The organism is Acidovorax sp. DW039 (assembly GCF_037101375.1).
GTDB lineage: Bacteria > Pseudomonadota > Gammaproteobacteria > Burkholderiales > Burkholderiaceae_C > Acidovorax.
Genome location: NZ_AP029019.1, coordinates 3231722 through 3346123, shown reverse-complemented (window position 1 = coordinate 3346123; position 114402 = coordinate 3231722). Strand labels below are relative to the sequence as shown.

The following is a 114402-nucleotide window of genomic DNA, read 5'->3' as shown; positions in this document are numbered from 1 at the left end:
AAGCGTGCGGATACTGCGGGGCTGTAGGGTGGGGTGAGTGGTGCTTCGACACGTGTGCTGAGGACGGATGGCGGAGCGACCGGTGTAGCGGTGGCTTCTGTAGAGCGTGCCTGCGGCGTGCCAAGTGGCGCAGGAACGGGCTTTGCCGTAGCTGCGGGCGTTTTGGGCAGAGGGGCAGGCAGCGCGGCCGGGGCCTTGGCGACTGGCTGCGCGGGCCATGGCGGCAGGGGCGTGCTGCTGCATGCGCCCAGAGCCAGTGCAACGGCCGCGCTTGCAGCAACGATTTGCAGCCGTTTGCCATAGACAAGCGGGGCTGCGATGTGCTCGGATGCTGCAGAGCGAATGTGGGAGCTGACGGAGCGCTGGATCATGGTACGAATGCTGCAGGAGCGGTCGGTTGACCGAGATGGGGGCAGATGTTACCTGTTGCTGCCGAACTCATTGCTGCGCCCGAGCTGCCGTCGGGTCATGCGGAATGGCGGTGGGGACAAACGGTGGCGTGATGGCAAGTGCTTTCCCCTCCTTGAGCCGACATGTATTCCATACGTTCAAAACAAAACGCCTGTCGCCAAGGCCATAAGACCTCAGCGACAGGCGTTTCAGAATGACGGCGCGGGTGGGACGCTCGATTCACCCACTCAACGGTTGAAAGAGCCGCGTGGGCCTCCTGAGCCGCGAGGACCATTTCCGCGTCCTCCACCGCCGTAACCTCCACCATTGCCGCCGCCATTCCCACCGCGGTAACCACCGCCGCCGCGACGACCACGCTCGGCCATGCTGTCCACGCTGGTGCGCATCGGGTCAGGCTGACCGGATGAATGGCCAGAGCTGCGGTGGCCAGGATTGCTGTGCCCGCTGTGAGTGCCCAGGTGAGCATTCATGCGTGGGGGCTGTGCGTCGTCATAGCGATTGCCCTCACCCTGGTTGGGGCGGCCTCTGCCGCGACCGCGGTTTTGACCGTTACCGCCATTCCCCTCGCTTGCACGGGCGGTGTTGGCATTTTGAGGACCCCGGCCCGAGCGCTGCCCATTGCCGTTGTTGTTGCCTGGTTGTCGTGGACCGCGTTCGCCCCCCTGGCCCTGCGTGGCCTTGTTCGCGCGGATGCGATCCATCATTTCTGTGCGCGCAGCTTTGGCTGCGGCTTGCATGACTTCTCTGCTTGGTGGCTTGCCTGCACCTCCCCAGATGGTCTGGCGGCCCATGGCAATGGGTTCTGCCTTTTCTCCGGGTTCTGGGCCAAAACCTTCCAGCATCTGCACTGGAATTTGCTGCTTGGTGAAGCGCTCGATGTCCATCATGAAGCCTTCTTCGTCCATGCAGACCAGGCTCACGGCCTCACCGGTAGCGCCCGCGCGACCTGTACGGCCGATGCGGTGCACATAGTCTTCCGGCACGTTGGGAATCTCGTAGTTCACGACGTGAGGCAGATCGTCAATGTCGATGCCACGTGCGGCAATGTCGGTAGCAACCAGCGCGCGAATCTCTCCGCTCTTGAAGCCGGACAAAGCCTGGGTGCGTGCGCTTTGGCTCTTGTTTCCGTGCAGTGCCATGGCGCTCACGCCATTCTTGGTCAGGAATTCGGCCACATTATTCGCACCAAACTTGGTACGGGTGAACACCAGTACTTGGCTCCAGTTGTGCTGCTGGATGATGTGCAGGAGAACCTGCTTTTTCTTGCCGCGGCCAACTGGATGAATCACCTGTGTGATGCGCTGCACGGTCGTGTTGCGCGGAGTCACCTGGATGCTCTGGGGATTGCGCAACAGAGAATTGGCCAGTTCGCGAATGTCGTCGCTGAAGGTGGCAGAGAAAAGCAGGCTTTGCTTTTCTTTGGGTACCAGGGCCAGCACCTTCTTCACATCGTGGATGAATCCCATGTCCAGCATGCGGTCCGCTTCGTCCAGCACCAGGATTTCCACCGTGGAAAGGTCAAGGAAGCCTTGTTGTTGCAGATCCAGGAGCCGACCTGGAGTGGCCACCAGCACATCCACCCCGCGCTTGATACGGTCGATCTGGGGATTCATGCCCACGCCGCCAAACACCACGGTGGAGTTGATGTCGAGGTACTTGCCGTAGTCACGCACCGACTCTTCCACCTGCGCTGCCAGCTCGCGGGTAGGGGTCAGGACCAGCGCCCGAATCCCCTTGCCGCCGAACTTGCTTTTCGGTGCCGTGCCTTGTGCGAGGCGATGCAGCATGGGCAGCGTGAACGCAGCTGTCTTGCCCGTGCCTGTCTGTGCCCCTGCCAGGAGGTCATGCCCCTCCAGCACCGCAGGAATGGCCTGCGCCTGAATGGGGGTGGGCGTCTCGTAGCCTTGCTCGAGCACGGCCTTCAGAATGGCTGGGGCCAGATTCAGTTCTTCAAATTTCATGTCATTGAGTGCGCCCGTCCGGGGCGCCGGGTATCGGCCTGTCGTCGCAACCGGAGGTGGGTCGCCGAGCCAGTCTCAGGCAGATGAGGTTCAAGATTGGGAGCCCGGAAGTGCATTCCTTCGTCCCCAGCGAACTGCTGATGTCACGAGCAACTGGAGCCCGTTACGCCCATGATTGTCGCATGGCCCGATAATCTTGTTTTGAACGCAGAATTTCTGCCCACTTTTCCAGGTTAGACAAGCAATGGCTCAATACGTTTATTCGATGAATCGTGTCAGCAAGACGGTGCCTCCCAAGCGCCAGATCTTGAAGGACATCTCCCTCAGCTTTTTCCCCGGCGCCAAGATTGGCGTGCTGGGCCTGAACGGCTCGGGCAAGTCCACACTGCTGAAGATCATGGCGGGCGTGGACAAGGAAATCGAGGGCGAAGCCATTCCGATGCCTGGCATCAAGATTGGTTATCTGCCCCAGGAGCCTCAGCTCAACCTGGAGCACACCGTTCGCGAGAGTGTGGAAGAGGCCATGGGCGAAGTGTTTGCCGCCAAGGCCAAGCTGGAAGATGTGTACGCAGCCTATGCTGAGCCTGATGCAGACTTTGACGCTTTGGCCGCAGAGCAGGCCCGCCTGGAGGCCATCATCGCAACGGCAGGTACAGACTCTGAGCATCAGCTCGAAATCGCAGCAGATGCCCTGCGCCTGCCTCCTTGGGACGCAAAGATCGGCGTGCTCTCCGGCGGTGAAAAGCGCCGTATTGCGCTGTGCCGCTTGCTCCTGTCCAAGCCCGACATGCTGTTGCTGGACGAACCTACCAACCACTTGGACGCTGAGTCGGTGGACTGGCTGGAGCAGTTCCTGCATCGCTTCCCTGGCACCGTGGTGGCTATCACCCACGATCGCTACTTCCTGGACAACGCTGCTGAGTGGATTCTGGAACTGGACCGTGGCCACGGCATTCCCTACAAGGGTAACTACAGCACCTGGCTGGACCAGAAGCAGGCACGTCTGGAGTCGGAGCAAAAGGGTGAAGAAGCCCGCGCCAAGGCTCTGAAAAAGGAACTGGAGTGGGTGCGCCAAAACGCCAAGGGCCGTCAGGCCAAGAGCAAGGCGCGTATTGCACGCTTCGAGGAACTGAGCGATTACGAATACCAGAAGCGCAACGAGACACAGGAAATCTTCATTCCTGTGGCAGAGCGTCTGGGTACCCAGGTGATCGAGTTCAAGGGCGTCACCAAGTCTTTTGGTGACCGAGTCCTGATCGACAACCTGAGCATGAACATTCCCGCGGGCGCCATCGTCGGCATCATCGGCCCCAACGGAGCTGGTAAGTCCACCCTGTTCAAACTGATCGCGGGTCGGGAGCAGCCTGATTCCGGTGAAGTCATCATCGGCTCCACCGTGAAGATGGCGTATGTGGACCAGACCCGGGATTCGCTGGCCGATGAAAAAACCGTGTGGGAAGACATCTCTGGCGGTCTGGACATCATCAACATTGGCAAGTTCCAGATGGCCAGCCGTGCCTATGCCGGTCGCTTCAACTTCAACGGTGGCGACCAGCAAAAGAAGGTGGGCATGCTCTCCGGTGGTGAGCGCGGACGTCTGCACTTGGCAAAGACCCTGATCGCTGGCGGCAACGTGCTCCTGCTGGACGAGCCCTCCAACGATCTGGACGTGGAAACGCTGCGCGCCCTGGAAGATGCCCTTCTGGAATATGCGGGTACGGTGTTGGTCATCAGCCACGATCGCTGGTTCCTGGACCGTATTGCCACCCACATCCTGGCCGCCGAAGGTGACAGCCAATGGACGTTTTTTGACGGCAATTACCAAGAGTACGAAGCGGACAAGAAGAAACGCCTGGGCGAAGAGGGTGCCAAGCCCAAGCGTGTCCGCTACAAGGCTCTCAAGTAATAGGTCGGGAAGTCGGTATACGCTTACACCTCGAGTAGGATTGCAACTGGAAACTCCTATTTCTTCCACTCACCATGTCTCAGGCAGCGTCCCGTTCGAGAACTGTTTTTCGCGCCTGCGTCGTCAGTGCCGTGCGCGAAGGCGAGACGGTCATGGAGAAATTGCTGGAAGTCACGCGCAACGCGCTGACCCAGGAGGAGTCTTCAGTTCGCAACATCCAGCAGCGCAACACCATCAGTGACGCGCTGGGCATCTTGCGCCAGCATGAGGCGGCCATGGTCAAGGGCTACCCTATGGCGCTGCTGGAGATATTTGCCGAAGGGCCTTCCAACGCCAAGTCATCACGTCCTGCCGACGAATCCGGCATGGACTTTGGCGAGCTCTCCCTCATGGACGAGAGCGAGATGCAGGACCAGGTGGAGCTCTCGCGCGCGCAGCAGCTGGCAGTGCACGCCACGGAGGCTGTGCTGGCAGAACTCAACACCCTGGTGAGTTCTGCGCAAGGGCTGCGTAGCGTTCAGCCAGAGCGCAACCCTCTACGTCCCGAAAACTACATTCGTGCTCTGCAGCGGGTTGTTTCCGAAACCGGTGCCCCTCCAGAGGTGCGCCAGTTGTGGATGCAGCACATGCGTGGCTTGTTGGGCAAGCTGCTTGAGAGTGAATACAAGCGCATGGCCAAGACCTTGCGCGAGCAAGGCGTCGAGCCCGTGGGCTATGCGGTGCTGGGTTCCCCCTCGGGTGGGCGCACAGGATATGGCGCTGCGCAAGGCATGGGCACCGGCTATGGCGGTGGCTATGCCACGGGCTACGGCCAAGGCAGCGGTTACGGTGGCAACACCGGTTACGGCGGTACCACGGGATACGGTCGTGCCTATTCGGGCCAGACGGGCTGGCAGGGCGAACCCGTCATGCAGCAGCCGCTGCCGGTAGAAGCTGAAGAGGCCATCCTCACGGTGGGCATCCTGCGGCAGATGCTGGCGGGTGGTGATCCCTTTGATCCGCGAAGCTACGGTGGCGCCCCCTCGCAGTCCGGGCAACTGCCGCCCGGGGTGCAGGCTCAGGTGCCACAGGCCGCCTGGGTGGGGGGTGCGGTTGCTGTGCCCACGGGGCCTGCAGTGATGACCCCTGCCTATGGCGCGATCCCGTCAGTGGCGGCGGACGCCATGGAAGATATGGCCCAGCTGGAGCGTCTGGTCAACCGCCTTGCCGGTGGGAGCCAGAATGCGCCTTTGTCTGCATGGCGCACGCCTACCCAATTGGGGCAGCCCATCTACACCGTGCCTTTTGTGGCCCCTACAGAGTCACCTGCAGTGGCGGCTGATGTGGTGGGGAGAATGATGGTTGCGTTGGCCCAGGATGGGCGCCTGCTGCCCCCGATTCAGCAGGCGGTGCAGACCCTGGAGCCCGCACTCAAACAGCTGGTGCGGTTTGATCCGCGATTCTTTACCGATACCGCTCATCCGGCGCGGCGTCTGCTTGACGAGGTGACCCAGCGCAGCCTGGCCTTCAAAACGGAAGATGCCCCCGGTTTCGCCCAGTTCGTGAGACTGGTCAATGAGGCCGTGACCCATCTGGCAGCCAGCCAGATCAAGGATGCAACGCCTTTCGAGAAAGTGCTCAAGGCGCTTTACTCCGCATGGGAAACGCAGGAACAGCGGCTGAAGGCGCGCGAGGCAGCTGAGCAGAGGGCCCGGCAGCGCACGCAGCAGCGGGCCATGCTGGCAGAAAAGATTGCCACCGATATTCGCAAGCTGCCCGACATGGGCAACGTGCCGCCTGATGTGCTGGATTTCGCTGCAGGTCCGTGGGCCGATGTAGTGGCGCTTGACCAGGTGACCCATGCGGACAGCGGGCAAGACGACCCGGGCGGGTACCTCGCCTTGGTGCCCATGCTGCTGTGGAGTGCCCAGCCAGAGCTCACCCGTTCTGAGCCAGAGCGGCTGACGCAGGCCATTCCCGACATGCTGGCCAAGCTGCGTGAGGGCTTGCAGACCATCAAGTACCCGGCAGAAAAGACCAGCGCCTTTCTGGAGCGTCTGGTGGCTTTGCACCAGTCCGCTTTTGAAATGCCCATGCCCTCAGGCACCTCGATACCGCTTCCGCAGGAGGACGCCTTCGCTGATGCACCTGACAGCATGGGCTCCGAAATGCCTGCGGAAGACAGCTGGCAGGCAGCGCTGGACAGCGAAGCCGCAGGTGTTGACAGTACAGTGGCCGAGGTGTCACCCAACGCAGAAGCGGGCGATGCTCCTGCAGACCCGTTTGCCAATTTTGTGATTGGTGCCTGGGTCGAAATCATTTCCAACCAGAAGGCTGTGCGCACTCAGCTTACCTGGGCCAGCCCGAATGGCACGCTGTTCCTGTTCACATCACCGGACGGGAGCACCCAGTCCATGACACGTCGCATGCGCGACAAGCTGGCCAGCGAAGGGGCCTTGCGGGTGGTGAAGGTCAAGACCTCGTCACGCAGCGCCAACACGGTACCTGCGGGCTTGCCACGCGCTGCGGCAAAGGTGGCAAAAAGGTCTTGAGCAGGCTTTCCGCCTGCCTGCGATGTCGTGGCTGGAGGAGGACTGACGCTGCGGCTGCACGCAGCTTTGCTATGCCAGCCCCATAGCAGATCAGGTTGCTGCTGCCGCTTCCTCGCCCGTTTGCGCCCGCAGCAGTTTTTTGCGCACCAGGTGGATGTGGTTGCGCAGCGCGTACAGCTCATCTGCATACGAAAGTGGCACCGTGATTTTTTCAACCTGGGCTTCCAGTGCGTCCAGTGCCTTGAGCATGGCCGGGTGTTTGTCTGGCTCAGACTCCACCGTGTCTTCAATCTCCCGCAGGCGGCCATACCAGCGGAACACCCTGGATCGCACTCTGAACTGGTACAGCGGCGGCACGATGCGCGACAAGGGCAGCAGGGTGGCCAGCAAAATACCCAGCACCAGCCACATGCGCTCGATCAGGTTCGCCATCCAGAAGGGCAGGTAGCGTTGCATCATGGGGATGGGCTCGTTGATGGCCCGCTCTCCCTCCTTGGCAATCGGCAATTCGCTATGGCGCATGTTCGGAAATTCCCGCGCCCGGTTGAACCAGCCGGGGTTGCTGTGCAGGCGCTGCGCATTCTGGGCAAACAGGGTGAGGAGGGCTGGATGGGTGGAGTCCCGCGCCAGCAGGGATGTGGTGGACGCCACCATGCGCACATCGCGCGCGGGCACGTTGGTGGCCAGATCCACCACGCCGCGCGGCAACGTGACTGGGGAGAGAAATGGGAAGCGCCGCGCATAGGCCTCGTGCTGGGCGATGTCCAGCAGCTGCACCCCGGGCGTTTGCAGCAGCATCTGCACCATCAGCGACTCGGGGGCAGACGCGAACACCAGCGCATCCAGCCGACCGGCCAGAAAGTCCACCGTGGCCGGGGTTTCTTCCAGCCGCGACATGACGACAGCCCCTTTGTCCAGCCGGTTGGCTTCGAGCAGCTTGTCCATCAGCGTAGGGACACCGCTGCCTTCCGAGCCGACGTTGACCCGCATGCCGCGTAGCTGCCGCAGGCTGTCCAGACGATGGCGCTCATGCATGCGCAACGCAGCCTCGGTGCGGTAGAAGATCCACACCGGCTCCACGAACAGGTTGCCCAGGGACACGAGGGTGTCCGGATCGTCCGGCTGCAGCTCTGCAGTTCCGCCCTGCACAAAAGCCAGGTCGGCCTGCCCATCCCGCAGCAACTGCAGGTTGGCTGAAGAGCCCTCGCTGGGCAGCAGGCGCACCTCAATGCCCTCAGCCGCCAGCGCCTTCTGGTAGCGCTTGCCAAATTCTTCGTAGGCACTTTGCGCTGGGCCGGTGGCCAGGGTGACGGTTTTGGGGGGCGTGGGGTTGAGCCACCAGTAGGCCAGCACCAGCAGCCCCACGGCCAGGAAAGCCAGCGGCCCTGCGGACAGCAGCAGATCACGCAAAGACAGCAGCGTGGAGCGAAGGGCGCGGGACATGCGGGAATTCATACAGAGAAAGAAGGGGACGCGTGATCGAGGGGAGGGGGGCCGATGGCCCGTGTTGCACTGAGGGATGGGGACGAGGCTGGCCCCCACAGGCCGTGTAATCCACGGAGGCTGGGGATTCAGCCCCGCAAGTCTGCCATGCACGGCAGCCACAGCCCGTCCGCGGTTGTGACAGAACGTGCCGCCCGCACGGCCTGGGCGGTGGCGCGTGCCGTGGCCTCGGCTGCCATGGTGCCCAGCACCATCATGCCGGGGTGCTGCGTGGCCCTGCCGGTGCCCAGAGCAAATACTGTGTCCCCGTCACTCATGGTGTGCACAGGGTTGATGCTGCGCGCCAGCCCATCGTGGGCCACCACGGCCAGCCTGTGGGCCTGCGTCTTGGTGATCGGCGCGTCTGTGGCCACCACGGCCAGCGTGGTGTTGGTGCCTGCCAGCAGCGGCTGGGGTGCCGCCCCGGCCAGCAGGGCGCGGCGGGTGTCGCGCAGTTGCAGGCCGTCTTCGGTGCGGGCTCCGGCCAGAACCTGGGCGGTGTCCGGGTCCAGCACATCGCCCAGTGCGTTGCAGGCCACCAGCGCTCCCACCGTGACGCCGCCCACCGTCACTGAGGCCGTGCCAATGCCGCCCTTCATGGCATGGTGTATGCCAAAAATTTTGCCCACCACGGCACCCGCCCCTGCGCCCACGTTGCCCTGTGCCGGGTCGGCGGTGGAAGCCGCTTCGCAGGCGGCGTAGCCCGCCGCAGCGTCCGGGCGGATGCGCATGTCGCCCACCAGCAGGTCAAACAGCACGGCTGACGGCACGATGGGCAGACGGCCCACTGCCACGTCCAGCCCCACACCGCGCTCCTCCAGCCAGCGCACTGCACCCGTGGCGGCCTCAAGCCCCCAGGCGCTGCCGCCCGCCAGCATGATGGCGTGCACGCGCTCGACCAGGTTGGAGGGGTGCAGAAGATCCGTCTCTCGCGTGCCGGGCGCTGCGCCGCGCACGTCCACCCCGGCCACAGCGCCTTCCCGGGCGATGACCACGGTGCAACCCGTGGGACGGCGGCTGTCGGTGTGGTGACCTACCTCAATCCCCGCCACGCGGGTGATGCTGCCAAAGTCTGTGTTCATGGCCTGATTATGGGTGGCGGCGGCTCTCCTCAGGCGTCAGCAAGCTACCTCGATGCTGCCGGGGCCACATGCGTCAGCACATACGCCCCCTGCAGCTGCTCGGCCCTGAAGCGCACCTTCATGCCGGGTTGCAGTGCGCTGCCCTGGTCTGCGTTCTGCACCTTGAACACCATGGTCATCGGGGGCATGCCCAGGTTGGCGATGGGGCCGTGGCGCAGGGTGACCTTGCCGGTGCGTGCATCCCAGCGCAGCACCTCGCCTTCGCTCAGTTCGGCTTCGGTGGCTTGCGCTGGGGTTGAGGGTGCTGCCCCCGGTGCAGCCGTCTGCGCTGTGGAGGTGGCATGACCGTCATGCGACTCGCCATGGTCGTGGTCGTCCCCCGCAAAAGCTGCGGTTGCGCTCAGCATGCACAAGGTGATGAGGCCTGTGCGCAGACCTTGCTGGGGGTCGGCCTTGGAGGCCTTGGAATGGGGCAGGGGATCGGGCACAGCCCGCGAAGAGAAGTAGGAAATCATGTGGATGCTTTCTTCTGGACTGGATAGCTTTTGAACACGCGGGTGCTGCCGTCATGGGCGACCAGCAGCACGTCGTAGGGATCTTTGCGCCCGCCGTACACAGCGCCATCCATGCCGGGGGAGCCCGCGGGCATGCCCGGTACGGCAAGACCCAGGGCCTTGGGCTTTTGCTCCAGCAGGGTGCGCACATCGCTGGCGGGCACATGCCCTTCCACCAGGTAGCCGCCCACCAGCGCGGTGTGGCAGGACCCCAGCTTTTGCGGCAGGCCCAGTCGGGCGCGCACGGCGTTGTTGCCTGTCGCATGCACTTTCACGGCAAAGCCGTTGGCCTGCATGTGGTCTACCCAGTCTTGGCAGCAGCCGCACTGGGGCTCTTTCCAGACCTCTACCGGAACGGAGGCCGGTGCGGCAGCCTTTGCCAGGCGTGGTGCTAAAACTGCGGCAAGGCCAGCACCCAGCAGGGGCAGAGTGGTGGCCAGCCATTGGCGGCGGTGGGAAAGTCTGGCGGAGTGGTCTGAGGTCATGGGCGTGTCTCCTGAAAAAGTCATGGTTTACGCGGCTGCACGGTGATCGTGCCCGTCATGCCCGCCTGGTAGTGGCCTGCAATGAGGCATGCAAACTGGAACGTGCCGGGGCGGTTGAACTGCCACACGATGTCGCCCCTTTGGCCGGGGCTCACATGGGCCATGTAGGGTTCGTCGTGCTCCATGCCGGGGTGCTTCTGCATCATTTCGGCGTGCTGGTCCAGGTCGGCCTGGGTGCCGATGACGATCTCGTGCATCACCTGGCCCCGGTTTTCTGCCCGCAGGCGCACGGTTTCACCTTCGCGCACCTCGATGTGGCGGGGTGCAAAGCGCATGTCGTCGCTCATGCGGACGGTGATGGTGCGGGTGGCCGCAGGGGCATCGCCCGCAACGCCCCAGGCTTTTTGTTCCTTCACCACTGCGGCAGGGTGGCTCGCATGCGGCGCATTTTCATGGCCAAAAGTGGCTCCAGCGCTCATCAATAAAGCGCAGGCAGCTATTAAATTGATAGTTTTCAAGGCAGTCTCCTGGTCAATGCTGGTGGCCACCATCGGCCGGTTTGCGCGCGCTGGGCGCGGCGGGGGCGGTGCCGGGGGCGTCGGTGCGTGCAGGGCGTGGTGTTTGCGCGGGGGCACCTTGCCACTCGTAGGCCAGGGTGCCCGGTGGGTGCGGAAAATCACCGGGGTCACGGTAGTCCCCGGCGGCCAGGTCTGCGCGCACCTTGAGCGTGGTGAACATGCCGCCCATCTCCAGCGGGCCGAACGGGCCCGTACCGGTCATCATGGGAAAGGTGTTCTCAGGCAAGGGCATCTCCATCGCACCCATGTCCGCCATGCCGCGCTCGCCCATCACCATGTAGTCGGGCACGATTTTCTGAATCTTGCCCACCAGCCCTTTGTGGTCCACGCCGATCATGGTGGGCACGCCGTGGCCCATCGCACCCATGGTGTGGTGGCTCTTGTGGCAGTGCAGGGCCCAGTCGCCCGGCTCGTCGGCAATGAACTCGATCTGCCGCATCTGGCCCACGGCCACGTCGGTGGTCACCTCGGGCCAGCGGGCGGTGGGGGGCACGGGGCCGCCATCGGTGCCGGTCACCTCAAACTCATGGCCGTGGATGTGGATGGGGTGGTTGGTCATGGTGAGGTTGCCCATGCGGATGCGCACGCGCTCGCCACGGCGCGCCACCAGCGGGCTGATGGCAGGGAACACGCGGCTGTTCCAGCACCAGATGTTGTGCTCCAGCATGGTGTTGACCTTGGGGGTCTTGCTGCCCGGCTCCACATCAAAGGCGTTGATGAGGAAGGCGTAGTCGCGCTGCACTTTGGCGATGTGCGGGTGCTGGGCCTTGGGGTGGGTGATCCACAGGCCCATCATGCCCATGGCCATCTGCACCATCTCGTCGGCGTGTGGGTGGTACATGAAGGTGCCTGGGCGGCGCGCCACAAATTCGTACACGAAGGTCTTGCCCGGCTGAATGGCGGGCTGGGTCAGGCCACCGACGCCGTCCATGCCATTGGGCAGGCGCTGGCCGTGCCAGTGGATGGTGGTGTGCTCCGGCAGCCGGTTGGTGACGAAGATACGCACGCGGTCGCCCTCCACCACTTCGATGGTGGGGCCGGGGCTTTGGCCGTTGTAACCCCACAGGTTGACGAAAAAGCCCGGCGCTACCTCGCGCACCACGGGCTCGGCTACCAGGTGGAATTCTTTGACGCCCTGGTTCATGCGCCAGGGCGTGGTCCAGCCGTTCAAGGTGACTACGGGGTTGTAAGGGCGGCCTGTGGGCGGGTGCAGCGGCCCGGCCGTGTCTGCACTGCCGTGGCTGGCGGGCTCGGGCAGGGCGGCCAGGGCCACGCGGCTGACCGAGGCAGCGGCAATAGCTGTAGTGGCGGCAGCGGTGGCAGCCCCTGAGAAAAATTGGCGTCTTTGCATGGTCAGTGGCCTTGGGGGTTGGAGGATGCAGCGGGGGCTGCGCTGAGGCTCTGCAGCGCACCGGGCGATGTGCCGGTGAGGGCCAGTTGCAGATCGGTTTCTGCCAGCCAGAAGTCGCGCTGGGCTTCGATGGCATTGGCTACGGCCTGGGTGCTGGTGCGGGCTTCGGCCAGCAGGTCCCACACGCTAGCCAGCATGCCGTTGTAGCGCAGGGTGGTTTCCTCGGCGATGAGCTGGCGCAGGGGCACCACCTCAGCCTGCTGCTGGCGTGCCACATCTAGCGCGGTGCGGTAGGTGAGCCAGGCGGCGCGCACCTCGCTGCGGGCGCGCACGGCGGTGTCCTGCAACTGCGCGGCGGCCTGCTCGGCTTGGGCCTGTGCGCGGGTGCGGGCTGCACCGCCCCAGTCCAACAGGGGCACGGGCAGCTCCAGCTCCCAGCCGCGTTGCGTGTCGCGGTGGCCGCTGTCCCGCTCGGTGGTGGTGTTGCGCTGGTAGGCCAGGCCGATGTCTCCAAACACCGCCCCTGCGCGGCTCCAGCCCAGGCGCTGGGCCTGGGTGTCCAGCGCGCGGCGGGCGGCTTGCACATCCAGCCGTTCGCGCAGGGCAGTGGTTTCGATGCCGTCTGCAGGCAGGGCAGCTGCGGGCAGCGGGGGCAGTTGTTGGGCCAGACGCACCGGCGTCTGGCTGCCCCACAGCCCCAGGGTGCGGTGCAGTTCCTCGCGTGCGGTGGCCGCCGCCAGCCGGGCTTGTGCGCGCTGGCGTGTGGCATCTTGCAGCACGGCCTGCTCGCGTGCCCATTGCAGGCGGCTCCAGTTGCCCACGCGGGCCATGCGCTGGGCCAGCTCGGCCCCGGCTTCTGCGGCCTCCACCATACGGTCGTGGGTGGCGGCAATCTGCTCTGCCGCTACCGCACGCAGCCACGCCCGCCGGGCTTGGGCCGCCAGGGTCACCACGTCTTGTGCGGCCTGCAAGGTGGCTATCTGCATCCGCTCAGCCTGCCGTGCCGTGCGCCAGGGCAGGGTGATCAGATCCATCAGGCTAAAGGCCAGGCTGCGCTCTATCGCGCGTTCATGGCTGTTGGTCAGCCGCCCCAGCGTCACGTGCGGGTTGGGCAGGGTGATGGCCTGCACACGCTCTGCATCGGCCACGCCCAGTGCGGCCAGCCGGGCTTGCAGGCCGGGGTTGTTGAGCAGCGCAATGCGCACGGCGCTGTCGGCGGTCAGCGGTTCGGCCAGCCAGCGCTGCACGGATTGCCGGGCTGCGTTCTGTGCCGCCTCCTGGGCGGCGGGGTCTGCCGGGGTGGGCGGGGGCAGAGCGGCATCCACCCCGGCTGTGCGGCCTGCGGCAAGGCGTGCCACATCACTTCGCAGGCCGTCGGGCGATACGCTGGCGCAGCCTGCCAGCAGGGTCAGCGCTGTCAGTGAACTCAGCGCAGCACTGTGGCGGTGCCGCGCACCCGGGTGGGGGGGCTGGTGAAGTGGCTTCATCGTGTGCCTCCGTGGTGGTGCATGTGGGTGTTGCCTTGCCCGCCGCTGTTTGGGTGATGAGGGTGGGGGCTTGCAGCGGAGGGCTTGGCGGCAGGGGGCTTGCCAGCCTGCGCGGCCTCCCACGCCACGATGTCGGCGTGGCCCCGGGGGAACGCTGCCACGGCTTCGTTGGCCTGTGCCCATGGCGTGTCGGGGGCCGGCGGCTGCAGCCCTGTGGTTGTTGAAGGCACATGCACCAGCGGGTCTGTGGGCGCTTCAGGGCGGGCGGCGTGCGCTGCGGCGGCAGGCTGTGCCGTGGCCCAGGGGGCCAGGCTGCTCAGGGCCAGGGTGGCGGCCCACTGGGCGGCTTGGGGGGCAATAGATAACGCAAATATTCGAGATGGAAGGGCGCGCATCGCGGTCTCCGGACAACGGACAAGTCATTGCGCTGCATGACCGCACCCGCTAGCAGGCCAGCAGGGCAGCACATTGCAGACGCACTTTGGGCGTCGGAGATCAGGCGATGGGTGGCTTGATGGCCAGCGCAGCGGACGCGCTGTCAAACCGTGCGATGGGGGCGGGCTGGAGCGCCCCGCTCAAGGGCAGGGCGGGGGTGTCTGCCATCGGCGCATCCAGCATGGCCGAGTGGCAGATCTCGCAGGCAGAACAGGTGCTGCCGTGTTCGTGCGCGCTGCAGTCGGCTCCCTCTGCGCAATGCGAAGCTGCTGGGGTCAGCGAATCCGCTTGCGCATGGGCTGCGTGCGTTGCGTGGTCGTGGTGGTCCTGGGCGTCATGCTCGGCATGTTCGGCATGTTCGGCATGTTCGGCATGTTCGGCATGTTCGGCATGTTCGTGGGCTGCCGATGGCGCTGCAACGGGGGGCACTATCTGGGTCGCCATCCGGGTCGCCAGCGGCTGCAAGATGCCTGCGGCCATGGCGGTGCCCGTGAGGCCCCTCAGGACCAGCACCACCATCAAAACAAAAAACAGGCCGCGACGCATGGGGGAATGATACGGGCAGGAGGGGAAAGGTTCCGTCCTCCAGTATGTGGACTTAGACGGCCATGTAGCGGCCTGGCCGGTGGTTCATGGCCAGCACCAGGTTCAGCGCCACGGCCCCGGCAATGGACCACAGCACGCGCAGGGGCTCCACCATCCACAGGGCCAGCAGCACAATGCAGCAGTCCACGGCCATCTGCACCTTGCCTGCGCGCCAGCCATAGCGGTCTTGCAGGTACAGCGCCAAAATGCCCACGCCGCCTAGGCTGCAGCGGTGGCGGAACAGCACCAGGAACCCGGTGCCCGTGATCAGGCCCCCGGCAATGGCCGCATACAGCGGCTGCAGTTGCGCAAACTGCAGCAGGTGGGACTGCACTTCGGTCATTAGCGACAGCAGCAGCACCGCGATGAACGTTTTGACGGTGAACGCCTGCCCCAGCTTGCGCAGCGCCAGCCAGTAAAACGGAAGGTTCAGCACGAAAAAGATCTTGCCGAACCCGATGCCTGTGGCGTAGTGCAGCAAAAACGCCAGCCCGGCCGTTCCGCCAGTGAGCAGCCCTGCGCTGGTGAAAAACGCCACCCCCACAGAGATCAGCAGCACGCCGGTGAAGATGGCGACGGCGTCTTCCGTCAGGCTATGGGGAACAGCCACAGGAGGCGGCGTGACAGGGGCGGCGGGCGAACGGGACATTGCGGCGAAAAACAAAATGGAAACCAAAGACCGAATTGGACCATGCAAGCGCCATGCCCGGCGTTGTGGTGCATCAACCTTGGCAGCAGCGGGTGGTGCGCCGCCGCTGCCAGCAGGGTTGCACTCCACCTTTTGCTTCAAAAAGCATAGCTGCCTGCGCTTTATTTCAGAGCGCTAGCCACGGTTTGGGTCTTGGATACCTTCAATTCTTGCAAGGCTTGCCGCACCACCGCCCAGCCGCCCGTGATGGCCAATCCTGCCATCACCGTGGCGACCACCAGGTCAGGCCAGCCGCTGCCCGTGCCAAACACGCCCAGCGCCGCCAGCATCACGGCCACGTTGCCCAGGGCGTCGTTGCGGGTGCACAGCCACACGCCGCGCATGTTGGCATCGCCATCACGCCACGCATACAGCAGCACGGCCACGCCCAGGTTGGCGGCCAGCGCCAGCAGGCCGATGGAGCCCATGGTGATGGGCTCGGGCGTGATGCCTTGCCAGGCACCCCAGGCCACGCGGCCCACCACGAAGATGCCGAACGCCAGCATGCTGGCCCCTTTGACCAGTGCGGCACGGGCCCGCCAGGCCAGGGCCATGGAGAGCACCCACAGCGAGAGGCCGTAATTGGCGGCATCACCCAGAAAGTCGATGGCATCAGCCAGCAGCGAAGCCGAGCCCGAGCGCATGCCCGCGCCCATCTCCACCATGAACATGGCGGCATTGACGATGAGGGCAATCCACAGGACGCGACGGTAGCGTGGATCGGTGCTGCCCGCAGGGGCGTGGTCATGGCAATGGTCGTTATGGCAGTGGACAGACATGGTGTTCTCCGCAGGTCGAAGAGGCTTCAATAGATCGGATATAGATCGGATGGCATGATTGGAAACCTTGAAGTCACTCGAAGGTCAAGCCTTATGAACCAGAACACTGCGGCCTATCGCATTGGTGAGGCGGCCCGGCAGTCGGGCGTGTCGGCTGCCAACATCCGCTACTACGAAAAGGAGGGCCTGTTGCCGCCGGGTGCCCGCAGCGACAACAGCTACCGCCTGTACTCCGCAGACGATGTGCACCGCCTGCGCTTCATCCGCCTGTGCCGGGCCATGGACATGTCGCTGGACGAGGTGCGTACCCTGCTCGCGCTGGACCTCACGCGGCGGGAGGACTGCCACGCTGCCTGCGTCACGCTGGACGAGCACCTGCAGCATGTGCGCACCCGCCTGGCCGAGCTGCAGGCGCTGGAGGTGGACCTGCTGGCCCTGCGCAGCCGCTGCGATGGCACCGACGCGCAATGCCACATCATCGAAGCCCTGCACCAGCGCGCCGATGCGCAGCCCCTGAGCGATGGGCAGCCCACCGCCGCCGGGCCAGGAAAACGGCATGTGTAAATGCTGTTCCAGTCATCTGCCGCAGACGGCTGCGTGACACACTGTTTCATCAGTGCGGTAGCCTTGAGTTTGTTGTGATTTTGCTCTGTTTTTGATAGCTTCTTGCGCTTGATACGTAAGCGCTAGAGGCCTGAATTGCATATGGTAGTGCGCTTTGCCATGGCCGCAATTACCTGCAGGCAGGGCCGCTATGATCCGCCCATGATGTTGCACCGGTCTGCCCTCTCGCTGCCTGGTCGTGCATGGGGCACGGCGCAGCGCTGGGCGCTGGCCTGGTGGCGCATCCTGTACCTGGGGGCCGTGATGCTGGTGCTGTTGCTGTCACCCTCCAGCTATGGGCGGGGCACCCGGCATGCGCTGGCCAGGCATGTCTATCTGGACACCGCGCCGGTGCTGTTGGGTTTTACGGCGCTGGCAGCCTTGATCAGCCTCGTGCTCACACGCATTGTGGTGGTGACCGCGCTCAGCTATGGCTTGTCGCGCTATGCGCTGGAGATGGTGATCCGCGTGCTGGTGCTGGAGTTGATTCCCCTTACCGCAGCCCTGTTTGTGGCCATGCGCTGCACCATCCCCAACGGCACGCAGCTGGCGTTGCTGCGCCGTTCGGGCCGGTTTGCCCAGTTGCAAAGCCGCGGGGTGGACCCGGTGCGGGCCGAGGTTTTGCCCCGCGCCGTGGCAGGGGTGTTTGCATGCATCACCCTTGCAGCCCTGAGCTGCGTGGTGGCGCTGGTGCTGGCTTACCTGGGCGTTTATGGTTTCAACTTGGCGGGCCTGCCCGGCTACACGCGCATGTTCGGTCAGGTGTTCTCGCCCGCCGTCACACTGGTGTTTGTCGTCAAGACCCTGCTGTTCAGCCTGGCGGTGGCGCTGATCCCGCTGGCGGCAGGTTTGTACGGGGATTTGGGGCGTGTGCGGCCCGATGTGACTTCTTCCGAACTGGGCGGCTTGGCCCGCATGTTTGCGGTGCTGCTGCTGATCGAGATGGGGTCGTTGATGGGCAACTATTACTGAGGAACATGTGGATGACGCTCCTGCACTGCCTTGTGGACTTACACCTTGCCTGGCGCGAAGTGATGTTCACGTCTTGCAACCCGCAGCCCTTGCCCGGCCGCCGAACCTGAGCCTTTTTGTCTGCCCATGAATCCAAAGCCTCCTGTTCCCCCTGCCTCGGCGTCTTCAACCCCGAGCCCTGCTGCATCGGCGGGCGAGGGGGTTGCGTCTGCCGTGCCGCATGTCGAATCCCTGCAGCCCGTGGCGCATCTGGAAATCAAGGCGGCGCTCTTGCTGTTGCTGACCCTCTTGCTGATCGTGGGCTCTGGCCTCTATCTGCTGTATGCCCGCGGCGTTTTCGAGCCCACGCAGACGGTGGTGCTGGTGGCCGAAGATTCTGAAGGCGTAGTGGTGGGGATGGACATGACCTTCTCGGGCTTTCCGATTGGTCGGGTGCGCCGCATTGAGCTGGCAGAGACGGGCAATGCACGCATCATGGTGGACGTGCCCCGCAAAGACGCCCACTGGCTGCGCGAGTCCAGCGTCTTTACCCTGGTGCGTGGCCTGGTGGGGGGCACCAACATCCGGGCCTACAGCGGTATCTTGACCGACCCACCGCTGCCTGACGGTGCGGTGCGCCCCGTGCTGAGGGGGGACGCCACTGCCGAAATCCCGCAACTGATGGCCACCGCGCGCGAGTTGCTTGGCAACCTGACCGCGCTGACGGCGCAGGACGCGGCCCTGGGAAGCAGCCTGGCGCAGGTGCAGGCGTTGACCCAGAAGCTCAATGGCCCCGGCGGTGCACTGGGCGTGCTGATGGGTAACGAGGCCGATGCGCGCAAGGTACTTACCACGCTGGAGCGCACCAACGCGCTGCTGGCACGGCTGGATGGCCTGGTGTTGCGTGCAGACCAGCACGTGTTTGGGCGCGATGGCAAGGATGCCCTGGTGCCCGAGGTGCGCGCAGCCGTGGGCCAGCTCAATGGCCTGCTGACCGACACCCGCGCCAGCTTGAAAAAAGTGGATGCCGTGTTGGCTGAGGCCCAGGCCATTGGTGCAAACGCCCGCGAAGCCACCACCGACCTGGGGGCATTGCGCGCTGATGTGGAGGCCAACCTGCGCAAGGTAGAAGGGCTGGCGAACGAGCTGCAGCGCAAGTGGCCCTTCGCCCGTGAAACGGAGATCAAGCTGCCATGAAACCGCTCTCACGGCTTACCACGGGCTTTGCTTCGTTACCCCGACATTTGCCTTCCGTAATCACCCGGCGCTGGATGGGCCCTGTAGCTGCGGCGGCTGCACTGGCAACGCTGGTGGCTTGCTCCAGCCAGCCGCCCGTGCCCGAATGGCAACTCAACGCGCATGGTGCGGCAGAACGGGCATTGCAGGCCTACCTGACAGGAAACCAGCGCGTGGAAGCCGCCGAATGGGCTCGCGCCCGCCAGGCGCTAGCCAGCACGGGCCGCGCCGATCTGCTGGCACGGGCAGAACTGCTCCGCTGTGCAGCCCAGGTTGCAAGCCTGGCCATGCCGTTGACGTGTGAAGGGTTTGCTGCGCTGGCGGTAGACGCCACACCTGCAGAAAAAGCCTATGCCCGTTATCTGGAAGGGCGGGGACTGCTGGCGGGGGACGTGGCTATGCTGCCTGAATCCCAACGCGCCACTGCTCAGGCGCTGATGTCCGGACAAGAGCAGCTTGCGCAGCAGGCCGTTGGCGCGGCAGCCCCTGCGGAGCCGCTTTCTTCACTCGTCGCTGCAGGCGTTCTTTTCCGCGCTGGCAGGGCAGGGCCGCAGGTGGTGGCAGGTGCGGTCAATATGGCTTCTGCACAGGGTTGGCGCAGACCCTTGATGGCGTGGCTGACGGTTCAGGCCGAGCAGGCTGAGCGTGCGGGCGACGCGCCACTGGCCGAGCAGGCCAGGCGCAGACTGGCGCTGATGGCCTTGTCTCCTTGAACCCTCCTTGAACCGGGCTCGACCAGCCGGGGCCAGATGGGTTTTGCCGAACAGCTTGAACTAGCAGATCAATCACCGGCGAACTGCCCAGTAAAGCTCCCGGAACACCGTAGGGAAACAGTGAAAACCGAGATCTTTCTGGTCCCTGTGCTGTTGTACTTATGAAGTGGATTGCTTTGTCATCTCATGCCAAGCATTTGAAGGCGTGATGCTCATCAGGGTGATATCGACAGGTCTGCAGGAATGAGTGCATCCAGTTGGCTGGGCAACATGGGCAACGAATCTGCCGATTGCACGACCCAATCAGGGGCAGAACCCACCAGAGCGGCTGCAAACGCCAGAGTCACCGTTGCCACGAAGGCGAGCAAAGCAGCTGCTTGCGGAGAGAGGTGATGGAGTGTCATGGCGTTGCTCCTTCTGAGGTGGGTGATGCGTACAAAATCTGAAGGTGCGGGGGCCGCAATGGCTCACCCCGCTCCAGCCTCAATGGCCAGTGGTTGAGATTCCACCAAACCTGACCAGTTCCGTGTGTAAGACAAGTGCGAATCCAGAATGCACTTTGTCTCTATTTGTTTCTGCGGCAGGATGGTGGCCTCTACGGCAGAGGTCTTGGTGGCTCCATGAAGGAGCAATCCCTCAAGAAATGCGTACTTCGAAGTACATGCCCTCGGCCTCACCCAGGTCACGAAAGCCCGCCTGCCGCGCAGCGTTACAGGCCTTGGTCCAGCGAGCCGCCAGCGCCAGGTCTGCCTGCGATATTTCTTCGGCATCCGCCGTCTCCAGATCGGCCATGGTGTCGAGCGCGGCGGCCACCTGTTCGGGGCCTCCCAGTGCGTTTTCCAACGCCTTGGCATAGCGCGCTTCCGCCATCGTGCGAGTCCTCTCGGGCACCTCATCAGGGCAGTCGCGCAGGGTCACGGTGTACAGGGTGTCAATCACTTCCATGCTAGGCTCCTCAAAAGATACTGTTTAAATATACAGTAATTTGTAAGAGCTGCGAAGCAGGTGTGGCCGAGGTGAATGCCTGGCGTGTCACCAGGTCGATGCGTGGGACGGTCTGTGTGACAAGCGCGCAAACAAAAAGGCCGCATGTTCATAGAACATGCGGCCTTGTCTGTGGTGCCCGGGGCCGGAATCGAACCGGCACGCCTTGCGGCGGGGGATTTTGAGTCCCCTGCGTCTACCAATTTCACCACCCGGGCGGGAATTCGTGAAGACTCAAATTATGGCACAGTAGTGACCATGAATTATCAAACTATCGAACAAGCGGTTGGCAATACGCCACTGGTCGCGTTGCAGCGCATTGGTGCCCAAGACAACTCCGCCCGAGGCAACGTGGTGTTGGGCAAGCTGGAAGGTAACAACCCGGCCGGGTCGGTGAAAGACCGGCCCGCCTTGTCGATGATTCGGCGTGCCGAAGAGCGGGGCGATATCCGTCCCGGAGACACCTTGATTGAGGCAACCTCCGGCAACACGGGCATTGCGCTGGCCATGGCGGCGGCCATCAAGGGCTACCGCATGGTGCTGGTGATGCCTGAGGATCTGTCCATCGAGCGCGCACAGACCATGAAGGCCTTTGGTGCCGAGCTGGTGCTGACCCCCAAGAGCGGCGGCATGGAACATGCCCGTGACTTGGCCGAGGCCATGCAAAAGCGGGGCGAGGGCAGGGTGCTGGACCAGTTTGGCAATGCAGACAATCCACGCATCCATTACGAAACCACAGGGCCCGAAATCTGGGAGCAGACGGGTGGGCGCATCACCCACTTTGTCAGTGCCATGGGCACGACGGGCACCATCACGGGTGTCTCTCGCTTCCTGAAGGAAAAGAACCCTGGCATCCAGATCGTGGGTGCGCAGCCGCAGGAAGGCTCGCGTATTCCGGGTATCCGGAAGTGGCCTCAGGAATATCTGCCCAAGATTTACGATCCCCGCACGGTGGATGAATTGGTGTACGTCAGCCAGGATGACGCGGAGGAAATGTGCCGCCGACTTGCGCGTGAAGAAGGCATTTTTGCCGGTATCTCCGCCGCAGGTGCTTGCTGGGTAGCCCAACAGATTGCGGCGCGCGAGCAGAACGCCACCATCGTGTTCGTGGTGTGTGATCGTGGGGATCGTTACCTCTCTACCGGCGTGTTCCCTGCCTGAGGGATGGACCTTTTGCGCTCCCTCTGCATTGCCGCAGCGTGTGGGGCTTGTTTGTGCTCAATGTGCCTGTAGCACCCGTCTATAAAGCGGAAGCAGCTATTAATTTGGAAGCGCTATGACGCATTACGAAGTTCGATACTGCACCCACTGCGGCACACCGCTGCAGTGGATTACCCAGGCAGAGGATGGTGGTGACAAGGCGCGCTTGCGGTGCCCCGCCTGTGGCTGGACGCACTGGAACAACCCCACGCCGGTTTTGGCCGCCATTGTCGAAATTGGCGGCAAGGTACTGCTTGCCCGCAATGCCGCCTGGCCTGAGAAGATGTTTGCCCTGATCACGGGCTTCATGGAGGCTGGGGAATCTCCGCAGGAGGGCATCGCGCGGGAGGTCAAGGAGGAAACGAATCTGGATGTGCGCTCCACCACGCTGGTGGGGGCCTATGAGTTTTTGCGCATGAACCAGGTCATCATTGCCTACCATGTGGTGGCGCAGGGCGAAGTGCGGTTGTCCCCCGAGTTGGTGGACTATCGCCTCTATGATCTGGAAAAACTGAAATGCTGGCCTGCCGGTACAGGGTATGCATTGGCTGATTGGCTGCGCAGCCGAGGCCATGAGCCGGTTTTCTTCACGGAAGAAGAAAACGCCGAGCGCCGCCGCGGGCTGGGTTTGCCACCCAAGGATTGACCATGGAAATTCACAAAGAAATTGATACCCGGGGCCTGAACTGCCCCTTGCCCATCCTGAAGGCCAAAAAAGCCTTGGCCGACATGGCCAGCGGCCAGCTGCTGAAGGTGTTCGCGACAGATGTTGGATCGCTGCGCGACTTTCAGGCCTTTGCCCGGCAGACGGGTAACGAGCTGGTAGAGCAGCAAACGGTGGGTGAAGAGTTCATCCACGTGCTGCGCCGTCGTTAACGTCCCCGATCCCTGCAAGCTCTGCGAACAGGGATCGAAGTAATGGCTCTTGGGATGGCGGGTACGGTGATTATTCGAGATGGAGGCATGCGTCGGCCTCCAGTCCCCATACCAATCAGAGCGACAGACCCTGCAAGTATTCGCGGAACGAGTCTCCCACCTGGGGATGCTTCAGGGCCAGTTCCACTGTGGCCTGCAAAAAACCTTCCTTGCTACCGCAGTCATAGCGCTTGCCTTGGTACTGGAAGGCGTACACCGCTTCATTTTTCATCAGGCGTGCGATACCGTCGGTCAGCTGGATTTCACCCCCTACGCCCCGGGGCTGGTGGCGGATTTCTTCAAACACCCCAGGCGTGAGGATGTAGCGGCCTGCCACACCCATGCGTGAGGGGGCTACGTCGGCCTTGGGTTTTTCGACGATGCGGTCGATGCGGATCAGTGGGCCACCAGCGGGCTCACCCGCCACGATGCCGTATTTGTGCACTTGGTCCTCAGGCACTTCCTGCACGGCAATCACGGAGCGACCTTGCTGACGGAAGGCCGTCACCATCTGTGCCAGCACGGGTTGCCCGCCTTCGGGACCCACCATCAGGTCATCGGCCAGCAGCACGGCAAAGGGTTCGTTGCCTACGAGCGGTTCAGCACACAGCACGGCATGGCCCAGGCCCAGGGAGCGGGGCTGGCGCACAAAGGCGCAGTCCATGTCATCGGGTTGCACCGAGCGCACCAGTTCCAGCAGTTCTTCCTTGCCTGCCGTTTCCAGTTCAGATTCAAGCTCGTAGGCGGTATCAAAGTGGTCTTCAATCGCCCTTTTGCTGCGCCCGGTAACGAAGATCATGTGGCGTATGCCTGCCGCGTAGGCCTCTTCCACCGCGTACTGGATGAGCGGCTTGTCCACCACTGGCAGCATTTCTTTGGGAGACGCCTTGGTAGCGGGCAAAAAACGCGTGCCCAGGCCAGCAACAGGAAAAACAGCTTTACGGACGGTTGTGGCAACAGTCATGGATGTTCCTTCAGGACTTCTTTGTCAAGATAAATGTGGTCCGTCACGCACCACGGCACAACGAACCCTCTGCAGGGGTAAGAGCCGAGTATGGCCGATGGCTTAACCCAGCCGTGTCAGCTGATCGCGCAATCTGCCGAGGGTAGCTGTGAAGTCGGCCACCCGCTTTTTCTCCTGCTCCAGCACTGCGGCGGGGGCCTTGGCCACGAACGCCTCGTTGGAGAGCTTGCCGTTGGCCTTGGCGATCTCGCCTTCGATGCGGGCGATCTCTTTGGAGAGGCGGGCCTTCTCGGCGGCCACGTCGATCTCCATGAACAGGCACATGCGTGCCTCGCCCACCACTGCCACGGGTGCCGCCTGCGCAGCAGCGGCCCAGGCCGCTTCGTCGTCAAACACCTTCACTTCGCTGAGCTTGGCCAGCGCCTGCAGCACGGGAGCCACGCCACGCATGAAATCGGCGTCGCCCACCACAAACAAGGGCAGGCGAGTGGAGGGCGACACATTCATTTCGCCGCGCAGCGCGCGGCAGGTGTCCACTAGCCCCTTGACGCGACCCATGTAGGCGATGGCACCTTCGTCGATCTTCTCGGGCTGCGCCTCGGGGTACCGGGCAATGCTGACCGACTCACCCTTCAGGCCCGCAACAGGCGCCACCACCTGCCACAGGGCTTCAGTGATGAACGGGATGATGGGGTGCGCCAGGCGCAGGATGGCTTCGAGCGTGCGGATCAGTGTGCGGCGCGTGGCGCGCTGCTGGGCTTCCGTGCCATTCTGGATCTGCACCTTGGCGATCTCCAGGTACCAGTCGCAGTACTCGTTCCACACGAAGTCATAGATCGTGTTGGCCACGTTGTCCAAGCGGTACTCTTCGAAGCCCTTGGCGACTTCGGCCTCGGTCTTCTGGAGCAGCGAGCTGATCCACCGGTCGGCTTGGCTGAAATCCATGTAGCCATGGGCCTTGCCGCCGGGCTGGCAGTCAGCCTTGGTGTGCTCCATCAGGCCGCAGTCCTGGCCTTCGCAGTTCATCAGCACGAAGCGGCTGGCGTTCCAGAGCTTGTTGCAGAAGTTGCGGTAGCCCTCGCAGCGCTTGCTGTCGAAGTTGATGCTGCGGCCCAGGCTGGCCAGCGCAGCAAAGGTAAAGCGCAGTGCATCGGCGCCGTAGGCCGGGATGCCTTCGGGGAATTCCTTTTGTGTGTTCTTGCGCACGGTGGGCGCGGTCTCGGGCTTGCGCAGGCCGGTGGTGCGCTTGTCCAGCAGCGGTTCCAGCGCAATGCCGTCGATCAGGTCCACGGGGTCGAGCACGTTGCCCTCGGACTTGGACATCTTCTTGCCCTGCGCGTCGCGCACCAGGCCGTGGATGTACACGTGCTTGAACGGCACGCGGCCGGTGAAGTGCGTGGTCATCATGATCATCCGGGCGACCCAGAAGAAGATGATGTCGTAGCCCGTGACCAGCACTGTGCTGGGCAGGTATAGGTTGAAGTCGTCGGTGTCCGCGGTGCCTTGGTTCGGCCAGCCCATGGTGCTGAAGGGCACGAGTGCGGACGAGTACCAGGTGTCCAGCACGTCTTCGTCGCGGCGCAGCTTTTTGCCCGGTGCCTTGGCCTGCGCCTCGGCTTCGGTGCGGGCCACGATCACGTTGCCGTCTTCGTCGTACCACGCCGGGATTTGGTGGCCCCACCACAGCTGGCGGCTGATGCACCAGTCCTGGATGTTGTTCATCCACTGGTTGTAAGTGTTGACCCAGTTCTCGGGCACGAACTTCACATCGCCGCTGGCCACGGCATCGATGGCTTTTTGCGCAATGCTCTTGCCGGTGGGGTCCTGCTCGGACACCTTGCTCATGGCGACAAACCACTGGTCGGTCAGCATGGGCTCGATCACCTGGCCGGTGCGGGTGCAGATCGGCACCATGAGCTTGTGCTTCTTCACCTCGACCAGCGCGCCGATGGCTTCGAGGTCCGCCACCACGGCCTTGCGGGCCACGAAGCGGTCCATGCCCTGGTACTTGGCGGGCGCGTTCTCGTTGATGGTGGCTTGTAGCGTCAGCACCACGATCATGGGCAGCTTGTGGCGCTGGCCCACGGCATAGTCGTTCTGGTCGTGCGCAGGCGTCACCTTCACCACGCCCGTGCCGAATTCCTTGTCCACGTACTCATCGGCGATCACCGGGATCTGGCGGTCGCACAGTGGCAGGTTGACCATCTTGCCGATGAGGTGCGTGTAGCGCGCATCCTCGGGGTGCACCATCAGCGCCACGTCGCCCAGCATGGTCTCGGGGCGGGTGGTGGCCACCGTCAGGCTGCCAGAGCCATCGGCCAGCGGGTAGGCGATGTGCCACAGCGAGCCATCTTTTTCTTCGTTCTCGACTTCCAGGTCGGACACCGCGGACTGCAGCTTCGGGTCCCAGTTCACCAGGCGCTTGCCGCGGTAGATCAGGCCTTGTTCGTACAGCTTCACGAAGGTGTCGGTCACCACAGCGCTGAGCTTGTCGTCCATGGTGAAGTATTCGCGGCTCCAGTCCACGCTGTCGCCCATGCGGCGCATCTGCGTGGTGATGGTGTTGCCGGACTTTTCCTTCCACTCCCACACCTTGCTCACGAAGTTCTTGCGCGCCTCGGGCGGGGTGGGGCCCATGTCGTAGCGGCTGATGCCTCGCTCTTGCAGCTGGCGCTCCACCACGATCTGCGTGGCGATGCCCGCGTGGTCGGTGCCGGGCACCCAGACGGTGTTGAAGCCCTTCATGCGGTGGTAGCGCGTGAGGCTGTCCATGATCGTCTGGTTGAACGCATGGCCCATGTGCAGCGTGCCCGTCACGTTGGGCGGCGGCAGCTGGATGGAGAAAGAAGCTTCACCAGCCTGGGGGGCTCCAGTCCCCCGGAACCCGGCCGCACCGTAACCGCGTTTTTCCCATTCAGGGCTCCAATGGGCTTCGAGTTCGGCAGGTTCGAAGGACTTGGACAGGCTTTCAAGGCCAGGTTGTTGCAGGGGCGTGCTCATGGATGGTGTGTTCGTACAGAAGGCCGCAGCTGGGCAGCCCGTGGGGGACAGGGAGTAAAGCCATGGATTTTAAGACAGGGCACCTTTGTCCACGCCCACTCTGGTCCAGTGGGCTGGCTGGGTTCTGACCCCGACCCCGCTGCGGCTGCGATAGGCCAGCGCTCGTTAGCGCTGCTTCAAAATTCTGCGTGCAGCCTCAATCCATAAAACTTCACAGGTCCCCTATCCCGGTTGTAGCCGGGGTTGCGGATGTACTGGAAGTCTGGGCTGAGGCTCAGAAACTTCGACAGCTGAGCGCTGTAGTAGATCTCTAGCACCTGCTCTGGGCCATACCTTAAAGCACCGTCTCCCAGAAAGGCCCCTTTGCCACCTGCTGCCAAGTAGGCTTTATGGCCAGAGCGCAGTCGGTTGTCTGCCCAGGCTATCCCTGCTTCGTCATCAGGTCTTCCCCATGACTTGCCTTTGAGCGTTCCTCCCATCGCTAGTTGCCTTCCAATTTCGGTAAAGGCATAGGTTTCTGTTTTATCGTCCGACTGGTTGATTCTCACGAATACACCCGCGGAATCACTGACCTCCTGGAGCAGGGTCAAGCCAACTCCCGCTTTGTCATGTTCTCGCCGCACAGCCGCCACATCCGGTGCATTGCCGTTGGCTTGCCCCAGTGCCTGAGCATCCGCAAATGCACCCATGCGGGCTTTGTTGCGCCACAAGAGCAATCGGGCTTTGCCTGGACGGTCTGCAAGCGTGTAGCGCTTTTCCAGCTCGAGCATGTCGCCGTAATGCTTGAAGATGCGCGAGTCCAGCTTGGGGCCGTTGGATTCCTTGGGTTGAAGGAACCTGCCCAGGCGCAGGGACCAGTCATTGCCTGTGTACTCCAAAGATGCTCCCCAACTGTATCCCCGGGCATCTGCCGCGTAGTCAAAAGACCCATGGGTTAACGAAGACCAGTTCATGAACTGGGTTCGTGGGTCTGATCCATAGGGGTTTTGGTCAAACACGTCCAGAACGCTGAAGTTGCCTGCCGTCAGAACGATGCGCTCAGCATCTATTTGCCGAGCCAGTTGGTTGAAATCTGATTCCAGTGACTCTTTGCCGCCCCCGAGTCCCCATGTCTGGCGCACGAAAGCCCGTGCCCGGTAGAAAGTGGGGTTCGTGCTGGAGGATTTGGCCAGCTCTCCGTTAGAGAGTCCGCCCAAGCCGTGCAGCGTGGAGAAGGGGACGCCTTGCGATACCTCGGGGTTGAAGTGCAGCTCAGCGCCTTCGCCCCATCGCATGCCGATATCCAAGGTGCTGGTGAACGAATAGCTCTTCGCCCGCTCGGCTTGCAGGCTGTTCTCGCCGGAGTAAGCGGCCGCAAAGGCGGGTTTGCGCTGCCAGATGTACGTGGCTTGACCGTGTAAAACGAAGGTTTCCTGTTCCTCAGCGACTGCAGTCGCGGGAGGAGTCTGTGCATGGGCTGGGCCCATCAGCCATGATCCTCCCAGAAGCAGCAATGTCATGATTGCTTTTGCAATGGAGCTTCCTGATGTGCGAGGGTGGAGCGCGGGATTGCGAGGAGAGAAGTCCCGCATTTCAATGTTGAATGAACAGAGCATGTGAAAGCGCTGAAAATTCTTCCGCCTTCTGGAACGACAGAGTGGAAGAGGGCGGCCTGATGCCTCTGCGAGCCATCAAGGCTCACAGTGCACTCAAAACCTGATTCAAAACTGGAAGAGCTTCGCGCAGAGAACCAGCAGCGAAGACTGCTGCCTACCATGGGAGACCAGGCAGCAGCAGAGGGGACTGAGCTGACTGGTCGTTCAAAAGTGGATTGAGATCCAACAAGAACAACCATTCATAGGTGTAACCCGAAGTTGTGACAGTTTCGAGAATACCAGAGAGGGCGTGCGGAATGCGCCCTGCGCTGCTCGTGGGCTTGGACGGTGAGGTCTCATCAGACTTCAAGATACAGTCCACCGCATGAACATGAGCTATTGCTTTCTGGCGATTGCCATCATCTCCGAAATCATCGCCACCACGGCCCTCAAAAGCTCTGTGGGGTTCACCCGGCTGGGGCCCAGCATCTTGACGGTGGTCGGCTACGCCTGTGCGTTTTATTTTCTCTCACTCACCCTGAATGCCGTACCCACTGGCATTGCTTACGCGTTGTGGTCGGGTGTCGGAATTGTCCTGATTTCATTGCTGGGGTGGCTGATCCATGGGCAGGTGCTGGATTTGCCTGCACTGGTCGGGATCGGATTCATTCTTGCGGGCGTTCTCATCATCAACGTTTTCTCTGCATCCGCAGCCGGTTGAATGTCTGGAATCCCTGGTTATGATGGAATTCGCCTGTGCGATATGGCTGCAAAAAGCAAAAAACCCAAGTGATTTTCATCACTTGGGTTTGCGTTTGGCGGAGAGGGCGGGATTCGAACCCGCGGTGGGGATTAGCCCACACACGCTTTCCAGGCGTGCGACTTAAACCGCTCATCCACCTCTCCGAAGCCCGCTACTATAGCATTGGTTTTGCTGCTTTGACCAAATAAATGGGTTTTCTTTCGTTTTTTGGTGAGAGGGATTGGGGCTAACTGCGCTGGCTGGTCTGCACCATCTTCATGGCTGAGCCAATCAGCGCTGACACTTCGGTCATGTTGCTGGGCACGATCAGGGTGGTGCTCGCGTCAGATGCCACCTGGCTGTAAGCGTCCACGGCTTTTTCGGCCACCTTCAGTTGCACGGCCTCCTGCCCTCCGGGCTGGCGGATGGCGGTGGCCACGCGTTCGATGGCCTCAGCAGTGGCCTGTGCCACGGCGCGGATGGACTCTGCCTCGCCGAGGGCCTTGTTGATGGCTGCCTGTTTTTCGCCTTCTGAGCGGGCAATGAAGGCCTCGCGCTCGCCGGTGGCGATGTTGATCTGTTCCTGACGACGACCTTCCGAGGCTGCAATCAAGGCGCGCTTCTCGCGTTCTGCCGTAATTTGCTGTTGCATGGCGTGCAGGATTTCCTTTGGAGGAGTCAGGTCTTTGATCTCATAGCGCAACACCTTCACACCCCAGTTCAGTGCGGCCTCGTCAATGGCTTGCACTACCTGTGCGTTGATGATGTCGCGCTCTTCAAAGGTCTTGTCCAGCTCCAGCTTGCCGATGACAGAGCGCAGCGATGTCTGCGCCAGCTGCGTGACCGCCATGATGTAGTTGCTGGAGCCGTAGCTGGCGCGCATGGGGTCTGTGACCTGAAAGTACAGGATGCCATCCACCTGCAGTTGCGTGTTGTCGCGGGTGATGCAAACCTGGCTGGGTACGTCGAGCGGGATTTCCTTGAGGCTGTGCTTGTAGGCCACACGGTCCACAAAAGGGACCAGGAAGTTGAGGCCGGGGGTGAGCGTGCCTGCGTATTTGCCCAGACGCTCCTTGACCCACGCGTGCTGCTGGGGCACTACTTTGACGGAGCGGGCGACAAAGATGACGGCGATGACGAGGATGACGATGGCGATTTCCATGGCAGGCCTTGTTGAAGTCGTTGAAATGGGGAGGTGGAGAGCGCAATAAAGCGTCTATACGGGGTCTACCAGCAGGCGGTTGCCTACCAGTTCGGCTACCCGGTGCATGCCAGTGGAGGGTTGAATCCCGGGCCGATGGATGGCTGTCCACTGTGCGCCGCGGTATTTGATGGTGGCGGTGCCGTCAGCGTTCCAGTTTTCTATCAGCACGGTTTCGCCCACGTCCAGGTTCACGCTGCGGTCTGCTCTTGCAGAGGGGTCTCCGGGCCGTTTGCGCCTGAGCGTGTGCAAGGCCACTACGGCTGCGCCGCCCGTGATGGCAGCAGTCACGATCTGCAGAGCCAGGCCCGCGCCAAGATGGGCGGCCAGCGCGGCAGCTGCGGTGCCCAGCGCCAGCATCAGCAGATAGAACGTACCGGTGAGCAGCTCTGCCACCACGATGGCTCCGCTCAAAAGCCACCAAAGGGTGGATTCCTCCATGCTGGGCCTCCTTGTTGCGCAGGTGTGCGCTTGCCTGATGATGCTGGATGTCTGTAGTGCGCCACATTCTGTGGCAAAAGGCTTGCGCTTCAAAGGCCAGACACCGTTATTCCGTACACTTCGCGCCTCTTTTGTTTTTTGGCCGGGCAGGGCACGGTTTCACGGAGGCTGCGCATGAAGTTTCGCTTTCCCATCATCATCATCGATGAAGACTATCGTTCCGAGAACACATCGGGTCTCGGCATTCGTGCGCTTGCGCAGGCCATCGAGGCCGAGGGCTTCGAAGTCGTGGGGGTGACCAGCTATGGCGATCTCTCGCAGTTTGCCCAGCAGCAAAGCCGTGCCAGCGCGTTCATCCTGTCGATTGATGACGAGGAATTCACCCCAGGCCCCGACCTGGACCCCGCCGTGCTGAGCCTGCGCAACTTCATTGGCGAAGTGCGCCGCAAGAACGCAGAGGTGCCCATTTATGTGCACGGCGAAACCAAGACCAGCCGCCACCTGCCCAACGACATCCTGCGCGAGCTGCATGGCTTCATCCACATGTTCGAGGACACCCCCGAGTTCGTGGCCAAGCACATCATCCGTGAAGCCAAGAGCTACCTGGAGGGAGTGCAGCCCCCGTTCTTCAAGGCGCTGCTCGATTACGCTGAAGACGGCTCCTACAGCTGGCACTGCCCCGGCCACTCGGGGGGGGTGGCATTTTTGAAGAGCCCTGTGGGTCAGATGTACCACCAGTTCTATGGTGAAAACATGCTCCGCGCCGACGTGTGCAACGCGGTGGAAGAGCTGGGCCAGCTGCTGGACCACAACGGTGCCATTGGCGAGTCCGAACGCAATGCCGCGCGCATCTTCAATGCCGACCACTGCTTCTTTGTGACCAACGGCACGTCCACATCCAACAAGATGGTGTGGCACCACACCGTGGCCCCCGGCGATGTGGTGGTGGTAGACCGCAACTGCCACAAGTCCATCCTGCACAGCATCATCATGACTGGCGCTGTGCCGGTGTTTCTCAAGCCCACGCGCAACCATTTCGGCATCATCGGACCGATTCCCCAAAGCGAGTTCGAGCCTTCGGCCATCCAGGCCAAGATCAAGGCCAACCCGCTGCTCAAGGGCGTGGATGCGAAGAAGGTCAAGCCCCGCGTATTGACGCTCACGCAAAGCACCTACGACGGCGTGCTCTACAACACTGAAACCATCAAGGGCATGCTCGATGGCTATGTGGACAACCTGCACTTTGACGAGGCCTGGTTGCCCCACGCCGCCTTCCACCCGTTCTATGGCACCTACCACGCCATGGGCAAGAAGCGTGCACGGCCCAAGCATTCGGTGGTGTACTCCACCCAGTCCATCCACAAGCTGCTGGCCGGTATCAGCCAGGCATCGCATGTGCTGGTGCAAGACTCGCAAACAGTGAAGCTCGACCGGCCTCTGTTCAATGAGGCCTACCTGATGCACACCTCCACGAGCCCGCAGTACAGCATCATCGCCAGCTGCGATGTGGCGGCGGCCATGATGGAGCCCCCCGGCGGCACCGCGCTGGTGGAAGAGAGCATTCTCGAAGCCCTCGACTTCCGTCGCGCTATGCGCCAGGTGGAAGAGGACTTTGGCAAGAACGACTGGTGGTTCAAGGTGTGGGGGCCCGACAAGCTGGTGGACGAGGGCATTGGTCGCGCCGAAGACTGGATCATCCGCAGCGACGCCAAGAGCAAGAAGGGCAGCAAGTGGCACGGCTTTGGACAGCTGGCCGATGGCTTCAACATGCTGGACCCGATCAAGTCCACCATCGTCACGCCCGGCCTGAGCCTGGACGGCAAATTTGACAAGACCGGTATCCCAGCGTCCATCGTCACCAAATATCTGGCCGAGCATGGTGTGGTGGTGGAGAAGACGGGTCTGTACAGCTTCTTCGTGATGTTCACCATTGGCATCACCAAGGGCCGCTGGAACACGCTGCTGACCGCGCTGCAGCAGTTCAAGGACGACTACGAGAAGAACCAGCCGATGTGGCGCATCCTTCCCGAGTTCTGCCAGCAGCACAAGCGCTACGAACGCATGGGCCTCAAGGACCTGTGCCAGCACGTGCACGAGATGTACGCCAAGTACGATATTGCCCGCCTGACGACCGAGATGTACCTGTCGGACCTCACGCCCGCCATGAAGCCTTCGGACGCTTACGCCCACATTGCCCAGCGCAAGACCGAGCGCGTGGAGATCGATCAGCTCGAAGGCCGCATCACCGTGGGTTTGGTCACGCCTTACCCACCGGGCATTCCATTGCTCATCCCTGGTGAAGTCTTCAACAAGAAGATCGTGGATTACCTCAAGTTCGCTCGCGAATTTGCCAAGCTGTGCCCCGGCTTTGAGACCGATATCCACGGCCTGGTGGAAGTGGAAGATGAAAACGGACAGGTCCGCTTCTATGCCGACTGCGTGGCTGCCGAGGGCAAGCCGTCCAAAGCTGCGAAACCGCGTGCCACGGCTGACAACATCGTCCACCTGGGTGACGATGGGCCTTACGGTCGCACCCTGTAAGCGCAGGCCTGAATCCGGCGCGGTGGCGGGGCGGATAACCTGCCTGCCACTTGCCCGAGCTGCCTGTTCGTCCATTGCAACCCTCAGGTGACCCCTGGGGGTTTTTTATGGGCAGGGTGGGGGCTACACGTAAAGAGCACTCCCTGCAGCCACTCACATGTCCGGATGGGGCCTCACGTAGCTGGCAAAGCGCGGCACGCCACCGTTGTGTGCGCCTCTGAACCGGTAGGTCACCCAGCTCCCTACGGGCGGTGGGTTGGCTCGGTCACTGTCCTTGAGACCGGTGCCCAGTTTGAACCGCTGTCCTGAGGGTGTCTCTACCAGCAGGGCACCCACCTTGCCTGCATATTTTCCGGTGCCCGGCAGGTGGGCAATCACCCGTGCCTCGGCATCGTCATGGGTTTTGAACTTGAGAAGATCGTCGCTGCGGCCCGACTGATAGAGCGAACTGCCGCGGTGCAGCATCAACCCCTCGCCACCCTCACTTACCACCCGCTGCAGCAGCCCGTGCAGCTCTTCATGGTTGCTGACCCGCTGTTGCGAAACAGCTTGCACCCACGCGTGGTTGATCTGTTCCACGGTGGTGCGCAAAACGCAGAGGCGTTCGTCAAACGTGCCGCTGTGGCTGGGCAGATCGAAAGCCATGAATTGCAGCTTGCGCCAGGCTTGATCGTCTGGCCGTTGTGTGCGGGCGGTGGATTGCGCTAGTGCGAATTGGCCGCGCCCCGCCCAAAGCTCACCTTCCAGCGGCATCTCGGGCCAGCCTGCGGTAAACCAGTCGGGCGCATGCACCACCTCGCCCCGCCGGGTGCGTAGCCTTTGTCCATCCCAGTACCCACGCACGCCGTCGTACTTTTCACTCACCCAGTAGTCGGCCAGCGGCGTGCCGCGCCGGTACACCTGCGCCAGCAAAAGGGCTGGGGCGTGGGGCGGGGTGTCTGCCGCCCACGCATGGCCCAGTCCCAAGCCGCTGATGTCCGTGATACCGGGCACAGTGGCTGCCGCTGCCAGCCAGTTCAGACAGGTTCTGCGTTGCATGGTCTGCATGATGGGTTTGCTATTAAAAAAATAGCTTCCAGCGCTTGATTGATAAGCGCTGGAAGCCTTTTTCATGTTTCGCCAGGTCGTGATTCACTTGGGTGATTCACCTGCCTGACTCCGAGTTGCTGCGATCAGTTCAGACCTGATCAGCGCTCAAGCCTGCAGTCTGGCTGAAGCCGCCGTCCACATAGGTGATCTCGGCAGTCACGCCTGAGGCCAGATCGGACAGCAGGAAGGCTGCCACATTGCCCACGTCTTCAATCGTGACGTTGCGGCGCAGGGGCGAGGCATCGGCCACGCGGCCCAGCAGCTTGCCAAAGTCCTTGATGCCGCTGGCGGCCAGGGTCTTGATGGGGCCTGCGCTGATGCCGTTGGCGCGGATGCTGCGGCCATCGGCCGTGCGGCCCACAGCCTCGGCCAGGTAGCGCACCGATGCTTCCAGGCTGGCCTTGGCCAGGCCCATGGTGTTGTAGTTGGGAATGGAGCGCAGCGCGCCCAGATAGCTCAGCGTCAGCAGCGAAGCCTTGTCATTCAGATAGGGCAGGGCTGCCTTGGCCATCGCGGGGAAGCTGTAGGCACTGATGTCGTGCGCCACGCGGAAGCCCTCGCGCGAGAGGCCGTCGAGGAAGTTGCCTGCAATCGCTTCGCGTGGAGCAAAACCAATGCTGTGCACAAAGCCGTCGAACTTTGGCCACACCTGCGACAGGTCGGCGAACATGCGCTCTATCTGCTCGTCGCTGGCCACGTCGCAATCAAACACCAGCTTGGAGTTGAACTCGGCAGCGAATTCCGTGATCCGATCCTTGAAACGCTCGCCCACGTAGCTGAAAGCCAGCTCTGCCCCCTGGTCATGACAGGCCTTGGCAATGCCATAGGCGATAGAGCGGTTGGACAGCACGCCGGTGATCAGCAGTTTCTTGCCGGTCAGAAAACCCATGTTTGTTCTCCTTGTGGAATGGGGATGGGGCCCGCAGGCGCAGTGCATGTGGATATGCGCTGCCTGCTGCAATGGCCGATGAACGTAGTGCAGAATTGTCGCATGCGGTTTTGGCTTACTTTTTTGCTGATGGGATGCGCTGCCCCTGCCTGGGCTGCCCACGCTTACGCCCTGTGGGGCGAACCCAGGTACCCGGCGGGGTTTGACCACTTTGCCTACGTGAACCCCGCCGCCCCCAAGGGCGGCGAGCTGCGTCTGGTGAGCAACCTGCGCGTATCCACGTTCGACAAGTACAACCCCTTCACCATCAAAGGCAATGCACCAGCCTACCTGTCGTCGCTGATGTTCGACTCGCTGCTGGTGGGGGCGCAGGACGAAACGGCCACCGGCTACGGCCTGCTGGCCGAAGATGTGGAAGTGGCTGCAGATGGCCTGTCGGCTACGTTTCGGCTGCGCCGCGAGGCACGTTTTCACAACGGCAAGCCCGTGCTGGCGCAGGATGTGAAGCACAGCTTCGACACGCTGGTGGGGCCCTTTACCTCGCCCGCCTACAAAACCCTGCTGGCCGACGTGGACGGTGTCGATGTGCTGAACGATCGCACCGTGCGCTACCGCTTCAAGCAACCCAACCGGGAGCTGCCGTTGACTGTGGGAGGGTTGCCCGTGTTCAGCCGCGACTGGGGCGTGGAAAACGGCAAGGCCAAGCCTTTCGACCAGGTGGTCACGGACACCCCCATTGGCAGCGGCCCCTACAAGATCGGCCCGGTGCAGTTTGGCAAGGACATTACCTATGTACGCGACCCGCAGTATTGGGCGCGTGATTTGAATGTGCGCAAGGGCACGGCCAACTTTGACCGCATCCTCGTCAAGATCTACAAGGACAACACTGCACGGCTGGAGGCGCTGAAGGCGGGCGAGTTTGACCTGATGCGCTTTTTCAGCGCGGGCGACTGGGCCCGCCGCGTGAACGGCAAGAAGTTCGACACCGGCGAGCTGGTCAAGGGCGAGTTCAAGCACAAGCTGCCCTCCGGCTTTCAGAGCTACGTGCTCAACACCCGTCGCCCCTTCCTGCAGGACGTGCGCGTGCGCGAAGCGCTGGGCCTGGCGGTGGACTATGAGTGGATGAACCGCCAGCTTTTCTACGGTGCCTACCAGCGGGTCAACGGCCTGTTTGGCAACACGGCCTGCGAAACCCGGGGCACCCCATCGCCCGAAGAACTGGCGCTGATGGAGCCCTGGCGCAAGAACATTCCCGCTGCAGCGTTTGGCCCCATGACGGTGCCCCCTCGCACCGATGGCGATTCATCCCTGCGCGCCAACCTGCGCCGGGCGCAGGCCTTGCTCAAAGAGGCGGGCTGGGAAGTGCGCGATGGTGCCCTGCGCAATGCCAAGGGCGAGGCCATGGTGCTGGAATACATGGACAGCAACGAAGGCGGCGTGCGCACCGTGACCCCGTGGATGCGCGCGCTGGAAAAGCTGGGCATCACGCTCAAGTTCCGTTCGGTGGACTTTGCCCTGTACCAGCAGCGGCTGCAGAAGTTTGACTTCGACATCACCTCCATGGCTTACCAGGGCACCAACAACCCCGGTCAGGAGTTTGCCGACATGTTCGGCAGCGCTTCGGCCGACATGGAAGACTCCGGCAACTTCCCCGGCGTGAAGAACCCTGCGGTGGACGCGATGATCAAAGCCATGACTTCTGCCAAGACAGAGGCCCAGCTATTGCCTGCCTGTCATGCGCTGGAGCGCATCATCGCCCACAGCCACTACCTCATTCCGCAGTGGACGGCAGGCACCCACCGCATGGCCTACAACGCCTGGCGTCTGGCACGGCCCGACACCATGCCACCCTATGCCAGCGGCGAGGGCTGGGCCATTGACACCTGGTGGTACCGCAACCCGCCGCAGACAGCACCTGACAAGAAGTGAAAAGCCGCGCAGCGTAGGCTTCCTTCACTTCTTCGCCCCACCGCACTCTGCCCACCACCCTCAGCACGGTCATTACCCCACCAGCCCATGTTTGCCTACATCCTCAAGCGGTTTTTGCTGATATTTCCCACGTTGCTGGGTGTGCTGCTGCTCACCTTTGTGGTGGTGCAGTTTGTGCCCGGTGGGCCGGTGGAGCAGTACATGGCCGAGGCCAAGGCTGGCTTGGCGGGCGGTGGAGGTGCTGAGGGCGGCGGCCTAGGCTACCGGGGCGCGCAGGGGGTGGACCCGAAACGGCTCGAACAGATCAAGGCGCTGTACGGTTTTGACAAACCCGCGCACGAGCGCTTTTTTCAGATGCTGGGCCAGTTTGCGCGCTTTGATCTGGGCCGCAGCTTTTTCCAGAACAAGGATGTGTGGACGCTGGTGAAGGAGAAGCTGCCCGTCTCCATCAGCCTGGGCCTGTGGACCTTCTTCATCAGCTACCTGGTGGCCGTGCCGCTGGGCGTGGCCAAGGCGGTGCGGGCGGGCTCGCGGTTTGATCTGGTCACCACGCTGCTGGTGCTGGTGGGCTACGCCATTCCGGGCTTTGTGCTGGGCGTGGCGCTGCTGGTTATCTTTGGTGGGCAGCTGCAGTGGTTTCCGCTGCGCGGGCTCACCTCCGCCAACTGGGAAGAACTGTCGCTGTGGGGCAAGGTGACGGATTACCTCTGGCACATTGCGCTGCCCATCACGTCCATGGTGCTGGGCAGCTTTGCCGTCACCACCATGCTCACCAAGAACGCTTTTTTGGAAGAGATCCGCAAGCAATACGTGCTCACGGCCCGCGCCAAGGGCCTGAGCGACCGGCAGGTGCTGTGGAAGCACGTGTTCCGCAATGCGCTCATTCCCATCATCACCGGCTTTCCGGCGGCCTTCATTGGTGCGTTCTTCACCGGTTCGCTGCTCATTGAAACCTTGTACTCGCTCGACGGCCTGGGCCTGCTCAGCTACGAGAGCGTGATCCGCCGCGACTACCCCGTGGTGCTGGGCACGCTGTATTTGTTCACGCTGATCGGTCTGGTGACCAAGCTGGTGAGCGACCTGTGCTACGTGTGGGTAGACCCGCGCGTGAAGTTTGATTGATGCGTGCGACTCTTCCAATGAAGCCTTCCGCCACCCCATCTTCTGCGCCAGCTTCGCTATCCCCCTCCCGCCGCGCCTGGCTGCGCTTCAAGCGCAACCGGCAGGGCTACTGGAGCCTGTGGGTGTTTTGCGCCCTGGTGCTGGTCAGCTTGTGTGCCGAGCTGGTCAGCAACGACAAGCCGCTCATCGTGCGCTACGAGGGGCAAACGTATTTCCCCATGCTCAAGGACTACCCCGAGAAAACCTTTGGTGGCGACTTTGAGACCCCCACGGATTACCTCGATCCTTTCATTCAAGAGCGCCTGTCCGCAGGCAGCAACTGGGCGTTGTACACCCTCAACCGGTATGGCCCCAACACGCTGAACTACTTTGCCAAGTCGCCCAACCCCTCGGCCCCCACGGCAGACAACTGGCTAGGCACAGATGACCGGGGGCGCGACCTGCTGGCGCAGTTGCTCTATGGTTTTCGGGTAAGCGTGCTGTTTGGCCTGGCGCTCACGGCCACCGGGGTGCTGCTGGGCATGGTCACAGGCGCCATCCAGGGGTTTTTTGGGGGCAAGACGGATCTGGCCTTTCAGCGTTTCATTGAAATCTGGGGCTCCATGCCCGAGTTGTATTTGCTCATCATCTTCAGCGCCGTGTTTGCGCCCAGCATTGCATTGCTGCTGATTTTGCTGAGTCTGTTTGGCTGGATGGGCCTGTCGGACTATGTGCGGGCCGAGTTCCTGCGCAACCGCCAGCTGGACTATGTGAAGGCTGCACGCGCCCTGGGCGTGAGCAACACGCAAATCATCTGGCGCCACATTCTGCCCAACAGCCTCACGCCGGTGGTCACGTTCCTGCCGTTTCGCATGAGCGGGGCCATTCTTGCGCTCACCTCGCTCGACTTTTTGGGCCTGGGCGTGCCGCCCGGCACCCCCAGCCTGGGTGAATTGCTGAGCCAGGGCAAGAACAGCATCGATGCGTGGTGGATTTCGCTGTCCACCTTTGCTGTGCTGGTGGTGACCCTGCTGCTTTTGACATTCATGGGCGATGCCCTGCGCGATGCGCTGGACCCCAGAAAGGCAGACAAGTGATGTCGCAGCCCAACCCACAACCTCTGCTGCAGGTGGCAGACCTGCGCGTTCGCTTTGGCACCAAAGAAGTGGTGCGTGGTGTGAACTTTGACATAGCCCCGGGTGAAAAGCTCGCCCTGGTGGGCGAGTCTGGTTCGGGCAAGTCCATCACGGCCTTGAGCCTGCTGCAATTGGTCAGCGATGCCGCCATCAGCGGCCAGGCCCTGCTGCAGGGGCGTGACTTGCTGAAGATTCCCGAGCGGGAGATGCGCGGCGTGCGGGGCGGCGAGATCGCCATGGTGTTCCAAGAGCCCATGACCGCCCTCAACCCTTTGATGACCATCGGGCAGCAGATTGCCGAGATTTTGATGCTCAAAAAGGGCCTGACGGTCGCGGAGTGTACGCAGGCAGCTATTGATTTGATAGCAAAAACCGGCATCCCTGAGCCCGCCCGGCGCGCGGGCAGCTTTCCACACCAGCTTTCGGGTGGCCAGCGCCAGCGCGCCATGATCGCCATGGCCCTGGCCAGTGCGCCAAAGCTGCTGCTGGCCGATGAGCCCACCACGGCGCTGGATGTAACGCTGCGTGGGCAGATTCTGGACCTGCTGAGCGACCTGCAACGCCAGACCGGCATGGCCGTGTTGCTCATCACGCACGACCTGAACCTGGTGCGCCGCTTTGCCGACCGCGTGGCGGTGATGGAGCAGGGGGTGCTGGTGGAGCAGGGCCGCGTGGCCGATGTGTTTGCCAACCCCCAGCATGCCTACACCCAGCGCCTGCTGGCCAGCCAGCCCCGGCGCGATGTGGTCGAAGCCGACCCGCCGGCAGACACCGCTCCCGTGGTGCAGGCGCGCCAGCTGCGCGTGGTGTACCCCACGCCGTTGCCCGGTGTGCGCGGCTGGTTCAAAAAAGGCGAATTTGTGGCCGTGCAGGGGGCAGACCTGCAGCTGCTGCCCGGGCAGACGCTGGGCATCGTGGGCGAATCCGGCTCGGGCAAATCCACGCTGGCGCAGGCGGTGCTGGGCCTGCTGCCTTCCAGCGGCGAGCTGGCGGTCAATGGCCAGGCCTGGCAGCAACCCGCTACGCGCAACACCCCGGCCAACCAGGCCCTGCGCAGACAGGTGCAGGTGGTGTTTCAAGACCCGTTCTCATCGCTGTCGCCCCGCCTCACGGTGGAAGAGATCGTGGGCGAAGGCCTGCTGGTGCATGAGCCTGGTCTGCCCGCTGTCGAGCGCCGCAACCGCGTGGAAGCGGCCTTGGCTGAAGTCGGGCTGACCGAGGCCCAGTTCCCCGGCCTGCTCGCACGTTACCCGCATGAGTTCTCGGGCGGCCAGCGCCAGCGGCTGGCCGTGGCCCGCGCGCTCATCGTGCAGCCCCAGGTACTGGTGCTGGACGAGCCCACCAGCGCGCTCGATGTGACCATTCAGCAGCAGGTGCTGGCCCTGTTGCAGCGCCTGCAGCGTGACAAGGGGCTGAGCTACATCCTCATCACCCACGACGTGGACGTGATCCGCGCCATGGCCCACCATGTGCTGGTGATGAAAGACGGCGCGGTGCTGGAGCGGGGCTCGGTGGACGCCGTGCTGCAGCAGCCCCAGCACCCGTACACCCAAAAGCTGGTGGCTGCCGCTGCGGCGACTGCGGAGTGATGTGCCCACCCGCAAGGACGGGTGATCCAGAGCGGCCGAAGGCAGGCCAGGCGGGCAGAGAGGAGGGCGCTCAGGCGAATGTGTCCAGCCTGCTGCCCAAGGTGGTTTTGTCGCGTTCCTGGGCTCGCTGACCGCCATTCTGTTTGGCTTGCGCTTGGGCAGCCTGCTGTGCCTTGGTGGCTTCAGCCTGCTTTTGCTTTTCGATCTGCTCTTGCTGGTTTTGCCGCTGAATGGCGGCAATCTGGGCCTGCACCATCTGAATTTGCGACTGCAACGCCTGAACCTTCTGCTTTTTGGCCTTGGCATCCATCTCGGATGACGCAGTTTCCTTCAGCTCATTGGTCAAGGTGCGCAACTGCTTTTGCAGCTTGGCAATTTCGCTGGATGACGAGGCGCTGCTGGAAGCACTGCTGGCGGAGGTGGCACTGGAGACTTGCATACCGGTGTTATCGGCAAATTGTTGCCAAACTGAAACTACCTCAATCTTTCCTTAAGCCTTTAGGGGTAGGCTTTGGGTGAGCGTGCCCCCGCTGGACGAAAAGCGGCAGGTTGAGGCGGCTCCGTGACTTCATTCCAGCACCCCACAGATCCGCACCATGAATTTCAACGAACTGGACGACAGCGAAGACACCCAGCACACGCCTCAGGAGCGCGCCGCTGCTGCATCGCGCAGCACCTGGGTCAGCGTGGTGGTCAATCTGGTGCTCAGCACAGTGCAGATTGTGGTGGGTGTGTTGTCCAAGTCGCAGGGCCTGATTGCAGACGGTATTCATTCGTTGTCGGACCTGGTGGCCGATTTTGTGGTGCTGGTCGCCAACCACCACTCTCAAAAGGATGCGGACGAAGATCACCCGTATGGACATCAGCGGTTTGAGACGGCCGCATCGCTGGTGCTGGGGGGGCTGCTGCTTGCTGTGGGCGCGGGCATGGTGTGGTCTGCCGTGATGAAGCTGGAGAACCCCGACACCGTGCCCCAGGTGCATGCCGTGGCCCTGTGGGTGGCTGCCGGCGCGCTGGTGGGCAAAGAGCTGCTGTTTCGCTACATGCTGGCCGTGGCCAAGCGGGTCAAGTCGAGCATGCTGGTGGCCAATGCATGGCATGCGCGCTCGGATGCGGCCTCGTCTCTGGTGGTGGGCATTGGCATTGCGGGCAACCTGGCCGGGTACCCCATTCTTGATCCGATAGCTGCGCTGATCGTGGGCTTCATGGTCGGCAAGATGGGCTGGGAGTTTGGCTGGGATGCCCTGCACGACCTGATGGACCGCGCCGTGGACGATGAAGAAGTCAAGGCCATCCGCCAGACCCTGCTCGACACCCCTGGTGTGGCCGGGGTGCACGACGTGCGCACCCGCAAGATGGGTGACATGGTGGTGGTCGATGCGCATCTGGAGGTGGATGCCACCATCACCGTTGAAGCAGGGCACGACATTGCGGTGCTGGCCCGCCAGCGTGTGATGCAGCGCCACCGGGTGCTCAACCTCATGACGCATGTGGACCCCTGGCGCAAGCCGGATCTGGACCATGGTGCCCAAGGCTGACCAGCGTGCCGGGGCTGTGGGACCTTATGAGAGACCCATGGTCGCCAGGTAGTCTCCTGTGGTTCGTCGTCCTCACCGATGTGTCGCTACCGTGTCGCTCCCTGGGGGCGTTGGCTCGTACCATGGTGCTCTCACTGCTTGAACCCATCGCCCATGCCCAACGCCCTGTTTCCCGGCTTTGCCCCGCACCGCATCCCTACGCCTGATGGCCATTACATCCATGCCCTGGTGGGCGGTGACGGCCCGCCGCTGCTGCTGTTGCACGGCCACCCCCAAACCAGCGCCATCTGGCACAAGGTGGCTCCCACCCTGGCGCAGCACTTCACGCTGGTGCTGGCCGATCTGCGTGGCTACGGAGACTCTGCCAAACCCGCTGGTGACGCGGAGCACAGCAACTACAGCAAGCGCACCATGGCCGCCGATATGCATGCCGTGATGCAGCACCTGGGCCACGCCCGCTTTGCTGTGCTGGCGCATGACCGGGGTGCCCGTGTGGCGCATCGGTTGGCGGCAGACCACCCCCAGGCCGTGCAGCGCCTGGTGCTGCTGGACATTGCCCCCACGCTGGCCATGTACGAGCAGACCAGCAACGCCTTTGCCCGCGCGTATTGGCACTGGTTCTTTTTGATTCAACCCGCACCCTTGCCCGAGCGCCTGATCGAGACCGACCCGGCAGCCTACCTGCGCGATGTGATGGGCCGCCGCAGTGCGGGCCTGGCACCCTTTGATGCCCGGGCGCTGGCCGAGTACACGCGTTGCCTGTCCCTGCCCGGCGCGGCCCACGGCATGTGCGAGGACTACCGTGCGGCTGCTGGCATCGACCTGGAACACGACCGTGCCGACCGCGATGCCGGTCGCCAGCTTGGCATGCCTTTGTTGGTGCTGTGGGGCGAGCAAGGTGTGGTGCACCAATGCTTCCAACCCCTGGTGGAATGGCAGCGCGTGGCCAGCAACGTGCAGGGCCGGGCCTTGCCCTGCGGCCACTACATTGCAGAAGAGGCCCCTGACACCTTGCTGGCTGCCGCCTTGCCCTTCTTGCTGGAGGGGCGCACTTGATCTTGATGCGTCTGCCGCCCTTTGTGGTGGTGGCGGCCCTACCGGGCGCACCAGCATCGGCCTGATGCGCCTGGAAAGCGGGGACTAGTGGATCAGGCCCCCTGCGTTCCCCCTTGCGCTGCTGCCTTTTACTTGGCTGCTGCAGGCTTGGCCTCGGCCTGGGCTGCCTGGGTCTTTTTGTAGACCTCCATCACCGTCGCAAAGTCACGCTCGAAGTTGATGGGCAGCATGGTGTCGTTGCCCGGCAGCAGTTGCTTGAGCTTGGGCGAGAAGCTGTAAGCGTAAGAGCACTTCTGCACGCGGGTCTGCACGTCGGGCGGTGTGGATTTGCCAAGCGTCCACGTCTCGGTCATGAAGGGCGGGCTCTCCCACAGGGTGCGAATGCTCGATCCCTTCACATCGCCCTTGAGCACCATGCGCTGGTACAGGTCGCTGGCCACGGCCGCTGCGGGGTAAAAACCGTGCATCACGCCCGTCACCGATCGCTCGTGCCCGTTGGAGAACACCACCTCGTAGTTCTTGTCTGGCACCAGCCCAATGGCCGGGAACAGCGCGCGGGGTGCCAAGTTGCCCGAGTTGGAGGTGGGCGTGGAGTGGGCAATCTTCTTGCCGATCAGGTCCTTGGGCTCTTTGTAGGGGCTGTCCACCCGCGCAATCAGGATGAGGTTGTAGGAGTTGCGCTTGCCGGATGCCTTGTTGCCCGGCACCGCAAATGGGGCAGGCTGGCCTGCGGCCACCAGCTGAGGCACCAGACCGGGGTTGACCTGTGCGAGCTGCACCTTGCCGGTGGTGATGCCTTCAATCAACTCCTTCTCGCCCAGCAGGTCGATATTGGTGCTGCGCTCCAGCGATTCACCCTGCAGGTTTTGCAGGTCCAGGTTGCCGCAGCGTGCCAGGTGGTTGAAGTAGTCGCCCCACAGCAGCATGGTTTCTGCCTTGGCGTAGGTTTTGGGCATGGCCACCACCAGCTTTTCGCGCGGGCTGCTGGCAAAGTTGGGGGCCGGGCTGGCCGCTGCTGCGCGGGCCTGGACCGCATTGGGCGTCTGGGCCTGGGCGGCGCTCAGCGCCAGGGCGACACCCGACAAAACCGCCCCAAGGCGTGCATGAGCTTGCATGGTTTTCATCTCCCTCCGGAATGGAATACACACTGGATTGCAGACTGGCCACGGGCCACGCCTGGTCGGCCACGCTGCAAAGCCAACGAGTATGCATGAGATGTTTAGCCAAATGTAAAGACTGTGACGTGCTGATGACATTGCCATGACACGCGGGCTCGCTGGTGTCATGGGCTCACTGCCTCCGTGCCTCACTGCATTAAGGCTTGCGCTTGCGTTTGATGACACGCCCTTTGGGCAATGCCGCAGGCTTGGGCGGCATGCCAAGCGCGGCGCGGGCCAGTGCATCGGCAGCGGTGTTGCGGTGGCGCGGAATCCACTGCAGTTGCACGCTGTCAAAGCGCGCCAGCCAGGCGCGGGCATCGGCCAGCAGCGGCGCGATGCGCTGTGGTGGTGGCTTGGGGGGCAGCGCTTGCGGTGTGCCAGCGTGGGCGGGCGCAAGTTGCTCTACCAGAATCGTGCTGTCGCTGAACACCTGCGCATGGCGTGCGCCCAGGGCATGGGCCTGTTGCAGCGCGGCCAGCAGGGCCAGCGCTTCGGCCTCGTTGTTGCAACCGCTGGTGCTGGGGTGTTGCGACAAGGTGTGCAGCACCCCATCGGGGGCCCGCAGTGTGGCCCCCAAGCCCATGCGCCCCGGGTTGGGCTGCGCACTGCCGTCGCAGTGGATGACCCATGGTTGAGGCGCAGGCGCTGTAGCGGGGGACGCAGGGGTCATCAGGGGTAAGGACTGAGTGGGCTGTTCTTGGAGTGGCTCACACAACCCAGCGAAGCGGTTCTGGCTAGGCGTTCCGTCGCAGGCAGTACATCAGGTACGAGAAGACGGAACAACAAAGCCAGGAGGGTTGTGTGAGTCAGTCTCAGCGATAGAAGGCTTCGACTGTGCCCTTGAGCTGAATCAGCACCGGCTGGCCCTTGCGGTCCACCGTCTTGCCCGAGGGCACCTTGACCCAGCCTTCGCTCACGCAGTACTCGCGCACATCAAAACGCTCTTTGCCGTTGAGGCGAATGCCGATGTCGTGCTCAAACACCGCTGCATTGTGGTGGGGGCTGCGCGGGTCAGACGAGAGGCGGTCGGGCAGGGCGGGGGCGGATGTGGCGTCAGTCATGGCAATAGGGGCAATCGAGGCAAAAGCAAAAATGCAGGAACCGGGTTCCAAGGGCCGAGATTTTCGCGGATTTGGGGAGGGCCATTCGAAAGCAGGACGGGAAGCACCCGCTGCTTCAAAGAAAATCAGCCTCTGGCGCTTGACAGAATTGCGCAGGCAGCTATGAATTCAATAGCATGTTGAGCCAGCGAACAAGTCTGCCCGTCCCTCACACTCGGGGCCGCTGCCCCAGCATGTGTTCGTACAGCGACTGCGCCGCGACCGACAGGCTCTGGTCCCTGCGCCGCACCAGGTAGATCTGCCTTTGCAGCCCCGGTAACTGCAGCGGGCGTGTCACCACCCCCGGCTGCTGAAAGTGGAACAGCGTGAGCGCTGGCACCACGCTGATGCCTAGGCCCGCGCGCACCATGCCGGTGACGGTGGCCAGTTGCTCCACCTCCATCAGCGTGTGCATGGCCTGCGGGCGAAACGCGGCCTCCAGGTACTGGCGCACGCTGCTCGTGCGCGCCAGGTGGATGAAGGGGTAGCCCGCCAGGTCGGCCACCGCCAGCGGCTTTCTGCGCCGTGCCAGCGGGTGCTGCTCGGGGCACACCAGGTGAAAGCTATCGCTGCAGAACGGCTCGGCCTGCAGCGCGGGGGTATCGGCGCGGATGGCGGCCAGGGCAAAGTCGGCCGTGCCGCTGGCCACGCGGTCAATGCAGGGCTCTGACAGCACATCGGCAATGTCCACCGCGATGCCGGGGTGGGCTTGCTGGTAGCTGGCCAGCACCTGCGGCAGCCAGCCCGCCGCCAGCGATGGCAGCAGCGCCACGGCCACGCGGCCGCGTTGCAGCGTCACGGCATCGCGCAGGGCCGCCACGGCGGCGCGCATCTCGGCGCGAATGCGGTGGGCCGATTCGAGAAAGTTCGCCCCCTCGGGCGTCAAATCCACATGCCGTGTGCTGCGGTCAAACAGGCGCGCGCCCAGCTCGTCCTCCAGCGCCTTGATCAGCGCGCTGAACGCGGGCTGCGACAAGTGGCATTGCACGGCGGCGCGGGTAAAGCTGCGGTGCTCGGCCAGCGCCACAAAGGCATCGAGCTGGCGGGCGGAAAGCGCGGGGTTCTCATTCATTTGTTTTACGGATGGATTGATTGTAACAATCGATTTCACAGAATAGCGCAGCCTGCTTACATTGCACCGCAGGAGACAGCGACTGATGTCACAACACATTCCCCACCTGCGCATTGGCTGCGCGGCAGGCTTTTCGGGCGACCGCACCGATGCCGCCGCGCCCGTGGTGCAGGCCCTCATCGCCAGCGGCCAACCGGCCGTGCTGATTTTTGAAACCTTGGCCGAGCGCACCCTGGCGCTGGCCCAGCTGGCACGTCGTACCCAGCCTGATGCGGGCTACGAGCCGCTGCTGGTGGACCTGCTGCAGCCCGTGCTGGCCGACTGCCTGGCGCACGGCGTGCGCATTGTCAGCAACTTTGGCGCGGCCAACCCTGCGGGCGCGGCGCGGCGCATTCACCAGCTGGCGGCCGAGCTGGGCCTGCGCGCACCCCGCATTGCGGTGGTGCAGGGCGACGACCTGAGCGGCCCCCACCACCGGGCGCTGCTGGAACGTGCCCTGGGCCCCGCCATGCCCACTGAGCCCATCGTCAGCGCCAATGCCTACATCGGCGCGCAGGCCATTGCCGATGCGTTGCGCGCCGGGGCCGACATCGTGGTTTGCGGCCGTGTGGCCGACCCATCCCTGGTGCTGGGCCCGGCCATGGCGCACTACGGCTGGGCGGCCGACGACTGGGACCGCCTGGCCCGCGCCACCATGGCAGGCCATTTGCTCGAATGCGGCGCGCAAGTCACCGGCGGCTACTTTGCCGACCCTGGCTACAAAGACGTGCCCGGCCTGGCCACGCTGGGCTACCCCATTGCCGAGATCGACCCCGACGGCCACTGCACCATCACCAAGCCCGCAGGCACCGGCGGCTGCATCAACGAGCGCACGGTGAAAGAGCAGCTGCTGTACGAACTGCACGACCCAGCGGCCTACCTGACCCCTGATGTGGTGGCCGACATCACCGCCGCGCAGGTGCTGCCCGTGGGGCCCGATGCGGTGCGGCTGGAAGGCGTGCGCGGCCACCCGCAGCCGCCTACGCTCAAAGTGAATGTGTGCTTTGAATCTGGCTGGTTTGCCGAAGGCGAAATCTCTTACGCAGGCCCCCGCGCCGAGGCCCGCGCCCGCCTGGCGGGCCAGGTGCTGCGCGAGCGGCTGCAGGGCCTGGGCCTGGTGCGTGTGGACCTGATTGGCGTGACCAGCGTGTTGGGCGACGACGCCAGCACCTGGCTGGATGCGCCTGCTGCGCGCCTGGACGAAGCCCGCGACGTGCGCCTGCGTGTGGCCCTGCAGCACCGCGACCACGCCAGCGCCCAGCGCCTGGTGCGCGAGGTGACAGCCCTCTACACCTGCGGCCCCGCAGGCGGCGGCGGTGTGCGCACCGCCATGCGCCCGCGTCTGGGCACCGTGTCATGCGTAGTGCCGCGCAGTGCCGTGGTCACCGGCTACCAGATGTGGAATGAAGGGGGCCTGCAATGACCGACACGCGCACTGCCGAGGCCACTGCCATGCTCACCGTGCCTCTCTACCGCCTGGCCCACAGCCGCACGGGTGACAAGGGCAACCGCTCCAACCTCAGCGTCATTGCCTGGCACCCCGCGCTGTGGGATGTGCTGGTGCAGCAAGTGACCGAAGAGGCCATGGCCCGCCACTTTGCCGCCCGCCAACCCAGCCGCGTGGCCCGCTACCTGCTGCCCCAGCTACACGCCATGAACCTGGTGCTGGACGACGTGCTGGACGGCGGCGTGAACGACGCCCTCAACCTCGACAGCCACGGCAAGACGCTGAGCTATTGGCTGCTGTCGCTGCCCGTGCAGGTGCCCACTGCGCTGGCCGACTACCTGGCTGGACCCGCTGAGTGACCGTGTGTGGGTCGCCCCCGCTTTCGTTTGACATGACCCATAGAACAGAAGGAGACAACATGCCCGCTAACCGCTTTGCCTTGAACCGACGCCACGCGCTGACTGCCGCTGCCGGTGCCCTGATGGCCCTGTCCATCGCCGCGCCCGCCGCTGCCCAAACCTTTCCGGCCAAGCCCATCACCTTTGTGGTGCCGTTTGCCGCAGGCAGCGCTACCGACCAGCTGGCCCGTGCCATCGGCCAGTCCATCACCAACGACACCAAGCAGGCCGTGGTGGTGGACAACAAGGCCGGTGCCAGCGGCATGATCGCCGCCGCCGCGGTGGCCAAGGCCGCGCCTGATGGCTACACCATCCTCATCACCACCAACACCACCCACGCCGCCAACGAGCACCTGTACAAAAAACTCTCTTACGACCCGGTGAAAGACTTCGCGCCCATCACCGGCCTGGGCAAGGGTGGACAGGTGCTGGTGGTCAACCCCGCATCGCCGCACAAGAGCGTGGGCGACCTCGTGGCCTTTGCCAAGAAGAACCCCGGCAAGCTGACCTTTGGTAGCGGCAGTGCATCGAGCCGCGTGGCGGGCGAAATGTTCAAGCAGCTCGCGGGCGTGGACATACTGCATGTGCCGTACAAGAGTAACCCCTTTGCCATCACCGACCTGCTGGCCGGGCAGATCGACCTGATGATCACCGATACCTCTACCGGCATGCCGCAAATCACCGCTGGCAAGCTGCGGGCGCTGGGCTATTCCACGCAAAAACGCAGCGCACAGTTGCCGGATGTGCCCACCATTGAGGAAGCGGGCGTCAAGGGCTACGACATGGGTTACTGGTTTGCCGCCTACGCCCCTGCAGGCACGCCCGCTGCCGTGGTCAACCGCCTCAACGAGCTGATGCAGCACGCCACCAAGAGCGCCACGGCCAAGTCGTTCTTCGACATGTCCGGCTCTGAGGCCTGGACGACCACGCCCGCAGACCTGGCCAAGTTCCAGGCCGCCGAGACCCTGAAGTGGGGCAAGGTCATCAAAGCCGCCGGGATTGAAGCGGAATAAACGCAAGGCCTGAGGGATTCCTCAGGCCTTTTTTCTTAGAACAGGTTCTTAGTGCTGTTGCCATGCCACCGGCCCGCCCGCCGGTGCAGGCGGAGCTTTGCCCGCAGGCAACGGCCGCGCCCCGGCGCAACCCCACGTGAGCGACGAGCAGCGCAACAGACGCTGCCGCTTTTGCGTAGAGAGAACTCGCCCTTGGGATTCTCTGCACGAATCGAGCGGAAAGTGTGAACTGCGGATCGGGATGGGCTGCAAGGCGCAAAGCGCAGCAATAGCCGTAGCTATTGCGAGCATTTGCAACGCAGCAGACCGCCCGAGTCCGCAGATGCACACGGCGCGGCGATTTGTGCAGAGGATCCCTTACGGCGATATCCATCCAACCCCAGGAGACAACATGAAGCACCTTCATGCATTTGGCCAACTGGCCTTCACGGCCATCGCCACGGCAGCCTTGGCTGCATGTGGCGGCAGCGATTCCACCGCCACCAAAGCCCCAGCCTTCAAGCTGGAGATCGCATCTACCGAGGCGTTCCCCGGCACCTATGGCGACGTGGGCGAGTACGAAACCGTCAAAGGCACGCTCAGCGGCGAGGTCGACCCGGCCGACCCCAAGAACGCCGTGATCCAGGACTTGGCCCTGGCCCCCACCAACGCCAACGGCATGGTCGAGTACAAGGCCGAGTTCGTCATGCTCAAGCCCAAAAACATGGCGAAGGCGAGTGGTGTGCTGCGTTACGACGCACCCAACCGCGGCAACATCCTCACCCTGCTCAACCCCACGGCCACACCCAGCGATGCGGTGTACCTGGAGCGCGGCTACGTGATGCTGTATTCGGCTTGGCAGGGCGATGTGCCCAAGAGCAGCGCCGCGCGCCTGACGGTCACCGTGCCCGTGGCCAAGAACAAGGACGGCAGCAGCATCACCGGCCCCTACCGCGCCGAGCTGGCGCCCACCGCCGCCAGCTCTGCCATGACGCTGCCCGGCGGCGTGTTCAACGGCACGATGATTCCGTACGAACCCGCCAGCCTGGACAATACCCAGCCCGGCTATTCACTCACGCGCCGCGCCAACGAGACAGATGCACGCGTCACCATTCCTGCGTCTGACTGGAAGTTCGCCACCTGCGATGCCACGGGTACCAACGCTTTCCCCGGCACGGCCAGCGCCACCAGCGTGTGCCTGAAGGGCGGGTTCGACCCGGCTTATCTGTACGAGCTGGTCTACGTCGCCAAAGACCCGAAGGTGATGGGTGTGGGCTTGGCCGCGTTGCGCGACACGGTGAGCTTCTTCCGCAGCAAGGCGGCCGACTCCACTGGCACGGCCAACCCGGTGGCGGGCCGCATCCAATACACGCTGGGGCAGGGCACCTCGCAGTCGGGCAACGCCATGAAGACCTTCCTGCACCTGGGCTTTAACCAGGCGCTGGATGGCGGCAAGGTGTTTGACGGCATGTACGCCCACGTCGCCGCGCGCCAGACCAACATCAACACCCGCTTTGCCGTGCCCGGCGGCGGCGGTGGTTTGCGCACCGACCACACCGCCTTTGGCCAGACGGCGCCCCGTGGGCTGGACAAAGACTACATAGACGACATCAGCGGCCGCCAAGGCGGTGTGATGAAGCGCTGCGCCGCCACCAACACCTGCCCCAAGTTCTTCCTGGGCCTGTCGGGCACGGAATTCTGGCAGCTGCAAGGCTCGCCCGTGCTGACGGACGCCAACGGCACCAAGGACCTGGTGCAGCCCGACAACGCCCGCATCTACTACTACGCCTGCACCCAGCACGGCGGGGCAGGGGGCACGGCCAGCATTGCCTATGCGCCCACCCGCGCCACATACCCTACAGGCACGGTGGTGCACTTCAACGACACCTTCCGTGCGCTGTTCCTCACCCTGGAAGACTGGGTGGTGCGCGGCACGCAGCCGCCCGCCAGCCAGGTGCCCAAGCTGGCGGACGGCACGCTGGTGCGGCCCGAGGCGCTGAGCTTTCCGGCCATGAAGGGGCTGACCTGGGCGGTGAATGGTGTGCAGACCGCGATCCCCGACTTCAGCTACCGGGGCCTGTACAACAACTTCTCGCTGTTCGACTTTGGACCGCAGTACATCCCGCAGGACGAGGCAGGCATCGCCACCGTGCTGCCCCCGCGCAACCTGGGCCGCGACTACGCCATCCTCGTGCCGCAGGTCGATGCCAGCACAGGCCTGACGCGTGCGGGTATCCGCAGCGTGGAAGCGCGTGCACCGCTGGGCACCAGCATCGAGTTCAACTACGTGGCCACGCCCGGCATTACCGATCTGGCCAACCTTACGGGCAGCTTCATCCCCTTCCACAAGACGCGTGCAGCGCGGCTGGCGGCGGGCGATGCGCGGCCGTCGTTGGAAGAGTTGTATGGCACGCAGGAAGGCTATGTGGCTGCCGTGACCCAGGCCGCACAAGAGCTGGTCGCCCAGCGCCTTCTGCTGCAGCGTGATGCAGATGCGCAGATTGCGCGGGCAAAGGCGACGGTGGTGTTGCCCTGATCCTTGAGGGTGAACGGCCTCATCCAGGCGGGGGCTGTGCAGTCCTCTGTCTGGATGTGGTGGGTATCAGTAAAAAATGGCTCCAGCGCTTGATATTCAAGCGCTGGCAGCTATCAAAACGGAAGCAATTCAGTTTTTTCAGAAGATTGAGGGATGTCCTGCATAACCCTCGCGAGGCGGTGGTAGTGCGGATCGGGAGGGGCCGCAAGGCGTCTTTTCTTGCCAATAGCCGAGCTATTTGCAAGAAGAGCAACGCAGCGGACCGCCCGAGGCCGCGCTATCAGAGGTCGCAGGGAGTTATGCAGGACATCCTCAGTTACCACGGCACCCCTTCAAACCGCTGCACGAGAAAATCCAGCAGCGCCCGCACGGCGGGTGACAGGTGCCTGCGCGAGGGGTACAGCGCATAAATCGTCATCACCGGCAGGTCCCACCCAGGCAGCACGGCCTGCAACTCGCCACTGCGCAGGTACGGGTTGACGAGGTAGGTGGGCTGTAGCGCAATGCCGCCACCCGCCAGCGCTGCACGCATCAGCGTGGTGGCCTCGTTGGCGCTGAAGTGGCCTGACACGCCCACGCGTTCCACCACATCGCCGCGCGACAGCTGCCATACGCTTTTGCCAAAGTTGGCATAGCTCAGGCAGCGGTGCTGGGCCAGGTCTGCGGGCTGCTGCGGTGTGCCGTGGGCCGCCAGATAGGCGGGCGATGCGACCAGCACCGATTCGCACTGCGCCAGCGGGCGGCCAATCAGCATCGGGTCCGGTTCGGCGCTGATGCGAATGGCCAGGTCAATGCGCCGCTCCACCAGGTTCAGCGAGCCTTCGCTCGCATCCAGGTCGATCTTGAGCTGCGGGTGCTGGGCCAGAAAGTCGGCAATCGCCGCGCCCAGCTGGGCGTAGGCAAACGACACACTGCACGTCAGCCGCAGCTGGCCGCGCAGCTCCCCTTCGGCGGTGGTGGCGGTTTCTTCTTCCAGGTCGGTGGTCAGCGCCAGCATCTGCTGGCAGCGGCGCAGCGCCAGCTCGCCCGCGTCGGTCAGCGTCACGCTGCGGGTGGTGCGCTGCAGCAGGCGAGCCTGCAGCCACTGCTCCATCTCGGCCACATAGCGCGTGACCATGGCGCGTGACATATCGAGCTTGTCAGCGGTGGCGCTGAAGCTGCCGCTGGTGGCCACTTCGGCAAACACGCGCATGGCGGTCAGGCGGTCCATAGGCTGCTTATTTGTTCGATTGGTGAAATAAATATGCGCAAATTATCGGGTTTATTGGATCGAATGGCGCAAATAAACTTTCTCCCATCGTTCAAACACCCCTTGGAGAAAACACCATGTTCCGCACCACCCTCATCGCCGCCACGCTGTCCATCGCCTTTGCTGGTGCCCACGCCGCGCAGCCACTGCAAGTCAAGGTCTACAACGCAGATGGCAACAGCTTCAACGTCAATTCCACCCTGGTCTATGGCGAAAAAGAAGCCATGGTGATTGACGCTGGCTTTACCCGCGCCGACGCGTTGCGCATTGCCGCCAACGTGCTCGACAGCGGCAAGGAACTCAAGACCATCTACGTGAGCCAGGCCGACCCTGACTACTACTTTGGCGTGGAGACCATCAAGGAAATCTTCCCCAAGGCCGAGGTGGTGACCACCCCCGCCGTGCTGGAGAAGATCAACGCCAAGCTGGCGGGCAAGATCGCTTTCTGGGGCCCCAAGATGGGTGCGAACGCACCGCGCACCCCCGTGCTGCCCAAGGCCATCAGCGGCAACACGCTGACCGTGGACGGCCAGACGGTGGAGATCCGTGGCACCACGGGCCTGCTGGCACACCGCCCCTACGCCTGGATTCCATCCATCAAGGCCGTGGTGGGCAACATTGGCGTCTTTGGCACCAACATGCATGTGTGGACGGCTGACACCCAGACCGTGGCTGAGCGCAGTGCCTGGGTGGCCCAGCTCGACGAAATGGCCGCCCTGCAGCCCACCGTGGTGGTGCCCGGCCACATGCCCGCAGGCACGGCGCTGGACGCAAGCAACGTGACCTACACCAAGGGCTACCTGCAAGCGTTTGAGAAGAATGCCGCCGCCACCAAGACCAGCGCCGAACTCATCGACGCGATGAAAAAGGCCTACCCCGCAGCGCCCATGGGCCTGTCGCTGGACATCGGTGCCAAGGTGAACAAGGGCGAGATGAAGTGGTAAGGGCCGCCAAAGCAAACCGTTAAAACGAAGGAACCAGATCGTGACCGCTACGCACCCGCTCCAACAAGTCCTGCAGCACCTGCACGCCGGGCGGTGGAATGCGGCGCACGATCTGGTGCAGCACGACAGCTCGCTGCTCGGCGCATGGCTGCACGGCATCCTGCATTTGCAGGAAGGTGATCTGGAAGACGCCGAAAACTGGTACGACCGCGCCGCTCGCCACTTCCGCAGTCGCGGCACGCTGGCCGAAGAAATTGCAGCGTTGGAGGCTGCTCTGGCTACATCCACAGCGCCTGCTGCAGCGCCGTCTGCCTCCACGCCGCCTCACCTTTGAAGAAAGACCTTGCCCCATGACTTCCACACCCACCGCCACGGTGACTTATCTGTTCGACCCTCTGTGTGGGTGGTGCTACGCCGCCGCGCCTGCGCTGCAGTACCTGCAGGGCGTTGACGGTATCAACGTGGTGCTTGCACCCACCGGCCTGTTTGCAGGTGCGGGCGCACGCCCTATGGACGCGCAATTTGCCGCCTACGCCTGGGCCAACGACCAGCGCATCCAGCAGCTCACCGGCCAGCCTTTCACACAGGCCTACCGCGATCACATCCTGGGGGCTGCGAATGGCCGTTTTGACTCCGGCCCCGCCACGCTGGCCTTGACTGCTGTGGCCCAGACCGCGCCTGAGCGTGAACTGGACGCATTGCACGCCCTGCAGCACGCCCGCTATGTGGAAGGCCGCGACAACGCCGATCCCGCCGTGATTGCCGATGTACTGAACAGCCTGGGCCTGCAGGCCGCCGCAGCCCGGCTGCGCGAGCCCGACGACACCCTGCGCGCAGCCCTGCTGGAGCGCGTGGCCGCCGCCCGCGCCACCATGCAGTTGCTGGGGGCCCAAGGCGTGCCGCAACTGGCGGTTGCGGGGCAGAGCGGGGTGTTGCAGCTGGTGGGTGGCGATGCTCTGCTCGGGCCGCGCGAGGCATTGCTGGCGCGGGTGCAAGCGGCCGCGGCTTGAAGGCGGCAGAGCGCGCCACCTAGACAATCGTTCAAGCTGAGCCCGTCGAAGCGCGGCACCGGGCTCCAGTAGGCTCAACTCAAGCGGGGGAAGGGCTGAAGGTGAGCCCGTGTTGTGAAGTCGGCCCCAGCCTCAATCCAGTGATGGGTCAATCAACACCTTGGCCCCGGTATTGCGCGGGCCATAAAACGCAATGGCTTCGGCACTGAGCGCCCCCGCCAGCGACACGGTGCGTGCGTAGTGGCTGGCAAAGGTGGTCTTCAGCTCTGCTGCCACGCGTGCGCGCAAGGCCTGGGTGGCCTCGGGGCCAATCTTTTGCAGAAACGGGAACAGCAGCCACCCGCCCATGCCCCAGGCCATGCCAAAGGTGCGGTGCACTTCGGTGGGGCGGGTGTCCAGGTGGCCGTACAGGTACACCTGTTTGTGCACGGCCGATCCGTAGCGGCTGTATTCCTGGGCCTTGCGGTTGATGGCGGCCTCCATGCACTGCAGGATCTGCCCGGCCAGTGTGCCGCCGCCCGTGGCATCAAACGCAATGGTGGCGCCCGTGGCGGCCAGCGCGTCGGTCAGCTCGGCCATGAAGGTGGGCGCGCTGCTGTCGCACACATACTGCGCGCCCAGCCCGCGCAGCAGCGCTGCCTGCTCGGGCTTGCGCACGATGTTCACCAAGCCCACGCCATCTTTCTGGCAAATCTTCAGCAGCATCTGCCCCAGGTTGCTGGCCGCAGCGGTGTGCACCAACGCGGTGTGGCCCTCCCGCTTCATCGTCTCCACCATGCTCAGGGCCGTGAGCGGGTTCACAAAGCACGACGCACCTTCTGCCGCCGTGGTGCCCGGTGGCAGCACCAGGCACTGCGCAGCAGGCATGGCGCGGTATTGCGAATACATGGCTCCGCCAATCACCGCCACCGTGCGCCCCAGCAGCGCCTGCGCGGCGGGCGATGCACCGGCAGCCACCACCAGGCCCGCCCCTTCGTTGCCCACGGGCATGCTCTGGCCCACGCGTGCCGCCATGTTGGGCATGGCGCGCTCAGGAATGCGGGCCGTGGCCACGGGCCGATCTGCCGTGCCGCTGACCTGCACGGTAGACAGATCGGCAGGGCCCAGCAGCAGGCCAATGTCTGACGGGTTGATGGGCGTGGCCTGCACCTGGATCAGCACTTCGTCTGGCCCCGGTGTGGGCACGGGTGTGGGCTCCAGGCTGATCTGCAGCGTGCCATCGGGCTGCACGAGGGAGCGCAGTTGCAGGGCGGTGGTGGGGATGGTGGGGTTGTTGGCGTTGGTCATGAAGGGCTCTCCGGTGAGAAGGATGCGGCTGGAGCACGCAATTTTGCGGGTGCTGGTTTTGCAGCAAGCTACGGTGTATTTGGGGCTCTGGCGGTATGCTAAACATTAAAGCGCAGGGGCGTCGAAGTTTCCGTCGCGCAGGTGCCTCCACACGGCGGCCGCAAACTCTCGGCCAGACGATCTTTGCCTTTGAACAGGTTCTTAAAGCGTGTCGCCCACATCGGCGAGACGTTAGTGCGGTTTCTCAAAAGTTGTGCGTAGCTTCTTACTTTGCCGGAACTGCCCCTTGCACCAGATGCCGCTTCAGAAAGTTCACCACCTGCGTATTGAACGACTGATGAAAGACCACCCGGTCAAAGTTGGGCGCATCCCTGCAGATGTCGGGTGCTGCATGGACCAAGGCTGGAGGGCAGGGGGCCAGAAAGGCAAAGTGCCCGGCATCCGCCACATGCCACTCGGGTGGCTGTGGCAAGTCATCGCGCAAGGCTTGCACGCTTGCGAGGGTCACACCGTCTCCTCCGTGGGCTGAGGCCCAGAGCTGGATTGGGGCATTGACAGGCTCCAACCCCTTGGCGTCAAACATCGTCAGCGGGTCCACAATGACCGCCGCCCGCATGCGTGGGTCTGCCGCAGGCGGTGCGGGCAGTTCGTGGCGCTGGATTTCTGCGCACAGGGGCAGGGAAGATCGGGCCGGGCACAAGTCGGGGCGCAGTGTCCAGCGGGGTTGGGCACCCAGTGCCACCAGGCCGGTATACCCCCCGCGAGAGAAGCCGAACAGACCGATCTGCATCGGGTTCAGTTGCGCATGCTGGGGCCAGGTGCTCAGCATGTAGTCGGCCAGACGTCGCATGTCGATTGGGCGTGTGGCAAAGGCCGACAGATGCCCTTGACGGCTCAGATCGCGAAAGTTGTCGCCAGGGTGGTGGATGGCCGCCACCACAAAGCCCGCATCTGCCAGCGCGGTAGCGGTGTCGTGGTGCCCCAGGGCCGAACCGCCCGAGCCGTGCGATACCAGCACCAGTGGCAGTTGCGTGCCTTCTACAGGGCAGTCGCGCGTACCCTCAATGACCAACGGTGACAACACCATGCGCTCTGCCGGAGCTTTGCAGGGCGACCACACAGCGCCTTGTAGCGCAGGGCCATCAGGGCCTGCAGGTATCTCGATAAAACGGATGCCTGCGGCATGGGATGCGAGGGTTGCAAGGCCGCAAATGGCCAGTAGCAGACGGCGGATTTGGGACTGGAGTTGGCGTTGTGTTTGGCGCTGCCAATGAACAAGATGAAGAGTCATGCACTGTGGCCCGCAGGCCGGATGGGAATGAGCAGATCGGTACGCAGCGCGTCCAGCGTCGCATCTCGGGGGGAGTTGAGGTAATGCTCCAGCACTGGTCGGTCATCGGGTTCGTAGCCGCTGGCAGGGAGCCAGCGCCGATGCAACGCTGCCAGCGCGGCATTGATGCGGGTGTAGGGCCCATGCAAGGTGTGGCGGGCGTAAAGCCCGGCGGGAATATGCAGCATCTCCAGCCCGCAGTCAGGAGGTGGCGCATTGCTGGCAACGGCGGCTGCAGCGTAGTACCGAAAGCCTGTGCGGTCGTCAGGGTCTCCAAACACAGCGCCCAGCCTTGCTGTGGCGCAGGCACCGCGTTGCAGGTACAGCTGCCGCTGGGTATGCGCAATGGTGGCAGGTGGGCCCACGTGGCGCAGGGCCTGCACATGCTGCGCAGGCCGCTCCACCAAAGTCACTTCCAGTATGGCGGGGCTGTAGGCGCTGCTGCTGTCTGTATGGCTGTCACGCCCTTTCAATGCCACGCGGTGCATGTCGTGCTGAAAAGCGCGGGGCGACTGCCCCGTGAACTGGCCGAAGGCGCGGGTGAAGGCCTGAGGGCTTTCATAGCCCACAGCCAGCGCCACCTCGGTCACGCTGCACTGGCCTTGCTCCAATAGCTGTGCAGCCTGCGTCAGCCGCACACGGCGCACCGTGGCCGCTACGCTCTCGCCCGCCACGGCGCAGTACACGCGGTGAAAGTGGAATGGCGAAAAATGCGCCAACGCTGCCAGGTCATCCAGCCGATGCGCATGCAGCGGATTCGCCACGATGTGCGCCACCACGCGAGCCACGCGTTCGCGGTACTGGTGTTCGGCTCGGGTGGGGTTGCTGCGCATGACAACCGAGTGTGCCGCAGGCTGGGCGGGCGTGCTTAGCCGATCTTGCGGTTTGGCAGCACCCAAGCCATGCGACGGTGGAGCAGGAGAGCGCGACCGGTTGTGGCTGTCACGCTATGCGGCGTTTCAGGTGGCGTCTGGTGTGCCGCCGGAGCATGCAGCCAGGGCGCGGGACAAGATTGCGGCGGAGTTGGCAGTGCTGACACCGCAGGAGGATGAGGCAGCTTTGCGCGAGGCGGGGTTCCGCGATGTGCGGTTGTTTTATGTGGGGTTTGCGTTCAGGGGGTGGGTGGCGTGCGCATGATCGGGATGACAGTACGCAATCGACCAGAAGCCGGTGGTGGTGACTGGTGCAAGCGGGTGCTTAACGTTGGCGGTGCGTGGCGTGCAGCCCAGGCTGCGAAGCGGCTACCTGCCGCGGAGTGTTCGTAACGAGCGATGCGTTCAGGGCGGTTAACACAACCCCTGGCGTTGTTGTTTCGTCTTGTCGTACCTGATGTACTGCCTGCGACGGAACACCTGGCCAGGGCCGCTTCGCTGGGTCGTGTTAGCCGCTCTAAGCATCATCCACGAGGCCAAGGCAGTCGCAGACGAAGGGGACATCTTGCTCGAAATTTGCATCCCAGAAGACGTCGCATAGCCCCTCCCATCTGAACTGGATGCGCCCATCAGCGATGTTGCCGAAAACAATCCTGCAGTTGCGAACGTCGTGATGTCCGAAGACATACATGGTTCCTTCCTCAGGATGGGGATCATCGGCTTCGTCTTTCCACGAAGTAGCTTGCCCTTGAAGCTCAACCGCGTTTTTCGCGGAAAGATGCAGGCCTTGGTGGTACAGGTAGGGTGCCCAACTTTCTCCATCAAACTCTTTGTCGTGTGTTTCGATCTCGACACACCAGTTCTCCCCAAGACGCTTGATCTCGGCCAGCCTCACTTCGAAAGCTCTATCGCGGAGTGTGAGTCGTCCAATGGATTTCACGATGTTCAACGTGTAAGTGACTGGACGCCGTGGACGATCTAGTTGACTGTAAAGTTGGGACTGAAATTCACGGTTGTGTGCCCTCAGCCGTCTTGCGATAACTGACCATACGACCGACGAGATTGTCATTAACCACGAACTCGGAGGAGCTGACGGAAACTAGCGCAAAGGTTGCGTAACGCATGCCTCCGCCGGAATACTGGCGCCCGTTCTCTTGCAAGAAACGGCGTTTGAGGTTCGTACCATCGAAAGACCACTCGCCAGCATATTCTCGGTGTTCCGACCTACCGTTTTGTGACGTAACGAGAATGCGATCGACAAACTTCCCGTCAGCACCCAACGAAAGAACACGACGAGCTTGCTCACCCTCAACATTGTCTTCGCGGAGCCAAGTGCCAACTAGCTTCGTACGCGTTTCCTCAATACGCAGGCTGTCGGCGTTCTCGCAGCCAGTCATAAACAGCAGGATGAGGAAGAATATGAAAAGAGCGCGCGTCATCTAAGTCTGAACGTAATGTTGACCGCAAAGCCTGTTGGATGTTCTGAGCACCGATCTCCCCTGCAGGCGGCTTGCAGCGTGGGTTTACGAGGAGTGACCTGTTCAAACGCACAGGTATAAAAATGCCGTGAAACCCTGCACACATTAAGTCAACAAACTATAGCTTGATGTGGGCAGACACTTGAATTCCCAATGTACGCAGTAGCAAGTCAGTGGTGACTTCCGGGGGGCTCTTCTGAACCATGGCTCATGGGTCCCAACAGTACCCCCTGAAATAGAGTTGAGTTGCGGCGCAACCTCTCCTCGCAAACTGGATTGTTTCCACACAGTTTGCAAATCTGAAGCATATGGAGGCCGAGCGTCCTCCACGCTTGTCGCACCCCAACCGTACCCCGCAGGCTTTCTGACACTGTCACACCCTCTAGGGTTTGCCCTAATCAATAAATAACGTACTAGTTCGTACATTTCATGCACTTTTGACAAAACAGTGCGCTTTCTTGCGCCGGATGTGCATGACTTCCCAAGTTTCCAAGCCTGCCTCGGCGGCGGGCACCAACAGTCACAACCCCCGCAAGGCCGCATTGGCCAGCTGGATCGGTAGCGCTGTCGAGTACTACGACTTTTTCATTTACGGCACGGCAGCGGCGCTGGTGTTTGGCAAGCTGTTTTTCCCGTCGGTCAACCCGCATCTGGCCAACGTGGCGGCGTTTGCCACGTTTGGTGTGGCCTACATCACCCGGCCCCTGGGGGCGGTGCTGCTGGGGCACATTGGCGACAAGTTCGGGCGCAAGAAGGTGCTCACGCTCACGCTGCTGTTGATGGGGTTGTCCACCTTCACCATCGGCTTGCTGCCCACGTATGACCAGATTGGTTTTGCCGCACCCGTGCTGCTGGTGCTGATGCGTTTGCTGCAGGGCATCTCGGCGGCGGGCGAGCAGGCCGGGGCCAATTCGATGACGCTGGAGCATGCGCCAGAACATCGCCGCGCCTTCTTCACCAGCTTCACGCTGTCGGGCACGCAGGCAGGGCTCATCCTGGCCACGCTGGTGTTCATTCCCATCTCTGCCTTGCCGGAGGATCAGCTCCTGGCCTGGGGCTGGCGCATTCCGTTCATGCTGAGCGCGGTGGTGGTGGCGGTGGGCTTCTGGGTGCGCCGCACCTTGCCAGAGACGCCCGCGTTTGAAGAAGACGCGCAGGCCAAGGGCAAGGCCAAGCTGCCGGTGGTAGAGCTGTTTACCCAGCACAAGGCGCAGGTGCTGCGCGTGGTGTTTGCCGCGCTGGTGTCGGTGGTCAGCACCATCTTCAGCGTTTTCACGCTGTCGTATGCGGTCAACACCGTGCATATTCCGCGTGCCACGATGCTGACGGTGCTGGTGCTGGCCAACGTGGTGGCGCTGGGCGCGATTCCGCTGTGGGCCACGCTGTCTGACCGCATGGGCCGCCGCCCGGTGTTCATCCTGGGCGCTCTGGGCTCTGCCGCGCTGATCTGGCCCTACATGTGGGCGCTGAGCACGGCCAACATTCCGCTGATTTTTGCGCTGGGCATTTTGCTGTCGGGCGTGGTGTACAGCGCGGCCAACGGTGTGTGGCCCGCCATGTATGGCGAGATGTTTGACACCCGCGTGCGCCTGTCTGGCATGGCCATCGGCACGCAGCTGGGCTTTGCGCTGGGCGGCTTTGCGCCATCCATCAGCGCCGCCATTTTGGGTGATGGGCCCACGGGCTGGATGCCGGTGGCGGCGTTCACCACTGCCGCTGCCGTGGTGTCGGCCCTGTCGGCCTTCACCGCGCGGGAAACCTACCGTGTGCCCATGGCTCAGTTGGGCAAGCTGGGCGCGCAAGAGGCTTCTACCGCAGGCCCTGCAACATCCGCCGCAGCCTCTGCAACGGCACAGCGTGGAGCACAAACCGCATGATCTCCGGCAAAACGCAACTTATCGCCCACCTGGGCTACCCCACGGAGTCGTTCAAGGCTCCCATGATCTACAACCCCTGGTTTGAAAAGCAGGGCATTGATGCTGTGGTGGTGCCCATGGGCGTCAAGCCCGAGGACTACACCGCCACGCTGGCCGCGCTCTCGCGCTTTACCAACCTCAAAGGCGCGTTGGTGACCATGCCGCACAAGGTCACCACCTTGTCGTTGGCCGATGAAATCACACCCACGGCGCGCATTGCCGGGGCCTGCAACGCACTGCTGCTGCGGCCTGATGGCACCTGGCTGGGCGACCAGTTTGATGGCGCGGGCTTTGTGCGCGGCCTGCTGCGCAAGGGGCGCACGCTGCGCGGGGCACGGGTCATTGTGTCGGGCGCGGGCGGCGTGGGCTCGGCCATTGCGGCATCACTGGCGGCAGAAGGCGTGGCCCAACTCAGCCTGTTTGACACCTATGCCGCCAGCGCAGAGGGCCTGGCCGAACGCCTGCGCGCCCACTACCCGCAACTGGTGGTACAGACGGGCTCCAACGACCCGGCTGGTTTTGATGTGGTGGTGAACGCCACACCGCTGGGCATGAAAGAGGGCGACCCGCTGCCCTTTGATGTGGACCGCATCGACGCCGGGGCCATGGTGGGCGAGGTGGTGATGAAGACCGAATACACCCCGCTGCTGCAGGCCGCGCTGGCCAAGGGCTGCGGCGTGCAGGTGGGCACCGACATGCTGTTCGAGATGATTCCTGCTTACCTGGAATTTTTTGGCTACGGCACCGCCACGGCCGACGAGCTGCGCGCTGTGGCGCAGATCAAGTACTGACGCAGCCACAGCCTGGGCGGGTGCCACACCCGCCCGTCTGCTGCGCCCTTGTGAACCATTGATTGCCGAGAACCGAGGTGTGAACATGCGCCGATCCATCGCCACCGTGTCGTTAAGCGGAACCCTGCGCCAGAAGCTGGAGGCCATTGCCGCCGCCCGGTTTGACGGGGTGGAGCTGTTTGAGCCCGACTTCATCAGCTTTCCGGGCAGCGCCCGCGAGCTGCGCCAGCAGGCCGCAGACCTGGGCCTGGGCATTGACCTGTACCAGCCATTTCGTGACTTTGAAGGCATGCCGGATGACCTGTTCCGCCGCAGCCTGGACCGCGCCGAGCGCAAGTTTGATGTGATGCAGGAGCTGGGTTGCCCGCTGATGCTAGTGTGCTCCAACACATCGCCCGCATCGCTGGGCGATGCCGAACGTGCCGCCGCACAACTGCACGAGCTGGCCGAGCGCGCCAGCCGCCGCAACCTGCGCATTGGCTACGAGGCGCTGGCCTGGGGCAAGTGGGTCAACCTCTACCAGCAAGCGTGGAACATCGTGCAGAAGGCCGACCACCCGCACCTGGGGCTGATTCTGGACAGCTTTCACACCCTTTCGCTGCGCGACGACCCGATGGGCATTGCCGACATTCCAGGGGAGCGAATCTTCTTTGTGCAGATGGCCGATGCGCCGCTGCTGGCGATGGATGTGATCCAGTGGGCGCGGCACCACCGCAACTTTCCTGGCCAAGGGCAGCTGGATGTAGAGACCTTTTTTGAGCAGGTGCTGCTGGCGGGCTACACGGGTAACCTGTCGCTGGAAATCTTCAACGACGTGTTCCGCGAAACGCCCAACCGCCGCACCGCGCTGGACGCCATGCGCTCGCTGCTGTTTTTGGAGAGCGAATGCAAGAGTCGCCTGGCCGCCCGCGCCCAGCAAGGCACGGACGAGGCCCGCGCCCCCGCAGCCACCCGGGCGTTGCAGCGGCTGGACCTGGCCACGCCGCCCGCCGCGCAGCCCCTGGGCGGCTTCAGCTTCATCGAGTTTGGGGTGGACGAGGCCACGGGCAAGGCGCTGGCCAGCACCTTCACTGCCTTGGGCTTTAAGCACACGGGTCGCCACCGCAGCAAGGCGGTGGACTTGTACTGCCAGGGCGATATACAGTTCGTCATCAACACCCAGCCGGGGTCGGAGGCGCGGCAGCGCTTTGACGAGCTGGGCCCCTCGGTGTGCGCCATGGGGCTGGTCGCGCCCGACCCGGTGCAGGCCGCCAACCGCGCGGCAGCGCTGCTGTCGGCCCGGCATGTGAGCCCGCTGGGCCCGAACGAGCTGCAACTGCCCGCCATCATCTCGCCCGGCGGCGCAGTGGTGCACTTTGTGCACGCAGGCTCCACGCTGGATGCCGACTTTGTCGCCCCCGTACCGCGTGCGCCGGTGCCCGCACCGGGGGGGCTGACGCATGTGGATCACATGGCGCTGGCCCTGGCGCACGACCAGCTGGACACCTGGACCCTGTTTGGCAAGGCCATTCTGGGCCTGACCGCGGGCGAGGCGCTGGAGCTGGCCGACCCCTTTGGCCTGATCCGCAGCTGCGCGCTGAGCAATGCCCAGCGCAGCCTGCGCATGGTGCTCAACGTCTCCAAAAGCCAGCGCACCCGCACGGCGCAGCAGGTGCGTGCCACGGGCCGATCGGGCGGCGGCGTGCACCACATTGCGCTGGCCACGCAAGACATTTTTGCCACCGTGCAGACCCTGCAGGCCCAGGGCGTGAAGTGGCTGCCCATCAGCCCCAACTATTACGAAGACCTGCTGGCCCGCCTGGACCTGGACGAGGCCCTGGTGCGCCGCATGCAGGCGCTGAACATCGTGGCCGATGTGTCGCCGGGTGGCGGGCGCTTTCTGCACGCCTACACCGAACCCTTTGCCGACCGCTTCTTCTTTGAAGTGGTGCAGCGCGAAGGCGGCTACGACGGCTACGGTGCCGTGAATGCCTCGGTGCGCATGGCAGCGCAGGAGCAGGCGCGCAGCGCTGCGCAGTGAGGCTGTACGGGCGCGCGGCGGGGCAGGGGGTACCATCGCCCTGCCTGAATTGCGGGCCCAAAGTGGCTGTAGCGCTTTCAGGATAAGCGCAAGCAGCTATGGATTTGATAGTGGTGGGCGCGGGGGTGACTCTGCGGTGCGCCAGCTTCACACGTCGCCTGGGTGGGCCGTTGCATCTGCTCTGCCTGTGGATGCATGCCCCTGCACCTGTGCTGCTGCGCAGCGGGCGCGTAAAGTGGCAGGTGCTGCGTATTGCCTCCACACAACGACCCATGATCGACTTTTTACGTACCCGGCTGCGCCCGGTGGCGCTGTGGGGCGCCACTTTGGCTTGCTGTGCCGCGGCTGCGGCACCCGGCCCCGCTGATCCCGTTTCTGTCTCTGCCCCCGCGCTCTCGGCTGCCACGTTGCCAGCCGACATGGCATCGCGCGTGCTGGCGTGTACCGCCTGCCACGGCAAGGAGGGCAGGGCCACGCCAGAGGGGTACTTTCCGCGCATTGCGGGCAAGCCTGCGGGGTATCTCTACAACCAGCTGCTCAACTTTCGCGACGGCCGCCGCAGCTATCCGCAGATGGGCTACCTCATCGAGCACCTGACCGATGGCTATCTGCGCGAGATGGCCGTGCACTTTGCGGCGCTGGACTTGCCGTACCCACCGCCCCCTGCACCGCAGGGCACGGCAGCCCAGCTGGAGCAGGGCCGGGCCCTGGTGCAGCAGGGCGATGCGGCGCGCAAGATTCCCGCCTGCGTGCAGTGCCATGGCGCGGCCATGACCGGGGTGTCGCCCTCGATTCCCGGCCTGCTGGGCCTGCCGCGTGATTACCTCAACAGCCAGCTGGGGGCGTGGAAAACCGGCCAGCGCAAGGCCCAGGCCCCTGACTGCATGGCCGAAGTGGCCCGCCAGCTCACGCCTGACGATGTCAGCGCCGTATCGGCCTGGCTGGCTGCGCAGCCTGTGCTTGGCAACGGCAAGCCCGCCACCCGCCTGCCTGCGCCCCTGCCCGTGCGCTGCGGCGGTGTGGCCGAAGGGGGGCAGCCATGAATATGTCGCTGGTGCTGCGCAGGGTGTCTGGCGTGATGGCGGCCCTGGGCATAGCGGCTGCGGGGTTGATTGCCCTGAACCTGCGGGGTGAAGACCCCTTGCCCGCCAACGAAACCCTCCAATCCACGCCCGCCCTGGTGGCGCAGGGCGAGTATCTGGCCCGGGTGGGCAACTGCATGGCCTGCCACACAGGGCAGGGTGGCGCACCCTTTGCCGGGGGGCGGGGCATAGAAACGCCGTTTGGCCTGGTTTACAGCCCCAACCTCACCCCCGACAAGGCGACGGGGCTGGGTGCATGGACTTCGGCCGAGTTCTGGCGCGCCATGCACAACGGGCGCAGCAAGGATGGGCGGCTGCTGTACCCCGCGTTTCCGTACAACAGCTACACCCATGTCACGCGGGCAGACTCTGACGCGATCTTTGCCTATCTGCAAAGCCTGCCGCCCGTGGCCCAGGCCAACCAACCGCATGTGCTGCGCTTTCCGTACAGCACGCAGGCAGCGCTGGGGGTGTGGCGTGCGCTGTTCTTCAGCCCGGCGGACCCGGCTGCACCGGCCTCGGCCCCACCGCCGCAGGCTTTAGCAGCGGCCCAGGTGCCTGCGTACCAGCGGGGGGCGTATCTGGTGAACGGTCTGGGCCACTGTGCGGCCTGCCACACGCCGCGCAACAGCCTGGGGGCCGAGCAGCAGGGCCAGGCCCTGGCTGGCGGGCTTATCCCCGTGCAGAACTGGCTAGCCCCGGCGTTGACCGACCCTGCCCAGGCAGGCGTGCAGCGCTGGCCGCAGGCCGATGTGGTGGCTTTGCTGAAAACCGGCGTGGCCCCGCAGGCGTCGGTCATCGGCCCCATGGCCGAGGTGGTGTACCGCAGCACCCAGTATTTGAGTGATGCCGACGCGCAGGCCATGGCGGTTTACCTGCAAGCGCTGCCGCCGCATGCCAGTAAGCCCGCCACCTCGTCCGCGCCCGTGGCTTTAAGCAGCACCGCCATGCAGCGGGGGGCCAAGGTGTACGAGGCGCAGTGTGCCCAGTGCCACGGCAACCAGGGGCAGGGCCGCACCGATGCGGCGGGCCAACCGGCCTTCCCGCCGCTGGCAGGCAACCGCGCCGTGGTGCTGGCAGACCCGACCAACCTGGTACGCGTGGTGTTGCAGGGCGGCTATCTGCCTGCCACGGCGGGCAACCCCCGCCCGCACGGCATGCCACCGTTTCAGCACCTGCTGGGCGATGAAGACGTGGCCGCAGTTGCCACCTTTGTGCGCAACAGCTGGGGCAACCAGGCCCCGGCAGTGGGTACCATCGAGGTTTACCGCGCCCGGGAACGGCGCGGCCTGTGATCCCGCTGTGATCCTGTTTTAGCCCTGGCCCGCGCTGTGTGGGCTGGAGGAGTTGAACCAATGCCTAGCCCTGCCGCCCTGCCTGTTGAATCCAACGCTGCCTCCACCCCCGGCCCCCAGCCCAGCGGCTGGTGGGCCGTGTGTCTGTGCGCTGGCTGGTGCGGCACCTGCCGCGACTACCGTGCCCTGTTTGATGCACTGGCCCAGGCCCACCCGGATGTGCGCTTTGAGTGGGTGGATATTGAAGATGAGTCCGAACTGGCGGGGGATCTGGATGTGGAAACCTTCCCTACGCTGCTGATTGCGGATGGCACCAAAGCGCATTTTCTGGGCCCCTTGCTGCCCCAGGCCGCTGTGCTGGAGCGGCTTTTGACCACGCTGCGCAGCGGCGCGCCCTCGGGTGCCGCCACCGATCCCATGGCGCAGGAAGTGTTTGACCGCGTGCGTGCCGAGCGCACGGCTGCATCGGCATGATGCTATTTAATTGATAGCTGTCTGCGCTTTATTTATAAGCGCTAGAAGCACTTTTAACCCTGATGTCAGAAACCTTCTGGTTCGACCCCGAATCCTTGCACGCCCTGTGCGAGGACGGCCCCTGGATGCGGGGCAAGGCATTGCTGGCCCAGGGCACCGTGGGCATGCCGCAGTTGCAGGCGGTGGAAGAAGGCTGGCATCTGCAGGGCGTTGTGCATGGGGCTCAGCAGCCCCCTTATGCCGTTGCCGTCACCATGGCGGTGATGCCCGATGGCCAGGTGGACTACTGGCGGGGAACCTGCGAGTGCCCGGTGGGCCGCCAGTGCAAGCATGCCGTGGCCCTTATGCTGAAAGCCGCGCGCCTGCCTGTCAGTGAGCAGGTGCGTGCCGCCAGCGCCCCGCGCAAGCCCAGCGCCGCAGTGGCTTCTCATTCGGTGCGCGAGCGTATGGCCGCCGTGCAGCAGGCCGAAGCCCAGGCACAGCTCATCAACTGGCTTCAGGCCCTGGATGCGGCGGGAGGGGAGGGGCGGACCACACCGGTAGACCCTGCAGTGCGGCCGGAACAGTATCTGTACTTGGTGTCTGTGGTGGGGGCCTTGCGCCAGCCGCCGCAATTGCAGCTGGAGGCTGTGGTCTCGTATCCCAAGGTCACGGGCGGGTGGGCCAAACCCAAGCAGGTGCGCACCCAGCCAGCCAGAGGGCAGGCGGTGTATGACCAGGCCAGCGATACCGACCGCGAAGTGCTGCAACTGCTGCGCGCCATGCCGCGCAGCCAGACCTATTACTCGGCCTACAGTGGCGCCCCCTGTGCCGTGCTGGAAGGCCCGGTGGGCGTGCTTGCTCTGCAGCAGGCCGCCTCCACAGGCCGTCTTTTTGCGGATGCCGGTGGAAGCACGGTGGGTGAGCCGATGCAATGGGGCGCGGCCCGCCCCCTGCAATGGCAGTGGCACGAAGTACCGGCACCTGCCGGGGCGCTGGTAGATGAGCCCGCATGGCAGCTGCGTGCCACATTGGCGGGCGGCACGGGAACCCTGTGCCACAACAGCCCGCCCTTGTTTGTGGATGTGGAGCAGGGCGCGTGCGGGCCTGTGGACATTGGCCCCCTCAGTCCGGCCCAGCTGGAGGTGTTGCTCAAGGCCCCTGCGCTCAAGGTTTCTGCCCTGCAAAAACACCAGGACGAGCTGGTCCGCAGCCTGCCTGGCGTGCCCTTGCCCCCGGTGGTCCAGGCACTGGCCCGCATTGACGGGGTGGTGCCCCAGCCTTGCCTGCATCTGGACCGGGTGCCTGCGGCAGAGCGCATGCAACGGGGGCTGCTGGCTGCGCGCCTCACCTTCAATTACCAGGGCTGCCGCGGCTGGTGGCCGGGGCAGGGCGCTGCCGTGGTGGTGGAGGCTGAAGACTCGGGTCAGGGTACGCGTGTGCTGCTGCAACGCGACATGCGGGCCGAGCTGGCGGCGGTAGAGGCTTTGTCCCGCCTGGGTTTGCTGGCCACTGACGATGGTCGGTTTGGCCTGTCCGGTGGGCAATCGCAGCAGCCGTGGCTGCAATGGGCGGATGACGGCTTTGCGGTGTTCAGCGCACTGGGGTTTGAGGTTACCCAGGCCCCGTCGCTGCAGGGCTGGGTGGCCCATGGGCAGGCGGTCACTGTCGATTGGTCTGCGGCAGGCAGTGCTGCTGCAGCGGCCAATGGTCCGCTGGGCGATGGGGGGGCAGATCAGCCGGTTCCCCGCTTGGCGGTCGCGCCCGGCAGCGCGATGGCTGCGGACACAGCAGATGGGGAGGTATCACCCTGGTTTTCGCTGTCGCTGGGCGTGGAGGTGGACGGCCAGCGCCACAACGTGCTGCCCTGGCTGCCCGACCTGATAGCCCAGGCCGCCCAGCAGCCGCTGGACCCTGCAACAGGCCAGCCCCAGTTGCCGCCCTATGTGTATGTGCCACGGGGCGGCGCTGAGGGCGATGCCGGGGACGGGTTTATCCGCCTGCCCACCGGGCCCCTGCGTCCCTGGCTGGCCGCTTTGCTGGAACTGGCCGGAGAGCGCCGTGGCGACTTCGCACAGGGCAGCCTGCGCTTGTCGCGCATGGAGGCCTTGCGTGCCAGCGCCGCGCTGGGCGAGGGCGTGGCATGGAGCGGGCTGGAAACATTGCGGAATTTGCTGGGAGTGCTGAACGGCAGCGTGCCCATGACCGATGTGCCCGTGCCTGCCAGCGTGCAGGCCGCGCTGCGCCCTTATCAGCAGCAAGGCCTGAACTGGCTGCAGTTTTTGCGCGCCCATGGTCTGGGGGGCATCCTGGCAGACGACATGGGGCTGGGTAAAACGCTGCAGACACTGGTGCACATCCAGGTCGAAAAAGATGCAGGCCGCCTCACGGCTCCCGCGCTGGTCATTGCGCCCGTCAGCCTGATGGGCAACTGGCACAGCGAGGCGCAGCGGTTTTGCCCAGGGCTGCGCACCCTGGTGCTGCACGGCAAGGACCGGCACGACCACGAAGCATCGGTGGGCGCACACGATCTGGTGATTGCCCCTTATTCACTGCTGCAGCGCGACCGGGAGCGCTGGCTGCAGGAGCCCTGGCATCTGGTGGTGCTGGACGAAGCGCAGAACATCAAGAACGCCAGCACCAACGCGGCTCAGGTGGTATCGAGCCTGCAGGCGCGGCACCGGCTGTGTCTGTCAGGCACCCCCATGGAAAACCACCTGGGCGAAATCTGGAGCTTGTTCCATTTTTTGATGCCCGGATTTCTGGGCAGCCAGCAGCGTTTTCGCGAACTGTTCCGCCATCCGATTGAAAAACAGGGCGACAGCGGCCGCCTGGCCCAGTTGCGGGCACGCATTGCACCTTTCATGCTGCGGCGGACCAAGGACCTGGTGGCGGCAGAACTGCCACCCAAGGTGGAGACCGTGATGCGGGTGGAGCTGACCGGTGCGCAGGCGGATCTGTACGAAACCATTCGTCTGGGCACCGAGAAGGCGGTGCGCGAGGCCTTGAGTTCCAGGGGGCTAGCCAAGTCCCACATCACCATTCTGGATGCGCTGCTCAAGCTGAGGCAGGTGTGTTGCGATCCCCATCTGGTGCCATTGGAAGCCGCCCGGCAGGTACAAGAATCCGCCAAGCTGGCCCAGTTGATGGAGTTACTGCCCGAAATGCTTGCCGAGGGGCGGCGGGTGCTGGTGTTTTCGCAGTTCACCAGCATGCTGGGGCTGATCGAGGCAGAGCTGAAAGCCAGAGGCTTGACCTGGGTCAAGCTAACGGGGCAGAGCCAAAAGCGCGAAGAAATCATTGGCCGCTTTACCCGCGGCGAGGTGCCGTTGTTTCTCATCAGCCTGAAGGCGGGAGGGGTGGGGCTGAACCTGCCCCAGGCCGACACGGTGATCCACTACGACCCCTGGTGGAACCCCGCTGCAGAGGCGCAGGCCACAGACCGCGCCCACCGCATCGGCCAGATGCAGAGCGTGTGGGTGGTCAAAATGGTGGCGCAGGGCACGATTGAAGAGCGTATCCTGGCCCTGCAAGAGCGCAAGGCGCAACTGGCCGCCTCGGTCTACGGGGCGGACGCCACCCGCCGCGAGGCTTTGTTGACAGAGGCGGACCTGCAGGAGCTTTTACTGCCCTTGGGCGCACTTGAGTGATGTGTCACTTGCGTTGCAGCCATAACGCGCTGCAGGACTTGCCCATTGCAAATCAATGCGTTAAAGAGTACAATACAGTTCTCACGACCAAACGGGCGGGTACCAACCGCCCGTTTTTTTTGGTCGTTTGGTTTTGGAGCTCGAAGCTGTCAGAGGGTGGTCTTCTGGGGGTTATCGGGTTTTTTGTTTTTCCCGGGATTGAACTGAACACGTGGCACTGCAGCAAGTCGTTGAACAAACTGTGATCGGTCTGGGCTATGACCTGGTAGAGATTGAACGCTCTGCCGGTGGCCTTTTGCGCATCACCATTGATTTGCCCTGGGTGGCGCCCGCCGCTGACGCGCCCGCCCCCCTGCTCGAGCAGTTTGTCACCGTGGAAGACTGCGAAAAAGTCACCCGCCAGCTGCAATTTGCGCTGGAAGTCGATGGCGTCGAATACAAGCGCCTGGAAGTGTCATCCCCAGGCATTGACCGCCCCTTGCGGCACGAGCAGGACTTTGTGCGCTTCGAAGGCTCGGTCATCGACATCACCTTGAAGGCGCCCATGGGCGCGGCAGCGGCCGGTCAGGTCAGCGCCAATCGCAAAAAATTTCGCGGCACGCTGGAGCGGGCCGAAGCTGGTGGCTGGCAGATCGTCTGGCGGGATGAGCCCGCAGTCAAGCCAGGCCAGAAGGTCAGCAAAAAGCGCGCTCCCGCGCCTTTGCAGGCGTTGGGCTTCACTCTGGATGAGTTGCGCGATGCGCGCCTGGCGCCCATCGTTGACTTCAAGGGGCGAGCCAACAAGGCGGGGCAGGATCCCGCCTGAGTCGCACACAAGAAATATGGGATGGCAGGTTGCACCGCGTGACCAGCATCTTCGGGTGATTGAAATAGGAGAGTCGTCGCATGAATCGCGAATTGTTGATGTTGGTTGAGGCCATTTCGCGCGAGAAGAACGTGGAGCGTGACGTGGTCTTGGGCGCGGTGGAATCGGCCCTGGCCCAGGCTACCAAGAAGCTGTATCCGGGCGAAGTGGATATCCGTGTGTCCATCGATCGTGACAGCGGCAACTACGAGACTTTCCGCCGCTGGCTGGTGGTGCCCGATGACGCCGGTCTGCAGAATCCCGACGCCGAAGAACTGCTGATGGATGCCCGCGAGCGCGTGCCCGAGATCGAGGTTGGTGAGTACATCGAAGAGGGTGTCGAGTCTGTGCCTATCGGCCGTATCGGTGCCATGGCGGCCAAGCAGGTCATCCTGCAGAAAATCCGCGATGCCGAGCGCGAAATGCTGCTCAATGACTTCATGTCGCGTGGCGAAAAGATCTTCACCGGCACGGTCAAGCGCATGGACAAGGGTGACATCATTGTCGAATCCGGTCGCGTGGAAGGCCGTCTGCGCCGCAGCGAAATGATCCCGAAGGAAAACCTCCGCAGTGGCGACCGTGTGCGCGCCATGATCATGGAAGTGGACCTGACCTTGCGCGGCGCTCCCATCATCCTGTCCCGCTCGGCCCCCGAGTTCATGATCGAGCTCTTCCGCCAGGAAGTGCCTGAAATCGAGCAAGGCCTGCTGGAGATCAAGAGCTGCGCCCGTGATCCTGGCTCGCGTGCCAAGATTGCCGTGTTGAGCCATGACAAGCGCGTGGACCCCATCGGCACCTGCGTCGGTGTACGCGGCACCCGTGTGAACGCGGTAACCAACGAACTCGCTGGCGAGCGTGTTGATATCGTGCTGTGGTCTGAAGACCCGGCCCAGTTCGTGATTGGCGCCCTGGCACCTGCCAATGTCTCGTCCATCGTGGTGGACGAAGAAAAGCACGCCATGGATGTGGTAGTTGATGAAGAAAACCTGGCCATTGCAATTGGCCGTGGTGGCCAGAACGTGCGTCTGGCTTCCGACCTCACGGGGTGGAAGATCAACATCATGGATGCGGCTGAATCCGCCCAGAAGCAAGCCAACGAGTCAGACGCTGCACGCCGCCTGTTCATGGAAAAGCTGGATGTGGACGAGGAAATCGCCGACATCCTGATCTCCGAAGGCTTCTCCAGCCTGGAAGAGGTGGCCTATGTGCCACTGCAGGAAATGCTGGAGATTGAAGCGTTTGACGAAGATACCGTGAATGAGCTGCGCGCCCGTGCCAAGGACGCGCTGCTGACCATGGAAATCGCCCGTGAGGAAAGCGTGGAAGAAGTCTCTCAAGACCTGCGCGACCTTGAAGGCATGACCCCCGACCTGATTGCCAAGCTGGCAGAAGGCGGTGTGCATACACGTGACGACCTGGCCGATCTGGCCATTGATGAGCTGACCGACCTGACCGGACAGTCCGCAGAGGAAGCCAAGGCCTTGATCATGAAGGCCCGCGAACACTGGTTCGCGGCAGGGCAAGAGTAAAGGTCAGGGAGGCACGAACCAAATATGTCCAGTAATACTGTCGCCGAGTTCGCTAACGAACTCAAGAAATCGCCTGAAACCCTGCTTGACCAGCTCAAGGCTGCTGGCGTGGGCAAGAATGCTGTGTCGGATCCACTGACCGAGTCGGACAAGCAAAAGCTGCTGGCCTACCTGCAGGCCAGCCACGGTACCGCTTCGGGTGACCGCAAGAAGATCACCATGGTGAAGAAGTCCACCAGCGAGATCAAGCAAGCCGATGCCACGGGCAAGGCACGCACGATCCAGGTGGAAGTGCGCAAGAAGCGCACCTTCATCAAGCGCGACGAAACTGCCGAAGGCGCTGAGCAGGAAGAGTCCAACGCCGCAGCAGCCGTTCTACAATCGGCTCCCGAACCTGTTTCCGCACAGGACCAGGAGTTGGTCCGTCGTGAGGAAGAGGCGCGCAATCAGGCCGAGCTGATCCGTCGCCAGGAGGCCGAATTGGCCGCCAAACGTGCTGAACGTGAAGAACGTGAACGCCGCGAGCGCGAAGCCGAAGAGCGCGCTGCTGCCTACGCCGCCCAGGAGGCTGCCAAGAAGGCCCAGGCCTCTGCACAACAGCAGGAAGCCACCCGCGAGCAGCAGGCTGAAGCGGCTGCCCGTGCTGCTGCCCAGACCGAAGCCCGCGAAAAGGCCGCTGCAGAAGCCAAGGCCCGTGCCGAAGAAGAGGCTGCACGTGCCCGTGACCTGGAAGAGCGTCGCCGCAAGGCCCTGGCCGAAGCTGAAGCCATCCGCGCAATGATGGCTGCGCCCAAGAAAACGGTCATGGTGGCCAAGAAGCCCGAGGAGCCCAAGCCAGCGGCAAAGCCTGCTGCAACCGGCGATGCCAAGAAGGGCACGTTGCACAAGCCTGCCGTTGGTACCGGCACAGGCCCACGCAACGCTGGTGCACCTGCACCTTCCGCCCCCGGTTCCGGCAGTGGCAAGGAGGTCAAGTCGGCCAAGCTGTCGTCCAGCTGGGCCAATGACACGGCCAAGAAGAAGGAAATCAAGACCCGCGGCGACAGCAGTGGCGGCGTGGGACGCAACAACTGGCGTGGTGGCCCGCGTGGCCGCCGCGGCAACGACCGCGATCAGCGTGACGACCACCAGCAGTCCGCACCGGTGGAAGCGCGCGTGCTGGAAGTGCACGTGCCAGAAACCATCACGGTGGCAGAGCTGGCCCATAAGATGTCCATCAAGGCATCTGAAGTGATCAAGTCGCTGATGAAGATGGGCCAGATGGTCACCATCAACCAGCCTCTGGACCAGGACACCGCCATGATCGTGGTGGAAGAAATGGGCCACAAGGCCGTGGTGGCAGCCCTGGATGACCCAGAAGCCTTCACCGACGACGAAGTGGGTCAACAAAATGCAGAGGTTCTGCCTCGCGCTCCTGTGGTCACCGTCATGGGCCACGTAGACCATGGCAAGACCTCGCTGCTGGACTACATCCGCCGCGCCAAAGTGGCAGCGGGCGAAGCCGGTGGCATTACCCAGCACATTGGTGCCTACCACGTGGAAACTCCACGCGGCATGGTTTCGTTCCTGGATACCCCCGGTCACGAGGCCTTCACGGCCATGCGTGCCCGCGGTGCCCAGGCAACCGATATCGTGATTCTGGTGGTGGCTGCGGATGACGGCGTGATGCCCCAGACCAAGGAAGCCATCAAGCACGCCAAGGCTGCGGGTGTTCCTATCGTGGTAGCTATCACCAAGGCAGACAAGCCTGATGCCAACCCCGACCGCGTCAAGCAGGAGCTGGTGGTCGAAGAGGTCGTGCCCGAAGAGTACGGCGGCGATTCGCCTTTTGTGCCCGTCTCCTCCAAGACCGGCATGGGCATTGACGAGCTGCTGGAGCAAGTGCTGCTGCAGGCCGAAGTGCTGGAACTGAAGGCACCGGTAGACGCCATGGCCAAGGGTCTGGTGATCGAAGCCCAGCTCGACAAGGGCCGCGGCCCGGTGGCGACGGTGCTGGTGCAGTCCGGTACGTTGAAGGTGGGCGACATTGTGCTGGCCGGCCAGACCTATGGCCGCGTGCGTGCGATGCTGGACGAAAACGGCCGTGTGGCCAAGTCTGCAGGTCCTTCCATTCCCGTGGAAATCCAGGGTCTGTCCGACGTGCCACAGGCGGGTGATGAGTTCATGGTGCTGGCCGACGAGCGCCGTGCCCGCGAAATCGCCACCTACCGTGCAGGCAAGTTCCGCAACACCAAGCTGGCCAAGCAGCAGGCTGCGAAGCTGGAAAACGTGTTCTCCGAGATGACTGCGGGCGAGGTCAAGACCCTGCCCATCATCATCAAGGCCGACGTGCAAGGCTCGCAGGAAGCGCTGGCAGCCTCACTGCTCAAGCTCTCGACCGACGAGATCCGTGTGCAGCTGGTGTACGCGGGCGTGGGCGGTATCAGCGAGTCCGACATCAACCTGGCGATTGCCTCCAAGGCCATCGTCATCGGGTTCAACGTGCGTGCCGATACCGGTGCCCGCAAGACGGCTGAGTCCAACGATGTGGACATCCACTACTACAACATCATTTACGACGCAGTCGATGAGTTGAAGGCAGCGATGTCCGGCATGCTGGCCCCCGAGCAGCGCGAGGAAGAAATCGGTACGGCCGAAATCCGCACCGTGTTCGTGGCCTCCAAGATCGGTACCGTGGCGGGTTCTTACGTCACGTCCGGTCAGGTCACCCGCAACTGCAAGTTCCGCCTGCTGCGCGACAACATCGTCATCTACACCGGCGATGTGGAATCGGTGCGCCGCCTCAAGGACGATGTCAAGGAAGTCAAGGAAGGCTTCGAGTGCGGTATCAAGCTGCGCAACTACAACGACATCAAGGAAGGCGACCAGCTGGAGTTCTTCGAGATCAAGGAGATCGCACGTACGCTGTAATGCGGACGATGCAAAAGCGACGACATGGCAGCGAAGAAGTCCTCCACCCCTAACCGTTCCTTCAAGGTGGCCGATCAGATCCAGCGCGATCTGACGGAGCTGATCGCCCGCGAACTGAAGGATCCGCGCGTGGGCATGGTCACCCTGCAGGGCGTGGAGGTCACGCCTGACTACGCCCACGCCAAGGTGTTTTTCAGCCTGCTCGTGGGTGACCCAGAGGAGACCCAGGCCGCCCTCAATCAGGCGGCGGGTTTCCTGCGCAATGGCTTGTTCAAGCGGTTGCACATCCACACCGTGCCTACGCTGCATTTCGTGTTTGACCGCACCACCGAACGTGCGGCTGACATGAACGCCCTGATTGCGCGTGCCGTGGCTTCCCGTTCAAAAGACGACGACGCACCATGACTGAACGCGCTCCCCGCATCCGGGTGCAGCGGCGCCCGGTGCACGGAGTGCTGTTGCTCGACAAACCGCTGGGCCTGTCCAGCAACGACGCTTTGCAAAAAGTGAAGTGGTTGTTGCGCGCTGAAAAAGCGGGGCACACCGGCACCCTTGACCCTTTGGCCAGTGGCGTACTGCCCCTGTGCTTTGGTGCCGCGACCAAGTTCAGCCAGCTGCAGCTGGAAGCGCCCAAGACCTACGAAGCTGTCGCATTGCTGGGGGTGACCACGTCCACCGGTGATGCGGAAGGCGAGGTGCTGCAGCGGCGGCCTGTGGATCTGGCGGCTCTGACGCAGGAGCGCATTGCCCAGGTGCAACAGCAGTTCACCGGGCCTATCCGCCAGGTGCCGCCCATGCACAGTGCCCTCAAGAAAGATGGCAAAGCGCTGTACGAATATGCACGCGCTGGGATCGAGGTGGAGCGACCTGCGCGTGACGTGGTCATTCATGCACTGAAATTGACCCTGGAGCAGACGGATCAAGCGCAGGCAGCTATCAGAATGATAGTGACCTGCAGCAAGGGAACCTACATCCGTACCCTGGGTGAGGATGTGGGCGCGGCGCTCGGACCTGGAGCCCATCTGGTGTTTTTGCGGCGTATCGACACCGGAGGCCTGGGCGTGGAGCGCTGCGTGACTTTGGCGCAGCTGGAGGCCATGGAAGAGGCGGAGCGCATGCGCTGCCTGGAGCCGGTGCAGTCCTTGCTTGCAGGGCATACGACTGTCACGCTCGACAGCGACAATGCAGGCCGATTCCTTTCGGGCATGCGGCGACGAGGCCCCTGGCCTGATGCGGCTGCGGTGGCGGTGTTTGGCGACAAGCCGCGCGCACTGCTGGGTGTTGGCCACACCGTGGGTGGGGAACTGGTGCCTGACCGGCTCCTGAGCCCTCTGGAGATTCAACAGATTTTGGAAAGTACGCACGCCGCAGGCTGAAAGAGCGGCAGATTGGAACCACTATGAGCAAACAAATCCGCAATATTGCGATCATCGCCCACGTTGACCATGGCAAGACGACCATGGTGGACCAACTGCTGCGCCAGTCCGGCACCTTTGCCGACCACGAAAAGGTCGTCGATACCGTGATGGACAACAACGCCATCGAAAAAGAGCGCGGCATCACCATCCTGGCCAAGAACTGCGCCGTGAGCTGGGAAGGCACCCACATCAACATCGTGGACACCCCCGGTCACGCGGACTTTGGCGGTGAGGTGGAGCGTGCCCTGTCCATGGTCGACAGCGTGGTGCTGTTGATCGACGCGCAGGAAGGCCCCATGCCCCAGACGCGTTTCGTGACCAAGAAGGCCCTGGCCCTGGGCCTGCGCCCCATCTTGGTCGTGAACAAGGTGGACAAGCCCGGTGCCAACCCCGACAAGGTCGTGAACGCAGCGTTCGACCTGTTCGACAAGCTGGGTGCCACGGATGAGCAGCTGGACTTCCCCGTGGTGTACGCCTCGGGTATCAACGGCTGGTCTTCTCTGGAAGAAGGCGCTCCAGGCGAGCAGTGGGGCCCCGACATGTCGGCCCTGTTCAACACCATCCTGAAGCACGTGCCCCCGAACTCCGGTAACCCAGAGGCACCGCTGCAGCTGCAGATTTCCGCGCTGGACTTCTCCTCGTTTGTGGGCCGCATCGGCGTGGGCCGTATCAGCCAGGGCACACTCAAGCCCGGACAAGACGTGGTGGTGATGGAAGGGCCGGATGGCAAGACGACCAAGGGCCGCGTGAACCAGGTGCTGACCTTCCAGGGCCTGGATCGCATGCAGACGCCCCTGGCTGGCCCAGGCGACATCGTGCTGATCAACGGCATCGAAGACATCGGTATCGGCGTGACTGTGACCGACCCTGTCAACCCAGCGCCGCTGCCCATGCTGAAGGTGGACGAGCCCACGCTGACCATGAACTTCTGCGTGAACACCTCGCCCCTGGCAGGCCGTGAAGGCAAGTTTGTGACCAGCCGCCAGATCTGGGACCGTCTGCAAAAAGAACTGCAGCACAACGTGGCCCTGCGCGTGAAGGAAACCGACGAAGACGGCATTTTCGAAGTGTCTGGCCGGGGTGAACTGCACCTGACCATCCTGCTGGAAAACATGCGCCGCGAAGGTTACGAGCTGGCCGTCTCCAAGCCCCGCGTGGTGTTCAAGGACATCGATGGCGTCAAGCATGAGCCTATCGAACTGGTGACAGCCGACATCGAAGAAGGCCACCAGGGTGGCGTGATGCAAGCCCTGGGTGAGCGCAAGGGCGAGCTGGTGAACATGGAGCCGGACGGCCGTGGTCGTGTGCGTCTGGAGTACCGCATTCCCGCCCGTGGCCTGATCGGCTTTACCAACGAGTTCCTGAACCTGACACGCGGTTCTGGCCTGATCTCCAACATCTTTGAAGGCTACGAGCCACACAAGGGTGATATCGGTGGCCGCAAGAACGGTGTGCTGATCTCGATGGACGACGGTGAAATCTTCACCTACGCCCTGGGCAAGCTGGATGACCGTGGCCGCATGTTCGTAAAGGCTGGCGACCCCGTGTACGAAGGCATGATCGTCGGTATCCACAGCCGCGACAACGATCTGGTGGTGAACGCGACCCGTACCAAGCAGCTCACCAACTTCCGCGTGTCTGGCAAGGAAGACGCGATCAAGATCACGCCCCCGATCGACCTCACGCTGGAATACGGCGTCGAGTTCATCGAGGACGACGAGCTGGTCGAAATCACGCCCAAGTCGGTGCGTCTGCGCAAGCGCCACCTGACCGAAAACGAACGCAAGCGCGCAGGCCGTTCCTGATCATTGATGGAAGTTGGTGAATAGGCGCAGACGCGGACTGCGAGTGGCGGTTGCATCTTCAGGATGCGCCTGAAACCTCGGATTCCGTGCGCCAGATTCGAAGGGCCCAGCGTTGCTGAGGCCCTTTTTCTTTGTCCCATCGGTTCTTTTTACGCTCGATGGGCTCGATCTGTCCGGATGTTTATGTCGAAGCTCACGCATTCCCGTGCCGTGTTCCTGATGGTGGTAGTGACCCTGTTGTGGTCCATTGCCGGAGTGGTGACACGCCACCTGGAGCAGGCCCGCAGTTTTGAAGTCACGTTCTGGCGCAGCCTGTTCACCTTGCTCAGCTTGCTGGTGATGCTGCCTGCCTTGCAGGGGCGGGCGGTGTTCGCATCCATGCGGCATGGTGGGGCACCGCTTTGGTTGTCGGGCCTGTGTTGGGCTGTGATGTTCACTGCCTTCATGGTGGCCATGATGCTGATGCCCGTGGCCAACGTGCTGGTCACCATGGCGGCGGGGCCGCTGCTGACAGCCCTGTTTGCCCGCATCTTCATCGGGCACCACATCGCCCCGCGCACCTGGGCCGCGATTGCCCTGGCCGGGCTGGGCATTGGCTGGATGTATGGTTCGCAGATGGCGGGCCTAGCCCTCTCGGGCACATTGGTGGCGTTGTGTGTCCCGGTGGCGGCTGCAGCCAACTGGACGGTGGTGCAGCATTCGCAACGCCATGGGCATGCGGTGGATCTGGTGCCTGCCGTGCTGGTGGGCGCGGTGCTGTCCGTGGTGGTGACTTTGCCGTTGGCGCTTCCTCTGCAGGCCACTGCACATGATTTATTCTTGCTGGCTTTGCTGGGGGTCTTCCAGCTGGCCATTCCCTGTGTGCTGGCGGTGCGCTGCGGCCGTGTGCTCAAAGCGCCGGAGATGGCGCTGCTGGGTCTGCTGGAAGTGATCTTTGGCATCCTGCTCGCATGGGCGGGTGCGGGAGAGCAACCCGCGCCCGCCGTGCTGACTGGGGGTGCCTTGGTGATCGGAGCCCTGGTGCTCAATGAAATACTTGGTTGGAAGGAACAACAATGACGGAGACAGTGAACGAAGTGATCTCGGAAGTGCGGGGCCAAGTCGGGTTCATCACCCTGAACCGGCCCCGGGCTCTCAATGCCTTGTCGCTGGGCATGGTGCGAGAACTGATGTCCACCTTGCTTGCTTGGCAGAGTGACGACAAAGTGCTGGCGGTGGCCATTCGCGGCAGCAACAAGGAAGGGCCCTTCGGTGCCTTCTGCGCGGGAGGCGACATCCGATTTCTGCACCAGGCGGGCAGCCAGGGCAATCCGCAGTTGGAAGATTTTTTCACCGAGGAATACGCCCTTAACCACCTGATCCACAACTACACCAAGCCCTACATCGCTTTCATGGACGGTATCGTGATGGGGGGCGGTATGGGCATCAGCCAGGGCGCTGCGCTGCGTGTAGTGACGGAGCGAACCAAGATGGCCATGCCAGAGACCGCGATTGGTTTGTTTCCAGACGTGGGGGGCGGCTACTTTTTGAGCCGCTGCCCGGGCCATGTGGGCGAATGGCTGGCGCTGACGGGGGACACCATTGGTGCCGGTGATGCCATCGAAAACCGTCTGGCGGACGGCTGCCTGCCCTCAGATCAGCAGGCCGCAGTGTGGGATGCGCTCGCTGGCCAGACTTTTGCCGATGCGGACGCCATCAAAGCATTTGTTGCTTCGAAATTTGTAGCTGCCAGCGCTCATCATTCGGGCGCTAGAGCCCAAATCGACCACATTTTCTCTCTGCCATCCGTAGGCGAAATCATCACTGCACTGGAGGCTCCCGATACCGACTGGGCCCGCACTACCGCAGCCACATTGCGCAAGCGCTCACCCCTGATGTTGCACGTGGTGCTGGAGCAAATCCGCCGTGCCCGTGGAATGGGCTTGGCCGACGACCTGCGCATGGAGCGCGACATGGTGCGCCATTGCTTCTATCTGCGACCAGGCCAAAGCGAGACGGTGGAAGGCATCCGCGCACTGGCGGTGGACAAGGACCATGCGCCGAAGTGGAATCCCGCCCGTATCGAAGATGTGACGCCCGATATGGTGGCGCCGTTCTTTGCCAGCCCTTGGCCTGCGCATTCTCATCCACTCGCAGCGTTGGGGTGAATGGAAAGTGTCGGCTTAGCTCCAGAAGAGGGAAGGGCTGAGGCGGTTGCATGCCGCCCCGACTCGCTTTATTTTTCTACCCGAGGAGTTCAAAGCTCAGAGTATCTGCGGTAGTCCCATGCCGCTTCGGTGTAGTCCATGCTGTTGTCGAGGCTGTAGGGAGCAATGAGATCCTTCGCCTGACGCTGTGAGTGCCATTTCAGTTCGCGCAACCAGCAGTCTTTGCATTGTTCCCACATGCATGGTGTTCCGAATCCTGCTCGCAATGAATGCATGCGCGGACCATTCCAAAGATCCCAGAGCGAGTTTGTCGGCGTCAGGTGCCCCACTTGTTCTCCGTAGTGCTTCCCGCAGGTGATCACTTCGCCGTCCGCCATGATGATTGCGGTGCGATGCATCCAATTGCACTCCGGCTCTCTCAACGCAATCGATGTTTCTCTGTCCCATGTTTGCGGCTGAGGTGTGGGAAGGGTCGGAGGACGCGAAGAGGGCTGTGCACCGCCACTGGGCGCACTGCTATTGGAAGCGCTATCTTTCTTATTCTTGAACGAGATCGTGTGGATGGGGATGACGGCTTGTGAACTGGTCTCGGCCTTCATCATCAGCGGAGGGCTTTCGTGCCTGATGCCAAGTCGATCCATTTCCGCATAGGCTTCGCTCAGCGCCGCGTTCGCTTCTTCTGGGTAATCGAGCAGACTCTCAGATCGTTCCTTATCCTGGAAGACCACCAGATGTCTGAGTGAAATCAGGTCGGGCTCAAACTCCGCGATACGCCTCACAAAATCAGGTACCTCCGCCACATTGTTGCGTTTGAGAGTCCATGAGATGGTGAGTTGTGGACGCCTGGAGAGGGGGACTGCGTTCCTCAACTCATGGTAGTAGCGCAGGTTCTCAAGAACGGTTTCAAATTTGGCACCAGCGCGGTTCGTTTCAAACGTCGCAGCGGTGTTGCCGTCAAATGAGAAAATCAACTCATGCACCCAAGGCATCAAGTCCGCATGAAAGCGCTGTTTAACGCGAGTGCCGTTGGTCACGCAACTCATCCGGACATCGTGCTCCCGCAGTTGCTGAACCACGGCGTTCCAAAGATCGTCACTTGCCAGGGTGGGTTCACCCCTGCCCACCAAGCTCACCACCGAGACGTGTGGAAATGCCTCTTGTGCCAGCCGTAAAAAGTTTTCAACGGGCATTTCTGGGCTGCAGTTATGGTGCTTGTGCAGATGCGGCATGCCATGAGAACTGCAGTGGGGGCAGCGCAGATTGCAAACAGGTGTCAGTTCGATCGAAACAGACTCTGGGTAGTGGGGCAAATTGACCCGGCGGCCCGATTCGCTGACCCTGACTTGCTCCCGCACCCATTGCCGATGGGCTACTCGTTGTGCGTGCTTGGTGAGTTCTGGGTCGTGTGTCTCGCTGACGAGTCGCAGATCCATCACTTGCCATGTGCCTTGCGAGTAAGGGAGTCCATCAATGCGAATCCGCAGGTAGCCACTGGCTCGGGCCTCCCGGAGCGCGGCATCTGGCAATGCAATTTGAAGACATTGGGGGCTGAATCGCTCACGCACTTCAAAACACACAACGGCATCCTCAGTGAACTGTGCCTGTGGATGGGTGATGTAGTACAGCTTGCTATACAGGTAGCGGCCCAGCTCGGAGCGTGTTCCGTTCAGCTGCAGTGTGATTTGCAGCAAAGCATCCTTTTCGCTTACGGCCATTTTTGGAAAGATCAGGCTCTCTCCACCCATCGCGACTGCCGGTAGTCTATTCACGGCCATCCATTCATAGGAGGCAGCGGTGAAGTGCTTTGCAAGCTCAGGTGCGAAAGACTTTACCGATCTGGCGACCGAACGGGGGATGCGCCTGAATTGTTGGGTTAGCGTTTGGGACATGGGCGTAGTCTTATGGGTTACTGCTAGAGCCTTCAGAGGCTCTGTTGACTCTGGATCGGATCGTCTGCGTAGACGAACTGATACCAGCAACTCCAATTGCTTTACACATTCTGTTTGCAATTGAAGGCGTTATAACCCGTCTACGCGCTTTGGGCTGCGGTAAGCGTGGGAGGAGCTTTGCAGTATGGGTGTTCCAGCAACGATTCGTCGGCGCGTGGGAAGATGTAGAACACTAACGGACGGAAGGCTGCTCCGTATAGCGTTGTGCTTTGCACTTCCTGTGTGACTGAGCCTGACGAGTTTTTACTTTGCCCCGATGAATGCCGACCGCGACCTGGATTTGAGCTGATGGAGCCGCGATGGGTTTGATCCTCTTAGCGATTCCGGCTCTTCATAGCGCGTTCCACTTCGCGCTTGCCTTCGCGGTCCTTAATGGTGTCGCGCTTGTCGTGCTCTGCCTTGCCCTTGGCTAGGGCGATTTCGCATTTCACGAATCCGTTTTTCCAGTGCAGATTCAGGGGCACGAGCGTGTACCCTTTTTGTTCCACCTTGCCGATCAGGCGCTTGATCTCGTCCTTTTTGAGCAGCAATTTCTTCGTGCGCGAGGACTCGGGATTGACGTGGGTGGACGCGGTTTTGAGCGGGTGAATCAGACAGCCCAGCAAGAACAGCTCTCCATCGCGAATCAGCACATAGCCATCTGTCAGCTGAACTTTGCCTTCACGCAGCGCTTTGACCTCCCAGCCGTGCAGCACCATGCCCGCTTCATGGCGCTCCTCAAAGAAGTAATTGAAAGCAGCTTTCTTGTTGTCGGCAATGCGGGAGGAGGGATCGGGTTTTTTGGCCATGAGGAATTAGATAAGACGCAAACCGGAAGATAAAAGGCCTCCCTACAATTGTTGCTGTCTCCAACCGGAGATTCTAAATTCCTCTGGCCTCAGCCTCTCGCGTGATCCTGCGGGTATCTGGCTTGGGCCCTGTTTGCATGAAAACCGTTCAAAAGTCTGTCCTCATCTGGTACTCGCCCCAAGAGATGTTCTCGCTGGTCACAGCGGTAGAGAAGTATCCCGAATTCCTGCCCTGGTGCGACCGGGCGCAGGTGCTGGAGCGTAATGACGGTGGCATGACTGCAGAGGTGGGAATTGCCCTGGGGGGTATTCATCAGTCTTTTGTCACCCGCAATACGCATGTTCCCGGTGAGCGGGTGCAGATGCATTTGGTCAAAGGCCCCTTTTCCCAGCTGGAGGGGGATTGGCGCTTTTTGCCGGTCGGGGACGGCAGCCAACGTGCTTGCAAGGTGGAGTTGCACCTGCACTATGGTTTCAGCAGCTCAGCCCTGGCGGCTCTGGTGGGGCCGGTTTTTGATCGGATTGCTGCCACGATGGTGGATGCATTCGTCAAGCGTGCGGAGCAGGTGTATGGGTGACAACGATTGCCGAGGGGGGGCAGGCTATGCTCCCACCATGATTTGTGTGACCTTGGTGCAATGTGTAGCTCCGCGGCAAGTGGAAGAGCGCAAGATCCTTTTGCCGGAAGGCACCGTGTTGAGTCAAGCATTGCAGGTTCTTGACCCTGATGTGGCAGGTCGCGGCTACGACGCCAACCTGGCTTGCGGGGTGTGGGGAAGGGTTATGCCTTTGGACACGCTTTTGCGTGAGGGCGATCGGGTGGAACTCTATCGGCCTTTGGTCGTAGATCCCAAAGTGGCTCGGCGAGAGCGATTCGCCCGCCAAGGGGCTCGCGCTACAGGATTGTTTGCCAGCAGGCGTCCTGGGGCCAAGGCTGGATACTGATGTGCATTCAAGCAGCTTCGCATCGTCTGCACGAATTACTGCGCCGTGTGTATCTGCAGCCTTGGGCGGCTTGCGGCGTTGTTCAACGTGCGCAGTCGGAAGCGATCACCTCGTTAGCACGTTTGATTTCTGCGTTACGTGCGGCTTCATCCATGTAGACACGCTCCCCTTGGGCGTTGTTGTGCATCATGGGACGGCCTGTTTCCAATGAGGCTTTGGCTTGGCGAGCGCGCGTGCAATTTTCTGTCTTGGCGCGCGCTACCTTTTCGTCCTCGGCCTTTTTCTTTGCTGCTTCGGCGGCTTCGGCTTGGGCTTTTTTCTCTTCGAGTTCCTTGTCCTTGCCCGTTGCGGCAGGTTTGGCACCTGCTTGAGACTGAGACGCCGCGGAAGCGGGTGCAGGAGTGTCTCCGGCTGCAGGCGGGTTTGCGGGCAATGAGGCAGTGCGTGCCGCGCCCGAGGGTTGCTTCAGAATGCTCTTTTCAGGAATGTCTGACGGAGGCGGGCGGTCGCTAAACACCTTGCGGCCGTCCTTGTCGATCCATTGCCACTGGGCGGCAGCGCCCAGGGCCCAGGTGCAGGCCACAGCCAGCAGGAGAAGCTTGTGCATTTTCATGAATCCAAGTTTAGCCGTGCTCCCTTGGTGGTGTCACCGCATTCGTATCTGGTTACAGATGACCGGGCCACGTTGAGACATGAACGGTTGACGTGCGGTCGGCAAGCTCTAAATGACTGCGGGTACAATCCTTTTTTTGGAGCTTTCTCATGCGCCTTCTCGGAAAAGCGCTCACCTTCGACGATGTGTTGCTGGTGCCAGCGTACTCCCAAGTCCTGCCCAAGGACACGTCCCTTGCGACAAAACTCTCCCGCAACATCCAACTGAACCTGCCCCTGGTGTCTGCCGCCATGGACACGGTGACAGAAGCCCGTTTGGCTATTGCCATCGCGCAAGAGGGCGGTATCGGTATCGTCCACAAGAACCTCACGCCTCAGGAGCAGGCAGCCCATGTGGCCAAGGTCAAGCGCTACGAGTCCGGCGTCCTGCGTGACCCTGTGGTGATCACCCCCGAGCACACAGTGCTTCAGGTGCTGCAGCTGTCTGAGCAACTGGGTATCTCGGGCTTCCCTGTGTGTGACGGTGGCAAGGTGGTCGGTATCGTCACGGGCCGGGATCTGCGCTTTGAAACGCGCTACGACGTCAAGGTCCACCAGATCATGACGCCCCGCGAAAAGCTCATCACGGTGAACGAGAAGGAAGGTACAACACCTGCGCAAGCCAAGGCTTTGCTGAACAAGCACAAGCTGGAGCGGTTGCTGGTGGTCAATGATGCGTTTGAGCTCAAGGGGCTGATCACCGTCAAGGACATCACCAAGCAGACCAGCTTTCCCAACGCTGCGCGCGATGCCTCTGGCCGCCTGCGCGTGGGTGCGGCAGTGGGGGTAGGCGAGGGCACCGAAGAGCGTGTTGAGGCCCTGGTCAAGGCCGGTGTGGACGCTATCGTGGTGGACACTGCCCACGGTCACAGCAAGGGCGTGATTGACCGCGTGCGCTGGGTCAAGCAGAACTACCCGCAAGTGGATGTGATCGGCGGCAACATTGCCACCGGCGCAGCAGCTTTGGCGCTTGTCGAGGCGGGTGCTGATGCAGTGAAGGTCGGTATCGGCCCCGGCTCCATCTGCACGACCCGCATTGTGGCGGGCGTCGGTGTTCCCCAGATCATGGCCATCGACAGCGTGGCCACAGCGCTCAAAGGTACTGGTGTACCGCTGATCGCGGACGGTGGTATCCGCTACAGTGGTGACATAGCCAAGGCCTTGGCGGCTGGCGCCAGCACTGTGATGATGGGTGGCATGTTTGCGGGCACGGAAGAGGCTCCAGGCGAAGTGATCCTGTTCCAGGGCCGCAGCTACAAGAGCTACCGCGGCATGGGTTCCATCGGTGCCATGCAGCAAGGCAGTGCCGATCGCTACTTCCAAGAGTCCAGCACGGGCAATCCCAACGCTGACAAGCTGGTGCCAGAAGGCATTGAAGGTCGTGTGCCCTACAAGGGTTCCATGGTCTCCATCGTCTTCCAGATGGCCGGCGGCGTGCGCGCCTCCATGGGCTACTGCGGTTGCGCCACCATCGAAGAGATGAACAACAAGGCCGAGTTCGTGGAAATCACCACCGCTGGTATCCGCGAAAGCCATGTGCATGACGTGCAGATCACCAAGGAAGCGCCGAACTACCGCGCGGACTGATCGTTGTTGATCCTATCTGGCCTGATTGAAAAAATCTGGTCAGACTGATATAGTCTGATCTGAATTCATTATTCAGATCAGACTTTTCTTTTTTGGGGTCCGCGTTTCCATGCAGTCCGTCGGTATCTATGAAGCCAAGAGCCGGTTCTCCGCCCTGATCGAGTTGGTCGAGCAGGGCGAGGAAGTGCGCATTACCCGCCACGGCAAAGAGGTGGTGCGCATGCTGCCTGTGCGCCGTCGCCCCGTCATCACCGACGAGCAGATCGCCCGCGAGCTGGGTCAGATCGATGCGCTGCATGCCACGGTTCGCCCTGCAGTCAGAGCGAACCCTCCCGATACTTTGCGCCCCGCGGGCGGCGCGCCGGATACTTTGCGCCGCAACGGTGGTGCCACCGCATGACCGCCTTTGTGCTCGATGCTTCCGTTACCGCCGCCTGGCTGCTGCCCGACACGGCCAGCGAACACACCCGCCGCCTGTACACCCTGATCCGCCGCGACGAGGTCGAACCCCAGGCACCGAACCTCTGGCAATGGGAATGTAGCAACATCATCAGCAGTGGCGTGCACAGCGGTCGCATCCCTGCCGCATCGGTCGAAGGTCTGTGGAGCGTGCTGGAGGCAATCCGCCACCGTGTGGAGCTGCACGATCTCGCCCCCGCGCAACACAAAGCGGTGATGGATGTAGCGCTCGACACTGGCCTGCCCACTTTCGATGCCGCCTACCTGTGGCTGGCGCGCTCGCTGCGTCTGCCGCTGGCCACTTTCGACCCCCAGCAGATCGCTGCCGCCCAGCGCAGCGGCGTCCCACTTCTTGATCTCTCCAGCCTCTGACGGACCACCACCATGCAACACCAGAAAATCCTCATCCTCGATTTCGGCTCGCAAGTCACCCAGCTCATCGCCCGTCGCGTGCGCGAAGCCCATGTGTACTGCGAAGTGCACCCCTGCGATGTCTCCAGCGACTGGATTCGTGACTACGCCAAGGATGGTCAGCTCAAGGGCATCATCCTGTCTGGCAGTCACGCCAGCGTGTACGAGGTGGACGACAAGGCTCCTGACGCCGTGTTTGAGCTGGGCATCCCCGTGCTGGGTATCTGCTACGGCATGCAGACCATGGCCCAGCAGCTGGGCGGCAAGGTCGAAGGCTCCAACACCCGTGAGTTTGGCTATGCCGAAGTGCGCGCCCATGGCCACACCGAGCTGCTCAAGGGCATCGAAGACTTCGCAACGGCCGAAGGCCACGGCATGCTCAAGGTGTGGATGAGCCACGGCGACAAGGTCACCGCCTTGCCCCCGGGCTTCAAGGTGATGTGCTCCACGCCCTCGTGCCCCATTGCCGGCATGGCCGACGAAAGCCGCCGCTACTACGCAGTGCAGTTCCACCCCGAAGTCACGCACACCGTGCAGGGCAAGGCGCTGCTGGAGCGCTTTGTGCTGGGCATCTGCGGCACCCGTGCCGACTGGATCATGGGCGACTACATCGAAGAGGCCGTTCAGAAAATCCGTGAGCAGGTCGGTGACGAAGAAGTGATTCTGGGCCTGTCGGGTGGTGTGGATTCGTCCGTGGCTGCCGCGCTCATTCACCGCGCCATTGGTGACCAGCTCACCTGCGTGTTTGTGGACCACGGCCTGCTGCGCCTGAACGAGGGTGACATGGTCATGGACATGTTTGAAGGCAAGCTGCACGCCAAGGTCATCCGCGTGGACGCCAGCGACCTGTTCCTGGGCAAGCTGGCCGGGGTGAGCGAGCCCGAGCAAAAGCGCAAGATCATCGGTGGCCTGTTTGTGGATGTGTTCAAGGCCGAGGCTGCCAAGCTCAAGGCTGGCACTGGCGGCCACAAGGGCGCTACCTTTTTGGCCCAAGGCACGATCTATCCCGACGTGATCGAGTCCGGTGGCGCCAAGAGCAAGAAGGCCGTCACCATCAAGAGCCACCACAACGTGGGTGGCCTGCCCGAGCAGCTGGGCCTGAAGCTGCTGGAGCCTCTGCGCGATTTGTTCAAGGATGAAGTGCGCGAATTGGGCGTGGCCCTGGGTTTGCCACCCGAGATGGTCTACCGCCACCCCTTCCCAGGACCTGGTTTGGGGGTCCGTATCCTGGGCGAGGTCAAGAAGGAATACGCCGATCTGCTGCGCCGTGCCGACGCCATATTCATTGAGGAGTTGCGCAACTTCAAGGATGAGGCCACAGGTAAGACTTGGTATGACCTGACCAGCCAAGCGTTTACCGTGTTCCTGCCTGTGAAGAGTGTGGGAGTGATGGGTGACGGCCGTACCTACGACTACGTGGTGGCCCTGCGTGCTGTGCAGACCAGCGACTTCATGACTGCGGACTGGGCTGAGCTGCCTTATGCGTTGCTCAAGAAAGTGTCTGGCAGGATCATCAATGAAGTGCGCGGTATCAATCGCGTGGCGTATGACGTGAGCAGCAAGCCACCAGCGACGATTGAGTGGGAATAATTTATAGTTTTCCAGTGACGTTCAGCAACGTCCTGGAATCTTAAATTTTTCGTTGTAAATCAAATAGTTGCTTATCCAGTGGGACCCAGCGCCATGCGCTGAAAGCTGGTAACTTCTACGGTATTCAAGACGGTAAAAACAGTGAGACTCTAGCGCGTTGCTTTCTACTACCGACAGGCTCTCTGACGGTAAAACTGAAGACAGGCAAAGATGCTCACTGATACCGGACTGCGCAAGCTGCGCCCGCTCGAAAAGTCGTTTAAGGTTGCAGACCGTGATGGCATGTACGTCACGGTCTCTGTCACCGGCACCAAGTCGTTCCGCTACGACTATCGTCTCAATGGTCGTCGTGAAACGCTGACTATTGGAAAGTACGATGACACGGCCGGAGCCAAACACCCCCGTGAGCCCGAAGCACTCGAATTCGGCATGACTGTTTCATTGGCCGAAGCCAGGACACTGCTGTCCGTGGCACGGCGATTGGTGGAAAGGGGCGAGTCGCCATCACGCTCCAAAGCCGAACGTCGTCAAGACGCAGCGGATGCTTTGACGTTTGGCCGATGGGCTGAACGATATTTCGAGGACAAGAGTGATCCGAAAAATGGTGCCCGGCTCGCAGATTCCACATTAGCCATGCGTCGCTCGGTCTACAAGCGGTATCTTGAAGGACCGTTCGGAAAGCTCAAACTCGACGAAATTAAGCCCGCCATGCTGATGAAGCATTGCGAAAGTGTCAAGGATAAGGGTGCGGCTGCGCCTGCCGTTCAGGTGCGCGAGATCGTTCTGCTGGTGTACCGATTCGCGGCATCCAAAGACAAGTCCGTTGTTGTGGTCAACCCCGCAGACGGGATTCGCCCGAGTGACATTGCAACATTCAAAGCCCGTGATCGTGCGCTGTCTCCCATTGAAATTCGGCAATTTCTCGCTGCATTAGAAACCACTGCCACGGCGCCAACGCTGCGTTTAGCGCTGCGCTTCGTCATGCTGACGATGGTTCGCAAGGGTGAGTTTGTGAATGCGACTTGGGATGAGGTCGATTTTGACAATGCCACATGGACGATTCCTAAAGAGCGCATGAAAACTGGCAAGCCCCATGTTGTCTACCTGAGTAATCAAGCGCTCGATATTCTGGTGACCTTCAAGACTTGCTTCAGTGCTTCCCGTTTTCTGCATCCTGGTCGATATGACATGGATACTCCCATCAGCAACGCGACACTCAATCGAGTCGTCGAGGTTGGCATTGCGGCTGTCAGGTCGAGAGGTGATGAATTTGCAAGCTTTAACTTGCAAGAGCTTTCGCGCAATTACTCCATGGTCATGAGCGCGGGAGAGGTGTCTGCGCTTTCTCGCATGCGCAGTGCTGGCCTGACGGTTCAAGAGGGTCAAATGGCTCGCTTGCCGAGCCTCAAGGTCAATAGCAAACATGGACTCTGGGACAACGTGCGTGGGTACGAAAGCGGTGCCGAAAAATCCAAGGCAATTGCCAGTCTGCTGAACGAGTGCTACGGGCATGCAGGCGCAGCTCTCTGTGCACATCTGGTGGAGCAGTTGCCGCACTTGCATACCGAATATTCCAAGCTTGCGCCTGAGCTTCGTGATCATCTGACCGAGGGGCTGACGTTCAACCAAACGGACGGTGTCTCTGATCGTATGCGCGAGAACTTTGTCCTCTTCGCCTTTGCCGGCCTGATGGCAGTTGACGCGCAAGCAGTCGGTTGGAGTAAGGAGCAAGTCATGAAAGCCATAGCGCGCAGCTTCGCGCAGTGGCACGCTGACTATCAGCAAAGCCTTCCGATTTCCGAAGAGGCCGTGATGAAGCATCTGCGCTTGTTCTTTCAATCTCAGCGCGGCGATAAGTTCAAGCCGTTCCAGCAGTTCAATGAACAGCACAAGGGGACGGTTGCGGGATATGAGTACAGGGGGCGCTCAAACAAGGAAGCGCTATTTTTGGTGTATCCCTCGTATTTGGAAAATGTGGTCTGTAAGGGACTCGATCTCCAGATCGCCCTCAAGGCTTTGCGTGAACAACATTTGCTCGTGCCTGGAGCGCGTGGCGTGCCGACAAAACAGTTCCATGCACCTGGCTCGGAAAACCGCAGCGCCAGCTTCTATGCGATTAAACAAGCAATTCTTCTTGCTTGAGGCACCGCCTCCCCTGAAGACTAAATATGTAAATATGCACATATTTCGGGGGGGATGTCCCCCAAATCAAGTCTTGATTCGGTCATTTTCTGGATGTGGATGAACGGTGAACTTTTCCAGTGTTATTGACCGGATTCACTACGATCGTTTGAGCATCTGTCAGTGGCTCTAACAAGAGTGTGATTGAGCTATGTGATGTATGTGAGATGTGTGACCAGTACCAGCTATAGCGACAAACAGCTGTACCAACATTACTCACCACCAGCAGCAGCTAATCACGCTATGTCATCGCGCCGCAACACGCAACGCGCAGCCCCGTTCTGCGCATCTGCAGGCGGCTTTTGCTGCGCTGACCACTGACTGCAGCAACTGGCTTCAGCAGCCATCTGCACTCAGAGCCATAAAACAAAAACTGTAAATAACTTGTGCATCAGCAGCATGGTGCACAGCGCCTGATTGCACTCACACGAAGCAGCATGCCTACGGCGGCAAGTTCAGATCAGTGCCAGCACGGCGCCAACCCCATGCGGCAGATGCAGTCGATATGCCCGAGAGCTATCGGCTCCATCCATCAAGTGTTGAAAGCAGTGATATGAAAATCCGTCCAGTTGTTATGCAACCTACTCCCCAACCGCCCCTCGTAGACGGTCTGGCATTTATCTTGGCCTGGTATGTGGATCGCCTTGATCAAGATGCTCTGCTCCAGAATCTGCGGAGTCGTATTAACAAGCTGATCGAATCTGGTGTTTGCGAGCGCGCCTATCTTGGGAAGTCCAGATACCGCGAGAATTTCCGCATCTTGCTTGGCGGAGGCGGCAAAGCGCTGGTACAGATCGGCGCCGTTGACTCCGTCCGCCAGAAAGGCAGCATTCGCATTGAGTGCAACCCCGCAAAGTTTGCCGATGGCGACGCCCAGCAAATCCATCGTGTTATGCGTGATCTGATCGGTCGCCGTGAGTACAACGATTTGATGCACCGCCCGCTGCTGAACGTCATTCACTTTGCGGTGGACATCTACCATGCAGCGTTGACCCGGATGCTGGTGCGCTACGACAACGGCCAGCGCATGAGTGTGATGGCAAAGCGCGTCGGCAAGGGCGGCTTCATCGAGGGCTACAACTTCGGCAGCGTTAGCAGTGACTACGAGACAACCGCCTACAACAAGCAGCAAGAGCTTGTTCACGCAGCGATCTTGGCGATTGCCCAGTCCGGTTCGTCCGGCTTCAACGATGATCCGCTGAAGGCCAACAAGATCAAGCAGTTGAAGCGAGTGCTAGGCGGTCCTGAGGTCGTCCGCGTTGAAGTGCGCGGCAAGAAGATGCGCGGCCTGCCGCTGTGGAAGCTGCCACAGCAGACCAACCGCTTTGCCCGCTTCCACTTTGCCGATCTGTCTGCCAGAGGCGCAGAGCTTGAACCGCTGGTCGAAAAATCGCTTCTTGCGATGTGTCGCCAGGACGGCGTCAAAGCTGCTCTGGAGGCATTCAAGCACACCGATCACGCGCGCAAAGTGCATGCGTTCTGGCGCAGCCATCAGACTGCATGGTGGAAACCGGAAGAGCTGTGGCAGCAGGCGTGCGATGCGCTGCGCGATACAGGCATGTTCCCGCCAGAAGCGTTTGAGCCACCAGACAGCCATGCAGAGCAGCAGCAGCAAAAGCGCCATCGTTTGCGTTGAGCGATCAACCGGCTGGTTCGCGTCTTGAGCGCTTTTGAGCCGTCACGGCACCATCTGTGTCAGCCGAGCAGAAAAGTACGCTTGATGGCCGTTTTGGTGGCCGCAATCGGCATGTCAAACATCAGAATTTGGCCCGCTAGCGGTAGTGGCTCTGGCTGAAGTCCAGCAGCGTCCAGCACAGCAAATCTCATGCTTTGGTTACATGGTGGCTGTTACCAGCGGCTTAAACATCTTTGGCGTCGCCCATCTCGCAGCAACACCCCTATGCACTTTGACAGCCTACATCGCATAGCTTAAAATGTGTACACATTGATTCACAAATAAGGAGTTCGGCCATGGAAGCCACAAAGGTAGGAATCCGCGAGTTCCGCGCGGACTTGGCTGAGTACATCGCGGCCAGCAGCCCTGTTGCTGTGACTCGTCACGGTCAGACGGTCGGCTACTTCATCCCCGTGCACGGCCAGGCCGAGGCGGATTTGGTGGCCTTGAAGAAAGCTAGCCAGTCACTCGATAAGCTGCTGTCTGCTCAGGGTGTGGATGTAGAGGACATAGTTGCTGACTTCAAGAAAGCCCGAAAGAAGAGCGCTCCTGCCACCAGTGCCAGGGCCAAATGAGCAGCGCGGCAATCGTTCTGGATGCCAACATCCTGATCCGTGCAGTGCTGGGCACGCGTGTCCTCGAACTGATTCAGGCTCACGCTGATACCGTGAAGTTCTTTGCCCCTGATGTGGCGTATGCAGATGCACGGAAGTACCTGCCTGCGCTGCTGAAAAAACGAGGCGTTGATCCCATCCCCGCCATGCTGGTCCTCGATGCTCTTGAGCGCATCGTTCATCCCATGGATATGGAGGTTTACGGGGGGCTGCAGCAGCAAGCCCTGCGCAGGATCGAGATGCGTGATGCCGACGACTGGCCGGTACTAGCATGTGCGATGGTGCTTGGCTGCCCTGTCTGGACAGAGGACGCAGACTTCTTCGGCACTGGGGTGGCGACATGGACTACAGACCGGATCGCGCTGTTTTTGGGCGGGTGATGGGGACGCGTCGACTATCGTTGACTCTTGCCGGATTCCAGAAAATGGCTTGTTGCAATCGGTCATGTACGCTCACGAGGCGAGGGTGCCTTCGCTATAGTTCTGGTCCAGTCTGGCTCCCCAGGCCCAGTTTGTGATCGAGACAAGACCCAATGACAAGAGGTATGCAGTTTGAAGAACGTCGGATTCGACACAGAAGAACAGTTGGTAAAAGCCATTGTGGCGTGCACTCGGCGTGCGCAGCGTCGTGACTATCGAGTTGAGTTGGAGCTAGACGCAGGTGTGGGGATCGCCGACCTCGTACTTGCAAAGAGAGCTGCAAGGACCACGGGTGCGCTCAGAGCGCTATCAAGCGTCAATCCGCGCCTTGCTGTGCTGCTGAGCCATGGTGTTGGATCAACGATCAGTACCAGAGCAGCTCTGGCAAGCGCGTTAGGCACATCTGACGGTGGGGCGCAACGCGTTCTTGCTCAGCTGTCCTCTGCTGGCCTTGCATGTGGGTCTGCTAAGGAGTTTTCTATTTCAACAGTATCTACCCTCCCGTTTGAAAGGGTGATTGCGGTTGAGGCCAAGCTCAGCGAGTGGAAACGCGTGCTTGTACAGGCATACAGGAATTTGCAGTTTGCGGATGAATCCTGGGTTGTTCTCGATCACGCGTATGTGCGGCCTGCACTTGCCCAGATTGGCAGGTTCAAGTCTCTCGGTATAGGTTTGGCGTCCGTTGACAGCCAGGCTGGACTCTACATCCACTCAGCCGCTGTCTTCGGAGGCCCAATGAGCATCGCCAAAAGATGGCAGGCTCAGGCAGTTTTGGCTGCCCGGGTAGTGGCAAAGCGGCCTTTACTAGAACGTTTCTAGGGCTTCCGCCCATGAGGCAAGGTGGCCGTTTCTCCCATGTCGTTCAAGCGGAAGGCGAGACTCTAACGCCTGATACATCCGCTGTGCATGAGCTACCCGACGTTTGAGCATTGACAGTCGTTCATCCAAGCTCATCGCACGCAACTCGTTAACGTGAGCCTGCATGTTGAGGAAATAGTGCTTGTAAAGCGCAGGTTGGTTAAACGTAGGCTCCACCGCCTGTGAGAGCGCGTTCTCAGCCCAGTCAGTGGGGTGATATACCTGTCGCCATATTTCCGGCGCTAGTGTCCGAATGCGTTGGGCATCTTCAAACTGAACCCAGTTCAAAAGTCCAGCCAGATATATACGCGCTTTGGGCCCTCGTACAGCACCGTCGGATTCAACAAACTTGTCTTCCGAGAAGATGCGCGTGTTCTCAAATGCGCCCATCGTGATGTTGGGATCACCGATAACAGAGTAAAGCAGGCCTTCTGTGTTCGTGTAGCCAATCGTCAGTTGTAGTCCGGTCCCCATCACCTCCCTGAAAAACCGCAAGGTCTCCCTCAAAAAGTCAGCGTCTTGTACCTGTTTGGTGTCTCGCTCAAACTCGTACATGAGATAGAGCTCGTCCACTTGGTGGAAATGAGTAATCCAATCAAGGAGCATCCTACGCCAGCTGGCATGCCTAATCATGCTTGCCTTGACAGCGAGCGACAGGCATAGCGGTCTGTTGCCAGCAACGGCAAGAAATGGGTTAACCGAGAACTCCTCTTGCATCTGAAAGTACTCGGGATACATCTCCTTCAGGAAGCGGGTCGGAACTACGATCTTGCGAAAGCCCTGGTCGATCTGGAAATCCACACAGGCCTGCGCGACTTGGGACGAGTGTTCAGCAAATGTCCCGGTTTGAAAGCCCCCTGATGCCTGCTCAGGAAAAAACGGATAGGACAGCAGCTTTCGCTTGCGGGAATTCGGCAGATAGAACTGAGGGTCGAAAAGCGACGCGGCCCGCGTCGCAGGAGCGAGCTTTTCGATTGTCGGCAGCGCTTGGTGAAGTGGGCTCAGTACAAGTCCGTCTCCGCACCGCTCGCTAAGAAAAGACTCAATGTTCCAGTTTGCGTTGTGTCCGACCTGATGGAGCAGTCCAAGCGGCATGCCTTTCCTCCTAATTAATGGTTCTGGTTGAGGCCGCAAAGTGCCTCAAGTTGCTCAACAAAAATGTTGGGCGTGCGTTGCCGCTCAAATTGCGCCTTCTTCATGGCTCTCTCTACGAAATCGGAGAAGGACTGCGAGACTTGCACGAGTTCAGCTAACGGCTTGGGATCGTGTTTTAGAGTTGCGATCTGAACATCTAACTGGTCCATGTCGTTATCCCAATGGAATGGATGGATACCCGACGCCAGAAGGTACATCACCACACCAATTGCAAAGAAATCCGTTTTGAAACAGATGAGCGCGCGTTCGTCCCTAAACTGCTCTGGAGCAGCATAGCCCGGGGTTAGGGGGGCAACGAAGCCGGTTTGCGTAAGTCCTTTGGCGCCTGTCTCACGGACCACGCCTAGGTCGATGACAACAACCTCCCCGTTTGGCCGAACAAGGATGTTCGGCGGTTTGATGTCACGGTGCACAAACCGTTGTGGATGAACCCACAGTGGCATCAATGCGTTTGCAACTCCCAGGGCGAGCGTAGCGATACGCTTTTCATCGCCGCAGTAATGCTGCCAAATGTCCTCAAGCGGGTTCCCTTCGATGAATTCTTCGATGGTCACATAGAGCCGCTCCGCAAGCGGCTCGTCGGTTTCCGGATTGGTTTTGAACAAGTTGGCGTACAGAAGCTTCGGAAAATTGGCTGGCCTGACCGCTGCCAAGATGTCAACTTCAGCCTGAAGGCGAGCAATAGTGTTGGTGTCTGCACCAGACACCACCTTGACGACGACGTTGCCCCATGACTCCCAGCCCCATAGGAATGGGCTGTCATCTGGATCGTCAATATCCAGAACCTCAAGACTGGCGACAGTCTCCGCTGCTCTGCGCATATCCTCAGGAATCAAGGAATCTTGAAATCTCGCCAAGTACACAACACGCTGCCCGGAGGGTGCAAGGGCACGGTCGATGATTAAACTCGGCATGCAAACGCGCAACTCGTTTCTTAGACGCACTGAATCCGATGGCAATGGAGCCCTCCCTAGCCTTGATCGTTTATCGTCGCCCCGGCGGATAGCCCGAAGCTACGTTACGAAAGATAACAGACAAGCCGCATTGGTGGCTATTAAACAAGTGCCGAGCTGACCGCTGATACCACCCAAAATGCGACGGTCATGATGATTGGTGGGTGTAAGAAATTGATCTATCACAGCAAACTCGGAATCTTCCTCCGCGCGACAGGGCGGATGTACTTGGCCAAGGTCACGTCTGACTTGTGCCCGGTTTGCTCACGTATCTGCCATGGCTGCAGACCTTTCTCCGCTGCGCTTGTGCAATAGCCAGCCCTCAAGCTATGGCCGCTGACTTTCTTCGCGTCCCCGCCAACACGCTCCACAGACGCCTTCACCACTAGCGCTACGGACTGCGCGGACAAGCCCCGCCGTGCAACACGGTCATGGCGGCTGACAGCACGAAACACAAACCCCTCATTGATTTCCGATACGTCCAGCCAGTGCGTCAAGGCACGCACTGGGCAGCGGTCTCCATTGGCGTGTGGGATGAAAACCGTGCGTCCATGGCCTTCTTGATCGGTCTTGCTGGATGGCAAGAAAATCTCCACGCCATTCGACAGGTGGGTCAGATGCTCCACTCGCACAGCCACAAGCTCCGATCTGCGCATGGCCGAAGCAAAACCCACAAGCAGCAAGGCTCGATCCCGTGCCGCTTTGACGGGCTTCGTCTGCCGGTCGATCATCACCAGCGCCGCCAGCAGATCGTCCTTGACCATCGGCTGAACCTGCCGCTGCTTGGTGCCCAGGATTCGGCGAATGCCCTGCATCACGCGCTTGACGGTTTCGCTGCGGGCCGGGGACTCCAGATTCTTTTCGAGGTGAGCTTTGTGGATCGCGGTCAGTCTTCTTTCCAAGGTGGCGACTGACAATTTTTCCGCGCACTGGGCCAGGTATTCGGCCAGAGCCGCAGGGCTGGCTGGAACACTCCCGCCGTTGGCAAAAAAATGCTTCAGATCAGAGGCGTACGCGCGCTTGGTAGCCGCTGACTGGCTGGCCGCTATGAACTGCTCGGCTATGGCCGAAAAACCGCTCAGAACGCTCTCCGGCGGCGTTTGCGATGTGGTGTTGGATGTGTTGGTGCTGCGAGCCGACAAAGCTGCGCCAGCGCCCTCCTGCGGAGTGCGAATTTTCTTCATGGTGAGTCCTATGGACGGGTTGGAAAAACAATAAAAAACGGCCCGCGAATGGGGCCGTTATGGTGGTTATCTGGCTAGCGCTAACTGCGTCTTATCACTACCTAGAATCAATATTATAAATTAAATCGGAAATTTATGAGCGGGTAGTATTTAGTCGCTTGATTTCAATGCTGATTCATCACACGATGCGCAAAATTTCTCACCTGGAAAGCCCAGCATTTCATTGCTGCAGGTGGAGCAGTGTAGGAAATATGCAAGCCCTTTGTATTCTTGGATAATACGATTTTTCGCAGGGTGTCGATCTTGGGGGAGCCGTATGAATTCGCTTTTCCCGTTGATGCGCACTACATGGCCATGTGGCGCGATTCGCGGAAATCGTTTTTTCCTGAGAGTTGCATTCCTAATCTTCGGGGAGATTCTTTGAAGTGGCAACCTGTATTCATGATTTTCACTGATGCCGAGGCTTCGATGCCTGCTGATCAAAATCACCTCGTTCGGTGTCTCAATTGCATCCCACGTTGCTGCCTCCTTTGCTTTTTGCCAATCACTTGCCAGAATTTCATCGAATAGGTCAAGTAATCTCTCGCCGCTCATGGAGAGCGCAAATTTTTCATCAGTTCTTTCAATATGCAAAAAGCAATACCTTATCGAGCGTTTCTTCAGTCGGGCGAGAACAATTCTCCTAAGAAAGGAGTATGTTGCATTTCTTGAAATATCTTCAATCTCATCGGATGTCAGTTCGTCTCGACTTTTGAAATGTGTAGGGACTATTAGCAATAGGTCATCGGAATGAGATGACCAATATAGAGCTGGTTGAGGGGTGGTGTACTCAACAGCGTTTGTCAGACTTCCAATAAGCCCATTCTCTGATAGGAGTTGGCGACAACTTTCCGCTATTTCATTAACAAGCTCTTCGTTCGCATTTCTCAGGCTCCAGTCCCTTGGGCGTTTTCCGGGCAAAGGTTTTGTAGATGACACTCTTTTGGGTTCGTGTGGCATTAAGAGCTGTCCTTAATCTTTTGCTATAAACTTCCTTGTGGGGCGTTGTTGTTCGCAAAAGAGTCTATTGTGAAAAGAGGCCTAATCACATCCTTTAAGGCTTGCTTCGGAGGCGTCATACGTTACCCCTGCCAGCGTCCCATCAAACAACCGTTGGACAACCTCGTCAATCACGTGCAGCGGCACAAGGAACCATTCGCGGGGCTTCACTGGCTTGCCAAAACGGTCCTCAATGGTGAGGTCCAGTTGAGCAGAGCTGAACACCCGATGGAAGAGGCCCTCCAGCTTCACGCGATTGACGTTGTGGAGCTTGTAGGTGGCAACGATTTCCACACCTGCCAGCAAGTACGTCGGCTGGTTCTCGGCACCCGCGATCCGCGTTTCGACCTTGCCTCCGGTCACCCCAATCTTGTGAATCAACTCACGGTGCTGCACCACGAACGGGTGGTCTGATTTGCTGCGCAGGACGTAAATCGTGCCTGTCTCAATGTCCTCTGGCTCCACTTCGTCGCTGAACAGTGGTCCCATGTTGGGATCGGTGAGTCGCCTTCCCGTGTCGTCTTTGTAGAGCGCACGCTGCAAAGAGCGGCGCAGCAGGTTGCTCTCTGTGCCGTTGGAGTAGATGACGCGCAGACGAGCATCGTTCTCGCCGTTCGGTGCTTTGATGGTCTCTCCGACCTCCGCTACATAGGCGAGCTGACCACCCAAGATGAAGTAGTTGCCATCGGCAATGCTGGCATCACGCCCGAAGCGCAGCGCCTTTCGCACGCCAGATTGCAGGTCTTGCTCCACTTGCTCGAACAAGGGGTGGAACCGCTCAAAGTCCTGACACGCTGTCCGATCAGCCACTTCCTCTGCGGCGCGTTTCTCCGTGCTGGATCGGACATGCCGCAGTACGGTGATGTCATCCCCTTCGACCGTCTCGTCCCCGATTCCCAATTCAGCCAGCAGAGCATCCTCATCGAGTGCGTCCACATCTACTGTCGCGATTTCGTGGCCTTCGAGCAGCTTGGGGGTGTCCAGTTCTGCAAGCAGGGTTTGAGCCTCGGGCAACTTCCGCAGCTGATCCAGCCGAACGGCATACAGACGTTCAAAGATGTCTCGATCCTCGCCATGCTGGGGTGCTCGGCCATGGGTTTGATGAAACCGCAGAATGTCCTCAAAGCCAGCGATGATGCGCTCTTCACGAGGGGTACGGCTAGACGTTTTGAGCGGCGCTACCTCTACGCCCAGTGCATCCAGCAGTTCGTCATCATCAATATCAGCCATTGCTCTGTGCTCCTTGCGCCTGGGCTGATTTTGCGAGTGCGCGATAGCGGGCGAACGCTGCTACACCTTCGGCCATGCGCTTTTCCCAAGCATCGGCAGAGTTGATGTCCGGCAAGCGGCCACGCTCGTTCTTGAACTGCAATGCACGTTTGGAGAGGTCACGCGCCTCTTCTTCCGTCAAGCTCACCTTCTTGGCGGCGATAGCGGCTTGCACTTGGCGCAATGACTTCTCATCCATGGCCTTGGCAAGCACAGCGTACGCAGCATCAAACGGGTTGATGCGGTCGATGAGATCAATGTCCAAGTCCTTCACGTTGACGAACTTGCGCACGCCATCAATCAGGGCGGTGCTTCCTTGCCCCGTGCCACTGCCGCTGGCATCTGCGTGAGCCAAAGCCAACTTCGCTTGCTGGGTGATATTCATTGCGGCAATGGCGTGTTGACGGATGGCCTCTTGATCAGCATCGCTCAGCTCGGGATAACGCTCGCGCACAATCTTGCCCATGCGCAGTTGGGTCAATTCCTCCGGCAGCGTGTTTTCCTTATCGAACAGCCCGCGTTCAAGCGCTGTCTTGTCTTGCAGAAAACTCGTGACGACCTCATTCAGGTCTTCTTTGCAAATGCGGGTGGCCTCCGGCGTCTCAGGCTTGGTGAGGCCTGCGATCTCCAAGTGAATCTGTCCCGTGTCCTTGTTCACCCCGATGTTGTTTCCACCCTCCTTGTAACCTTCGTCGCCATAGTCGAAGCCGTCCTGGGGACCCGCGTTCTTCGGCGTGAACTCGTAGCGGGGTGCCAGAACCTGCTCCATCAGCAGGCTGGCAGAGATGGCTTTGAGCATGTCGTTCACAGCCTCAGCCACGGCGGATTGCTCTGCGGTGGGTTCCGCGATCAAGTTGGTGAACCGTGACCGCTCTTTGCCTTTGGCGTCACGGGTTGCGCGGCCAATGATCTGCACGATTTCGGTCAGGCTGCTGCGGTAGCCGATGGTCAAGGCATGCTCACACCAAATCCAGTCGAAGCCTTCTTTGGCCATGCCCAGCGCGATGATCACATCCACATGGTCACGGTCATTTTTGTGGGCTGGGTCTTTCAGCGCTGAAAGTACGCGAGAGCGCTTCGCCGGATCACTGTCGTCAACAAGGTCCGCCACCTTCAAGGTTCGGCCTTGTGGCGATTCGACCAAGTGAAAGCCAGTGTCGGGGTCCACACCCTTCCATGTACCCAGGCCGTGCATGATCTCGTCCACCTCGCGTTGCTTGTCCTTCAAGCTCTCACGCGCATTCACGTTGGGGATGTGAACGATGGTTTTGAGTGCTGGGTCCAACACTTTGTTGACCGCATCGACATAGGTTCCGGTGTAGAAGAAGTAACCGATGTCTAGCGATTTGAGCCACTGGTAGCCATTGAGCTGCTCGTAGTACGTGTACGTCACCGTCTCGAACCGGGATTCGTCCTGCGGACCCAACACGGCCTCACTGTCTCCACGGAAGTAAGAGCCCGTCATCGCCACCAAGTGAACCTTGTCACGGGCAATGAAGGCACCCAGTTGGCTGCCCAGTTTGTTGTCCGGGTTGCTGGACACGTGGTGAAACTCGTCGATCGCGATCAAGCGGTTGTCGAATGCGTTGATGCCCAGTTCCTCGACAGCAAAGCGGAAGGTGGCATGGGTGCAGACCAGCACCTTGTCATCGCTGGCTAAAAACTGGCGCACTGCTTCCACTTTGGAATTGGCCGTGCGTGGCTCATCCCCGCCTGGCGCATTGCACAGGTTCCACTGAGGGGCCACCTTCCAGTCCCAGTAAAAGCCGAACTGGGTCAGCGGCTCGTCGGCAAAGCTGCCGCCAATGGAGCGCTCGGGCACCACCACGATGGCCTGCTGCAAACCCTGGTTGTTCAGCTTGTCCAGAGCAATGAACATCAGGGCACGGGACTTTCCGGATGCCGGGGGAGACTTGATCAGCAGGTATTGCTCACCACGCTTTGCGTAGGCACGCTCTTGCATGGCACGCATGCCCAGTTCGTTGGCTTTGCTCGACGCCCCAGTGCGTGCGGTGGTGATGGACACCGATGGCACGGTGTACGCATTGGTCGGGTTGCTTGCTTGATCGCTCATACGGTTTTCTTTCTCCCTCGGGTTGCCTTGGCAGCAGGCTTGGCCTTGTCTGCGGCAGTCATCTTGGTGTACAGCTCGAACAGCTTTTCCAGCCGCTCCGTGTCGTTCTTGAATCGGCGGCCTATGTAGATGCGCTCCAACACTTCGTCATTGCGCTCATGGGCATGACGCAGGTTGTCCGGCATGGTTTCTGGATCGTATAGATCGGCGATGGTGGCTGGAAAGTGAGCTTCACGTGCCAGCAGGATGTCCTCTGCGCAGCGGGTTAGGTCAGCCTTGTTTTGCTCGGTGAGAAGCGGCACTGGGAAGGTGTTCCAGCCCAACGTGTTGGAATAGCGGAAATCGGTTTTCATCTTGCCGCAGACCGTACCGATCCAAACCAAATGCAATCGCGAGGCAATCAGCGCCATGTTCCAAAGTGGCGCATCGTAAAGCGCGAAAGCGAGGTTGCTGACGATAGTTTCTGATGTGGAGTAACCAACGGGAAGATAAGGGCGAGTCTCAGAGGAGACCGTGGGAATGATGATCGCTGTCTTTTCCGAAACCCCTGCAATCTGTACGAAGCGATGAGGACGTTTGGCAAACTGGCGTGTAGATTCCGCAGGTGAGTTACTGCGATTCTCGGCCACGAGTTTGAGACACTGTGCAATAAAGTGGCTTTTCTTCGCCTCCTCCACTGCTTCGTCTTCAATCCAGAAGCAATATCGCAGCTTGCCGTTGATAAGCTCTTCGGAGCCGCAGAAACGCTTGATGAAACGCTGCGCCACTACATCACCAATTGCAACCTTCGCCGCGACTTCTGTATCCATCAGAAGATGGCCGCCATCACGTGGCATATTGCCGAAAAGCATTGGCGCTTGCTCACCGATAGGCTGACTAGTCTTCTCGACGTATGCAAGACTGTTGGGTAGTAAGTACGGGCCAATCGCCGAGCACTGCTTCACCAATTCACTTTCAAAGAGAAATTTGGAAGCGTTTGATTTTTTTCCTAAGCCTACGATCACCACCGTCACTGCGGCGTTGTTGCTGGCGAGGTTGTTCCACTTGAATGAGGTGTGGGCAAAACGGATCTCACAGCCACGCCCAAACACGTTAGGCCAGACATCGCTCGCCTGCTGACCTTGACATACGCTATTGGTTGCCACGAAAGCTGAAATAGCAGTTGGCTCTTTGTCTGCATAATCTAAAAATCGTGCAAACCACCCCGTTACGAAGTCTGTGGTCTTGGCAAGTTTAGGATGCCTGCTCCAAGCATTTGCTAAGTCTGCTTTCTGCTCCTCAGTCTGCCACTTACTACCTCTATATGGAGGGTTACCACAGATGTATGTTTCCCCACCTTCATTAACGAAGTCGATTTCTGTTTGATCAAGCGGTGTGTTGAACAGGTCATCCCCAACCACCTTTACCCCTGTGCCGGTGGGTGGGCAGATACTCAACCAGTCCAGCCTAAGCGCATTGCCGCAAACGATCCAGTTCTGCGCATCTAGTGGCAGAAACTCTGCCAGTGCATCCTTTTGACCGCGATAAATAACGTCACACTGGAATTCCGCAATGATGAGCGCCAAGCGCGCAATCTCAGCGGGGAAATCACGCAGTTCAATCCCTCGAAAATTGGTTAGCGGGACCTCACTCCGCAGGTGCAGCTCCCCCCTACGCCGGTTGATCTCTGCCTCGATCTCGCGCATTTGCTTGTATGCGATAACCAAGAAGTTCCCCGACCCACATGCAGGATCAAACACACGGATGCGAGCCATGCGCTTGCGCAGGTTCAGCAGTTTGCGTTCGTTGTCACCAGCCTCCGCCAGTGCTGCGCGCAGATCGTCCAAGAACAGCGGGTTCAGCACCTTCAAGATGTTGGGCACACTGGTGTAGTGCATGCCCAGGGCTCCGCGCTCATCGTCGTCAGCCACTGCCTGAATCATGCTGCCGAAGATGTCGGGATTGATTTCGCGCCAGCTCAGTGCACCCGCGTGCATCAGGTAGGTGCGGGCCATGCGCGTGAATCGCGGCACCTCTGTGCTGCCTGAAAACAAGCCTCCGTTCACATACGGGAAACCGTTGGCCCAATTCGGTAAGCGTGGATCGGCGTTGGCACGCTCAGTCGCCTTGATGTTCATGGCGCGGAAGATTTCAGACAGCACCTGATGTGTGTTGCTTCCGTCGTTCGCGCTCATCTGGTCCACGGTCTGGGTGAACAGGCCTTTGCCGTTGAAGATGTCCGTGTCTTCGGCAAAGAAACAGAACACCAGCCGTGCCATGAAGTGATTCATGTCGCTGCGTCGTTCTTCCCTGGCCCAGTCAGGGTTCTCACGGAGCAATTCAACGTAGAGCTTGTTCAGACGCCCTGTGGCTCGAACGTCGATGGGGTTGTCCTTGATCTCCTTAATCGTGGAGATGCCCGCCAGCGGTAACAGGAACCCGAAATGGTTCGGGAAGTCCTCAAAAGCACACGCGATGGTCTCACCGCTGATCAGCTCTTCGGCTTCGAGTGTCTGACCATCGGTTGCCAAGATGAACTTGGCTTTGGCCTTGGTGGTGGCGGGGCTGTCTCGCAGAGTGCGGAGCGATTCACCCACAGCGCCAGCGTCGCACACAGCAATGTGGATGTTGTTGCGCAGGAGAACTCCGCCAGGCACGTCAGAGGCGTTGTTGTTGCCTGTGCGAAGGCGTTTGAGGGTCGTTTCCTTGTTACCGAAGGCAGCAAGGAAGGCGTAAGGAAATTCCGCAGCGTCAAAGGGCTGGGCAGCGAGGTCTGATACGGCTGACTCGATTTCGACCGCGTTCATGTTTTGTGGGGGCAGCAGTTCATTCTCTTGGGATGGTAGCGGCGTTTGCATGGCGCATTTGGCTCGCCCTATGAAGGCCAACTTGAAGAATGCGCATGCCCTCGGTGAGGGGGGGGGCCGTTCAACCGAGCGATCTATCAAAGTAGCCGCGTTCAACTACGTACCTGAAACGCGGGTCAAAGCCTCAGCGAATCAATCCCCGACGGCCGATGCACGCCGCAGCTGTTTACTGCGAGAAGTAGAGCTTCTCTACACAAAGTGCAACTCGACCTGATCCTGTTCGTGCCAGTGGGGTTCATGCAGTGGCACACAGCCGAGTCGAATAGCCTTTGGCAGCCGCGCAGCTTCTTGGTGATCAAGGACTCGAGCCCAACACTCGGGGTACATCTGTCGCATTACAAATAGAGCAAAGGAAGTGGGAGTGAGTCTCTTGGAAGAGCTCAGCCGCACGTGATTGTCCAGACCTATGTGAATGTGGCTAACTGGATGGACACCACGACGATAGCCGTTTTCGTCATAATCGTATCGGATCGGAGTGACATTCGCTTTTTGCATGGCGGTGTCGATGATCAGTTGATATTCTTCGAGCAGTTCAGCTCGTGCGGCAGCATTAAATTGGTGCCCCATGTCCAATGCGAATTGACGAAAGGTTGGAGCGTCCAATGGACAGTGCAGGTAAGCATAAGAGGCGGAGGTTGCAGTTGAACTAAAAGTCAACAAGGAATGGTCTTCCAAACGAACGTGATACCACTGATTTGCTATCGACGTCTTCCAGCGTTCAAGATAAGGCAATTCCCTAAGCTGTTGAATTATGGCTGGCGTCAAGGAAAAATGCGGGAGACCATAGTCCATAACCGGCCACTTTGCCGCACGTGCAAATGCTTGTAAGTTTTGTCTGAACATTGTTCGCTATTTAATTCTTTTCTGGATTCTTTTTCGTGCTTGCACCTGGCGGAGTTTTCTACGTAGGATACGCTCCATCTCTTCTGGATCAAGTCCTTTTCCGAGACGATCAATTTCATCGTCGACCTCTTCTGGGTCAATTTCGACTAAGTCGCGTTTCATGAAAACAAGCTCTTCAGGGGTTGGGTATTTGAAGACCAGATTAGGAAAATTTTCTTTGGCTGCTTGAAGCTCTTTCGCGAAAAGTTGCGCTGATGCCCCAATGCCAGTTATATATAGCCAGCCCTTTGCTCGAGTCATGGCAGTAAATGCACGATTTCTATCCCTGGGAGAGGGTTCGTAGAAGATTGCATCTATACCGACAATATAAACAGAGTAGGCTTCGTTTCCTTTTGCCTTGTAGATAGTTGATAGCGTAACGGCGCCGTCTTGCTGAAAATCGCGTATGCCGTACGAGTCGTCTTGCAGGTTATTGCTTTTTATTCCGGCAGCGAGTAAAGAGGCTCGCAATAGCTTAAAGTAAGAGCCCGCATTTCGGTCGTCGGCGCATATAACTAGTATGTCTTCAGGGGAAACGCCTTGAGTGGATACTTCTGCAACTATTCGACTAACAACATGAGTGACTTCCATTGCCATGTCATTAAGGACATGGCATGTGATAATGTCATCTATTTTGTTTGACTTGCTAACAGAAGAGGGGGAGTTTTCCTCGGGTCTCAGAATTTGGGTCTGAGCGCCTGGAGTAAGATTTCCGATCACAGAATAACCAAAGTCTTGCCAGTGATCAGCCGACTCAAGAATTTGAGCGATTCTTTTTCCGTATATGCCAAAACCAATTGCGTGAGCGCATACTAGTATCTCGCGTGGGTTCCTGTAGCATTTGTGAAGGATGATGTCCTCGTCAAAGACAAGATCTCCGCTACCATCGGCAGGAATTGCAAACAAGTTGGCGGCAGTCGGCACCTCAACATCAAAGATTGTCTGAAATGCATCGTAGGCAATGACCAACTTTTCTTCGCGTGCAAGTCTTAAGGCAAGCTGCATGAACGATGGGGGAAAGTCCTGAGCTTCATCTACAAATACATAATCGTAAACTGGCTCAACTGCCGGATCTGATAGCAGCCTTTCACACACGTAGCCAAAGGGCTGCTGACGCGATGCATTCACGGCTTGTCCGTAACTGATCGGTTGATGACCGAACCTTTGTGCAGCCTTGTAGTAGAAACCATCGGCACTCGCACCTCCCCATGCATGAAGTACTTGCAAACGGGTCCAGTCAGGATCTCTGTCTTCGTGCATTCGATAAAAGCGAGTAATCAGCTGACGGATATGCTGGTACAGGCTCTTCGTGTAGAAGGTGACTGCGATTTTTGCGTCTGGCTCGCGGATCGCAGTTAGAGCTGCTTTCAATGCCAACACAACAGTTTTGCCAGAGCCCGCCAAGCCCCGGATCCGCTGTAGACCGGCGACCTCAGTCATGTAGGCGACGCGCTGATCTCGGTCAAAGCGACGAATCTCCTCTTCCAAGCTGGCGATAGTGGCAATCCGGGAAGTGCTAGGGAACGAGTCGGTCTTCCTTTCCTTTGCTCGAGTTAGCGCTTTTGACCCATCAAGAACAGAGAGCATTTCCTCGTACGCTTCCGATTCAAGCTCATCTCCAATAAGCCCATCAAAACGTTGGTGCAGTTGCTGAAGACCCACAACTACGTCTTCACTCGAAGGGCCTTCGGGAACCCAAACGAACGCATCTACTTGAAATTTCAGTTTTGCACGGCCTATCCGAAGGCGTGGATACTTAATTAATCGAGCAAAGATCTGATTGAAGGCGCCGTCGAGGCGCTGTGTGTCGGTGCTGATTCCATTCGGCGCTGTGGATATAAGGGCGACGCCATGTTTCGGACTAGCAACAACAAGCTCTGCTACAAGCAACTTCTCTTCTTCTCGGAAGAGAGGAAAGTTGTAAAAGACTACCGAATCTTGCAAGCCCAACTGCTCTTGCTCAATCTGCAGATATTCGATTATCTGTCGAGCCGACGCGTCAGCGCGCATTGCGGATTCCTTCGGCAAAACTTGCAAGGGCATCTGTCTATTACTCCTGAAATTCGGTAGTGCTAAATTTCTCTTGAGCGAGAGATCTCGCAATTTATAATTCTAGTCTTTGTCTATCAATTTGAAACCATGATAAATCGCTTTTGTGTGCCAAAATTGCATGTCTTTATATTGAGAATGATGTATGATATGAAATATGGTCATATTTCGATATAATGCAGATTCTGGCGAGCTTACGCTATTTGCGGCGATTTTGACCACTTTTTTTGACAATTCTGGCGCACGAAGTGTCATCACACAGACCGTCAACGTTCTCTTCAACTGACTGTTAGTCAGTCTGTGATTCTCGTGTACGTCGGTCCATGCTGCTATTGATCGGTTTACGTGGTGGCTGAATAGATGTACAGGTGTGTTCCGTCCCTGGTGACCCATGATCAGTAACCTTCCTATAGGTGCGGTGGCGAGGCGTGTAAGCAGACTTGATGCTTACGATCTCCAGGAAGTAGCCCATGTTCCATGCAATGCAGTCTATCGCCGCTATCACATGGTTCGCCTGCTGCATCGCATTGGGGTGGTTCTGCCTCGCTTGTTAGACGGCAAAGACTTGATTCGAGAAAGTCGCGGTATCGAACAGAGATGCTGGCGCGAACTTGGATGTGGAAAGCAACCCATATTCGATGGTGACATGCCGGATTTTTTGATGGTGGATGGAGACGGTCGAGACGTTGATTTTTCGATCCCGACGGACCCGGTAATCGTGGCTGCTCGGCTGGCTGCCTTGGAGCCATCACCACTACCAGCAGAGTCATGCATTGGTACGAATCTGGACACGCTTGCGCGGCTGCTTAACTTCACGCTATTTGAGTCCCAGTGGCTACGGTGGTCCTACTGCATTCGGCGCTTCGGCGGTGCGATCTTGCCAGTCATCCCATTCCGTGACGCCACACATGCCTGCCATGTGATGGCGCTGTTGTGCGAGATGCCGGCGGACGCTATCCGAGATGCTGTGGCATCGCGCCGGTTGCACGCCTGGGGCTTGCTGGATGGGGGTGATGCCGATGGTGCGATGCCATCTGTGCTCAGCTGCTGGCTGTTGGCCACCGACCAGTTTGCAGACTGGATCGAGCAGCCATACGCCTCGGACTCTGATCTGCTGACCGCGCTCTGCCAAGCGCAAGTTTCGTTGATGGCCTCTCGCTGATGCCCTGTCTCTCTCCAGCTGCTGTTCTGCAGCCGCGCTGATCTCTCTCGCTTCTCTTCTATCCGCCAATCGTTCGCGGAGGACTAAGCGTGCCCGTTTGTTTTTCAGTTTTGTTTTGTTCCCTACCTATGGAGATTCCCATGACCACTACACCCGAATCCACATCAAGTCTGGCTTCGTCTTCATCTACCGTCGCCACCATCATCTACTCCAACACCGCCAAGTTTCCGCTGGGCCAAATCGTTGCCACGCCCGGCGCTTTGGAACTGCTGCAAGAAACTGGCTTCAGCGCGGCAGCCCTGGTCAGCCGTCATGTTCATGGCGACTGGGGTGACCTGTGCGAGGAAGACCGCGCAGAAAACGACTACGCCGTCACCCGCCGTTTGCGGATTCTGAGTTGTTATCGGCTTGTCGATGCAGAGCGACTCGCAGCAACGCCCAGAGACAAGCGTTCGTCACTCCCAACGCTCTGGATCATCACTGAAGCCGACCGCAGCGTCACTACGCTACTTCGTCCGGATGAGTATTGATATGTCCAAAGCCGTCTCATCCAAGCGCGCTGAGCCGTCTTACACGTTTCAGCGCATCCATGCGGCGCTACAGACCGGCCATGCACTCACCGTTCAACAAAAGCGCGAAGAGCCGGTGCCGGTCTTCATGCAGCAATCGGTACTGGACGCATCTTGCGGGACTCACATGCTGGCGATGCTGCTTGTGATTCTTGGACTGGCCAAGGCATCAGCACTGCACGACATGTCGCGGCGTAAGCATGGTGTGGCAGCCGCAGTTTGGACCGCAATGTCCCCGTACTACTTCACTGGAATCAACCCAAAAGATTGGACGGATGCAGTGAACAGCCTCGGACTGCCACTCGAACTCACGGCTCGCTATTGCATTGAGCACGATGTAGATGCTCCCGCCGTCAAATGGCTTATGCAGGGTGATCTGGTTGCCATTGCCTTTGCTTCGGTCAAACATCACCGCACTAAGCACTGGGCTCTCGCGGTGGGTGTGGAGGGTTTGGTGGTCGGGCAAAGCCACTTTCCGCAGCGCATTCTGCTACTAGACAGTGGTGGCGCAGAACCATGTTTCCATGCCCATAACGCACGGCTGCGCTTGCCAGATGCCGGTCCCGGAAGCCGTCGTGCCAAGCCTGGCTGGCACAAAGAGCCCAAGCAGAAGCTGATCATCTGGATGCACGAGTCAGAGTCTTGGCAACCCGAGGCAGTGCGGTTGCTGGCAGCCATACGTGTGCGGAGAACGTCATGACACTGAACCGGCGCGAATGTTTGCAGAAGCTGGCTCTGGTGTGCATGCCAACTCCTTCGGTCGTGTACTCGGAATGGGTTCTTGACGATCTGTGGGCGGCGACAGAGCCAGACGCGATGCCAGCATTGGACTGGGGCGATCTGAGCGCGGTAATGGCGCGTTGGGGGCGGTCCACATGGAGCCATGTCGTTACCGGCCATCATTGCGACCTGCAAACCATGCTCCATGACAGCATCGAGGCCACCGCACAGCAAGCCTCATCAGAACGCCCACCGACTGTCATCGTGGTGCTGCGCGGCTACTCCGGCTTGCATCTGGATCAGTGCAGGGTGGTATCCAGCGCGTTCCATAGCGCAGTGCCGGCCTGTTCTGAACTGTGGTTTGCTGCAGCGCCTGCCCCGGCATTGGTGGACAAGCTGCGACTGACAGTGGTCGTGAGCGCCTGAAACGATCCGCCCAGAGCCTACTTGGCGGCAGCTTTACCCGGCACTTTGGTGCGCTTGGCTGCTGGCTTCTTGTCGAGCACGGCTTGATTGGCGCGGCGCAGTGTCCCGCCCTCGGTGGTGGGCGGATGTGCCAGCCGAATACCGCCGAACAGATCAGCCAGGGTGATGTCCAGCACGTGGCAGATGGTGGCAAGCGTCAAAACACTCGGATTCACCAGACCCAGCTCCAGCTTGGACACCCGAGTGCGCTCCACCTCGGCACTCATTGCCAATTCCAACTGCGTCATGCCGCGCTCTTCACGGAAGCTTCGTAGGTTCTCGCCAACAGCCAACGTGATGGCATTCGGTATGAGTCGCACCTTGCGGCGGCGCTGAACCGGCGTCTCGCTGGCAGCGCTTTGTTTCTGTGGAGCAGTCCGTGACATGCTCCACAGGCTCTCGAAATGTGCCTGCTGAGGAAACGTCTTATAAGGAACATTGCATGCCAGAATGTTCCTTGAGAGGCACAAATTCTTACAACCAACAGGAAGAAAAAATGAATTCCAAAAGAGCTACTGCCGTGACCTTGGCGGCAACGTCCGTGGTTTTGCTGGCTGCATGCGGTGACAAAGCGCCGTCCTGCGCTGATCCGGCAGCGGTATCGCTCGTGCAGCAGATTTACCAGCAGAGCTTTGACAAAGAGCATGCCAGCATGAGCCCTGAGCGTCAGCGCAGCGTGCAGATCACGAGCAAGAACACCAAAGTCACGGTGGAATCCATCACGACCGCTCGAAGCGACGAATCAACAGGGAAGAAGACCTGCTCAGCGGTCCTGACGGCGGTGATGCCGCAAGACGCTATCCCTACCGATCAACGGATGCTCAATCACCTGCGCGGCACGTACGAGCCTCAAGGGGCAGCGTTGGATGGCAATACGGTCAAGGGCAATGTGACCTACATCGTCCAGCGAACCGAAGACGGCAAAGAGATACTGGTCAAGCTCACGGGGCACTTGGCATTCATGGGGTTGTTCCACGATCTGGCGATGCTCCGGGTGTTCGACAAGAGCGAAGCGGAGATTGCCAAGATTGCCGGTGAAGCTCCGCCAGCGGCTGCGGCCAAATCTGCGGAGCCGCCTCCACCCGAGGTCTCGCCAGTCACCCAGCCTGCGCCAGCTGCAGCTGTGCCAGCGCCTGCGAATACGGCACCCGCTGCCGCGCCAGTCACTCCGCCAGCCAACGTGACGGCTGCAGCTCCGGCTGTGACCGTGCCGCACCTATGCACGGCTGCTGAGACCCCGATCTTTGCGTGCTCCACCGGCAAGAAGCGCGCCTCGGTGTGCACTGGCCGCGCTGGTGGCAATGAGCAGTTGACATACCGGATAGCACCGCTGGAAGGCGCAGTGGAAATGGAGTATCCGAGCGCTGGAACTGGTGCGGCTTCAGCTTTCCAGCGTGGCTCACAGGTCGGTCAAGACGGTACTGCTGT

The 114402-nt window shown here is 61.2% G+C and carries 101 protein-coding genes and 2 tRNA genes (2 of these 103 only partly in view); 55 read left to right on the top strand and 48 right to left on the bottom strand.

Annotation, left to right across the window (positions count from 1 at the left end; translation table 11 throughout):
* Both AACH87_RS14990 and AACH87_RS14985 read right to left on the bottom strand, forming a co-directional pair.
* Positions 1-371, bottom strand: the start of a protein-coding gene (locus AACH87_RS14990) for a M14 family metallocarboxypeptidase (protein WP_338795284.1). 1513 nt of this gene lie to the left of the window's left edge; 371 of the gene's 1884 nt are visible here — the first part of the coding sequence; its start codon is at positions 369-371; its stop codon lies beyond the left edge, outside the window.
* A 267-nt stretch (positions 372-638) separates the two neighbouring features.
* Positions 639-2372 (bottom strand): DEAD/DEAH box helicase, encoded by a 1734-nt coding sequence (locus AACH87_RS14985; RefSeq protein ID WP_338795283.1) that lies wholly within the window; start codon positions 2370-2372, stop codon positions 639-641.
* A gap of 244 nt (positions 2373-2616) precedes the next feature.
* Here AACH87_RS14985 and ettA point away from each other — a divergent pair, with 244 nt between their 5' ends.
* On the top strand, positions 2617-4278 hold the full coding sequence (ettA, locus tag AACH87_RS14980) for an energy-dependent translational throttle protein EttA (protein ID WP_338795282.1): 1662 nt from the start codon (positions 2617-2619) through the stop codon (positions 4276-4278).
* A 74-nt stretch (positions 4279-4352) separates the two neighbouring features.
* On the top strand, positions 4353-6809 hold the full coding sequence (locus AACH87_RS14975; RefSeq protein ID WP_338795281.1) for a DUF1631 family protein: 2457 nt from the start codon (positions 4353-4355) through the stop codon (positions 6807-6809).
* A 90-nt stretch (positions 6810-6899) separates the two neighbouring features.
* On the opposite strand, the gene AACH87_RS14970 is transcribed toward AACH87_RS14975, so the two are convergent.
* The 11 genes from AACH87_RS14970 to AACH87_RS14920 form a co-directional block, all read right to left on the bottom strand.
* Positions 6900-8252: a TAXI family TRAP transporter solute-binding subunit gene (locus AACH87_RS14970; RefSeq protein WP_338795279.1), complete on the bottom strand. Its 1353-nt coding sequence runs from the start codon at positions 8250-8252 to the stop codon at positions 6900-6902.
* A 128-nt stretch (positions 8253-8380) separates the two neighbouring features.
* Entirely contained in the window at positions 8381-9373 is a 993-nt protein-coding gene (locus AACH87_RS14965) for a P1 family peptidase (protein ID WP_338795278.1), read from the bottom strand.
* A 44-nt stretch (positions 9374-9417) separates the two neighbouring features.
* Entirely contained in the window at positions 9418-9888 is a 471-nt protein-coding gene (locus AACH87_RS14960; RefSeq protein WP_338795276.1) for a copper-binding protein, read from the bottom strand.
* Positions 9885-10412, bottom strand: coding sequence for a DUF411 domain-containing protein (locus AACH87_RS14955; RefSeq protein ID WP_338795275.1), 528 nt, complete (start codon positions 10410-10412; stop codon positions 9885-9887). The genes AACH87_RS14960 and AACH87_RS14955 overlap by 4 nt, the downstream gene beginning before the upstream one ends.
* Positions 10413-10432: 20 nt before the next feature.
* Complete coding sequence (locus tag AACH87_RS14950) at positions 10433-10930, bottom strand: cupredoxin family protein (protein WP_338795274.1); 498 nt, start codon at positions 10928-10930, stop codon at positions 10433-10435.
* A gap of 13 nt (positions 10931-10943) precedes the next feature.
* Positions 10944-12341 (bottom strand): copper oxidase, encoded by a 1398-nt coding sequence (locus tag AACH87_RS14945; RefSeq protein ID WP_338795273.1) that lies wholly within the window; start codon positions 12339-12341, stop codon positions 10944-10946.
* Positions 12342-12343: 2 nt separating this feature from the next.
* Positions 12344-13828, bottom strand: a complete 1485-nt coding sequence (locus AACH87_RS14940; RefSeq protein WP_338795272.1) for a TolC family protein — start codon at positions 13826-13828, stop codon at positions 12344-12346.
* On the bottom strand, positions 13825-14223 hold the full coding sequence (locus AACH87_RS14935) for a hypothetical protein (RefSeq protein ID WP_338795271.1): 399 nt from the start codon (positions 14221-14223) through the stop codon (positions 13825-13827). The genes AACH87_RS14940 and AACH87_RS14935 overlap by 4 nt, the downstream gene beginning before the upstream one ends.
* A gap of 100 nt (positions 14224-14323) precedes the next feature.
* Positions 14324-14809, bottom strand: a complete 486-nt coding sequence (locus tag AACH87_RS14930) for a hypothetical protein (protein WP_338795270.1) — start codon at positions 14807-14809, stop codon at positions 14324-14326.
* A 52-nt stretch (positions 14810-14861) separates the two neighbouring features.
* The gene (locus AACH87_RS14925) at positions 14862-15497 is read right to left on the bottom strand and encodes a YitT family protein (RefSeq protein WP_338795269.1); all 636 of its coding nucleotides are present in this window, start codon (positions 15495-15497) and stop codon (positions 14862-14864) included.
* A 161-nt stretch (positions 15498-15658) separates the two neighbouring features.
* Positions 15659-16315, bottom strand: coding sequence for a cation transporter (locus AACH87_RS14920; RefSeq protein WP_338795268.1), 657 nt, complete (start codon positions 16313-16315; stop codon positions 15659-15661).
* A gap of 93 nt (positions 16316-16408) precedes the next feature.
* Here AACH87_RS14920 and AACH87_RS14915 point away from each other — a divergent pair, with 93 nt between their 5' ends.
* The 4 genes from AACH87_RS14915 to AACH87_RS14900 all read left to right on the top strand — a co-directional run bounded on the left by AACH87_RS14915 (position 16409) and on the right by AACH87_RS14900 (position 19818).
* Positions 16409-16879 carry a Cd(II)/Pb(II)-responsive transcriptional regulator gene (locus AACH87_RS14915; RefSeq protein WP_338795267.1) on the top strand — a complete coding sequence of 157 codons (471 nt, stop codon included), beginning with the start codon at positions 16409-16411 and terminating at the stop codon, positions 16877-16879.
* Positions 16880-17080: 201 nt separating this feature from the next.
* Positions 17081-17890 (top strand): ABC transporter permease, encoded by an 810-nt coding sequence (locus AACH87_RS14910; RefSeq protein ID WP_338795265.1) that lies wholly within the window; start codon positions 17081-17083, stop codon positions 17888-17890.
* Positions 17891-18016: 126 nt separating this feature from the next.
* Complete coding sequence (locus AACH87_RS14905) at positions 18017-19066, top strand: MlaD family protein (protein WP_338795264.1); 1050 nt, start codon at positions 18017-18019, stop codon at positions 19064-19066.
* Complete coding sequence (locus AACH87_RS14900) at positions 19063-19818, top strand: hypothetical protein (protein WP_338795263.1); 756 nt, start codon at positions 19063-19065, stop codon at positions 19816-19818. The genes AACH87_RS14905 and AACH87_RS14900 overlap by 4 nt, the downstream gene beginning before the upstream one ends.
* Positions 19819-20033: 215 nt before the next feature.
* Here the strand turns inward: AACH87_RS14900 and AACH87_RS14895 are convergent, their stop codons facing one another.
* The 3 genes from AACH87_RS14895 to AACH87_RS14885 form a co-directional block, all read right to left on the bottom strand.
* A complete protein-coding gene (locus AACH87_RS14895) occupies positions 20034-20222 on the bottom strand; it encodes a hypothetical protein (RefSeq protein ID WP_338795262.1) in 189 nt (62 codons plus the stop codon).
* 232 nt (positions 20223-20454) lie between these two features.
* On the bottom strand, positions 20455-20763 hold the full coding sequence (locus AACH87_RS14890; protein ID WP_338795261.1) for a hypothetical protein: 309 nt from the start codon (positions 20761-20763) through the stop codon (positions 20455-20457).
* A gap of 172 nt (positions 20764-20935) precedes the next feature.
* Positions 20936-21020 (bottom strand) — tRNA-Leu (locus AACH87_RS14885).
* A 40-nt stretch (positions 21021-21060) separates the two neighbouring features.
* Between AACH87_RS14885 and cysM the strand changes: the two genes are divergently transcribed.
* The 3 genes from cysM (at position 21061) to AACH87_RS14870 (ending at position 22878) form a co-directional block, all read left to right on the top strand.
* Positions 21061-21963 (top strand): cysteine synthase CysM, encoded by a 903-nt coding sequence (cysM, locus tag AACH87_RS14880; protein WP_338795260.1) that lies wholly within the window; start codon positions 21061-21063, stop codon positions 21961-21963.
* Positions 21964-22078: 115 nt separating this feature from the next.
* Entirely contained in the window at positions 22079-22648 is a 570-nt protein-coding gene (locus AACH87_RS14875; RefSeq protein WP_338795259.1) for an NUDIX domain-containing protein, read from the top strand.
* A gap of 2 nt (positions 22649-22650) precedes the next feature.
* Positions 22651-22878 carry a sulfurtransferase TusA family protein gene (locus tag AACH87_RS14870; protein WP_338795258.1) on the top strand — a complete coding sequence of 76 codons (228 nt, stop codon included), beginning with the start codon at positions 22651-22653 and terminating at the stop codon, positions 22876-22878.
* Positions 22879-22993: 115 nt separating this feature from the next.
* On the opposite strand, the gene galU is transcribed toward AACH87_RS14870, so the two are convergent.
* The 3 genes from galU to AACH87_RS14855 form a co-directional block, all read right to left on the bottom strand.
* Positions 22994-23881 carry a UTP--glucose-1-phosphate uridylyltransferase GalU gene (galU, locus tag AACH87_RS14865; protein ID WP_338795257.1) on the bottom strand — a complete coding sequence of 296 codons (888 nt, stop codon included), beginning with the start codon at positions 23879-23881 and terminating at the stop codon, positions 22994-22996.
* Between the two features lie 102 nt (positions 23882-23983).
* Positions 23984-26881, bottom strand: coding sequence for a valine--tRNA ligase (locus tag AACH87_RS14860; protein WP_338795256.1), 2898 nt, complete (start codon positions 26879-26881; stop codon positions 23984-23986).
* Positions 26882-27057: 176 nt separating this feature from the next.
* Positions 27058-28347, bottom strand: coding sequence for a carbohydrate porin (locus AACH87_RS14855; protein ID WP_338798976.1), 1290 nt, complete (start codon positions 28345-28347; stop codon positions 27058-27060).
* A 499-nt stretch (positions 28348-28846) separates the two neighbouring features.
* Between AACH87_RS14855 and AACH87_RS14850 the strand changes: the two genes are divergently transcribed.
* Positions 28847-29176 carry an SMR family transporter gene (locus tag AACH87_RS14850; RefSeq protein ID WP_338798975.1) on the top strand — a complete coding sequence of 110 codons (330 nt, stop codon included), beginning with the start codon at positions 28847-28849 and terminating at the stop codon, positions 29174-29176.
* Positions 29177-29271: 95 nt separating this feature from the next.
* Here the strand turns inward: AACH87_RS14850 and AACH87_RS14845 are convergent.
* From AACH87_RS14845 to AACH87_RS14835, 3 genes are all read right to left on the bottom strand, one after another.
* A tRNA-Ser gene (locus AACH87_RS14845) sits at positions 29272-29361 on the bottom strand.
* 83 nt (positions 29362-29444) lie between these two features.
* Positions 29445-30359 carry a stomatin-like protein gene (locus AACH87_RS14840; protein ID WP_338795255.1) on the bottom strand — a complete coding sequence of 305 codons (915 nt, stop codon included), beginning with the start codon at positions 30357-30359 and terminating at the stop codon, positions 29445-29447.
* Positions 30360-30413: 54 nt separating this feature from the next.
* Positions 30414-30839, bottom strand: coding sequence for an NfeD family protein (locus AACH87_RS14835; protein ID WP_338795254.1), 426 nt, complete (start codon positions 30837-30839; stop codon positions 30414-30416).
* Positions 30840-31013: 174 nt separating this feature from the next.
* On the opposite strand from AACH87_RS14835, the gene AACH87_RS14830 reads away from it, so the two are divergent.
* On the top strand, positions 31014-33380 hold the full coding sequence (locus AACH87_RS14830; protein WP_338795253.1) for an arginine/lysine/ornithine decarboxylase: 2367 nt from the start codon (positions 31014-31016) through the stop codon (positions 33378-33380).
* 153 nt (positions 33381-33533) lie between these two features.
* Here AACH87_RS14830 and AACH87_RS14825 read toward each other — a convergent pair whose 3' ends face one another.
* Together AACH87_RS14825 and fabI are read right to left on the bottom strand one after the other, a co-directional pair.
* Positions 33534-34418, bottom strand: coding sequence for a DNA ligase (locus AACH87_RS14825; RefSeq protein WP_338795252.1), 885 nt, complete (start codon positions 34416-34418; stop codon positions 33534-33536).
* Between the two features lie 139 nt (positions 34419-34557).
* Positions 34558-35358 (bottom strand): enoyl-ACP reductase FabI, encoded by an 801-nt coding sequence (gene fabI, locus AACH87_RS14820; RefSeq protein WP_338795251.1) that lies wholly within the window; start codon positions 35356-35358, stop codon positions 34558-34560.
* Positions 35359-35460: 102 nt separating this feature from the next.
* Here fabI and AACH87_RS14815 point away from each other — a divergent pair, with 102 nt between their 5' ends.
* The 4 genes from AACH87_RS14815 to AACH87_RS14800 all read left to right on the top strand — a co-directional run bounded on the left by AACH87_RS14815 (position 35461) and on the right by AACH87_RS14800 (position 41113).
* The gene (locus AACH87_RS14815; RefSeq protein ID WP_338795250.1) at positions 35461-37287 is read left to right on the top strand and encodes an extracellular solute-binding protein; all 1827 of its coding nucleotides are present in this window, start codon (positions 35461-35463) and stop codon (positions 37285-37287) included.
* 87 nt (positions 37288-37374) lie between these two features.
* On the top strand, positions 37375-38409 hold the full coding sequence (locus AACH87_RS14810; protein WP_338795248.1) for an ABC transporter permease subunit: 1035 nt from the start codon (positions 37375-37377) through the stop codon (positions 38407-38409).
* 17 nt (positions 38410-38426) lie between these two features.
* Positions 38427-39485 carry an ABC transporter permease gene (locus AACH87_RS14805; RefSeq protein ID WP_338795247.1) on the top strand — a complete coding sequence of 353 codons (1059 nt, stop codon included), beginning with the start codon at positions 38427-38429 and terminating at the stop codon, positions 39483-39485.
* Complete coding sequence (locus tag AACH87_RS14800; protein ID WP_338795246.1) at positions 39485-41113, top strand: dipeptide ABC transporter ATP-binding protein; 1629 nt, start codon at positions 39485-39487, stop codon at positions 41111-41113. Before AACH87_RS14805 ends, AACH87_RS14800 begins: the two co-directional genes overlap by 1 nt.
* Before the next feature lie 70 nt (positions 41114-41183).
* Here the strand turns inward: AACH87_RS14800 and AACH87_RS14795 are convergent, their stop codons facing one another.
* A complete protein-coding gene (locus AACH87_RS14795) occupies positions 41184-41552 on the bottom strand; it encodes a FlxA-like family protein (protein WP_338795245.1) in 369 nt (122 codons plus the stop codon).
* A gap of 157 nt (positions 41553-41709) precedes the next feature.
* On the opposite strand from AACH87_RS14795, the gene AACH87_RS14790 reads away from it, so the two are divergent.
* The gene (locus AACH87_RS14790) at positions 41710-42651 is read left to right on the top strand and encodes a cation diffusion facilitator family transporter (RefSeq protein ID WP_338795243.1); all 942 of its coding nucleotides are present in this window, start codon (positions 41710-41712) and stop codon (positions 42649-42651) included.
* 153 nt (positions 42652-42804) lie between these two features.
* Positions 42805-43707: an alpha/beta hydrolase gene (locus AACH87_RS14785; RefSeq protein ID WP_338795241.1), complete on the top strand. Its 903-nt coding sequence runs from the start codon at positions 42805-42807 to the stop codon at positions 43705-43707.
* Positions 43708-43835: 128 nt separating this feature from the next.
* Here AACH87_RS14785 and AACH87_RS14780 read toward each other — a convergent pair whose 3' ends face one another.
* The 4 genes from AACH87_RS14780 to AACH87_RS14765 all read right to left on the bottom strand — a co-directional run bounded on the left by AACH87_RS14780 (position 43836) and on the right by AACH87_RS14765 (position 47039).
* Positions 43836-44822 (bottom strand): PhnD/SsuA/transferrin family substrate-binding protein, encoded by a 987-nt coding sequence (locus AACH87_RS14780; RefSeq protein WP_338795240.1) that lies wholly within the window; start codon positions 44820-44822, stop codon positions 43836-43838.
* Between the two features lie 199 nt (positions 44823-45021).
* A complete protein-coding gene (locus AACH87_RS14775) occupies positions 45022-45537 on the bottom strand; it encodes a reverse transcriptase-like protein (RefSeq protein ID WP_338795239.1) in 516 nt (171 codons plus the stop codon).
* Positions 45538-45679: 142 nt separating this feature from the next.
* Positions 45680-45928: a DUF3297 family protein gene (locus tag AACH87_RS14770; RefSeq protein WP_338795237.1), complete on the bottom strand. Its 249-nt coding sequence runs from the start codon at positions 45926-45928 to the stop codon at positions 45680-45682.
* Positions 45929-46136: 208 nt separating this feature from the next.
* Positions 46137-47039, bottom strand: a complete 903-nt coding sequence (locus AACH87_RS14765; protein ID WP_338795236.1) for a LysR family transcriptional regulator — start codon at positions 47037-47039, stop codon at positions 46137-46139.
* Between the two features lie 85 nt (positions 47040-47124).
* On the opposite strand from AACH87_RS14765, the gene AACH87_RS14760 reads away from it, so the two are divergent.
* From AACH87_RS14760 to AACH87_RS14745, 4 genes are all read left to right on the top strand, one after another.
* On the top strand, positions 47125-48501 hold the full coding sequence (locus AACH87_RS14760; protein WP_338795234.1) for an acyclic terpene utilization AtuA family protein: 1377 nt from the start codon (positions 47125-47127) through the stop codon (positions 48499-48501).
* A complete protein-coding gene (locus AACH87_RS14755) occupies positions 48498-48884 on the top strand; it encodes a hypothetical protein (protein ID WP_338795233.1) in 387 nt (128 codons plus the stop codon). Before AACH87_RS14760 ends, AACH87_RS14755 begins: the two co-directional genes overlap by 4 nt.
* 122 nt (positions 48885-49006) lie before the next feature.
* On the top strand, positions 49007-49936 hold the full coding sequence (locus AACH87_RS14750; protein WP_338798974.1) for a tripartite tricarboxylate transporter substrate binding protein: 930 nt from the start codon (positions 49007-49009) through the stop codon (positions 49934-49936).
* A gap of 391 nt (positions 49937-50327) precedes the next feature.
* On the top strand, positions 50328-52451 hold the full coding sequence (locus AACH87_RS14745) for an alpha/beta hydrolase domain-containing protein (RefSeq protein WP_338795232.1): 2124 nt from the start codon (positions 50328-50330) through the stop codon (positions 52449-52451).
* 316 nt (positions 52452-52767) lie between these two features.
* Here the strand turns inward: AACH87_RS14745 and AACH87_RS14740 are convergent, their stop codons facing one another.
* Positions 52768-53661 carry a LysR family transcriptional regulator gene (locus AACH87_RS14740; protein ID WP_338795231.1) on the bottom strand — a complete coding sequence of 298 codons (894 nt, stop codon included), beginning with the start codon at positions 53659-53661 and terminating at the stop codon, positions 52768-52770.
* A 116-nt stretch (positions 53662-53777) separates the two neighbouring features.
* Between AACH87_RS14740 and AACH87_RS14735 the strand changes: the two genes are divergently transcribed.
* From AACH87_RS14735 to AACH87_RS14725, 3 genes are read left to right on the top strand one after another with little or no spacing between them, the layout of a single operon-like run.
* Positions 53778-54644 (top strand): MBL fold metallo-hydrolase, encoded by an 867-nt coding sequence (locus AACH87_RS14735; RefSeq protein ID WP_338795230.1) that lies wholly within the window; start codon positions 53778-53780, stop codon positions 54642-54644.
* Positions 54645-54684: 40 nt separating this feature from the next.
* Positions 54685-54978 (top strand): hypothetical protein, encoded by a 294-nt coding sequence (locus tag AACH87_RS14730; protein ID WP_338795229.1) that lies wholly within the window; start codon positions 54685-54687, stop codon positions 54976-54978.
* Positions 54979-54994: 16 nt separating this feature from the next.
* A complete protein-coding gene (locus tag AACH87_RS14725; RefSeq protein WP_338795228.1) occupies positions 54995-55654 on the top strand; it encodes a DsbA family protein in 660 nt (219 codons plus the stop codon).
* Positions 55655-55786: 132 nt separating this feature from the next.
* Here AACH87_RS14725 and AACH87_RS14720 read toward each other — a convergent pair whose 3' ends face one another.
* The 3 genes from AACH87_RS14720 to AACH87_RS14710 all read right to left on the bottom strand — a co-directional run bounded on the left by AACH87_RS14720 (position 55787) and on the right by AACH87_RS14710 (position 59104).
* Complete coding sequence (locus tag AACH87_RS14720; protein WP_338795227.1) at positions 55787-56941, bottom strand: zinc-binding dehydrogenase; 1155 nt, start codon at positions 56939-56941, stop codon at positions 55787-55789.
* A 265-nt stretch (positions 56942-57206) separates the two neighbouring features.
* Positions 57207-58232, bottom strand: coding sequence for a dienelactone hydrolase (locus tag AACH87_RS14715; RefSeq protein WP_338795224.1), 1026 nt, complete (start codon positions 58230-58232; stop codon positions 57207-57209).
* A complete protein-coding gene (locus AACH87_RS14710; RefSeq protein WP_338795223.1) occupies positions 58229-59104 on the bottom strand; it encodes a GyrI-like domain-containing protein in 876 nt (291 codons plus the stop codon). Before AACH87_RS14710 ends, AACH87_RS14715 begins: the two co-directional genes overlap by 4 nt.
* Between AACH87_RS14710 and AACH87_RS14705 the strand changes: the two genes are divergently transcribed.
* A complete protein-coding gene (locus AACH87_RS14705) occupies positions 59103-59408 on the top strand; it encodes a hypothetical protein (RefSeq protein ID WP_338795222.1) in 306 nt (101 codons plus the stop codon). The two genes, AACH87_RS14710 and AACH87_RS14705, sit on opposite strands and share 2 nt — an antisense overlap.
* Before the next feature lie 252 nt (positions 59409-59660).
* Here the strand turns inward: AACH87_RS14705 and AACH87_RS14700 are convergent, their stop codons facing one another.
* Complete coding sequence (locus AACH87_RS14700; RefSeq protein WP_338795221.1) at positions 59661-60092, bottom strand: hypothetical protein; 432 nt, start codon at positions 60090-60092, stop codon at positions 59661-59663.
* A 58-nt stretch (positions 60093-60150) separates the two neighbouring features.
* Positions 60151-60582 (bottom strand): hypothetical protein, encoded by a 432-nt coding sequence (locus AACH87_RS14695; RefSeq protein ID WP_338795220.1) that lies wholly within the window; start codon positions 60580-60582, stop codon positions 60151-60153.
* A 512-nt stretch (positions 60583-61094) separates the two neighbouring features.
* On the opposite strand from AACH87_RS14695, the gene AACH87_RS14690 reads away from it, so the two are divergent.
* The 15 genes from AACH87_RS14690 to AACH87_RS14620 all read left to right on the top strand — a co-directional run bounded on the left by AACH87_RS14690 (position 61095) and on the right by AACH87_RS14620 (position 82481).
* On the top strand, positions 61095-62498 hold the full coding sequence (locus AACH87_RS14690; RefSeq protein ID WP_338795219.1) for an MFS transporter: 1404 nt from the start codon (positions 61095-61097) through the stop codon (positions 62496-62498).
* Positions 62495-63328, top strand: coding sequence for a shikimate dehydrogenase (locus tag AACH87_RS14685; RefSeq protein ID WP_338795218.1), 834 nt, complete (start codon positions 62495-62497; stop codon positions 63326-63328). Before AACH87_RS14690 ends, AACH87_RS14685 begins: the two co-directional genes overlap by 4 nt.
* 85 nt (positions 63329-63413) lie before the next feature.
* Positions 63414-65348: a TIM barrel protein gene (locus AACH87_RS14680; RefSeq protein WP_338795217.1), complete on the top strand. Its 1935-nt coding sequence runs from the start codon at positions 63414-63416 to the stop codon at positions 65346-65348.
* Positions 65349-65620: 272 nt separating this feature from the next.
* A complete protein-coding gene (locus tag AACH87_RS14675; RefSeq protein WP_338798973.1) occupies positions 65621-66391 on the top strand; it encodes a c-type cytochrome in 771 nt (256 codons plus the stop codon).
* Positions 66388-67725, top strand: a complete 1338-nt coding sequence (locus tag AACH87_RS14670) for a cytochrome c (RefSeq protein ID WP_338795216.1) — start codon at positions 66388-66390, stop codon at positions 67723-67725. Before AACH87_RS14675 ends, AACH87_RS14670 begins: the two co-directional genes overlap by 4 nt.
* A gap of 60 nt (positions 67726-67785) precedes the next feature.
* Entirely contained in the window at positions 67786-68199 is a 414-nt protein-coding gene (locus AACH87_RS14665) for a thioredoxin family protein (protein WP_338795214.1), read from the top strand.
* A 62-nt stretch (positions 68200-68261) separates the two neighbouring features.
* Complete coding sequence (locus AACH87_RS14660) at positions 68262-71828, top strand: DEAD/DEAH box helicase (protein ID WP_338795212.1); 3567 nt, start codon at positions 68262-68264, stop codon at positions 71826-71828.
* Positions 71829-72039: 211 nt separating this feature from the next.
* Positions 72040-72633: a ribosome maturation factor RimP gene (gene rimP, locus AACH87_RS14655; RefSeq protein ID WP_338795211.1), complete on the top strand. Its 594-nt coding sequence runs from the start codon at positions 72040-72042 to the stop codon at positions 72631-72633.
* Positions 72634-72713: 80 nt separating this feature from the next.
* Positions 72714-74201 carry a transcription termination factor NusA gene (gene nusA / locus AACH87_RS14650; RefSeq protein ID WP_338795210.1) on the top strand — a complete coding sequence of 496 codons (1488 nt, stop codon included), beginning with the start codon at positions 72714-72716 and terminating at the stop codon, positions 74199-74201.
* 24 nt (positions 74202-74225) lie between these two features.
* A complete protein-coding gene (gene infB / locus AACH87_RS14645) occupies positions 74226-77111 on the top strand; it encodes a translation initiation factor IF-2 (protein WP_338795207.1) in 2886 nt (961 codons plus the stop codon).
* A gap of 24 nt (positions 77112-77135) precedes the next feature.
* A complete protein-coding gene (rbfA, locus tag AACH87_RS14640) occupies positions 77136-77516 on the top strand; it encodes a 30S ribosome-binding factor RbfA (RefSeq protein ID WP_338795206.1) in 381 nt (126 codons plus the stop codon).
* On the top strand, positions 77513-78487 hold the full coding sequence (truB, locus tag AACH87_RS14635; protein ID WP_338795205.1) for a tRNA pseudouridine(55) synthase TruB: 975 nt from the start codon (positions 77513-77515) through the stop codon (positions 78485-78487). Before rbfA ends, truB begins: the two co-directional genes overlap by 4 nt.
* Before the next feature lie 23 nt (positions 78488-78510).
* Positions 78511-80334, top strand: a complete 1824-nt coding sequence (typA, locus tag AACH87_RS14630) for a translational GTPase TypA (RefSeq protein ID WP_338795204.1) — start codon at positions 78511-78513, stop codon at positions 80332-80334.
* A gap of 183 nt (positions 80335-80517) precedes the next feature.
* Positions 80518-81393 carry a DMT family transporter gene (locus AACH87_RS14625; RefSeq protein WP_338795203.1) on the top strand — a complete coding sequence of 292 codons (876 nt, stop codon included), beginning with the start codon at positions 80518-80520 and terminating at the stop codon, positions 81391-81393.
* Entirely contained in the window at positions 81390-82481 is a 1092-nt protein-coding gene (locus tag AACH87_RS14620; RefSeq protein ID WP_338795202.1) for an enoyl-CoA hydratase/isomerase family protein, read from the top strand. Before AACH87_RS14625 ends, AACH87_RS14620 begins: the two co-directional genes overlap by 4 nt.
* An 89-nt stretch (positions 82482-82570) precedes the next feature.
* On the opposite strand, the gene AACH87_RS14615 is transcribed toward AACH87_RS14620, so the two are convergent.
* Both AACH87_RS14615 and smpB read right to left on the bottom strand, forming a co-directional pair.
* Positions 82571-84370: a radical SAM protein gene (locus AACH87_RS14615; RefSeq protein WP_338795201.1), complete on the bottom strand. Its 1800-nt coding sequence runs from the start codon at positions 84368-84370 to the stop codon at positions 82571-82573.
* A gap of 374 nt (positions 84371-84744) precedes the next feature.
* Positions 84745-85218, bottom strand: coding sequence for an SsrA-binding protein SmpB (gene smpB / locus AACH87_RS14610; protein ID WP_338795200.1), 474 nt, complete (start codon positions 85216-85218; stop codon positions 84745-84747).
* Positions 85219-85355: 137 nt separating this feature from the next.
* Here smpB and AACH87_RS14605 point away from each other — a divergent pair, with 137 nt between their 5' ends.
* Positions 85356-85796, top strand: coding sequence for a type II toxin-antitoxin system RatA family toxin (locus tag AACH87_RS14605; protein ID WP_338795199.1), 441 nt, complete (start codon positions 85356-85358; stop codon positions 85794-85796).
* A gap of 37 nt (positions 85797-85833) precedes the next feature.
* On the top strand, positions 85834-86163 hold the full coding sequence (locus AACH87_RS14600) for an RnfH family protein (protein WP_338798972.1): 330 nt from the start codon (positions 85834-85836) through the stop codon (positions 86161-86163).
* Between the two features lie 82 nt (positions 86164-86245).
* Here AACH87_RS14600 and AACH87_RS14595 read toward each other — a convergent pair whose 3' ends face one another.
* Positions 86246-86776 carry a DUF4124 domain-containing protein gene (locus tag AACH87_RS14595; RefSeq protein WP_338795198.1) on the bottom strand — a complete coding sequence of 177 codons (531 nt, stop codon included), beginning with the start codon at positions 86774-86776 and terminating at the stop codon, positions 86246-86248.
* A 149-nt stretch (positions 86777-86925) separates the two neighbouring features.
* Here AACH87_RS14595 and guaB point away from each other — a divergent pair, with 149 nt between their 5' ends.
* The 8 genes from guaB (at position 86926) to AACH87_RS14555 (ending at position 95711) form a co-directional block, all read left to right on the top strand.
* Complete coding sequence (guaB, locus tag AACH87_RS14590; protein ID WP_338795197.1) at positions 86926-88401, top strand: IMP dehydrogenase; 1476 nt, start codon at positions 86926-86928, stop codon at positions 88399-88401.
* 109 nt (positions 88402-88510) lie between these two features.
* Positions 88511-88801 carry a type II toxin-antitoxin system prevent-host-death family antitoxin gene (locus AACH87_RS14585; protein WP_338795196.1) on the top strand — a complete coding sequence of 97 codons (291 nt, stop codon included), beginning with the start codon at positions 88511-88513 and terminating at the stop codon, positions 88799-88801.
* Entirely contained in the window at positions 88798-89232 is a 435-nt protein-coding gene (locus tag AACH87_RS14580; RefSeq protein WP_338795195.1) for a type II toxin-antitoxin system VapC family toxin, read from the top strand. The genes AACH87_RS14585 and AACH87_RS14580 overlap by 4 nt, the downstream gene beginning before the upstream one ends.
* 12 nt (positions 89233-89244) lie before the next feature.
* The gene (gene guaA, locus AACH87_RS14575) at positions 89245-90861 is read left to right on the top strand and encodes a glutamine-hydrolyzing GMP synthase (protein WP_338795193.1); all 1617 of its coding nucleotides are present in this window, start codon (positions 89245-89247) and stop codon (positions 90859-90861) included.
* Between the two features lie 210 nt (positions 90862-91071).
* Positions 91072-93003, top strand: coding sequence for an integrase arm-type DNA-binding domain-containing protein (locus tag AACH87_RS14570; protein WP_338795192.1), 1932 nt, complete (start codon positions 91072-91074; stop codon positions 93001-93003).
* 544 nt (positions 93004-93547) lie between these two features.
* Positions 93548-94678, top strand: coding sequence for a hypothetical protein (locus AACH87_RS14565; protein ID WP_338795190.1), 1131 nt, complete (start codon positions 93548-93550; stop codon positions 94676-94678).
* A 335-nt stretch (positions 94679-95013) separates the two neighbouring features.
* Complete coding sequence (locus AACH87_RS14560) at positions 95014-95292, top strand: type II toxin-antitoxin system Phd/YefM family antitoxin (protein WP_338795189.1); 279 nt, start codon at positions 95014-95016, stop codon at positions 95290-95292.
* On the top strand, positions 95289-95711 hold the full coding sequence (locus AACH87_RS14555; protein ID WP_338795187.1) for a PIN domain-containing protein: 423 nt from the start codon (positions 95289-95291) through the stop codon (positions 95709-95711). The genes AACH87_RS14560 and AACH87_RS14555 overlap by 4 nt, the downstream gene beginning before the upstream one ends.
* An 843-nt stretch (positions 95712-96554) precedes the next feature.
* Here AACH87_RS14555 and AACH87_RS14550 read toward each other — a convergent pair.
* The 9 genes from AACH87_RS14550 to AACH87_RS14510 all read right to left on the bottom strand — a co-directional run bounded on the left by AACH87_RS14550 (position 96555) and on the right by AACH87_RS14510 (position 110052).
* On the bottom strand, positions 96555-97703 hold the full coding sequence (locus AACH87_RS14550; protein ID WP_338795186.1) for a hypothetical protein: 1149 nt from the start codon (positions 97701-97703) through the stop codon (positions 96555-96557).
* A gap of 14 nt (positions 97704-97717) precedes the next feature.
* Positions 97718-98677 (bottom strand): protein kinase, encoded by a 960-nt coding sequence (locus AACH87_RS14545; RefSeq protein ID WP_338795184.1) that lies wholly within the window; start codon positions 98675-98677, stop codon positions 97718-97720.
* Between the two features lie 221 nt (positions 98678-98898).
* On the bottom strand, positions 98899-99900 hold the full coding sequence (locus AACH87_RS14540) for a site-specific integrase (RefSeq protein ID WP_338795183.1): 1002 nt from the start codon (positions 99898-99900) through the stop codon (positions 98899-98901).
* A gap of 150 nt (positions 99901-100050) precedes the next feature.
* Positions 100051-100899, bottom strand: a complete 849-nt coding sequence (locus tag AACH87_RS14535) for a hypothetical protein (protein ID WP_338795182.1) — start codon at positions 100897-100899, stop codon at positions 100051-100053.
* Positions 100900-100980: 81 nt separating this feature from the next.
* Positions 100981-102168, bottom strand: a complete 1188-nt coding sequence (locus tag AACH87_RS14530) for a GIY-YIG nuclease family protein (protein ID WP_338795181.1) — start codon at positions 102166-102168, stop codon at positions 100981-100983.
* Positions 102161-104281 (bottom strand): DEAD/DEAH box helicase, encoded by a 2121-nt coding sequence (locus AACH87_RS14525; RefSeq protein WP_338795180.1) that lies wholly within the window; start codon positions 104279-104281, stop codon positions 102161-102163. The genes AACH87_RS14530 and AACH87_RS14525 overlap by 8 nt, the downstream gene beginning before the upstream one ends.
* A complete protein-coding gene (locus tag AACH87_RS14520) occupies positions 104278-107067 on the bottom strand; it encodes a DNA methyltransferase (protein ID WP_338795179.1) in 2790 nt (929 codons plus the stop codon). The genes AACH87_RS14525 and AACH87_RS14520 overlap by 4 nt, the downstream gene beginning before the upstream one ends.
* Before the next feature lie 249 nt (positions 107068-107316).
* Positions 107317-107970 (bottom strand): DUF2290 domain-containing protein, encoded by a 654-nt coding sequence (locus AACH87_RS14515; RefSeq protein ID WP_338795178.1) that lies wholly within the window; start codon positions 107968-107970, stop codon positions 107317-107319.
* 6 nt (positions 107971-107976) lie between these two features.
* Positions 107977-110052, bottom strand: a complete 2076-nt coding sequence (locus AACH87_RS14510; protein ID WP_338795177.1) for an ATP-binding domain-containing protein — start codon at positions 110050-110052, stop codon at positions 107977-107979.
* A 397-nt stretch (positions 110053-110449) separates the two neighbouring features.
* Here AACH87_RS14510 and AACH87_RS14505 point away from each other — a divergent pair, with 397 nt between their 5' ends.
* The 4 genes from AACH87_RS14505 (at position 110450) to AACH87_RS14490 (ending at position 112935) form a co-directional block, all read left to right on the top strand.
* A complete protein-coding gene (locus AACH87_RS14505; RefSeq protein ID WP_338795176.1) occupies positions 110450-111220 on the top strand; it encodes a hypothetical protein in 771 nt (256 codons plus the stop codon).
* 140 nt (positions 111221-111360) lie between these two features.
* Entirely contained in the window at positions 111361-111750 is a 390-nt protein-coding gene (locus AACH87_RS14500; RefSeq protein ID WP_338795175.1) for a type I restriction endonuclease subunit M, read from the top strand.
* Between the two features lies 1 nt (position 111751).
* Positions 111752-112489 (top strand): hypothetical protein, encoded by a 738-nt coding sequence (locus AACH87_RS14495; RefSeq protein ID WP_338795174.1) that lies wholly within the window; start codon positions 111752-111754, stop codon positions 112487-112489.
* Entirely contained in the window at positions 112486-112935 is a 450-nt protein-coding gene (locus tag AACH87_RS14490; protein WP_338795172.1) for a hypothetical protein, read from the top strand. Before AACH87_RS14495 ends, AACH87_RS14490 begins: the two co-directional genes overlap by 4 nt.
* A 17-nt stretch (positions 112936-112952) precedes the next feature.
* On the opposite strand, the gene AACH87_RS14485 is transcribed toward AACH87_RS14490, so the two are convergent.
* Entirely contained in the window at positions 112953-113294 is a 342-nt protein-coding gene (locus AACH87_RS14485) for a helix-turn-helix transcriptional regulator (protein ID WP_338798971.1), read from the bottom strand.
* Positions 113295-113416: 122 nt separating this feature from the next.
* Between AACH87_RS14485 and AACH87_RS14480 the strand changes: the two genes are divergently transcribed.
* A protein-coding gene (locus AACH87_RS14480; protein WP_338795170.1) for a hypothetical protein crosses the window boundary here: on the top strand, positions 113417-114402 show its 5' portion. It continues 208 nt past the right edge of the window; 986 of the gene's 1194 nt are visible here — the first part of the coding sequence; the start codon lies at positions 113417-113419; its stop codon lies off the right edge, out of view.

Excerpts from the sequence above, each read along its gene's own strand:
- AACH87_RS14985 (WP_338795283.1), bottom strand. The coding sequence starts at position 2,372 with ATGAAATTTGAAGAACTGAATCTGGCCCCAGCCATTCTGAAGGCCGTG.
- ettA (WP_338795282.1), top strand. The coding sequence starts at position 2,617 with ATGGCTCAATACGTTTATTCGATGAATCGTGTCAGCAAGACGGTGCCT.
- AACH87_RS14975 (WP_338795281.1), top strand. The coding sequence starts at position 4,353 with ATGTCTCAGGCAGCGTCCCGTTCGAGAACTGTTTTTCGCGCCTGCGTC.
- AACH87_RS14970 (WP_338795279.1), bottom strand. The coding sequence starts at position 8,252 with ATGTCCCGCGCCCTTCGCTCCACGCTGCTGTCTTTGCGTGATCTGCTG.
- AACH87_RS14965 (WP_338795278.1), bottom strand. The coding sequence starts at position 9,373 with ATGAACACAGACTTTGGCAGCATCACCCGCGTGGCGGGGATTGAGGTA.
- AACH87_RS14960 (WP_338795276.1), bottom strand. The coding sequence starts at position 9,888 with ATGATTTCCTACTTCTCTTCGCGGGCTGTGCCCGATCCCCTGCCCCAT.
- AACH87_RS14955 (WP_338795275.1), bottom strand. The coding sequence starts at position 10,412 with ATGACCTCAGACCACTCCGCCAGACTTTCCCACCGCCGCCAATGGCTG.
- AACH87_RS14945 (WP_338795273.1), bottom strand. The coding sequence starts at position 12,341 with ATGCAAAGACGCCAATTTTTCTCAGGGGCTGCCACCGCTGCCGCCACT.
- AACH87_RS14940 (WP_338795272.1), bottom strand. The coding sequence starts at position 13,828 with ATGAAGCCACTTCACCAGCCCCCCCACCCGGGTGCGCGGCACCGCCAC.
- AACH87_RS14935 (WP_338795271.1), bottom strand. The coding sequence starts at position 14,223 with ATGCGCGCCCTTCCATCTCGAATATTTGCGTTATCTATTGCCCCCCAA.
- AACH87_RS14930 (WP_338795270.1), bottom strand. The coding sequence starts at position 14,809 with ATGCGTCGCGGCCTGTTTTTTGTTTTGATGGTGGTGCTGGTCCTGAGG.
- AACH87_RS14925 (WP_338795269.1), bottom strand. The coding sequence starts at position 15,497 with ATGTCCCGTTCGCCCGCCGCCCCTGTCACGCCGCCTCCTGTGGCTGTT.
- AACH87_RS14920 (WP_338795268.1), bottom strand. The coding sequence starts at position 16,315 with ATGTCTGTCCACTGCCATAACGACCATTGCCATGACCACGCCCCTGCG.
- AACH87_RS14915 (WP_338795267.1), top strand. The coding sequence starts at position 16,409 with ATGAACCAGAACACTGCGGCCTATCGCATTGGTGAGGCGGCCCGGCAG.
- AACH87_RS14910 (WP_338795265.1), top strand. The coding sequence starts at position 17,081 with ATGATGTTGCACCGGTCTGCCCTCTCGCTGCCTGGTCGTGCATGGGGC.
- AACH87_RS14905 (WP_338795264.1), top strand. The coding sequence starts at position 18,017 with ATGAATCCAAAGCCTCCTGTTCCCCCTGCCTCGGCGTCTTCAACCCCG.
- AACH87_RS14900 (WP_338795263.1), top strand. The coding sequence starts at position 19,063 with ATGAAACCGCTCTCACGGCTTACCACGGGCTTTGCTTCGTTACCCCGA.
- AACH87_RS14895 (WP_338795262.1), bottom strand. The coding sequence starts at position 20,222 with ATGACACTCCATCACCTCTCTCCGCAAGCAGCTGCTTTGCTCGCCTTC.
- AACH87_RS14890 (WP_338795261.1), bottom strand. The coding sequence starts at position 20,763 with ATGGAAGTGATTGACACCCTGTACACCGTGACCCTGCGCGACTGCCCT.
- cysM (WP_338795260.1), top strand. The coding sequence starts at position 21,061 with ATGAATTATCAAACTATCGAACAAGCGGTTGGCAATACGCCACTGGTC.
- AACH87_RS14875 (WP_338795259.1), top strand. The coding sequence starts at position 22,079 with ATGACGCATTACGAAGTTCGATACTGCACCCACTGCGGCACACCGCTG.
- AACH87_RS14870 (WP_338795258.1), top strand. The coding sequence starts at position 22,651 with ATGGAAATTCACAAAGAAATTGATACCCGGGGCCTGAACTGCCCCTTG.
- galU (WP_338795257.1), bottom strand. The coding sequence starts at position 23,881 with ATGACTGTTGCCACAACCGTCCGTAAAGCTGTTTTTCCTGTTGCTGGC.
- AACH87_RS14860 (WP_338795256.1), bottom strand. The coding sequence starts at position 26,881 with ATGAGCACGCCCCTGCAACAACCTGGCCTTGAAAGCCTGTCCAAGTCC.
- AACH87_RS14855 (WP_338798976.1), bottom strand. The coding sequence starts at position 28,347 with ATGGGCCCAGCCCATGCACAGACTCCTCCCGCGACTGCAGTCGCTGAG.
- AACH87_RS14850 (WP_338798975.1), top strand. The coding sequence starts at position 28,847 with ATGAGCTATTGCTTTCTGGCGATTGCCATCATCTCCGAAATCATCGCC.
- AACH87_RS14840 (WP_338795255.1), bottom strand. The coding sequence starts at position 30,359 with ATGGAAATCGCCATCGTCATCCTCGTCATCGCCGTCATCTTTGTCGCC.
- AACH87_RS14835 (WP_338795254.1), bottom strand. The coding sequence starts at position 30,839 with ATGGAGGAATCCACCCTTTGGTGGCTTTTGAGCGGAGCCATCGTGGTG.
- AACH87_RS14830 (WP_338795253.1), top strand. The coding sequence starts at position 31,014 with ATGAAGTTTCGCTTTCCCATCATCATCATCGATGAAGACTATCGTTCC.
- AACH87_RS14825 (WP_338795252.1), bottom strand. The coding sequence starts at position 34,418 with ATGCAACGCAGAACCTGTCTGAACTGGCTGGCAGCGGCAGCCACTGTG.
- fabI (WP_338795251.1), bottom strand. The coding sequence starts at position 35,358 with ATGGGTTTTCTGACCGGCAAGAAACTGCTGATCACCGGCGTGCTGTCC.
- AACH87_RS14815 (WP_338795250.1), top strand. The coding sequence starts at position 35,461 with ATGCGGTTTTGGCTTACTTTTTTGCTGATGGGATGCGCTGCCCCTGCC.
- AACH87_RS14810 (WP_338795248.1), top strand. The coding sequence starts at position 37,375 with ATGTTTGCCTACATCCTCAAGCGGTTTTTGCTGATATTTCCCACGTTG.
- AACH87_RS14805 (WP_338795247.1), top strand. The coding sequence starts at position 38,427 with ATGAAGCCTTCCGCCACCCCATCTTCTGCGCCAGCTTCGCTATCCCCC.
- AACH87_RS14800 (WP_338795246.1), top strand. The coding sequence starts at position 39,485 with ATGTCGCAGCCCAACCCACAACCTCTGCTGCAGGTGGCAGACCTGCGC.
- AACH87_RS14795 (WP_338795245.1), bottom strand. The coding sequence starts at position 41,552 with ATGCAAGTCTCCAGTGCCACCTCCGCCAGCAGTGCTTCCAGCAGCGCC.
- AACH87_RS14790 (WP_338795243.1), top strand. The coding sequence starts at position 41,710 with ATGAATTTCAACGAACTGGACGACAGCGAAGACACCCAGCACACGCCT.
- AACH87_RS14785 (WP_338795241.1), top strand. The coding sequence starts at position 42,805 with ATGCCCAACGCCCTGTTTCCCGGCTTTGCCCCGCACCGCATCCCTACG.
- AACH87_RS14780 (WP_338795240.1), bottom strand. The coding sequence starts at position 44,822 with ATGCAAGCTCATGCACGCCTTGGGGCGGTTTTGTCGGGTGTCGCCCTG.
- AACH87_RS14775 (WP_338795239.1), bottom strand. The coding sequence starts at position 45,537 with ATGACCCCTGCGTCCCCCGCTACAGCGCCTGCGCCTCAACCATGGGTC.
- AACH87_RS14770 (WP_338795237.1), bottom strand. The coding sequence starts at position 45,928 with ATGACTGACGCCACATCCGCCCCCGCCCTGCCCGACCGCCTCTCGTCT.
- AACH87_RS14765 (WP_338795236.1), bottom strand. The coding sequence starts at position 47,039 with ATGAATGAGAACCCCGCGCTTTCCGCCCGCCAGCTCGATGCCTTTGTG.
- AACH87_RS14760 (WP_338795234.1), top strand. The coding sequence starts at position 47,125 with ATGTCACAACACATTCCCCACCTGCGCATTGGCTGCGCGGCAGGCTTT.
- AACH87_RS14755 (WP_338795233.1), top strand. The coding sequence starts at position 48,498 with ATGACCGACACGCGCACTGCCGAGGCCACTGCCATGCTCACCGTGCCT.
- AACH87_RS14750 (WP_338798974.1), top strand. The coding sequence starts at position 49,007 with ATGGCCCTGTCCATCGCCGCGCCCGCCGCTGCCCAAACCTTTCCGGCC.
- AACH87_RS14745 (WP_338795232.1), top strand. The coding sequence starts at position 50,328 with ATGAAGCACCTTCATGCATTTGGCCAACTGGCCTTCACGGCCATCGCC.
- AACH87_RS14740 (WP_338795231.1), bottom strand. The coding sequence starts at position 53,661 with ATGGACCGCCTGACCGCCATGCGCGTGTTTGCCGAAGTGGCCACCAGC.
- AACH87_RS14735 (WP_338795230.1), top strand. The coding sequence starts at position 53,778 with ATGTTCCGCACCACCCTCATCGCCGCCACGCTGTCCATCGCCTTTGCT.
- AACH87_RS14725 (WP_338795228.1), top strand. The coding sequence starts at position 54,995 with ATGACTTCCACACCCACCGCCACGGTGACTTATCTGTTCGACCCTCTG.
- AACH87_RS14720 (WP_338795227.1), bottom strand. The coding sequence starts at position 56,941 with ATGACCAACGCCAACAACCCCACCATCCCCACCACCGCCCTGCAACTG.
- AACH87_RS14715 (WP_338795224.1), bottom strand. The coding sequence starts at position 58,232 with ATGACTCTTCATCTTGTTCATTGGCAGCGCCAAACACAACGCCAACTC.
- AACH87_RS14705 (WP_338795222.1), top strand. The coding sequence starts at position 59,103 with ATGACAACCGAGTGTGCCGCAGGCTGGGCGGGCGTGCTTAGCCGATCT.
- AACH87_RS14710 (WP_338795223.1), bottom strand. The coding sequence starts at position 59,104 with ATGCGCAGCAACCCCACCCGAGCCGAACACCAGTACCGCGAACGCGTG.
- AACH87_RS14695 (WP_338795220.1), bottom strand. The coding sequence starts at position 60,582 with ATGACGCGCGCTCTTTTCATATTCTTCCTCATCCTGCTGTTTATGACT.
- AACH87_RS14690 (WP_338795219.1), top strand. The coding sequence starts at position 61,095 with ATGACTTCCCAAGTTTCCAAGCCTGCCTCGGCGGCGGGCACCAACAGT.
- AACH87_RS14685 (WP_338795218.1), top strand. The coding sequence starts at position 62,495 with ATGATCTCCGGCAAAACGCAACTTATCGCCCACCTGGGCTACCCCACG.
- AACH87_RS14680 (WP_338795217.1), top strand. The coding sequence starts at position 63,414 with ATGCGCCGATCCATCGCCACCGTGTCGTTAAGCGGAACCCTGCGCCAG.
- AACH87_RS14675 (WP_338798973.1), top strand. The coding sequence starts at position 65,621 with ATGATCGACTTTTTACGTACCCGGCTGCGCCCGGTGGCGCTGTGGGGC.
- AACH87_RS14670 (WP_338795216.1), top strand. The coding sequence starts at position 66,388 with ATGAATATGTCGCTGGTGCTGCGCAGGGTGTCTGGCGTGATGGCGGCC.
- AACH87_RS14665 (WP_338795214.1), top strand. The coding sequence starts at position 67,786 with ATGCCTAGCCCTGCCGCCCTGCCTGTTGAATCCAACGCTGCCTCCACC.
- AACH87_RS14660 (WP_338795212.1), top strand. The coding sequence starts at position 68,262 with ATGTCAGAAACCTTCTGGTTCGACCCCGAATCCTTGCACGCCCTGTGC.
- nusA (WP_338795210.1), top strand. The coding sequence starts at position 72,714 with ATGAATCGCGAATTGTTGATGTTGGTTGAGGCCATTTCGCGCGAGAAG.
- infB (WP_338795207.1), top strand. The coding sequence starts at position 74,226 with ATGTCCAGTAATACTGTCGCCGAGTTCGCTAACGAACTCAAGAAATCG.
- rbfA (WP_338795206.1), top strand. The coding sequence starts at position 77,136 with ATGGCAGCGAAGAAGTCCTCCACCCCTAACCGTTCCTTCAAGGTGGCC.
- truB (WP_338795205.1), top strand. The coding sequence starts at position 77,513 with ATGACTGAACGCGCTCCCCGCATCCGGGTGCAGCGGCGCCCGGTGCAC.
- typA (WP_338795204.1), top strand. The coding sequence starts at position 78,511 with ATGAGCAAACAAATCCGCAATATTGCGATCATCGCCCACGTTGACCAT.
- AACH87_RS14625 (WP_338795203.1), top strand. The coding sequence starts at position 80,518 with ATGTCGAAGCTCACGCATTCCCGTGCCGTGTTCCTGATGGTGGTAGTG.
- AACH87_RS14620 (WP_338795202.1), top strand. The coding sequence starts at position 81,390 with ATGACGGAGACAGTGAACGAAGTGATCTCGGAAGTGCGGGGCCAAGTC.
- AACH87_RS14615 (WP_338795201.1), bottom strand. The coding sequence starts at position 84,370 with ATGTCCCAAACGCTAACCCAACAATTCAGGCGCATCCCCCGTTCGGTC.
- smpB (WP_338795200.1), bottom strand. The coding sequence starts at position 85,218 with ATGGCCAAAAAACCCGATCCCTCCTCCCGCATTGCCGACAACAAGAAA.
- AACH87_RS14605 (WP_338795199.1), top strand. The coding sequence starts at position 85,356 with ATGAAAACCGTTCAAAAGTCTGTCCTCATCTGGTACTCGCCCCAAGAG.
- AACH87_RS14600 (WP_338798972.1), top strand. The coding sequence starts at position 85,834 with ATGATTTGTGTGACCTTGGTGCAATGTGTAGCTCCGCGGCAAGTGGAA.
- AACH87_RS14595 (WP_338795198.1), bottom strand. The coding sequence starts at position 86,776 with ATGAAAATGCACAAGCTTCTCCTGCTGGCTGTGGCCTGCACCTGGGCC.
- guaB (WP_338795197.1), top strand. The coding sequence starts at position 86,926 with ATGCGCCTTCTCGGAAAAGCGCTCACCTTCGACGATGTGTTGCTGGTG.
- AACH87_RS14585 (WP_338795196.1), top strand. The coding sequence starts at position 88,511 with ATGCAGTCCGTCGGTATCTATGAAGCCAAGAGCCGGTTCTCCGCCCTG.
- AACH87_RS14580 (WP_338795195.1), top strand. The coding sequence starts at position 88,798 with ATGACCGCCTTTGTGCTCGATGCTTCCGTTACCGCCGCCTGGCTGCTG.
- guaA (WP_338795193.1), top strand. The coding sequence starts at position 89,245 with ATGCAACACCAGAAAATCCTCATCCTCGATTTCGGCTCGCAAGTCACC.
- AACH87_RS14570 (WP_338795192.1), top strand. The coding sequence starts at position 91,072 with ATGCTCACTGATACCGGACTGCGCAAGCTGCGCCCGCTCGAAAAGTCG.
- AACH87_RS14565 (WP_338795190.1), top strand. The coding sequence starts at position 93,548 with ATGCCCGAGAGCTATCGGCTCCATCCATCAAGTGTTGAAAGCAGTGAT.
- AACH87_RS14560 (WP_338795189.1), top strand. The coding sequence starts at position 95,014 with ATGGAAGCCACAAAGGTAGGAATCCGCGAGTTCCGCGCGGACTTGGCT.
- AACH87_RS14555 (WP_338795187.1), top strand. The coding sequence starts at position 95,289 with ATGAGCAGCGCGGCAATCGTTCTGGATGCCAACATCCTGATCCGTGCA.
- AACH87_RS14550 (WP_338795186.1), bottom strand. The coding sequence starts at position 97,703 with ATGCCGCTTGGACTGCTCCATCAGGTCGGACACAACGCAAACTGGAAC.
- AACH87_RS14545 (WP_338795184.1), bottom strand. The coding sequence starts at position 98,677 with ATGCCGAGTTTAATCATCGACCGTGCCCTTGCACCCTCCGGGCAGCGT.
- AACH87_RS14540 (WP_338795183.1), bottom strand. The coding sequence starts at position 99,900 with ATGAAGAAAATTCGCACTCCGCAGGAGGGCGCTGGCGCAGCTTTGTCG.
- AACH87_RS14535 (WP_338795182.1), bottom strand. The coding sequence starts at position 100,899 with ATGCCACACGAACCCAAAAGAGTGTCATCTACAAAACCTTTGCCCGGA.
- AACH87_RS14530 (WP_338795181.1), bottom strand. The coding sequence starts at position 102,168 with ATGGCTGATATTGATGATGACGAACTGCTGGATGCACTGGGCGTAGAG.
- AACH87_RS14525 (WP_338795180.1), bottom strand. The coding sequence starts at position 104,281 with ATGAGCGATCAAGCAAGCAACCCGACCAATGCGTACACCGTGCCATCG.
- AACH87_RS14520 (WP_338795179.1), bottom strand. The coding sequence starts at position 107,067 with ATGAACGCGGTCGAAATCGAGTCAGCCGTATCAGACCTCGCTGCCCAG.
- AACH87_RS14515 (WP_338795178.1), bottom strand. The coding sequence starts at position 107,970 with ATGTTCAGACAAAACTTACAAGCATTTGCACGTGCGGCAAAGTGGCCG.
- AACH87_RS14510 (WP_338795177.1), bottom strand. The coding sequence starts at position 110,052 with ATGCCCTTGCAAGTTTTGCCGAAGGAATCCGCAATGCGCGCTGACGCG.
- AACH87_RS14505 (WP_338795176.1), top strand. The coding sequence starts at position 110,450 with ATGATCAGTAACCTTCCTATAGGTGCGGTGGCGAGGCGTGTAAGCAGA.
- AACH87_RS14500 (WP_338795175.1), top strand. The coding sequence starts at position 111,361 with ATGACCACTACACCCGAATCCACATCAAGTCTGGCTTCGTCTTCATCT.
- AACH87_RS14495 (WP_338795174.1), top strand. The coding sequence starts at position 111,752 with ATGTCCAAAGCCGTCTCATCCAAGCGCGCTGAGCCGTCTTACACGTTT.
- AACH87_RS14490 (WP_338795172.1), top strand. The coding sequence starts at position 112,486 with ATGACACTGAACCGGCGCGAATGTTTGCAGAAGCTGGCTCTGGTGTGC.